General features: G+C 62.6%; 105 protein-coding genes and 1 tRNA gene (2 of these 106 cut by a window edge). 35 read left to right on the top strand and 71 right to left on the bottom strand.

Features of this window, described 5'->3' with window-relative positions; translation table 11 throughout:
• Positions 1-352, top strand: partial view of a DEAD/DEAH box helicase gene (locus tag I3253_RS00795; protein ID WP_197915718.1) — the end only. The gene continues 1,079 nt to the left of window position 1, outside the view; only the last 352 of its 1,431 coding nucleotides appear in the window; the start codon falls outside the window, past its left edge; its stop codon occupies positions 350-352.
• A gap of 4 nt (positions 353-356) precedes the next feature.
• Here the strand turns inward: I3253_RS00795 and I3253_RS00790 are convergent, their stop codons facing one another.
• The 31 genes from I3253_RS00790 to I3253_RS00640 form a co-directional block, all read right to left on the bottom strand.
• Positions 357-1,205, bottom strand: coding sequence for a HalD/BesD family halogenase (locus I3253_RS00790; RefSeq protein WP_197915717.1), 849 nt, complete (start codon positions 1,203-1,205; stop codon positions 357-359).
• 95 nt (positions 1,206-1,300) lie between these two features.
• Positions 1,301-2,968: a ribonuclease J gene (locus I3253_RS00785; RefSeq protein ID WP_197915716.1), complete on the bottom strand. Its 1,668-nt coding sequence runs from the start codon at positions 2,966-2,968 to the stop codon at positions 1,301-1,303.
• Positions 2,965-3,741, bottom strand: coding sequence for a type III pantothenate kinase (locus I3253_RS00780; RefSeq protein ID WP_197915715.1), 777 nt, complete (start codon positions 3,739-3,741; stop codon positions 2,965-2,967). The genes I3253_RS00785 and I3253_RS00780 overlap by 4 nt, the downstream gene beginning before the upstream one ends.
• A gap of 23 nt (positions 3,742-3,764) precedes the next feature.
• Positions 3,765-4,523 carry a biotin--[acetyl-CoA-carboxylase] ligase gene (locus tag I3253_RS00775; RefSeq protein ID WP_197915714.1) on the bottom strand — a complete coding sequence of 253 codons (759 nt, stop codon included), beginning with the start codon at positions 4,521-4,523 and terminating at the stop codon, positions 3,765-3,767.
• 99 nt (positions 4,524-4,622) lie between these two features.
• A complete protein-coding gene (gene nuoN, locus I3253_RS00770) occupies positions 4,623-6,062 on the bottom strand; it encodes an NADH-quinone oxidoreductase subunit NuoN (protein ID WP_197915713.1) in 1,440 nt (479 codons plus the stop codon).
• Positions 6,063-6,076: 14 nt separating this feature from the next.
• Positions 6,077-7,651, bottom strand: a complete 1,575-nt coding sequence (locus I3253_RS00765) for an NADH-quinone oxidoreductase subunit M (RefSeq protein WP_197915712.1) — start codon at positions 7,649-7,651, stop codon at positions 6,077-6,079.
• Positions 7,621-9,702 (bottom strand): NADH-quinone oxidoreductase subunit L, encoded by a 2,082-nt coding sequence (gene nuoL, locus I3253_RS00760; protein ID WP_197915711.1) that lies wholly within the window; start codon positions 9,700-9,702, stop codon positions 7,621-7,623. Before nuoL ends, I3253_RS00765 begins: the two co-directional genes overlap by 31 nt.
• 6 nt (positions 9,703-9,708) lie before the next feature.
• Positions 9,709-10,014, bottom strand: a complete 306-nt coding sequence (nuoK, locus tag I3253_RS00755) for an NADH-quinone oxidoreductase subunit NuoK (RefSeq protein WP_093092926.1) — start codon at positions 10,012-10,014, stop codon at positions 9,709-9,711.
• A 131-nt stretch (positions 10,015-10,145) separates the two neighbouring features.
• Positions 10,146-10,754, bottom strand: coding sequence for an NADH-quinone oxidoreductase subunit J (locus tag I3253_RS00750; protein WP_197915710.1), 609 nt, complete (start codon positions 10,752-10,754; stop codon positions 10,146-10,148).
• On the bottom strand, positions 10,751-11,158 hold the full coding sequence (locus tag I3253_RS00745; protein WP_197915709.1) for a carboxymuconolactone decarboxylase family protein: 408 nt from the start codon (positions 11,156-11,158) through the stop codon (positions 10,751-10,753). The genes I3253_RS00750 and I3253_RS00745 overlap by 4 nt, the downstream gene beginning before the upstream one ends.
• Positions 11,155-11,649 carry an NADH-quinone oxidoreductase subunit NuoI gene (gene nuoI / locus I3253_RS00740; RefSeq protein ID WP_197915708.1) on the bottom strand — a complete coding sequence of 165 codons (495 nt, stop codon included), beginning with the start codon at positions 11,647-11,649 and terminating at the stop codon, positions 11,155-11,157. Before nuoI ends, I3253_RS00745 begins: the two co-directional genes overlap by 4 nt.
• Position 11,650: 1 nt before the next feature.
• Entirely contained in the window at positions 11,651-12,691 is a 1,041-nt protein-coding gene (gene nuoH, locus I3253_RS00735) for an NADH-quinone oxidoreductase subunit NuoH (RefSeq protein ID WP_197915707.1), read from the bottom strand.
• A 6-nt stretch (positions 12,692-12,697) separates the two neighbouring features.
• Positions 12,698-13,114, bottom strand: a complete 417-nt coding sequence (locus I3253_RS00730; RefSeq protein ID WP_197915706.1) for a hypothetical protein — start codon at positions 13,112-13,114, stop codon at positions 12,698-12,700.
• Between the two features lie 9 nt (positions 13,115-13,123).
• A complete protein-coding gene (gene nuoG, locus I3253_RS00725; RefSeq protein ID WP_197915705.1) occupies positions 13,124-15,136 on the bottom strand; it encodes an NADH-quinone oxidoreductase subunit NuoG in 2,013 nt (670 codons plus the stop codon).
• Positions 15,137-15,139: 3 nt separating this feature from the next.
• A complete protein-coding gene (locus I3253_RS00720) occupies positions 15,140-15,550 on the bottom strand; it encodes a DUF5333 domain-containing protein (protein ID WP_197915704.1) in 411 nt (136 codons plus the stop codon).
• A 103-nt stretch (positions 15,551-15,653) separates the two neighbouring features.
• Positions 15,654-16,019 carry a hypothetical protein gene (locus tag I3253_RS00715; protein ID WP_197915703.1) on the bottom strand — a complete coding sequence of 122 codons (366 nt, stop codon included), beginning with the start codon at positions 16,017-16,019 and terminating at the stop codon, positions 15,654-15,656.
• Positions 16,020-16,024: 5 nt separating this feature from the next.
• Complete coding sequence (nuoF, locus tag I3253_RS00710) at positions 16,025-17,320, bottom strand: NADH-quinone oxidoreductase subunit NuoF (protein ID WP_197915702.1); 1,296 nt, start codon at positions 17,318-17,320, stop codon at positions 16,025-16,027.
• A gap of 4 nt (positions 17,321-17,324) precedes the next feature.
• Positions 17,325-17,552, bottom strand: a complete 228-nt coding sequence (locus I3253_RS00705; RefSeq protein ID WP_197915701.1) for a DUF5337 domain-containing protein — start codon at positions 17,550-17,552, stop codon at positions 17,325-17,327.
• Positions 17,553-17,555: 3 nt separating this feature from the next.
• Complete coding sequence (locus I3253_RS00700) at positions 17,556-18,722, bottom strand: NADH-quinone oxidoreductase subunit E (protein WP_197915700.1); 1,167 nt, start codon at positions 18,720-18,722, stop codon at positions 17,556-17,558.
• A complete protein-coding gene (locus I3253_RS00695; RefSeq protein WP_197916150.1) occupies positions 18,722-19,945 on the bottom strand; it encodes an NADH-quinone oxidoreductase subunit D in 1,224 nt (407 codons plus the stop codon). The genes I3253_RS00700 and I3253_RS00695 overlap by 1 nt, the downstream gene beginning before the upstream one ends.
• On the bottom strand, positions 19,945-20,550 hold the full coding sequence (locus tag I3253_RS00690) for an NADH-quinone oxidoreductase subunit C (RefSeq protein WP_197915699.1): 606 nt from the start codon (positions 20,548-20,550) through the stop codon (positions 19,945-19,947). The genes I3253_RS00695 and I3253_RS00690 overlap by 1 nt, the downstream gene beginning before the upstream one ends.
• Entirely contained in the window at positions 20,547-21,080 is a 534-nt protein-coding gene (locus I3253_RS00685) for a NuoB/complex I 20 kDa subunit family protein (RefSeq protein WP_197915698.1), read from the bottom strand. The genes I3253_RS00690 and I3253_RS00685 overlap by 4 nt, the downstream gene beginning before the upstream one ends.
• Entirely contained in the window at positions 21,071-21,436 is a 366-nt protein-coding gene (locus tag I3253_RS00680; RefSeq protein ID WP_197915697.1) for an NADH-quinone oxidoreductase subunit A, read from the bottom strand. Before I3253_RS00680 ends, I3253_RS00685 begins: the two co-directional genes overlap by 10 nt.
• Before the next feature lie 319 nt (positions 21,437-21,755).
• Positions 21,756-22,541, bottom strand: a complete 786-nt coding sequence (locus I3253_RS00675; RefSeq protein ID WP_197915696.1) for a crotonase/enoyl-CoA hydratase family protein — start codon at positions 22,539-22,541, stop codon at positions 21,756-21,758.
• Positions 22,542-22,604: 63 nt separating this feature from the next.
• The gene (locus I3253_RS00670; RefSeq protein ID WP_197915695.1) at positions 22,605-23,459 is read right to left on the bottom strand and encodes a hydroxymethylglutaryl-CoA lyase; all 855 of its coding nucleotides are present in this window, start codon (positions 23,457-23,459) and stop codon (positions 22,605-22,607) included.
• A complete protein-coding gene (locus I3253_RS00665) occupies positions 23,452-24,111 on the bottom strand; it encodes a glutathione S-transferase family protein (protein ID WP_197915694.1) in 660 nt (219 codons plus the stop codon). The genes I3253_RS00670 and I3253_RS00665 overlap by 8 nt, the downstream gene beginning before the upstream one ends.
• A complete protein-coding gene (locus tag I3253_RS00660; RefSeq protein ID WP_197915693.1) occupies positions 24,108-26,066 on the bottom strand; it encodes an acetyl/propionyl/methylcrotonyl-CoA carboxylase subunit alpha in 1,959 nt (652 codons plus the stop codon). The genes I3253_RS00665 and I3253_RS00660 overlap by 4 nt, the downstream gene beginning before the upstream one ends.
• A gap of 133 nt (positions 26,067-26,199) precedes the next feature.
• Positions 26,200-27,807: a carboxyl transferase domain-containing protein gene (locus I3253_RS00655; RefSeq protein WP_197915692.1), complete on the bottom strand. Its 1,608-nt coding sequence runs from the start codon at positions 27,805-27,807 to the stop codon at positions 26,200-26,202.
• Between the two features lie 15 nt (positions 27,808-27,822).
• Positions 27,823-28,320 carry a lysozyme inhibitor LprI family protein gene (locus I3253_RS00650; RefSeq protein WP_332255659.1) on the bottom strand — a complete coding sequence of 166 codons (498 nt, stop codon included), beginning with the start codon at positions 28,318-28,320 and terminating at the stop codon, positions 27,823-27,825.
• Positions 28,317-29,480, bottom strand: coding sequence for an isovaleryl-CoA dehydrogenase (locus tag I3253_RS00645; protein WP_197915691.1), 1,164 nt, complete (start codon positions 29,478-29,480; stop codon positions 28,317-28,319). Before I3253_RS00645 ends, I3253_RS00650 begins: the two co-directional genes overlap by 4 nt.
• A gap of 156 nt (positions 29,481-29,636) precedes the next feature.
• On the bottom strand, positions 29,637-30,833 hold the full coding sequence (locus I3253_RS00640; protein ID WP_197915690.1) for a DegT/DnrJ/EryC1/StrS family aminotransferase: 1,197 nt from the start codon (positions 30,831-30,833) through the stop codon (positions 29,637-29,639).
• A 181-nt stretch (positions 30,834-31,014) separates the two neighbouring features.
• Between I3253_RS00640 and I3253_RS00635 the strand changes: the two genes are divergently transcribed.
• Positions 31,015-32,322, top strand: coding sequence for an MmgE/PrpD family protein (locus I3253_RS00635; protein ID WP_197915689.1), 1,308 nt, complete (start codon positions 31,015-31,017; stop codon positions 32,320-32,322).
• On the opposite strand, the gene I3253_RS00630 is transcribed toward I3253_RS00635, so the two are convergent.
• Positions 32,295-32,966: an HAD-IA family hydrolase gene (locus tag I3253_RS00630; RefSeq protein WP_197915688.1), complete on the bottom strand. Its 672-nt coding sequence runs from the start codon at positions 32,964-32,966 to the stop codon at positions 32,295-32,297. The two genes, I3253_RS00635 and I3253_RS00630, sit on opposite strands and share 28 nt — an antisense overlap.
• Positions 32,967-33,104: 138 nt before the next feature.
• Between I3253_RS00630 and glmU the strand changes: the two genes are divergently transcribed.
• The 3 genes from glmU to I3253_RS00615 are packed head-to-tail and all read left to right on the top strand — an operon-like array spanning position 33,105 to position 36,975.
• The gene (gene glmU, locus I3253_RS00625; protein WP_197915687.1) at positions 33,105-34,457 is read left to right on the top strand and encodes a bifunctional UDP-N-acetylglucosamine diphosphorylase/glucosamine-1-phosphate N-acetyltransferase GlmU; all 1,353 of its coding nucleotides are present in this window, start codon (positions 33,105-33,107) and stop codon (positions 34,455-34,457) included.
• A 1-nt stretch (position 34,458) separates the two neighbouring features.
• Positions 34,459-36,282, top strand: coding sequence for a glutamine--fructose-6-phosphate transaminase (isomerizing) (gene glmS, locus I3253_RS00620; protein WP_197915686.1), 1,824 nt, complete (start codon positions 34,459-34,461; stop codon positions 36,280-36,282).
• A gap of 27 nt (positions 36,283-36,309) precedes the next feature.
• A complete protein-coding gene (locus I3253_RS00615; protein WP_197916148.1) occupies positions 36,310-36,975 on the top strand; it encodes a DNA alkylation repair protein in 666 nt (221 codons plus the stop codon).
• A 13-nt stretch (positions 36,976-36,988) separates the two neighbouring features.
• Here I3253_RS00615 and I3253_RS00610 read toward each other — a convergent pair whose 3' ends face one another.
• Positions 36,989-37,420, bottom strand: a complete 432-nt coding sequence (locus tag I3253_RS00610; protein WP_197915685.1) for a hypothetical protein — start codon at positions 37,418-37,420, stop codon at positions 36,989-36,991.
• Positions 37,421-37,504: 84 nt separating this feature from the next.
• Here I3253_RS00610 and moaA point away from each other — a divergent pair, with 84 nt between their 5' ends.
• A complete protein-coding gene (gene moaA, locus I3253_RS00605; RefSeq protein WP_197915684.1) occupies positions 37,505-38,512 on the top strand; it encodes a GTP 3',8-cyclase MoaA in 1,008 nt (335 codons plus the stop codon).
• Positions 38,513-38,621: 109 nt separating this feature from the next.
• Here moaA and I3253_RS00600 read toward each other — a convergent pair whose 3' ends face one another.
• From I3253_RS00600 to I3253_RS00575, 6 genes are all read right to left on the bottom strand, one after another.
• Entirely contained in the window at positions 38,622-39,467 is an 846-nt protein-coding gene (locus I3253_RS00600) for an FkbM family methyltransferase (protein WP_197915683.1), read from the bottom strand.
• Positions 39,468-39,559: 92 nt separating this feature from the next.
• Positions 39,560-40,723, bottom strand: coding sequence for a M20 aminoacylase family protein (locus I3253_RS00595; protein ID WP_197915682.1), 1,164 nt, complete (start codon positions 40,721-40,723; stop codon positions 39,560-39,562).
• Between the two features lie 24 nt (positions 40,724-40,747).
• Positions 40,748-41,920 carry a M20 aminoacylase family protein gene (locus I3253_RS00590; protein WP_197915681.1) on the bottom strand — a complete coding sequence of 391 codons (1,173 nt, stop codon included), beginning with the start codon at positions 41,918-41,920 and terminating at the stop codon, positions 40,748-40,750.
• Positions 41,921-41,947: 27 nt separating this feature from the next.
• Entirely contained in the window at positions 41,948-43,294 is a 1,347-nt protein-coding gene (locus I3253_RS00585) for an NAD(P)/FAD-dependent oxidoreductase (RefSeq protein ID WP_197915680.1), read from the bottom strand.
• A gap of 8 nt (positions 43,295-43,302) precedes the next feature.
• Complete coding sequence (argE, locus tag I3253_RS00580; RefSeq protein WP_197915679.1) at positions 43,303-44,469, bottom strand: acetylornithine deacetylase; 1,167 nt, start codon at positions 44,467-44,469, stop codon at positions 43,303-43,305.
• Between the two features lie 96 nt (positions 44,470-44,565).
• Positions 44,566-46,386, bottom strand: coding sequence for an ABC transporter ATP-binding protein (locus I3253_RS00575; protein WP_197915678.1), 1,821 nt, complete (start codon positions 46,384-46,386; stop codon positions 44,566-44,568).
• A gap of 297 nt (positions 46,387-46,683) precedes the next feature.
• Between I3253_RS00575 and I3253_RS00570 the strand changes: the two genes are divergently transcribed.
• From I3253_RS00570 to I3253_RS00560, 3 genes are all read left to right on the top strand, one after another.
• Entirely contained in the window at positions 46,684-48,387 is a 1,704-nt protein-coding gene (locus I3253_RS00570; RefSeq protein WP_197915677.1) for a peptide ABC transporter substrate-binding protein, read from the top strand.
• 115 nt (positions 48,388-48,502) lie between these two features.
• Complete coding sequence (locus I3253_RS00565; RefSeq protein WP_197915676.1) at positions 48,503-49,510, top strand: ABC transporter permease; 1,008 nt, start codon at positions 48,503-48,505, stop codon at positions 49,508-49,510.
• Positions 49,503-50,414 carry an ABC transporter permease gene (locus tag I3253_RS00560; RefSeq protein WP_197915675.1) on the top strand — a complete coding sequence of 304 codons (912 nt, stop codon included), beginning with the start codon at positions 49,503-49,505 and terminating at the stop codon, positions 50,412-50,414. The genes I3253_RS00565 and I3253_RS00560 overlap by 8 nt, the downstream gene beginning before the upstream one ends.
• A gap of 49 nt (positions 50,415-50,463) precedes the next feature.
• Here the strand turns inward: I3253_RS00560 and I3253_RS00555 are convergent, their stop codons facing one another.
• The 5 genes from I3253_RS00555 to I3253_RS00535 form a co-directional block, all read right to left on the bottom strand.
• The gene (locus tag I3253_RS00555; RefSeq protein ID WP_197915674.1) at positions 50,464-51,744 is read right to left on the bottom strand and encodes a DUF3422 family protein; all 1,281 of its coding nucleotides are present in this window, start codon (positions 51,742-51,744) and stop codon (positions 50,464-50,466) included.
• Between the two features lie 265 nt (positions 51,745-52,009).
• On the bottom strand, positions 52,010-53,467 hold the full coding sequence (locus I3253_RS00550) for an NAD(P)(+) transhydrogenase (Re/Si-specific) subunit beta (protein ID WP_197915673.1): 1,458 nt from the start codon (positions 53,465-53,467) through the stop codon (positions 52,010-52,012).
• A gap of 13 nt (positions 53,468-53,480) precedes the next feature.
• Entirely contained in the window at positions 53,481-55,052 is a 1,572-nt protein-coding gene (locus tag I3253_RS00545) for a Re/Si-specific NAD(P)(+) transhydrogenase subunit alpha (protein WP_197915672.1), read from the bottom strand.
• Positions 55,053-55,188: 136 nt separating this feature from the next.
• The gene (locus I3253_RS00540) at positions 55,189-55,638 is read right to left on the bottom strand and encodes a methyltransferase family protein (protein WP_232236903.1); all 450 of its coding nucleotides are present in this window, start codon (positions 55,636-55,638) and stop codon (positions 55,189-55,191) included.
• 181 nt (positions 55,639-55,819) lie between these two features.
• A complete protein-coding gene (locus tag I3253_RS00535) occupies positions 55,820-56,776 on the bottom strand; it encodes an MBL fold metallo-hydrolase (protein ID WP_197915671.1) in 957 nt (318 codons plus the stop codon).
• Positions 56,777-56,926: 150 nt separating this feature from the next.
• On the opposite strand from I3253_RS00535, the gene I3253_RS00530 reads away from it, so the two are divergent.
• Complete coding sequence (locus tag I3253_RS00530; RefSeq protein WP_197915670.1) at positions 56,927-57,685, top strand: SDR family NAD(P)-dependent oxidoreductase; 759 nt, start codon at positions 56,927-56,929, stop codon at positions 57,683-57,685.
• A gap of 417 nt (positions 57,686-58,102) precedes the next feature.
• Positions 58,103-60,400 (top strand): Hint domain-containing protein, encoded by a 2,298-nt coding sequence (locus I3253_RS00525; RefSeq protein ID WP_197915669.1) that lies wholly within the window; start codon positions 58,103-58,105, stop codon positions 60,398-60,400.
• On the opposite strand, the gene I3253_RS00520 is transcribed toward I3253_RS00525, so the two are convergent.
• Complete coding sequence (locus I3253_RS00520) at positions 60,387-61,166, bottom strand: gamma-glutamyl-gamma-aminobutyrate hydrolase family protein (protein ID WP_197915668.1); 780 nt, start codon at positions 61,164-61,166, stop codon at positions 60,387-60,389. The genes I3253_RS00525 and I3253_RS00520 overlap by 14 nt on opposite strands.
• Before the next feature lie 176 nt (positions 61,167-61,342).
• Positions 61,343-63,490 carry a malate synthase G gene (locus tag I3253_RS00515; RefSeq protein ID WP_197915667.1) on the bottom strand — a complete coding sequence of 716 codons (2,148 nt, stop codon included), beginning with the start codon at positions 63,488-63,490 and terminating at the stop codon, positions 61,343-61,345.
• 221 nt (positions 63,491-63,711) lie between these two features.
• Between I3253_RS00515 and pepN the strand changes: the two genes are divergently transcribed.
• The 9 genes from pepN to I3253_RS00470 all read left to right on the top strand — a co-directional run bounded on the left by pepN (position 63,712) and on the right by I3253_RS00470 (position 72,956).
• Positions 63,712-66,297 (top strand): aminopeptidase N, encoded by a 2,586-nt coding sequence (pepN, locus tag I3253_RS00510; protein ID WP_197915666.1) that lies wholly within the window; start codon positions 63,712-63,714, stop codon positions 66,295-66,297.
• A gap of 2 nt (positions 66,298-66,299) precedes the next feature.
• Positions 66,300-67,040: an SDR family oxidoreductase gene (locus I3253_RS00505; RefSeq protein WP_197915665.1), complete on the top strand. Its 741-nt coding sequence runs from the start codon at positions 66,300-66,302 to the stop codon at positions 67,038-67,040.
• On the top strand, positions 67,040-67,468 hold the full coding sequence (locus I3253_RS00500) for a hypothetical protein (RefSeq protein ID WP_197915664.1): 429 nt from the start codon (positions 67,040-67,042) through the stop codon (positions 67,466-67,468). The genes I3253_RS00505 and I3253_RS00500 overlap by 1 nt, the downstream gene beginning before the upstream one ends.
• 108 nt (positions 67,469-67,576) lie before the next feature.
• A complete protein-coding gene (locus I3253_RS00495) occupies positions 67,577-68,881 on the top strand; it encodes a hypothetical protein (protein WP_197915663.1) in 1,305 nt (434 codons plus the stop codon).
• A gap of 73 nt (positions 68,882-68,954) precedes the next feature.
• Positions 68,955-70,466, top strand: a complete 1,512-nt coding sequence (gene gatB, locus I3253_RS00490) for an Asp-tRNA(Asn)/Glu-tRNA(Gln) amidotransferase subunit GatB (RefSeq protein ID WP_197915662.1) — start codon at positions 68,955-68,957, stop codon at positions 70,464-70,466.
• Between the two features lie 99 nt (positions 70,467-70,565).
• Positions 70,566-71,219, top strand: a complete 654-nt coding sequence (locus I3253_RS00485) for a sulfotransferase family protein (protein WP_197915661.1) — start codon at positions 70,566-70,568, stop codon at positions 71,217-71,219.
• A gap of 23 nt (positions 71,220-71,242) precedes the next feature.
• On the top strand, positions 71,243-71,719 hold the full coding sequence (locus I3253_RS00480) for a thioesterase family protein (RefSeq protein ID WP_197915660.1): 477 nt from the start codon (positions 71,243-71,245) through the stop codon (positions 71,717-71,719).
• A gap of 58 nt (positions 71,720-71,777) precedes the next feature.
• Positions 71,778-72,389, top strand: a complete 612-nt coding sequence (locus I3253_RS00475) for a class I SAM-dependent methyltransferase (protein WP_197915659.1) — start codon at positions 71,778-71,780, stop codon at positions 72,387-72,389.
• A gap of 42 nt (positions 72,390-72,431) precedes the next feature.
• Positions 72,432-72,956, top strand: coding sequence for a DUF4177 domain-containing protein (locus I3253_RS00470; RefSeq protein WP_197915658.1), 525 nt, complete (start codon positions 72,432-72,434; stop codon positions 72,954-72,956).
• Position 72,957: 1 nt separating this feature from the next.
• Here the strand turns inward: I3253_RS00470 and I3253_RS00465 are convergent, their stop codons facing one another.
• Complete coding sequence (locus I3253_RS00465; protein ID WP_197915657.1) at positions 72,958-73,215, bottom strand: BolA family protein; 258 nt, start codon at positions 73,213-73,215, stop codon at positions 72,958-72,960.
• A gap of 75 nt (positions 73,216-73,290) precedes the next feature.
• On the opposite strand from I3253_RS00465, the gene I3253_RS00460 reads away from it, so the two are divergent.
• From I3253_RS00460 to I3253_RS00425, 8 genes are all read left to right on the top strand, one after another.
• Positions 73,291-73,914 (top strand): J domain-containing protein, encoded by a 624-nt coding sequence (locus I3253_RS00460; RefSeq protein WP_197915656.1) that lies wholly within the window; start codon positions 73,291-73,293, stop codon positions 73,912-73,914.
• A 333-nt stretch (positions 73,915-74,247) separates the two neighbouring features.
• On the top strand, positions 74,248-74,451 hold the full coding sequence (locus I3253_RS00455; protein ID WP_197915655.1) for a hypothetical protein: 204 nt from the start codon (positions 74,248-74,250) through the stop codon (positions 74,449-74,451).
• Between the two features lie 7 nt (positions 74,452-74,458).
• Complete coding sequence (locus I3253_RS00450; protein WP_197915654.1) at positions 74,459-75,172, top strand: response regulator transcription factor; 714 nt, start codon at positions 74,459-74,461, stop codon at positions 75,170-75,172.
• Between the two features lie 266 nt (positions 75,173-75,438).
• Positions 75,439-76,413 (top strand): cobaltochelatase subunit CobS, encoded by a 975-nt coding sequence (cobS, locus tag I3253_RS00445; protein ID WP_197915653.1) that lies wholly within the window; start codon positions 75,439-75,441, stop codon positions 76,411-76,413.
• A 309-nt stretch (positions 76,414-76,722) separates the two neighbouring features.
• Positions 76,723-76,965, top strand: coding sequence for a hypothetical protein (locus I3253_RS00440; RefSeq protein WP_197915652.1), 243 nt, complete (start codon positions 76,723-76,725; stop codon positions 76,963-76,965).
• 62 nt (positions 76,966-77,027) lie between these two features.
• Positions 77,028-78,902: a cobaltochelatase subunit CobT gene (gene cobT / locus I3253_RS00435; protein ID WP_197915651.1), complete on the top strand. Its 1,875-nt coding sequence runs from the start codon at positions 77,028-77,030 to the stop codon at positions 78,900-78,902.
• A gap of 125 nt (positions 78,903-79,027) precedes the next feature.
• The gene (locus I3253_RS00430) at positions 79,028-80,824 is read left to right on the top strand and encodes an aminopeptidase P family protein (RefSeq protein ID WP_197915650.1); all 1,797 of its coding nucleotides are present in this window, start codon (positions 79,028-79,030) and stop codon (positions 80,822-80,824) included.
• A gap of 78 nt (positions 80,825-80,902) precedes the next feature.
• A complete protein-coding gene (locus tag I3253_RS00425; protein ID WP_197915649.1) occupies positions 80,903-81,247 on the top strand; it encodes a DUF427 domain-containing protein in 345 nt (114 codons plus the stop codon).
• A 40-nt stretch (positions 81,248-81,287) separates the two neighbouring features.
• Here I3253_RS00425 and I3253_RS00420 read toward each other — a convergent pair whose 3' ends face one another.
• From I3253_RS00420 to ftsW, 16 genes are all read right to left on the bottom strand, one after another.
• On the bottom strand, positions 81,288-82,976 hold the full coding sequence (locus I3253_RS00420) for a chloride channel protein (protein WP_197915648.1): 1,689 nt from the start codon (positions 82,974-82,976) through the stop codon (positions 81,288-81,290).
• 111 nt (positions 82,977-83,087) lie between these two features.
• Positions 83,088-84,734 (bottom strand): DNA repair protein RecN, encoded by a 1,647-nt coding sequence (gene recN, locus I3253_RS00415; RefSeq protein WP_197915647.1) that lies wholly within the window; start codon positions 84,732-84,734, stop codon positions 83,088-83,090.
• Positions 84,735-84,761: 27 nt separating this feature from the next.
• Positions 84,762-85,616: an outer membrane protein assembly factor BamD gene (locus tag I3253_RS00410; protein WP_197916146.1), complete on the bottom strand. Its 855-nt coding sequence runs from the start codon at positions 85,614-85,616 to the stop codon at positions 84,762-84,764.
• 107 nt (positions 85,617-85,723) lie between these two features.
• A complete protein-coding gene (lpxC, locus tag I3253_RS00405; RefSeq protein WP_197915646.1) occupies positions 85,724-86,644 on the bottom strand; it encodes a UDP-3-O-acyl-N-acetylglucosamine deacetylase in 921 nt (306 codons plus the stop codon).
• 220 nt (positions 86,645-86,864) lie between these two features.
• Positions 86,865-88,493 carry a cell division protein FtsZ gene (gene ftsZ, locus I3253_RS00400; RefSeq protein WP_197915645.1) on the bottom strand — a complete coding sequence of 543 codons (1,629 nt, stop codon included), beginning with the start codon at positions 88,491-88,493 and terminating at the stop codon, positions 86,865-86,867.
• 357 nt (positions 88,494-88,850) lie between these two features.
• On the bottom strand, positions 88,851-90,185 hold the full coding sequence (gene ftsA / locus I3253_RS00395; RefSeq protein ID WP_197915644.1) for a cell division protein FtsA: 1,335 nt from the start codon (positions 90,183-90,185) through the stop codon (positions 88,851-88,853).
• A complete protein-coding gene (locus tag I3253_RS00390; protein WP_332255660.1) occupies positions 90,182-91,057 on the bottom strand; it encodes a cell division protein FtsQ/DivIB in 876 nt (291 codons plus the stop codon). The genes ftsA and I3253_RS00390 overlap by 4 nt, the downstream gene beginning before the upstream one ends.
• Positions 91,045-91,965 carry a D-alanine--D-alanine ligase gene (locus tag I3253_RS00385; RefSeq protein WP_197915642.1) on the bottom strand — a complete coding sequence of 307 codons (921 nt, stop codon included), beginning with the start codon at positions 91,963-91,965 and terminating at the stop codon, positions 91,045-91,047. The genes I3253_RS00390 and I3253_RS00385 overlap by 13 nt, the downstream gene beginning before the upstream one ends.
• Positions 91,966-92,064: 99 nt before the next feature.
• Complete coding sequence (gene murB / locus I3253_RS00380) at positions 92,065-92,991, bottom strand: UDP-N-acetylmuramate dehydrogenase (protein WP_197915641.1); 927 nt, start codon at positions 92,989-92,991, stop codon at positions 92,065-92,067.
• A 69-nt stretch (positions 92,992-93,060) separates the two neighbouring features.
• Positions 93,061-93,387: a hypothetical protein gene (locus I3253_RS00375; RefSeq protein WP_197915640.1), complete on the bottom strand. Its 327-nt coding sequence runs from the start codon at positions 93,385-93,387 to the stop codon at positions 93,061-93,063.
• Positions 93,384-93,629: a DUF2484 family protein gene (locus tag I3253_RS00370; protein WP_197915639.1), complete on the bottom strand. Its 246-nt coding sequence runs from the start codon at positions 93,627-93,629 to the stop codon at positions 93,384-93,386. The genes I3253_RS00375 and I3253_RS00370 overlap by 4 nt, the downstream gene beginning before the upstream one ends.
• Positions 93,626-93,883 (bottom strand): DUF2484 family protein, encoded by a 258-nt coding sequence (locus I3253_RS00365; protein ID WP_197915638.1) that lies wholly within the window; start codon positions 93,881-93,883, stop codon positions 93,626-93,628. The genes I3253_RS00370 and I3253_RS00365 overlap by 4 nt, the downstream gene beginning before the upstream one ends.
• Positions 93,880-95,067 carry an APC family permease gene (locus I3253_RS00360; RefSeq protein WP_197915637.1) on the bottom strand — a complete coding sequence of 396 codons (1,188 nt, stop codon included), beginning with the start codon at positions 95,065-95,067 and terminating at the stop codon, positions 93,880-93,882. The genes I3253_RS00365 and I3253_RS00360 overlap by 4 nt, the downstream gene beginning before the upstream one ends.
• Positions 95,068-95,158: 91 nt before the next feature.
• Positions 95,159-96,562 (bottom strand): UDP-N-acetylmuramate--L-alanine ligase, encoded by a 1,404-nt coding sequence (murC, locus tag I3253_RS00355; protein WP_197915636.1) that lies wholly within the window; start codon positions 96,560-96,562, stop codon positions 95,159-95,161.
• Positions 96,563-96,565: 3 nt separating this feature from the next.
• The gene (gene murG / locus I3253_RS00350) at positions 96,566-97,663 is read right to left on the bottom strand and encodes an undecaprenyldiphospho-muramoylpentapeptide beta-N-acetylglucosaminyltransferase (RefSeq protein ID WP_197915635.1); all 1,098 of its coding nucleotides are present in this window, start codon (positions 97,661-97,663) and stop codon (positions 96,566-96,568) included.
• Complete coding sequence (ftsW, locus tag I3253_RS00345) at positions 97,660-98,826, bottom strand: putative lipid II flippase FtsW (RefSeq protein ID WP_197915634.1); 1,167 nt, start codon at positions 98,824-98,826, stop codon at positions 97,660-97,662. Before ftsW ends, murG begins: the two co-directional genes overlap by 4 nt.
• Positions 98,827-99,108: 282 nt before the next feature.
• Here ftsW and I3253_RS00340 point away from each other — a divergent pair, with 282 nt between their 5' ends.
• Positions 99,109-100,287: a BaiN/RdsA family NAD(P)/FAD-dependent oxidoreductase gene (locus tag I3253_RS00340; RefSeq protein ID WP_197915633.1), complete on the top strand. Its 1,179-nt coding sequence runs from the start codon at positions 99,109-99,111 to the stop codon at positions 100,285-100,287.
• Here the strand turns inward: I3253_RS00340 and murD are convergent.
• Positions 100,284-101,687: a UDP-N-acetylmuramoyl-L-alanine--D-glutamate ligase gene (gene murD, locus I3253_RS00335; RefSeq protein ID WP_197915632.1), complete on the bottom strand. Its 1,404-nt coding sequence runs from the start codon at positions 101,685-101,687 to the stop codon at positions 100,284-100,286. The two genes, I3253_RS00340 and murD, sit on opposite strands and share 4 nt — an antisense overlap.
• A 156-nt stretch (positions 101,688-101,843) precedes the next feature.
• On the opposite strand from murD, the gene I3253_RS00330 reads away from it, so the two are divergent.
• Both I3253_RS00330 and I3253_RS00325 read left to right on the top strand, forming a co-directional pair.
• Entirely contained in the window at positions 101,844-102,554 is a 711-nt protein-coding gene (locus I3253_RS00330; RefSeq protein WP_197915631.1) for a DUF484 family protein, read from the top strand.
• Complete coding sequence (locus I3253_RS00325) at positions 102,542-103,465, top strand: tyrosine recombinase XerC (RefSeq protein WP_197916145.1); 924 nt, start codon at positions 102,542-102,544, stop codon at positions 103,463-103,465. The genes I3253_RS00330 and I3253_RS00325 overlap by 13 nt, the downstream gene beginning before the upstream one ends.
• A gap of 104 nt (positions 103,466-103,569) precedes the next feature.
• Here I3253_RS00325 and I3253_RS00320 read toward each other — a convergent pair whose 3' ends face one another.
• The 7 genes from I3253_RS00320 to I3253_RS00290 all read right to left on the bottom strand — a co-directional run bounded on the left by I3253_RS00320 (position 103,570) and on the right by I3253_RS00290 (position 111,864).
• Complete coding sequence (locus I3253_RS00320) at positions 103,570-104,520, bottom strand: NAD(P)-dependent oxidoreductase (protein WP_197915630.1); 951 nt, start codon at positions 104,518-104,520, stop codon at positions 103,570-103,572.
• 79 nt (positions 104,521-104,599) lie between these two features.
• A complete protein-coding gene (locus I3253_RS00315; protein WP_197915629.1) occupies positions 104,600-105,346 on the bottom strand; it encodes a maleate cis-trans isomerase family protein in 747 nt (248 codons plus the stop codon).
• Positions 105,346-106,503 carry a M24 family metallopeptidase gene (locus I3253_RS00310; protein WP_197915628.1) on the bottom strand — a complete coding sequence of 386 codons (1,158 nt, stop codon included), beginning with the start codon at positions 106,501-106,503 and terminating at the stop codon, positions 105,346-105,348. Before I3253_RS00310 ends, I3253_RS00315 begins: the two co-directional genes overlap by 1 nt.
• Positions 106,496-107,548 (bottom strand): pyridoxal-phosphate dependent enzyme, encoded by a 1,053-nt coding sequence (locus I3253_RS00305; protein ID WP_197916144.1) that lies wholly within the window; start codon positions 107,546-107,548, stop codon positions 106,496-106,498. Before I3253_RS00305 ends, I3253_RS00310 begins: the two co-directional genes overlap by 8 nt.
• 147 nt (positions 107,549-107,695) lie before the next feature.
• Positions 107,696-109,912, bottom strand: coding sequence for an NADP-dependent isocitrate dehydrogenase (locus tag I3253_RS00300; RefSeq protein ID WP_197915627.1), 2,217 nt, complete (start codon positions 109,910-109,912; stop codon positions 107,696-107,698).
• 146 nt (positions 109,913-110,058) lie between these two features.
• Complete coding sequence (glpD, locus tag I3253_RS00295) at positions 110,059-111,660, bottom strand: glycerol-3-phosphate dehydrogenase (protein WP_197915626.1); 1,602 nt, start codon at positions 111,658-111,660, stop codon at positions 110,059-110,061.
• A gap of 127 nt (positions 111,661-111,787) precedes the next feature.
• Positions 111,788-111,864: transfer RNA gene (locus I3253_RS00290), tRNA-Arg, on the bottom strand.
• 564 nt (positions 111,865-112,428) lie between these two features.
• Between I3253_RS00290 and I3253_RS00285 the strand changes: the two genes are divergently transcribed.
• The 4 genes in view from I3253_RS00285 to I3253_RS00270 are tightly spaced (at most 10 nt apart) and all read left to right on the top strand, a layout consistent with a single transcriptional unit that may run on beyond the window.
• Positions 112,429-113,568 carry an ABC transporter ATP-binding protein gene (locus I3253_RS00285; protein WP_197915625.1) on the top strand — a complete coding sequence of 380 codons (1,140 nt, stop codon included), beginning with the start codon at positions 112,429-112,431 and terminating at the stop codon, positions 113,566-113,568.
• Between the two features lie 10 nt (positions 113,569-113,578).
• A complete protein-coding gene (locus tag I3253_RS00280) occupies positions 113,579-114,475 on the top strand; it encodes an ABC transporter permease subunit (protein WP_197915624.1) in 897 nt (298 codons plus the stop codon).
• Positions 114,472-115,284 carry an ABC transporter permease gene (locus tag I3253_RS00275; RefSeq protein WP_197915623.1) on the top strand — a complete coding sequence of 271 codons (813 nt, stop codon included), beginning with the start codon at positions 114,472-114,474 and terminating at the stop codon, positions 115,282-115,284. Before I3253_RS00280 ends, I3253_RS00275 begins: the two co-directional genes overlap by 4 nt.
• Positions 115,284-115,343, top strand: the start of a protein-coding gene (locus I3253_RS00270; protein WP_197915622.1) for an NAD(P)/FAD-dependent oxidoreductase. Its footprint extends 1,290 nt past the window's final position; only the first 60 of its 1,350 coding nucleotides appear in the window; the start codon lies at positions 115,284-115,286; its stop codon lies off the right edge, out of view. Before I3253_RS00275 ends, I3253_RS00270 begins: the two co-directional genes overlap by 1 nt.

Genomic DNA, 115,343 nt, shown 5'->3' with positions numbered 1-115,343 from the left:
CGAAAAAAACTTCGACGCCGTGGAAAAGCTGATCCAGAAGGATATCACCCGGGTCGAAAACCCGGCCAGGCCGACAGGCAAGCCAGACAAGGCCGTGACATCCGAGAAGCCGGAAAAGCGGGAAAGCACACGCAGTTCGTCGCGCAAGGCCGGCGACAAGCCCGAGGCGAAAGAAGCGCAAATTGCCGAGATCGCGCCCAAGCAACGGACCGAAAAGCCTGACAGCAGCCGCTCCGGCAGCACCCGCACGCGCAGCCGTGGCGGGCGCGACAACGACAAGAAAATTGTCGGCATGGGCGATCACATGCCCTCGTTCATCGCGCTCAGCTTCGACGAGCGCGACGCCAGCTGACCCCCTAGTCGATCAGCCTGTCCCCCCTCAAACCTGCCCGTTCCAGATGAACGGGCAGAACACGGCCATAAAGCTGCCGTGTGCGTTCGGGCGACCCCACCATGTCGGGCTGTTCGACATAGGAAAAGATCGCAACATAGCGTGGTGTTGCCCCCCGTAATGGCGCAACCCGGTGCAGCGAATAGCGCCCCTTGAACAATTGCAGGTCGCCCGGCTCCAGATGTAACACCGTCACCCGGTCCGAGCGGTCTTCAAGCACGCGCGACACTTCTTCGAAATTCTCACTGTCCGATCGGATATTGGGGGCATATTCAAACGCACCGCCCTCTTGCGCGTTTTGAATTGCGAGTGTGACGGTGAAATTATTGGTGTCAAAATGCCATGGAAACCCATTTCCTTCGGTCGCCATGTTCACGATCACATCGGCCAGCGGATCGGCATAGCGAAAGAACCTGCCGTCAGGTTCTTGCAAGCACGCCTGAATGAACCGGTCAAAGCCGGAACTGTCATGCACAATACGCAGCGGCCCGTGTTTGGCAAAATTGTCCGCTGCAATGAAGCAGTTCGAACGCTCAAAGAAGCGCCGCCGCGGATGATCCGCCGGAAGCGAGGGATCGTCGGTGGTAAAATAGGGGTTGGTGCGGTTAAAGCTGCGATGCCCCCGCCCTGCAACGCCATCGGCCTCTGCCGCAATGGCGCGCACACCGAGCGGCGTCAAAAACCCCTTGAGAACCGCGCATCCATCCTGCGCCAGGGACGCACGCACATCCTCTAACAGCGCAGACCGCGCAGCGCCTTCCCGATGGATCGGGTAGCGGTCATAATCGATCAGATCGGCGGCAGAATAGGGCATGTTGATCTCCCCGGGAACATATCCAAAGGAAACCGCCCCACCCTGCCCCAATCTGTTCCGTTTTCGCCGTTTGCGCGTCGGTAACAGGCCGCCGCTCAGCTCAACCGGCTGATAATCACCGTGGTTTCAGGTTTCTTGCCGATCTCTGCCTGACACCCGTTGCGCGCAATGCGCCGCAACTCGCCCCCCAGCTTGTCGTCATCGGCCAGAGTTTTAGCCCCCGCACGCCCCAGAAACTGACTCAGGTCTTCTTCCAGAACATCCACAAGCGGAGCGTCCGACCGGCCCAGTTCCGGCAGGCCCTTCAGCTCCACCCAGGCTTCGCCCAGCGGTTCGTCGTCCTCGTCCAGGATCACCGAAACGGTAATATGCCCGTTCAGCGCCACCCGGATGCGATCCCGCACGATACCGTCAAGCGCCCCGATCTGCACCGATCCGTCCAGATAGGTCCGCCCGGTTTCGACATAGCCGGCAATAGAGGGCGCCGCCCCGCTGAGGTCCAGCATGGTGCCGTTCACCGCCACGATAGACCCGCGCCCACCCTCGGCGGCCAGCTTGGCATGTTCGCGCAAATGCCGGTGTTCACCGTGATTGGGGATCACCATTTCCGGGTCCACAATGTCATGCAGCCGCTTGAGATCAGGCCGGTTGGCATGGCCCGAAACGTGGTAGCGCCCCGAACTGTCATCCACCACGTCAACCCCCATTTCCGAAAACTGGTTGACCACGCGGATCACACCGCGCTCGTTGCCCGGAATGGTCTTGGAGGAAAACAGGAACAGATCACCTTCTTTCAGGGTGATGCCGTTGTATTTCCCACGCGCCAGCTGGGCGCTGGCCGCGCGCCGTTCGCCCTGGCTGCCGGTCACGATCAGCATCAGGCTTTCACGCGGAATCTGCGCCGCCTCCTCGGGGCTGATCACCTTGGGAAAATCCGCCAGCACACCGGTGGTGATCGACGCTTCGATCATGCGCCGCATCGCCCGCCCCATCAGGCAGACAGAGCGCCCGGCGCGTTGTCCGGCCTCGGCCAGGGTTTTTACCCGCGCCACGTTCGAGGCAAAAGTCGTGGCCACCACCATTTGCGGCGCGTTCGCCACCAGCGTTTCGATTTCCGGGCCCACGCTGGCCTCGGAACGGCCGGCATGTTCCGAAAACACGTTGGTCGAATCGCAGATCAGCGCCTTTACGCCCGGTTTCGCCACATCGGCCCACAGATCGGCGTCAAATGCCTCGCCCACCACCGGGGTTTCATCCAGCTTGAAATCGCCCGAATGGATCACCCGTCCTGCCGGACTGTCGATCACCAATGCCGCGCTTTCGGGAATGGAATGGCTGATCGGAAGGAACCCAACGGTAAACGGCCCGGCGCTGGTTGTCTCGGGCCAGGCCGACACCGTCCGCACCGCCTCTTCGGGCTGGCCCCGGTCGGCCATCTTGAACCGCGCCAGATGCGCAGTAAAGGCGCGCGCATAAACCGGCACGCCCAGACGATCCCAGTAATGCCCGATGGCGCCGACATGATCCTCATGCGCATGGGTGATGAACACAGCCTCCAGCCGGTCCTTGTTTTCGGCCAGCCAGGTAATATCGGCAAAGATCAGGTCCACGCCGGGGCTGGTATCCATGTCGGAAAACGCCACGCCCAGATCAACAAGGATCAGCCGTTCCTTCCCTTCGGGGCCATAGCCATAAACATAGGCATTCATACCTATCTCGCCCGCCCCACCCAGGGGCAGGTAAATCAGTCGATTATCGCTCACGCGGCGGTATCCTTGTTGTATTTGTGAATCACGGTCAGGCCGTGCATTGTCAGGTCTTCTTCGAAACAGTCGAACAGATCGACCGATTGCTGGAACAACGGCGCCAGCCCGCCTGTCGCGATCACTTGCATGGGCCTGTCGCGCTCGGCCTTGATCCGGTCACAGATTTCACGCACCAGCCCGACATAGCCCCAGAACACCCCGGATTGGATGCAGGCCACGGTATTGGTGCCGATCACCGCCAGGGGCTTGGCGATATCCACATGCGGCAGCGCGGCGGCGGCATTGTGCAGCGCCTCCAGGCTCAGGTTCACACCCGGCGCGATCACCCCGCCAATATAGGCCCCGTCGCTGGCCACAACGTCAAACGTGGTCGCGGTTCCAAAATCCACCACAATCAGATCCCCGCCATGACGGTCAAACGCCCCGGCCGTGTTCACAAGCCGGTCCGGCCCCACAATCGTTCCCTCATCCACCCGCGCCTCCACAGGCAGGCGACATTCCGGTTTGCCAACAACCAGCGGACGGCAATTGAAAAACCGGTCGGCAAAGACACGCAGGTTGAACACCACCCGCGGCACGGTCGAACTGATGATCACTTCAGAGATGTCCAGATCGATCTCGTAATGCTTGATCAACGTCGAAAACCAGGTGAAATACGCGTCAGCCGTGCGCGCGTGATGGGTAGACGTGCGCAAGGTGCACAGGAATTTTTCACCATCCCAGATCGAAAACACCGTGTTGGTGTTGCCGCAATCAATCGCCAGAAGCATAGGCGCGTTTCCTTGTCTCAGCCTCAGAAAAAGACATCCGCCGCCGGAATGGCGACACGGCCCTTCGCGGTGTTCAACACCAGATTGCCGTTCAAGTCCACCGTTTCAAAGACGCCCGCGATTTCGTCCCGCGCCATACGCGCCGTGATCACCTCGCCCAGTCGCGCCGCCCGCTCCAGCCAGGCCGCGCGGATTGGGGCAAACCCATAGGTGACGAAACTGGCCTCCCGGCGCGCATAGGCCAAGGCCAATAGGTCCAGAAAAGCCTCTGGTGTCTGCTCAATTCCCATCTCCGAAAGCAATGCCACCGGGCGCAAGGCGCGTGTCTCAACATCACGCCCCGCCGGCGCGCTGCGCAAATTGACCCCGATCCCAATCGCCAGATGGCGAACCCTGCCCCCGGCCATCCCGGCGCTTTCCAGCAATATGCCCGCCACCTTGCCGCCATTCAGCAAAACGTCATTCGGCCACTTTAGCGCAATGCAATCCGTGCGCCCGATCGCTTCGGCAATTGCATCATAAAGCGCCAGTGCCGCAACAAAGCTGCGCAGCGCCACCTGGTCCGGGCTCTCGCCAGGGCGCAGAACCAGCGTTGCAGAGAAATTGCCCGCCGGATCGGCCCAGGCCCTGCCCCGGCGCCCGCGACCCCTGGTCTGACGCAATCCCAAAATCCACTCCGGCCCGGACAGACCATCGGCAATCCGCATGGCTTCGGCATTGGTACTGTCCACCTCGGCCAACACCCGCCGTCCATAGCCCTCTGGCCAGTCCCTCGCCTTCATTTTGCCAAAAATACTCCCGCCGGAGGCATCAATTCAAAAAAAGCGACGCGCCCCCCGGGCGCGTCACCTTCAAACAACCGAAACTTCCGGCAAACCGGCTCAGTTGACCAGGGCCAGCGACGCGGCCTGCGCGACAGTTTCAATGCCAAACAGATTCACCACGCCCAGCAGCATCGCCGCGGCCGATGCCATCAGGAACACGTACTGCACCACAGAGCGGCCCTTATCCAGCGCCTCGCCCTCTTCGCCAAAATACATGTAAAAGACGATGCGCAGATAATAAAATGCGCCAACCACCGACGCGACCACACCCAGCACCGCCAGCCATGCCAACCCGGCTTCATAAGCCGCACGCAGCACGTAGAACTTGCCGAAGAATCCCACCAGCGGCGGAACGCCGGCCAGCGAGAACAACAGGATCAGCATCGCCAAAGCGCGGCCCGGCTCGCGCCTGGCATACATGTTCAGCGACGTAATATCCGTCACCGGCTGTCCGTCACGCTCCATCGACAGGATAAAGGCAAAGGTGCCCACATTCATCGTGACGTAGATCACCATATAGATCAGCATCGCCTGCACGCCAAAGGCCGTGCCCGCCGCCAACCCCATCAGCGCATATCCCATATGCGCGATCGACGAATAGGCCATCAGGCGCTTGATATTGCGCTGACCGATCGCCGCAACAGCCCCCAGGAACATGCTCAGCACCGACAACAGCGCGACGATCTGCTGCCAGTCGCCAACGGCGCCACCAAAGGCGTCATGCAGCACCCGCGCCAGCAAACCCATGGCCGCAACCTTGGGCGCTGTGGCGAAAAAGGCGGTGATCGGCGTGGGCGCGCCCTCGTACACGTCAGGCGTCCACATGTGGAACGGCACGGCCGATACCTTGAAGGCCAGCCCGGCAGTCACGAAGGTCAGACCGAACAACAGGCCCAGCGGAATATGGCCTTCGCCCGCCGCTTCGATAATCCCGGCAAAATTCGTGGTGCCGGCAAAGCCATAAACCAGCGATGCACCATACAACAGCAGACCCGAACTCAGCGCGCCCAGTACAAAGTACTTCATGCCCGCTTCGGTCGATTTCACGCTGTCGCGGCGCAGCGACGCCACAACATAAAGTGCCAGGGATTGCAGCTCCAGCCCCATATACAGCGCCATCAGGTCGCCAGCGGAAACCATCATCATCATGCCAACCGCCGACAGGGCGATCAGGACCGGATATTCAAACCGCAACATGCCGCGGCGGCTCATGTAGTCCTGCCCCATGATCAGGACGGCAGCCGCCGAGAACAGGATCGTGACCTTGGCAAAGCGCGAGAACCCGTCATCCTGGAACATGCCGTCAAAGGCCAGGTTTTCGCCCGCCCCCGTCATGCCGATCCACGCGCCCAAAAGGACGAAAACAATGGCCGTCAGCCAGGTCAGCATCGGCGCCAGCTTGTCTTTGCCGCCGTAAACCGCCCCGATCAGCGCGACCATCGCGTAGACCGACAGCAGGATCTCGGGCAGGATGATATTCAGATCAGCCTGGATCATGTCTCAAGCTCTCCCTAGTGCGATGTCATCTGGTTGCCCGAGGGGGCATTGGCCAGAGCGGTTTCATAGTTGGAAATCAGATTCTCGACCGATGGGCCGATGATGTCCGTTACCAGGGCCGGATACACCCCCAGCAACAGGGTCATGGCCACCAGCGGCGCGAAAATCCATTTCTCGCGCGCGGTCATGTCCTGGATCGTCTTCAGGCTTTCCTTGATCAGGTCGCCCAGAACCACACGGCGATAAAGCCACAATGCGTAGCCCGCCGAGAAAATGACGCCCGAAGTTGCCACCAGCGCCACCCAGGTATTGACCTGGAAAATCCCCACCAGGGTCAGGAACTCGCCGACAAATCCAGATGTACCAGGCAGGCCGACATTGGCCATGGTGAAGAACATGAAGATCAGCGCATAGGCCGGCATCCGGTTCACAAGGCCACCATAGGCATCGATCTCGCGGGTGTGCATCCGGTCATAGATCACGCCCACACACATGAACAGCGCGCCCGAGATGAAGCCGTGGCTCAGCATCTGGAAAATGGCGCCGTCAATGCCTTGTTGGTTCGCCGCGAAGATCCCGATTGTCACATACCCCATATGGGCCACGGACGAATAGGCGATCAGCTTTTTCATGTCTTCCTGAACCAGCGCGACCAGCGAGGTATAGACGATCGCGATGGCCGACAGCCAGAACACCAGCGGCGTCATAAGTTCGGAACCGATCGGAAACATCGGCAGGCTGAAGCGCAGGAAGCCATAGCCGCCCATCTTCAACAGGATCGCCGCCAGCACCACCGACCCGGCCGTGGGCGCCTGAACATGCGCATCCGGCAACCAGGTATGCACCGGCCACATCGGCAATTTCACCGCAAAGCTGGCAAAGAAGGCAAGGAACATCAGCGTTTGAAGACCGCCAATCACCTGAATGCCCAGCACCGAAATCGTTTCCGATGCAAAGGTGTGGTTCATCAGTGTCGGAATGTCAGTCGTGCCCGCATCCACGAACATTCCGACCAGCGCCACCAGCATCAGCACCGACCCAAGGAAAGTATACAGGAAGAACTTGAAGCTGGCGTAAATGCGATCTTTTCCGCCCCAGATCCCGATAATCAGGAACATCGGGATCAGACCCGCTTCGAAGAACAGGTAGAACAGCACCAGATCCAGCGCCATGAACACGCCCAGCATCAGCGTTTCCAGCAACAGGAAGGCGATCATGTATTCCTTGACGCGCCGCTCCACACCCCAGGACGCCCAGATCACCAGCGGCATCATGAACGTGGTCAGCATGACGAACAGCACCGAGATACCGTCCACGCCCAGCTTGTATTTCAGGCCCAGCAGCCAGTCGCGTTCCTCGACAAACTGGAAATCGGTGTTTTGCGGATCGAACCCGGCCAGAACGAATAGCGACACCAGAAAAGTGATCACCGTGGCCACCAGGGCGACCCATTTGGCATTACGCTGCGCCGCGGCCTCTTCGCCGCGCAGGAAGATGGCGAGGATCGCCGCCGCCAGCGCGGGAATGAAGGTGACGAGAGAGAGCAGGCTGTCGTTCATTATTGCGCTCCTCCGCTGAGCGTCATCCATGTGATCAGCACGACGATGCCAATCACCATGGCAAAGGCGTAAGTGAAGATGTAACCAGACTGCGCCCGCCCCGCGAGCCGCGTGACCCAGGGAACAATGCCCATGGCCACGCTGTTGATCGAGCCGTCAATGACATTCCCGTCGCCGCGCTTCCACAGGAACCGTCCAAGTGCTTTTGCCGGGCGCACAAAAAGGAAGTCGTAGATTTCATCAAAGTACCACTTGTTCAGCAGGAACAGGTACAAGGGACGCTGGCTCTCGGCTGCCTTTGCCGGCATCGACGGGTTCCAGACATAGAACCACAGCGCGAAAATCAGACCGATGACCATGGCCACGAAGGGGCTGACCTTGACCCATTTGGGGGCATAGTGCGCCTTGGACAAAACCTTGTTGTCCGGGGCCATGAAGATCGCGCCCTTGGGCGCCTGGGCAGGATCCGAAACGGCCACCGGCTTGGCGCTTTTGGTTTCCTTGACAGCGGCATCGCCCTCGCCATGCCCGGTTTTTCCCTCGACAGCTTCATAAGGAATGCCGAAGAACTTGTTGACCTGTTCCGTGCTGCCAAAGAACGACCCGTACCAGATCATCCCCGAGAAAATCGCACCCAGCGCCAGCACGCCAAGCGGGATCAGCATGACTTTGGGGCTTTCATGCGCATGGTCATGCGTATGTTTGTTGCCGCGCGGCTCTCCGAAGAAGGTCAGGAACATAAGCCGCCAGCTGTAGAAGCTGGTGAACAGCGCCGCGATGACCAGCATCCAGAACGCGTATCCGCCATCTGTGCCCGCATAGGCGCTTTCGATGATCGCGTCCTTGGACAGGAATCCGGCAAAACCGATTGTCGTCAGCGGAATGCCAACACCGGTGATGGCCAGCGTGCCGATCATCATCGCCCAGTAGGTATAGGGGATCTTCTTGCGCAGCCCGCCATAGTTGCGCATGTCCTGTTCGTGATGCATCGCGTGGATCACCGAACCGGCCCCCAGGAACAGCATCGCCTTAAAGAAAGCATGGGTCAGCAGGTGGAACATGGCCACCGAATAAACGCCTACGCCCGCCGCCACGAACATGTACCCCAGCTGGGACATGGTCGAATAGGCGATCACGCGCTTGATATCGTTCTGCACCAGACCGATGGTCGCGGCCACAAAGGCCGTGGTGGCGCCAAGGAAGGTGATAAAGGCAGTCGCCTCGGGCGCGTATTCCATCAGCGGCGACATGCGCGCCACAAGAAAGACACCGGCCGTCACCATGGTGGCGGCATGGATCAGTGCCGACACAGGGGTCGGGCCTTCCATCGCGTCCGGCAACCATGTGTGCAGGAAAAGCTGTGCCGATTTGCCCATCGCGCCAACAAACAAAAGGAAGGCCAGCAGGTTGGCGGCATTCCATTCGCGCCACAGGAATTCCAGCTGCGTGTCCGCCAGCGCCGGGGCGGCGGCAAAGATGTCGTCAAACTTGATGCTGTCGGTCAGATAGAACAGGCCGAAAATCCCCAGCGCAAAGCCGAAATCGCCCACCCGGTTGACCACAAACGCCTTGATCGCCGCCGCATTGGCCGAGGGTTTCTTGTAGTAGAACCCGATAAGCAGATACGAGGCAACGCCCACACCTTCCCAGCCAAAGAACATCTGGATCAGGTCATCCGCCGTTACAAGTGCCAGCATCGCAAAGGTAAAGAATGACAGGTAGGCAAAGAAACGCGCCTTGTAATGCTCGCCCTCGCCCCAGGCCTCGTCATGCGCCATGTATCCGACCGAATACAGATGCACCAGCGCGGACACCGTGGTGACAACGATCAGCATGATCGCGGTCAGCCGGTCCACCCGGATCGACCACGCGGTATCAAGCGTGCCCGACTGGATGAAATTCATGATGTGGATCTGCTGGGTTTCGCTACCCAGGCTCAGGAACACGATCCAGCTCAGCAGGCAGGCCAGGAACAACAGGCCGGTCGTGATCCACTGCGCGGCGCGTTCGCCGGTCAGCCGCCAGCCGAACCCTGCAATCAGGCTGCCGACAAGCGGGGCAAAGAGGATGATCTTTTCCATTTGTCCTTAGCCTTTCATCACGTTGACATCTTCCACCGCGATCGTGCCGCGGTTACGGAAGAACGAAACCAGGATCGCCAGGCCGATGGCGGCCTCGGCGGCGGCCACGGTCAGCACGAACAGGGTAAAGACCTGTCCCACCAGATCCCCGAGGAAGCTGGAGAAAGCCACCAGGTTGATGTTGACCGAAAGAAGTATCAATTCGATCGACATCAGCAGGATGATCACGTTCTTCCGGTTCAGGAAGAGGCCGAAAATGCCGATGACAAACAACGTCGCGGCCACGCCCAGATAATGTTCAAGTCCAATCATGTCGTCCCTCAGGGTTGCCCCGTTCGTCTTTCTTTTTCTCGTCGCGCCCCGGATCCGATCCGGAGCCTCTCATCTTGTCTTGTGCCGCCCTTTTCCGGGCCACGCGCCAGCCGCCATGCGGCGCGAAAATCTCAGAGCCCCTGCCCCGGTTTCACGTCTTTCAGTTCCATTGACTTGGCCGGGTCGCGCCACATCTGTTCCAGAACGTTCTGGCGCTTGATGTCCTTGCGGTGGCGCAGGGTCAGCACGATGGCACCGATCATGGCGACCAGCAGGATCAGACCGGCCAGCTGGAACAGCAGGAAATACTGGTCATACAGGATCGTGCCCAGCGCGGCGGTATTCTGCACATCGGCCGGCGTGACCGCGCCGCGCAGCGCCTCGGCCTGATCCGAGACTTCCCAGGCGCCAAAGGCCAGGCCCAGCTGCATCAGCAGGATCACACCGATCAACAGCGCCAGCGGCATATATTGCGCCATGCTGCCCTTGAGTTCGGCAAAATCCACGTCCAGCATCATCACCACGAACAGGAACAGAACGGCGACGGCGCCCACATAGACAATGATCAAAAGCATGGCGACGAATTCCGCCCCCAGCAGAACGAACAGCCCGGCCGAACTCAGGAAGGCCAGGATCAGCCAAAGCACCGAATGCACCGGATTGCGGCTGATGACGGTGAAAAGCCCGCCAGCAATCACGCAGATCGCAAACAGGTAAAATGCAATTGCCGCGACGGTCATGTGTCACTTCCCTCTTTGTCCGCCAGAACCTCCTGCGCCAGTTCCATGGCGCGCGTGCTGGCGGGAATGCCGGCGAACATCGACATCTGGCCGATGGTCTCGACGATTTCCTGTTTCGTAGCGCCCGCTTCCAGCAGATGCCGGACCGTAAGGCGGATTTGTGCATCAGCCTGCGCGCCCAGAACCGTGAGCGCCGCCAGCGTCAGCAGCAGACGGGTCTTGGCGTCCAGCCCGTCCTTGTTGATCGTATTGCCAAAGAACATCTCCATGACGTCCTTGGGCATGGTTGGCCAAAGCGCCTCGAACCCTTTCGGGGTAAACGATTCCAGCGCAGGGTTCATGGTTTTCGCCATTTCCTGATACTGCGCGAACATCGCTTCAAAGGGGTTCTTGGAATCGGTCATCTGTACGGTGCATCCAGTTCGATATTGCGGGCAATCTCGGCTTCCCAGCGGTCTCCGTTTTCCAGAAGTTTGGCCTTGTCGTAAAACAGTTCTTCGCGGGTCTCGGTGGCGAATTCGAAATTGGGGCCTTCCACGATCGCATCCACCGGGCAGGCTTCCTGGCAGAAGCCGCAATAAATGCACTTGGTCATGTCGATGTCATAACGCGTGGTGCGGCGGCTGCCATCTTCGCGCGGTTCCGCGTCGATGGTAATGGCCTGCGCCGGGCAGATTGCCTCACACAGTTTGCAGGCGATACAGCGTTCCTCGCCGTTCGGGTAACGGCGCAGCGCGTGCTCGCCGCGAAACCGCGGGCTCAGCGGGCCTTTTTCATGCGGATAGTTGATCGTCGCCTTGGGCTTGAAGAAATACTTCATGCCCAGACGGAACCCACCGATGAAATCCTTCAGCAGGAAGTAGCCGGCGGCACGTTTATAGTCGATTGCCGTCATATCAGCCTCCGATTGCCCAGCGGGCATAGGCGCCGCCGAAAAGTTCGAATTTCGCGAAGAACGCCACCAGCACGACCCAGATCAGCGACATGGGCAGGAATACTTTCCAGCCGATGCGCATCAGTTGGTCATAGCGGTACCGGGGCGCGATCGCCTTGACCATCGAGAAGATGAAGAAGACGAACACGATCTTGCCCAGCATCCACAGAATACCGTCCGGCAAGCCGGGGATCGGCGACAGCCAGCCACCCAGGAAGATCACCGATACCAGCGCGCACATCAGCACGATTGCCACGTATTCGCCGATCATGAACAACAGGAACGGGGTCGAGGAATATTCCACCTGATAGCCCGCCACCAGCTCCGATTCCGCCTCGGGAAGGTCAAATGGCGGGCGGTTGGTTTCGGCCATGGCCGAGATCAGGAACAGGAACAGCATCGGGAAATGCGGCAGCCAGTACCAGCTGAACAGCCCGTATGCCCCATCCTGCGCGCGCACGATATCGCCAAAGTTCATCGAGCCAGTCGAGATGATGATACCGATGATGATCAGGCCGATCGACACCTCGTAGGAAATCATCTGAGCCGCCGAACGCAGGCTGCCAAGGAACGGGTATTTCGAGTTCGACGCCCAGCCCCCCATGATCACGCCGTAAACCTCCAGCGAGGAGACCGCAAAGACATACAGGATCGCGACGTTGATGTTCGAAACCACCCATCCATCATTGAACGGGATCACCGCCCAGGCAACGGTTGCCATCACCAGGCTGATCATCGGCGCCAGAAGGAACACCACCTTGTCGGCACCAGCCGGATAGACGATTTCCTTGACGATATACTTGATGAAGTCGGCAAAGGATTGCAGCAGGCCGAAGGTGCCCACGACGTTGGGGCCCCGGCGCAGCTGAACCGCCGCCCAGATCTTGCGGTCGGCGTAAAGCAGAAAGGCCAGCGCCACGAGCAGAGGCACGACAACCAGAAGAACCTGCCCCAATGTGAGCAGAAAGATCCCTAGGTAGGTGGTGGTAAAGAATTCAATCATGGGTCCTCACACCGTGGGTATTCCGTTATCTTCGCAGCTTGACACGATGACTTCGGCGTCAATCGTCTTCAATCCGCGTGGCAGGGCCGACGAGATGGTGTAAACCGCATCCCCTCGCCAGACACCACCCTGAAAATCAATGGTTGTGCGCAGATGCCGCGCAAAGCCGAAGCCGCGGATCAGCGCATATTGCGCCGCCGCGCATTCGGCATATTCGGCCACGTCCCGTTCGTCCCGCGCGCCGGTCATGATGACCTGGAAATTCACCAGATCGCCTTCCAGAAGCCGCGTGTCCACGCCCTGGTAAACCGGTTCAAACGCCACCTCGCCGCGCGATACCCCAGCGGCCTGCGGATTGGCGCAGGCCGACAGCCCGGCAAAAGCAGCCAGGCTGAACAAGGGTATGAGAAGACGAGGGATCATGACGATGCCTTACTCCGCCGCGATCTTGCCGGCGCCACGCGCCTTGGCGTTGGCTGAAAGCTCGGCCATCAGCTCGCTGGCGCGCGCGATCGGGTTGGTCAGGTAGAAATCTGAAACCGCCAACTTGAACGCCCCTTTGCCAAGTTCTTTGGCGTCCAGAGGCTCCCAACCATTGTCGGCCACCTGATCGATCTGTGCCAGATGCGGCACTTCGGCCACAAGGGCCGTCCGCAGCTGTGCCAGCGAGTCATACGGCAGCGCCGCGCCCAGTTCTGCGCTCAGCGCGCGCAGAATGGCCCAGTTTTCCTTGGCCTCGCCCGGTGCGAACCCGGCGCGCATCGCCAGTTGCGGGCGGCCCTCGGTATTCACGAACAGGCCGTTTTCCTCGGTATAGGCGGCGGCAGGCAGGATCACGTCGGCGCGGTGTGCACCCCGATCCCCATGGCTGCCCTGATAGATCACAAAGGCACCCTCGCCGATCTCCACCTCGTCAGCGCCCAGGTTGTACACAACTTCTGCACCATCCATGGCCGCATCGATCCCGCCCTGGGTCACGGCACCCACGTCCATCGCGCCCACACGGCTGGCAGCGGTATGCAGCACCAGCATCTTGCCGCCCAGTTTTTCCGTCAGCGTCATCGCCTGCCCCAGTACCGCGATACCGTCACCCTCGCAGATGGCGCCCTGCCCGACGATCACAATGGCGCCCTCTTGCGCGCGCGAGTCCTCGACCAGCTTGTTCAGCGGTATGCGGCCCGGGCCGGCATAGGAATAATCATAGGTCAGATCCATACCCTTGGCGCCGACAACCGTCACCTCGGCCCCTTTGGACCACGCCTTGCGGATCCGTGCGTTCAGCACCGGCGCCTCGTCGCGTGGGTTGGTCCCGACCAGAATGATTTTCCGAGCAGAATCAATATCTTCAATCGAAGCATTGCCCACATAGGCAGACCGGTTGCCAGCTGGCAGAACCGCGCCGTTTGTCCGGCATTCGATAGATCCACCCAGCCCCTGCACAAGCTGCCTGAGCGCAAACACCGCCTCGACCGGCGCCAGATCCCCCACCAACGCGGCAATCTTCTTGCCCTTCATCGCGCCCGCGGCGGCGGCCAGCGCCTCACCCCAGCTGGCGGGCTTCAGTTTGCCGTCCACGCGGACATAGGGTTTGTCCAGCCGCTGGCGGCGCAGACCGTCCCAGACAAAGCGGGTCTTGTCGGAAATCCATTCCTCGTTCACGCCATCATGATTGCGCGGCAGAATGCGCATCACTTCACGGCCCTTTGTGTCCACCCGGATATTGCTGCCCAACGCATCCATCACGTCGATGGTTTCGGTCTTGGTCAGCTCCCAGGGGCGGGCAGTGAACGCATAAGGCTTGGATGTCAGCGCACCCACCGGGCACAGATCGATGATGTTGCCTTGCAGGTTCGAAACCAGCGTCTGATTCAGATAGCTGGTGATCTCGGCATCCTCGCCCCGGCCGGTCTGGCCCATCTGGGTGATGCCGGCCACCTCTGTGGTAAAGCGCACGCACCGCGTACAGCTGATGCAGCGGGTCATCGTGGTCGACACAAGCGGGCCAAGGTCCAGATCGTCTACCGCGCGCTTGGCTTCCTGGAAACGTGTCCCGGACATGCCATAGGCCATAGCCTGGTCCTGCAAATCGCACTCGCCGCCCTGATCGCAGATCGGGCAATCCAGCGGGTGGTTGATCAGCATGAATTCCATCACGCCTTCGCGGGCCTTCTTGACCATGGGCGAGTTGGTCTTGACCACCGGCGGCTGGCCTTCGGGGCCCGGACGCAAGTCGCGCACCTGCATGGCGCAGGAGGCTGCCGGCTTCGGCGGCCCGCCCACAACCTCGACAAGGCACATCCGGCAGTTGCCGGCGATCGACAGACGCTCGTGATAGCAAAAGCGTGGAATCTCCACCCCGGCCTCTTCACAGGCCTGGATCAGGGTCATCGCGCCCTCTACTTCGACTTCCGTGTCGTCGATGATGATCTTGCGTAGGTCAGACATGACTCATTTCGCCCTCAAATACACGCCGATCGCGCTGTTTTTCTCGATTTCCGCACGCCCCAGCGCACAGAATGTCTCTGGGTCGTCATAAGTGACGCCCTTGGTTTTCATGTAGGCCTCGCCGCGCTTTACCATGCGCGCCTTTTCCGCATCCGAACGGACATAGGCCTTGATCTCGGCTTCGGTGTAACCCATCGCCTTGGCCTTGCGCCCCAACGCCCAAAGATCGCTGATCCCCTTCAGCTTGCGGGCTGAAATCGTCGGGCATTGTTCGCCGATCTCATAGGCGACAAGCGTGTAATACACGTAGTCGTCGATCTCGGGCACGTCACGCAGCGGCGGTTTCGCCAAAGCTGCGCCGGCACCGGCGACAAGAACGCTGCAAGCCATCATTGCGGTTGTAACTCGGGTCATGAAGACACTCCCTTCGGTTGGACTGGCACCACGCCTGACTCCATCCAAAAGGCGCATCCGCACCCTGTAAGGCAATAACATCCCGGATATGCCGCCCCGATTGTCATGGTTGGCAGTACCCTTCCAACTGGATCGCACCATCCACCGGGACGATGGATTCGCTGTCCGGGCCGATCACCCATTCGATCGACGACGTTCCGTATTGTTCGATGCAATAGCGGGTCGCCGCGTAACGTCCCGCCTCGCGCGCGGCCCCAAGATCCTGAGTCGCCTTCTTGACCTGCACCCGGAAATGATCGCGTTCTTCCTTGGACACGCGATCGGCCTTGGACGAGAAATAGATCCCGTTGAACGCCACCTTGTCTTCCTTGCGATTGCCACAGGCCGACAGAACCAGGGTCGCGGCCAGAAGGCACACGATACCGGCGCGTTGCGGAGTGACAGAAGGTAAGAAAGCGGTGCCGGTCACGTCATTCACTCCGCCGCCATCGCGCCCATGCGGCCGCTCTTGTTCGCCTTGATCCGGTCCTCGATCTCTTCGCGGAAATTGCGGATCAGGCCCTGAATTGGCCAGGCCGCCGCGTCGCCAAGCGCACAGATCGTGTGGCCCTCAACCTGTTTGGTCACGTCAAACAGCATGTCGATCTCTTCGATCTCGGCCTCGCCCCGAACCAGACGATCCATGACGCGCATCATCCAGCCGGTGCCTTCGCGGCAGGGGGTGCACTGGCCACAGCTTTCATGCTTGTAAAACTTGGACAGGCGCCAGATCGCCTTGATGATGTCGGTCTGCTTGTCCATGACAATCACCGCCGCGGTGCCAAGCGACGATCCAACCTCGCGCAGCGCGTCGAAATCCATCACCGCGTCACGCATGTTCTCGCCCCGCACACAGGGCACCGACGATCCGCCGGGGATCACGGCCAAGAGGTTGTCCCAGCCGCCGCGAATTCCGCCGCAATGCTTTTCGATCAACTCTTCAAAGCTGATCGACATCTCTTCCTCGACCACGCAGGGAGTGTTCACATGGCCCGAGATGCCGAAAATCTTGGTGCCCGCATTGTTCGGTCGGCCAAATCCCGCAAACCATTCCGGCCCGCGGCGCAGGATGGTCGGCACCACGGCAATCGATTCCACGTTGTTCACGGTGGTCGGGCAGCCATACAGGCCCGCTCCGGCCGGGAATGGCGGCTTCATGCGCGGCATCCCCTTCTTGCCCTCAAGGCTTTCCAGCAGCGCGGTTTCCTCGCCACAGATATAGGCGCCGGCCCCGTGATGCAGGAACAGGTCGAAATCCCAACCCGAACCAGCGGCGTTTCTGCCAAGCAAACCAGCATCATATGCTTCGTCGATCGCCGCCTGCAACGCCTCGCGCTCGCGGATATATTCGCCGCGAATATAGATATACGAGGTATGCGCACCCATCGCGAAAGACGCAATCAGCGCCCCCTCGATCAGCGTATGCGGATCGTGGCGCATGATCTCGCGATCCTTGCAGGTGCCCGGCTCGGATTCGTCGGCGTTGATCACCAGATAGGCCGGGCGGCCATCGCTTTCCTTGGGCATGAACGACCACTTGAGGCCGGTCGGAAAGCCCGCGCCGCCGCGTCCGCGCAAACCGGAGGCCTTCATCTGATCGACGATCGCCCCACGTCCCTGCTGGATGATCTTTGCCGTGCCATCCCAATGGCCGCGCGCCTGCGCGCCTTTCAGGCTGCGGTCATGCATACCGTAGAGATTGGTAAAGATACGGTCCTGATCCTTGAGCATCCCGTTACCCTTTGCTTGCCTGGCGCGCGCGCCAGATCTGATAGATGTTCACCAGCGCCCAGATCAGCGCGGCGATTGCGGCAAAGTCGAACAACAGCGCATAACGCCCTGGCAACCCTGCCTGTTTTCCCACCCACTGAAGCACAATCCAGGCCACTATCGCTCCGGCGATCACCAGGGCAACCATGCGCCCCTTGCGTGCCAATGCCTGTTCCTGTTGCTCCGTGGTCATGTCCTAGTCCTCGTAAACCCCACCCTTGGAGACTTTCTTCGAGAACTCGGTTTCTTCTCCGGCCGCCAGCAGCCGCGCCTGATCAACCCAGCCGTCCCGCTCGATCCGCCCCTTGAACGACAGCTTGCCGTCCATGTCGGCGATTTCCTCGGGGCCCCAGGCCGCGATCTGCGCGAAAGTGGTCACTCCGGCGGCATGGAGCTTTTTCTCCAGCGCCGGACCAACGCCCTTGAGCTGCTTGAGATCGTCAGGACCGGTGCTCGCCACTGTTTTCGCGGCAGGCGCCTTTTCGGTCACAGCCTGTTCCGGGGACGGCGAGGCCTTTGCCTCGGCCTTCGGCGCGGCCTTGGCGGCGGGTTTCCCGGCCTTGCGGGCCTCTTCGGCCTGCTTGACAGCCGGTTTCGGCGCTGGCGCCTCGGCGGGCGGGTTTGCATCGGCTTCGCGGCCCGCAACCTTGCCGTCCGCGCCAATCCAGGGCGTCAGGATCGGCACTTCGGTGCCGTCTATCCGCTTGATTGTATCCCCGATATCCGTCGCCAGCTGCACACTTGCATTATACTGCGTGCGCCCGCTGTCATATTCCTTGAGGCTGGTCAGACCGGACAACGGCTCGGACGCATAGCGCCCGTTCTGCGGGCCGGGCACCGGCACCTTGCCGGCCGCCATGTCGTCCAGCATCCGGGCAAAACCTTCCGCCGTCATATCTTCGTAGTAATCCTTGCCGATCTGCGCCATGGGCGCATTGGTGCAGGCACCAAGGCACTCCACCTCTTCCCAGCTGAACTTGCCGTCCGCGCTCAGCGTGTGGGGCTGTTCGGCGATTTTTTCCTTGCAGACCGCGATCAGGTCTTCAGCGCCGCAGATCATGCACGACAGCGTGCCGCAGATCTGGATATGCGCAACCGATCCGACCGGCTGCATCTGGAACATGAAATAGAACGACGCCACTTCCAGAACACGGATATAGGCCATACCCAGCATGTCGGCGACATATTCGATCGCCGGCTTGGAAAGCCAGCCTTCCTGTTCCTGGGCCCGCCACAACAGCGGGATCACCGCGCTCGCCTGACGCCCTTCGGGGTATTTGGTGATCTGCGCTTCGGCCCATTCCTGATTGGCCGGGCTGAAGGCAAAGCTCTCGGGTTGTTCGTGATACAGACGACGAAGCATCAGCGGTCAATCTCCCCAAACACGATGTCGATTGTGCCGATAATGGCAGCCACATCGGCCAGCTGGTGGCCGGTGGTGATGTGATCCAGCGATTGCAGATGCATGTAGCCCGGCGCGCGCAGCTTGGCGCGATATGGCCGGTTGGTGCCATCGCCCACGATATACACGCCGAATTCGCCCTTGGGCGCCTCGACGGCGGCATAAACCTCGCCCTCGGGCACGTGAAAGCCTTCGGTATACAGTTTGAAATGGTGGATCAGGGCTTCCATCGAGGTCTTCATCTCGCCACGCTTGGGCGGGCTCAGCTTGCCGCGCGCCATCACGTCACCCGTGGCTTCGCGCAGCTTGACGATCGCCTGACGGATGATCGAGGTCGACTCGCGCATCTCGGCCATGCGCATCAGGTAGCGGTCATAACAATCGCCGTTCTTGCCCACCGGGATCTTGAAGTCGAACTCGTCATAACATTCGTAGGGTTGCGCGCGGCGCAAGTCCCAGGCCATACCAGCCGACCGCAGCATCACACCCGAATACCCGTGCTCCAGCGCGGTATCCGCATCAACCACACAGATATCGACATTGCGCTGCTTGAACACGCGGTTCTCGGTCAACAGCCCCTCGCAATCGTCCAGCATCTGCGGAAAGCCCAGCGCCCATTCCTCGATATCATCCAGCAGCTTGTCGGGCACATCCTGATGCACGCCGCCGGGGCGGAAATAGTTCGCGTGCAGGCGCGCGCCACAGGCCCGCTCGTAGAAGATCATGAGCTTTTCGCGCTCTTCAAAGCCCCAAAGGTTCGGGGTCAGCGCGCCCACGTCCATCGCCTGCGAACACACGTTCATCAGGTGGTTCAGAACACGGCCGATCTCGCAGAACAGCACCCGGATCAGCTGGCCACGGCGCGGCACCACGGTACCGGTCAGCTTCTCGATGGCCAGGCACCAGGCATGCTCCTGGTTCATCGGCGCCACGTAATCCAGCCGGTCCAGATAGGGCAGGTTCTGAAGATAGGTGCGGCTCTCCATCAGCTTTTCGGTACCGCGATGCAACAACCCGACATGCGGGTCGCAGCGTTCGACGATCTCGCCGTCCAGTTCCAGAACCAGCCGCAGCACACCATGCGCGGCGGGGTGCTGGGGGCCGAAATTCAGATTGAAATTGCGGATTTTCTGTTCACCCGCCGGCGTGTCCGTGCTGCCGTCGTCAAACTTGGAGCCGTCCATCATTTCGCGTCCCCCTTCTCGTCACCCGGAAGGATATACTGCGCCCCTTCCCACGGGCTCATGAAATCAAACTGGCGGTAATCCTGGGTCAACTGTACCGGCTCGTAGACGACCCGCTTCTGCACCTCGTCATAGCGCACCTCGGTATAGCCGGTGGTCGGGAAATCCTTGCGCAGCGGAAAGCCGCGAAAGCCATAATCGGTCAGCAGGCGGCGCAGGTCGGGATGATCGGAAAAGATGATGCCGAACATGTCGAACACTTCCCGCTCGGGCCAGTTGGCGCAGGGGTGAATGCCGGTGATCGACGGCACCATCTCATCCTCGCGGATGCCAACCCGCAGGCGAATGCGCTGGTTCTGGTGCATCGACAGCAGGTGATAAATCACGTTGAACCGCTTGGCGCGATCCGGGTAATCCACGGCGGTGATATCCACCAGCGTCGCAAAGCGGCAGGTCGCATCGGCTTTCAGAAACTCGACGAACCCGGCAATATTCGCCGGGGCCACGTCCACATTCAGTTCGCCAAAGCTGACATCCCAGCCCAGCACGCAATCAGGGCGCTTCAGCTCGATATGAGTACCAAGTTCTTTGAGGGCTTCGCTCATCTCTCAATCGTCCCCGTGCGGCGGATCTTGCGTTGCAACTGCATGACACCATACATCAGCGCCTCTGCGGTCGGCGGGCAGCCGGGCACATAGATGTCAACCGGCACGATCCGGTCACAACCGCGCACAACGCTGTAGGAATAGTGGTAATAACCGCCGCCATTGGCGCAGGATCCCATCGAGATCACATAGCGCGGCTCGGGCATCTGATCATAGACCTTGCGCAGCGCCGGCGCCATCTTGTTGGTCAGCGTTCCGGCCACGATCATCACGTCCGACTGACGCGGAGAGGCGCGCGGCGCGGTGCCAAAACGCTCAAGGTCATAGCGCGGCATCGACGTATGGATCATCTCGACCGCGCAACAGGCCAGGCCAAACGTCATCCAGTGCAGGCTGCCGGTGCGGCCCCAGTTGATCAGGTCTTCCGCCGAAGTCAGCAGAAAACCCTTGTCCTGCAATTCCTTGTTCAGCGCCTGCGTGGCCACCTCACGGTCGGCGCCGGCGGTGTTGCTCCCCGTCATCACTCCCATTCCAGGGCCCCTTTCTTCCATTCATAGGCAAAGCCGATGGTCAGCACGCCCAGGAAAACCATCATCGACCAGAAACCCACCATGGGCACGTCCTTGAAGGCCACCGCCCAGGGAAACAGAAAGGCAATTTCCAGATCGAAAATGATGAACAGGATCGACACCAGGTAGAACCTGACATCAAATTTCATCCGCGCGTCGTCAAAGGCATTGAAACCGCACTCATAAGCACTCACCTTTTCAGGGTCGGGGTTGCGAACGGCAAGAACGACGGCTGCGAGAATGAATACAAGACCGAGCGCAATGGCGACGGCCAAGAAGACGATAATGGGAAAGTATTCCCTGAGCATCTCTTCCACGGGGTAGCTCCTTTCATGCACGAAATGCCGTGCAGTCAAATGGCTCTATAGACTAAGCGGGGTTTACCCCTGCCCCATGTCGGGGTCAACCGACCCCAATCACATTCAGTTTTTGGATTTTGACCTGTTTTTCCTTTGCATACAAAGGTATGCGATCAATCGGGAAACCCATGCGGCAATCGGTCGGCCCCCCGTTTGGAGATTGGCGCTCGGAATCCCCTCTCAAGGTGGCGATGATTCCAGAAGCGGCCAAAAACCAAGCAAATCAGTCAGATTAAATGCTGCGCACCACAGACATCCCGAAGCGCCTAAAATTTCCCTAACCCTGCCCCCAGTTGGGCTTTTCGCGGGCAAAGAACGCCCGGATGCCTTCACGTGCCTCGTCGCCTTCCCAACACGCCACCAATTCGTCGATCGTGTGATCAATCACCGCGTCGTCAATCCGTGGCCCAAGGGCACGGGTCAGCGCCTTGGCGCGGGCCACGGCGCCCGGCGCACAGGCAAGGTAAGGCGCGATTTCCGCTTCGACCGCATCATCCAGCCGGTCGGCGGGGACCACCCGCGCCAGGATGTCCAGCGCCACCGCCTCCTCGGCCTTGAACAGCCGGGCCGACATGAACACGCGCCGCGCCCTGGCCTCGCCCATGCGCGCCACGACATAAGGCCCGATCGTGGCCGGGATCAGCCCAAGCCGCGTTTCCGTGAACCCCATGGTCAGCCCGTCCACCCCGATCGCCACGTCACAGACACAGGCCATGCCCACGCCGCCGCCAAAAGCATTGCCCTGCACACGCCCGATCACCGGCTTGGGCAGGGTATTGAGCGCCTGCAACATCTCGGCCAGCTTGCGCGCCTCCCTGCCGCGCACATCCGGCGCCATGTCGCGCTGTTTTTGCATCCACCCCAGATCGCCGCCCGCGCAAAAGGATTTGCCCGCCCCGGTCAGAACCACGGCCCGCACGTCGTCATCCGCGCCCAATTGCCCGGCCGCCACCCTGAGTTCCGTCAGCATCTCGCCCGACATCGCATTGTGCTTCTCGGGCCGGTTCAGCATCAGCGTCGCGACCCCGCGCGCATCCACTTCCACGGATATTGTCTCAAACATGCGCTCCCCTCCCGTTGCAAAATTCTTCAAAGAATTTTGGCAAGAAGTTTCGAAATTTCTTGTTCACCCGGACCGCATGGCCCGCGCCATCGCCGCCGCTTCGTCAAGCACGGCCCCATCCAGCCCCGTCTCATAGCCCAACGACAACAACAGCCCGTTCACCGCCTCGGTCGCGACATTCCCCGCCGCGCCCGGTGCATAGGGGCACCCGCCCAACCCGCCAACAGCGGCATCAAACACCCGCACGCCCAGGGCCAGCGACGCTTCGATATTCATCAAGGCCCGTCCGGCAGTGTCATGGTAATGCCCGGCCAACCTGGCGGCAGGCACCTCCTGCAAAACCGCCTCCAGCATCGCAGAGATTCTCTCGGGCGTGCCCTGTCCGATCGTGTCGCCCAGCGAAATCTCGTAACACCCCGCATCACGCAAATGCGCCGCCACTTCGGCCACTTTTTCCGGCGGCGTCGGCCCGTCATAGGGGCAGTCCGTCACACAGGAGATATAGCCGCGCACCGGCAGGTTCACATCGCGCGCCGCCTCCACCACCGGCGCAAACCGCTCCAGCGACCCGGCAATCGTGGCATTGATATTGGCCTTGGAAAACCCCTCCGAGGCCGACCCGAAAATCGCGATCTCGTCGGCCTGTGCCATCACCGCCCGGTTGAACCCCTGCATGTTCGGCGTCAGCGCCGCATAGGACACCCCTTCGACCCGGTCGATATTGGCCAGAACCTGCGCCGAATCCGCCATCTGCGGCACCCATTTTGGGCTGACGAAACTGGCCACCTCGATGCGGCGGAACCCCGCGCGGCTCAGGCAATTGACCAGCGCAATCTTCTCTTCGGTCGGAATATGGCGCTTTTCATTCTGAAGCCCGTCCCGCGGACCCATCTCGAAGATTTCGACAAATTCAGCCATCGGGCACCTCATAGAAATCCTTCTTGTAGAACTCCTGCACACCGTCCAGCGCCCGCGCCCGCTGATAAGCCGGTCTGGCCTCGATCCGCTTCACATAGGCCCGCACGTTTTCAAACCTGTCCATCCGCACATAATAGGGCGCGGAAAACAGGTTGAACCCCATCATCGTATCCGCCGCGCAAAAGCCCGACGGCAACAGCCAGTCATGCGCGCCCAACACCCGCTCCATTGCCTTCAAAGTCGCACCCAGACGCGCCGCCTCCAGTTTCAGCACCACCGGCGCCGCAGGGGTCGGATCACCCATGAACAGGTGCTGCATGTTCAGCGACGCGATGATGCTGGCCTGCGTTTCGGCAAAGCCCAGCCATTCCAGATACGCCACCCGCTCCGCATCGCCCGGCAAGCGCCCCAGCCCAAGCTCTGGCCGCGTTTCGGTCAGATATTCGACAATGGCGCCACTCTCGTAAATCGTGATGTCGTCGATCTCCAGCGCCGGAACCCGCCCCACCGGCGAAATCGCCTTGAATTCCGAGGCCCGCAACGATCCGTCCGTCAGCGAATAGCGCCTTATTTCAGTGGCCAGACCCATCTCTTCCAACAGCCACAGAATGCGAAACGATCGCGAAAACGGGATGTGATGCAACCGGGTCACGCCGCGGCCTCCTCGTCCTCTTCCAGCCGGATCAGGGCCGCACCTTCCTCAACCTGCTGCCCGTCTCGCACCAGAACCTCGGCCACCACGCCATCGCGCACCGCCAGCAGCGAATGTTCCATCTTCATCGCTTCCAGCACGGCCAGCCTGTCGCCCTGCGAAACAACCTGCCCGGCCTCGGCATACACCGCCTTGATCAGCCCCGGCATCGGTGCCGCGATCAGATTGCCGCCCACGCCTGCCTCGTCTTCGCGCTCCAGCGGATCGATGACATGAAAATGATAGGCATTGCCCCAGAACACCGTCAGGTCAGCGCCATAACGGGCCATCCGGGCCTGTACCTTGGTCTGATCAACCCACCACGCCCCCTCACCATACCAGACATGGTGCCGCGCATCGCCAAGATCCACCCGGTAATCCCCCGTTCCGACAACTGTCACCTTCGCGTCAATCCGCGCGTCATGATGCATCAGCGCCACGGAATGCTCCAGCGGCGTCCACATCACAAAGGCCGGCCCGGGCGCCGCCTTGGCCCCTCGCATCAACCCCAGCGCGCTCAGCGCCGCGACAGAGCGCGCCTTCGTACAGGCCACCGGCGTCACGGACAACCGCTCCAGATCACGTGCGATCAGGCCGGTATCCACCCGACCGGCCACAAAATCCGGCTGCGCCGACAACAGCGCCAGAAACGACACATTGGTCACGGTCCCGGCCACATCCGTGTGACGCAGCGCCGTTTCCAACTGCTTGAGCGCGATCTCGCGGGTGGCCCCGTGCACCACCAGCTTGGCAATCATCGGATCATACCAGGGGCTGATCGTGTCGCCGGGCCGCACACCGCTGTCCACCCGCGCCGTGGCCGGAAACTCCAGATGGCTCAACGTGCCCGTCGCCGGCAGAAACCCCTTGGGCACATCCTCGGCATAGATCCGCGCCTCGAATGCGTGGCCACTGATCGACAAATCACTCTGCGACATGGGCAACCCCTCGCCCGAGGCCACGCGCAATTGCCACTCCACCAGGTCAACCCCGGTGATCGCCTCGGTAACAGGATGCTCCACCTGCAACCGCGTGTTCATCTCCATGAACCAGAACCCATCCGTGCGCAGCCCGTCCGCGCCGTCCACGATGAACTCGATCGTGCCCGCACCCTTGTAGCCGATCGCCTCGGCGGCCCGCACCGCCGCCGCCCCCATCGCGGCGCGCATCTCCGGGATCATGCCCGGTGCCGGCGCTTCCTCGATCACCTTCTGGTGCCGACGCTGCAACGAACAGTCGCGCTCAAAAAGATGAACCGCCCGCGCTCCATTCCCGAACACCTGAACCTCGATATGGCGCGGCTGCTGGACATATTTCTCGATCAACACATCCGGGTTGCCAAACGCGGTCCTGGCCTCGCCCTGCGCCGATTTCAGCGAGTCCATGAAATCGGCCGGCTTCTCTACCAACCGCATCCCCTTGCCGCCGCCCCCGGCCACTGCCTTGATCAACACCGGATACCCGATCGCATCAGCGGCGCCGCTCAGATGCTCCGGGTCCTGATTCTTGCCATGATACCCGGGCACCACCGGAACATTCGCCTCTTCCATCAGCGCCTTGGCCGCATCCTTCAGCCCCATCTTGCGGATCGCATCCGCCGAAGGCCCGATAAACACCAGCCCCGCCGCCTCGACCGCCTCCACGAAATCCGGGTTCTCCGACAGGAACCCATATCCGGGATGGATCGCCTGCGCGCCGGTCTCAAGCGCCGCCCGGATAATCACATCGCCCTTCAGATAACTCTCGCCCGGTGCCGGACCACCGATATGCACGGCCTGATCGGCCAGCGCCACATGCCGGGCCCGCTCATCCGCGTCCGAATAGACGGCCACTGTCTTTACGCCCAGCCGGCGCGCTGTCTCCATCACACGGCAAGCAATCTCACCCCGGTTGGCAATCAGGATCTTGTCAAACATCTCGCGACCTCCGGTCCATGTCTTCATTTTGCCGGAAATACTCCGGGGGTGTGGGGGCTGGCCCCCACGTCAAACCTGCGTGTGGGGGCTGGCCCCCACGTCAAACCTGCGTGTGGGGGCTGGCCCCCACCGATCACATCCGGAATACGCCGAACTTCGTCTCTTCAATCGGTGCGTTCAATGCCGCCGAAAGGCTCAGATACAGCACGTCGCGGGTCTTGCGCGGATCGATGATCCCGTCATCCCACAGCCGCGCACTGGCATAAAGCGGGTGGCTCTGGCGCTCGAACATCTCCAGCGTGGGCCGCTTGAACTCGGCCTCATCCCCGGCCGACCATTCCTGCCCGGCCCGCTCGATCGCATCGCGCCTGACGGTGGCCAGAACCCCGGCGGCCTGCTCACCGCCCATCACCGAGATACGGCTGTTGGGCCAGGTCCACAAAAAGCGCGGGCTATAGGCGCGCCCGGCCATCCCGTAATTGCCCGCCCCGAACGAGCCGCCCACCAACATGGTGATCTTGGGCACCTTCGTGGTTGCCACCGCCGTTACCATCTTGGCCCCGTGCCGCGCGATGCCTTCGCTTTCGTATTTCTGCCCCACCATGAACCCGGTGATATTTTGCAGGAACACCAGCGGAATACCGCGTTGCGAACACAGCTCGATGAAATGCGCGCCCTTCACGGCGCTTTCGGAATACAACACACCGTTATTGGCCACGATCCCGACCGGGCAGCCTTTGACATGGGCAAAGCCACAAACCAGCGTTTCCCCGAACCGCCGCTTGAATTCATCAAACCGCGACCCATCCACCACCCGCGCAATTACCTCGCGGATGTCATAGGGCGTGCGCAACCCCGCCGGCACCACCCCAAGGATCTCCTCAGGGTCATAGGCCGGCTCTTCGGGCGTTGCCCACTCCACCGTCCCGGGCCTGGCGCGATTGAGATGGCTGACCGCCTGACGCGCCAGCGCCAGCGCATGGGCATCGTCATCGGCCAGGTAATCCGCCACACCGGACAGACGCGTGTGCACATCGCCGCCGCCCAGATCCTCGGCACTCACCACCTCGCCGGTCGCCGCCTTCACCAAAGGCGGCCCGGCCAGAAAGATCGTACCCTGCTCGCGCACGATGATCGTCACGTCCGACATCGCCGGCACATAGGCCCCCCCCGCCGTACAGGACCCCATCACCACCGCAATCTGGGGAATGCCCTGCGCGCTCATATTGGCCTGATTGTAGAAGATCCGCCCGAAATGATCGCGGTCCGGAAATACCTCATCCTGCTGGGGCAGGTTCGCGCCCCCCGAATCCACCAGATAGATGCAGGGCAGCCGGTTGGCCTCTGCAATCTCCTGCGCGCGCAGATGTTTCTTGACGGTCATCGGGAAATAGGTGCCGCCCTTCACGGTGGCATCATTGCACACCACCATCACCTCCTGCCCGTGCACCTGCCCGATCCCGGCCACCACACCGGCCCCCGGCGCCGCACCGTCATACATGTCATGCGCCGCCGTCGCCCCGATCTCCAGAAACGGAGACCCCGGATCCAACAGATTGGCCACCCGGTCGCGCGGCAGCATCTTGCCCCGGCTCAGATGGCGCGCCCGTGATTTTTCGCCCCCACCCTGCGCGGCCACGCCGGCCGCGGCACAAATGGTCTCGATCATCTCCAGATGCGCGGCCCGGTTGGCCACGAAATCCTCGGACCCTGTGATGATCTTGGAGTGAATCTTGCTCATCTCTTTATCCCAATCTCAATCGCCCAGCCCGGCGGTTTCCAGAAAACGGGCCTGCTCGGCGGTCATGAACATGTGGCACGCCACACTGGCCGGCCCGCCCCCGGTGCCCCCGCCCCACAGCGCGCGTTCATAGTCGCAGCTGGCATCGCGAAAGCCGATCCAGGCCCGCTGCATGTCGCGCAGCGCATCCGCCTGCGAGGGCGCGGACGAGCCGATCTCCCGCATCTCTGCATCTATCTTTTTCGCCTCTGCGCGCGCCAGCCGATACGCCGCATTCAGACGCGCATCCCAGTACAGGCGCTCTTGGTCGTAGCAACGGCTCATGCCGATCGTCGACCAGCCACCCGGCGTCGCCTCCATGCAGGCATTGGCCGATTCACCCACGCATGTATCCGGGTCCTGCCCTTCGGCCATGTTGGCCAGGCAGGTCTCCGTGGCCACCGGTGAAAACACCATCTCCTGAGCAGCCAACGGCACCGGCATCAGGGCCAGAACGCAAAACGCGCGGATCACGACTGCGCGCTCATCAATTCGCGCCCGATCAGCATCCGCCGGATTTCGCTGGTGCCCGCGCCGATTTCCATCAGCTTGGCGTCGCGGAAAATCCGCCCCACCGGGTTGTCGCTCAGATAGCCCGCCCCGCCAAAGGCCTGCACCGCCTGATGCGCCTGCGCCATCGCCGCTTCGGACGCATAAAGACAACAGGCCGCCGCATCCTGCCGCGTGATCCGGCCGGCATCACAGGCCTTGGCACATTCATACACATAGGCACGCGCCGAGTTCATCGCCGTGTACATGTCGGCAATCTTGCCCTGCATCAGCTGGAAATTCCCGATCGGCTGTCCGAACTGCTTGCGCTCCACCATGTAGGGCATCACCTCGTCCAGGCAGGCCGCCATCAGCCCGGTGCCGATCGACGACAGCACCACGCGTTCGTAATCCAGCCCGGACATCAGCACGGCCACGCCTTTGCCTTCCTCGCCCAGCACGTTTTCGAACGGCACCTCGACATCCTCAAAGATCAGCTCGGCAGTATTCGATCCGCGCATCCCCAGCTTGTCGAAATGCGGGCTGGTCGAAAACCCCTTCATCTCTTTCTCGATCAGAAAGGCCGTGATCCCGCGCGCGCCCGCGTTCATGTCGGTCTTGGCATAAACCACCAGCGTATCGGCATCCGGACCGTTGGTGATCCAGTATTTGTTGCCATTCAGCACATAGCGATCGTTCTTCTTGTCGGCGCGCAGTTTCATGCTGACAACGTCCGACCCGGCGCTGGGTTCCGACATCGCCAAGGCGCCAACATGCTCGCCCGAAATCAGGCGCGGCAGATATTTCTGCTTTTGCGCTTCATTGCCGTTCAGCTTGATCTGGTTCACACACAGGTTGGAATGCGCCCCATAGCTCAGAGCGACGCTCGCGCTGGCCCGCGCAATCTCCTCGCCCGCGATCACATGCGCCAGATACGACATCCCCGCCCCGCCATATTCCTCGGGGACGGTCACGCCCAGCAGACCCAGATCGCCGAATTCCTTCCAAAGCTGGCTGGGGAACTCGTTCTTCTGATCCACCTCGGCGGCAATCGGCTTGATCCGCTCCTGCGCAAAGCGATGCACCATATCGCGCATGGCATTGACGTCTTCGCCCAGATCAAACTCCATCGTATGCAGAAACATCGCTCGCTCTCTCCCGTTATTGAACGCTCGTTCATTAAAACGGATATCAGCGGAATCGATTCCCGTCAATTGCCTTGCAACGGCGCATGGCAAGGCCGCCCCGCCCACCGCACGGCGGCAAGTTCACGCAAAACCCCGAAGGCTATTCAAAACCGGTTATTCGGCAGACTGATGCACAACCGACACTTCGCCGGAAACGATCCGCGCGATCAGCGCGCAATCCTCCAGGTCAAAGGTCAGCGGCAGGCGCATGTCCACAAGCCCGCGCAGGATGCGATCTGTCTCCGGCATGGGCGCGCTTGGCGCATAACGCCAGCTGTCGTATCGCGACGTGAATCCGGCCGGCTCGGCGCCGCCGAACCACTTCAGCTCGACCCCGCGCGCCGCGCAGCGCCGCAAGACCTCGCCCACCCGCGCCTCGCGCCAGCCCGACAACAGGAACTGGATGGACGACCCGACAAAACCCTCTGCCTCGGGCCGCTCGATGAGCGTCAGACCGGGCGTGCCGCGCAGCCCGTCCTCCACCACCCGGTAACGCGCGTTCCACGCCGCCACCTGATCGGACAGATTGCGCAGTTGCGGGCGCAGGATCGCGGCGCGCAGATTGTCCATTCGCCCCGAGACATTCGGCGTGTCGTATTTTACCCGCTCGAACACCTCCGCTCCCGGCGCCGCCAGATGCCTGTCAAAAAGCATGTAGGATCCCGACAGGATCACCGCCCGCGCCATCACTTCGGCGTCATCGGTGATCAGAAACCCGCCTTCGCCGGAATTCACATGCTTGTAGGTTTGCGTCGAATAACAGGCCACACGCCCGTGCCGCCCCGACGGCACGCCGGCCCACGCGCCGCCCATCGTGTGCGCGCAATCCTCGATCACTGTCAGCCCACGCGCCGCGCACAGCGCCATCAGCGCGTCCATATCCACGATATGCCCGCGCATATGGCTCAGCATCAGCACATCGGCCTGATCCGCCTTGGCGGCCAGATCGTCCAGATCGATCACCAGCCCCCCGGTCACGCCCACAAAAACCGGCACCGCGCCGACACTGGCAATCGCGCCGGGCACCGGGGCCAGCGTGAAAGCATTGGTCAGCACCCTGTCGCCCGGCGCGACCCCGACAGCGCGCAACGCACAGCCCATCGCATACCCGCCCGAGGCCACCGCCAGGCAATACTTCGCCCCGGTCATCGCGGCGAATTCCTGCTCCAGCAGCGCCGCCTCGCCGGTTTCTCCGGGACCAACATTATAGCGATGCAACCGCCCTGACCGCATCACGGCCACAGCCGCATCTATCGCCTCTGGCGGAATCGGTTCCTGCTGCGTGAAATTGCCGGTGAACACCTCTCTCATGCGCGCCTCGCCACCTGTGTTGTCCTGCTCCAGCCTTACGCCAGCCCGCCCGCCGCCGCAATCGCCGCGCCGCGCGCCAATCGGCCCGTATCATCGGAAATGCGACATCAAAACGTCGCCCCCCGCCCATTTCGCGCCGCGCCGGTTGCTAGGCTGGCCCCGTTGCCACAAGGAATTTCCCATGCCCCCGGCGCTTGCATTCATCCACGGCCTGTCCTGGTCCGACATCCCCGCCCCGGTCCGCGCACAGGCGGAACTCAGCCTGCTCGACCTGATCGGCGTTGCCGCCGGCGGGCTGGGCACACGGCTGTCCCGGATCATCCGCGGCCATGCCCATGCCGAATTCGGCGGCACGCTGCCCATGCTGTTTGACGGGCGTACGGCTTCGGCCTCGGGCGCGGCCCTGGCGGCAGGCATGACAATCGATGCGCTGGACGGTCACGACGGCTTCAACCCGGCCAAGGGCCATATCGGCGCTCCGCTTTTCCCCGCCGCGCTGATGCTGGGCCACGCAGCGGGCGTATCCGGGCGCGATTTCCTCACATCCATCGTTCTGGGCTATGAATTTGGCGCGCGCGCCGCCATGGCGCAACACGCCACCGTGCCCGACTATCACACATCGGGCAGCTGGGGCGCCGTCACCGCCGCCGCCGCCGGCGCACGCCTGAGGAACCTGCCCGCCGAAACCACCCGACACGCGCTCGGCATCGCCGAATATCACGGCCCCCGCAGCCAGATGATGCGCTGTATCGACACCCCGACAATGGTCAAGGACGGCTCCGGCTGGGGCGCCATGACCGGCGTTTCGGCGGTGAACCTCGCCCTGGCCGGCTTCACCGGCGCCCCCGCACTCACCGTGGAACAGGCACCTGCGTTCTGGGCCGATCTCGGCACGCGCTGGTACATGCTCGAACAATATTACAAACCCTACCCGGTCTGCCGCTGGGCACAGGCCCCGATCGAAGCCGCCCTGCATCTGCGCCGCACCCACGACCTGACCGCCGAGGCGATCACCCATATCGAAATTCACACGTTCCACGAATCCGTGCGCCTCGCCATGCCCACGCCCGACAGCACCGAAGCCGCGCAATACTCCACGTCATTTCCCGTCGCCATCGCTCTGGCCCGTGGCGCGATCACACCCAACGACATCTGCGACAACGCGGTGCACGACACCGACATCCTGAACCTTGCCAGCAAAATCACCATGGTCGAAAACGATCACGCCAACCGGCAGTTTCCGCTGAAACGCCTTGCCCGCGTCATCATCCACACCGGCCGGGCGCGGTTCGAAAGCGATTGGCACGAACCCCGCTGGGACCACACCGCCCCGCCATCGCCATCCGAACTGCGCGCGAAATATCACGCCCTGGCCGATCCGGTTCTGGGGCGCGATCACGCCAGCCGCATCGAAGAAAGCCTGTCAGGGCTTGATGAGAGGCCCCTGTCCCACCTCTCGGATCAGCTGTTGCGCCCGATCAAGGCCTGAACAAGGTCCGGCAGGTCGGCAAAATCCTCCAACAACGCCTCGGGCGCCAACGCCGCCATGTCCTCGCCACCCGGCCCGAACGTGACCAGAACCGAAGGCACGCCCGCCGCCCGCGCGGTATTGCGGTCGGTGTCGCTGTCGCCGATCAACACAGTCATCGCCGGATCGCCGCCCAGCCGCCGCACGGTTTCTCTCAGCGGCGCCGGGTCCGGCTTGCGCACCGGCAAGGTATCCGCCCCGACCAGCGCGCCAAACAGGTCAAGCGCGCCAAGCTCCCGCAACAGCTTTTGCGCCAGCACCTCGGGCTTGTTGGTGCATATCCCCAAACCATAACCCCGCGACGCCAGCGTCCGGATCGCGTCCAGCGCCCCGGGATAAAACACCGTGTGTTCCGAAATCGCCGCGCCATAGGCATCCAGCAGCACCGGATAATAGCGATCCACCATGCCCGGATCCATGCGCCCCAACCGGGTCAGCCCCTCTGTCAGCATCCGGCGCCCGCCGCGCAACGCCACGCCCGCGTCACCCGACACATCAAGAATGTCGCCAAACCCCATGTCACGAAAGCAATGATTGGCCGCCGCGATCAGATCGCCGCTGGTATCGGCCAGCGTTCCGTCAAGATCGAATACCACTGTCCGCATGGTCCGGCCCCGCCTCCATATGCGCGCCTTTTCGCCTTCGCTGTTACAGCGCGCAATCAGTTTTGATTGCCCCCGGCCTTGCGCCCTTGCCGCAACCGGATAAAACGGGCGCCAACAAATTACAAAGAGAAAACGCCCATGAGCACCGCACTTGTCATCCTGGCCGCAGGCAAAGGGACCAGGATGAACTCCGACCAGCCCAAGGTTCTGCACCAGATCGCCAACGCGCCCATGCTGGTGCACGCCATGCAGGCCGGGTCCGCGCTTGATCCCGAACGCACGGTTGTCGTGGCCGGACACGGGTTCGACGCGGTGCGCGATGCCGTGGCACAATACGATCCCGCCGCCACCGTCGTGTTGCAGGCCGAACAGAACGGCACCGCCCACGCGGTGAATGCCGCCCGCACGGCCCTGGCCGGCTTTGAAGGGGACGTTATCGTGCTCTTTGGCGACACCCCTTTCGTCAGTGCCGAAACCCTGCACAGGATGGTCGCGGCGCGGGCGGGCAACGCGGTTGTGGTGCTGGGTTTCCAGGCCGCCGATCCTGGCAGGTACGGACGGCTTTTGATGCGGGGGGACAGCCTTGAGCGGATCGTCGAATACGCCGATGCAACACCTGAGGAACGCACCGTATCATTCTGTAATTCCGGTGTTATGCTGGCAAGCAGCGCGCAGCTGTTTGATTTGATCGACGCGGTGAAACCGCAAAACGCCCAGGCCGAGTATTACCTTACGGATATCGTTGGCATCGCCCGCGCACGCGGCCTTTCCGTCACCGCCGTATCCTGCGACGAGACGGAAACGCTGGGCATCAATTCGCGTGCTCACCTTGCCCGGGCCGAGGCCGTTTTCCAGGCCCGCGCCCGCGACGACCTGCTTGATCTCGGGGTCACGCTGCAACAGCCCGAAACCGTCATGCTGTCGTTTGATACCGTGATCGGCCGCGACACCGTTATCGAACCGAACGTGTATTTCGGCCCCGGCGTCACCGTTGAAAGCGGCGCCCATATCCGCGCCTTTTCCCATCTCGAAGGCTGCCATGTGGCGCGCGGCAGCATCGTTGGCCCCTACGCGCGGCTCCGCCCCGGCACTGAACTGTCCGAAGACACCCGTATCGGCAACTTTGTCGAGATCAAGAACGCCACAATTGGTCAGGGCAGCAAGGTCAACCACCTGTCCTATGTCGGCGATGCCACCGTGGGCGAGGCCTCCAATATCGGCGCCGGAACCATCACCTGCAATTACGACGGCGTCATGAAACACCACACCGTGATTGGCAACAACACCTTCATCGGCTCCAACACCATGCTGGTGGCCCCGGTCTCGGTGGGCGACAATGCCATGACGGGATCCGGGTCCGTCATCACCAAAGACGTGCCTGACGCCGCTCTGGCGCTGGCGCGGGCGGATCAGGTGAACAAACCGGGCCTGGCGGTTAAATTGTTCGAATTGTTAAAGATCAAAAAGAAAAAGCGCGGCGAGGTGAGCTGAAATGTGCGGAATTGTTGGGGTGCTTGGAGACCACGAGGCAGCGCCGATCCTTGTCGAGGCGCTTAAGCGGTTGGAATATCGCGGTTATGACAGCGCCGGAATCGCCACCGTTCATGACGGCATTCTCGACCGGCGCCGCGCTGTGGGAAAACTGGTGAACCTGTCCGACCTTCTCGTGCATGACTCGCTGCGCGGCAAGGCGGGCATCGGTCATACCCGCTGGGCCACGCACGGTGCCCCGACGGTTGTCAACGCCCACCCGCATCAGGCCGGTCCGGTGGCCGTCGTGCACAATGGCATCATCGAGAATTTCCGCGATCTGCGCCAAGAGGTGGCGGCGGCAGGCATGTCCTTTGTCACCGAGACCGATACGGAAACCGTGGCGCTGCTGACCCAGATTTACATGGAGGCGGGGCTGGGGCCCGTCGCGGCCGCCCGCAAGACCCTGTCCCGTCTTGAAGGCGCCTTTGCGCTGGCCTTTCTGTTTCAGGGAGAAGACGATCTGATCTTTGCCGCCCGCAAGGGTTCGCCCCTGGCAATCGGCCACGGGGACGGCGAGATGTACGTCGGCTCCGACGCCATCGCGCTCGCGCCGCTGACTGATCGCATCACCTATCTGGACGAGGGCGACAGCGCCGTCCTGACGCGTACCAGCCTGGAAATTCGCAACGCGGACGGGGACCTGGCCAATCGGCCGCTGAAACAGATTCAGCTGGATCAGGCCCGTATCGACAAGGGCGGGCACAAGCATTTCATGGCCAAGGAAATCGCCGAACAGCCCACCGTGATTGGCGAAGCGATCGACCACTATCTGTCCAGGGACGGCGCGCGCGTCGTGCTGCCCGAACCGGGGCTGGATTTTGCAAAGATCGACCGGCTGACGATGGTGGCCTGCGGCACCGCCTATTACGCCTGTGTCACAGCCAAATACTGGTTCGAACAGGTGGCGGGCATTCCCGTGGATGTCGATATCGCCAGCGAATTCCGCTACCGCGAACCGCCGATCCCTGCGCGCACCGCCGCGCTTTTTGTGTCCCAGTCTGGCGAAACCGCCGACACGCTTGCCGCCCTGCGGTATTGCCAGGGCAAGGCCGCCGGGATCGTGTCGGTCGTCAACGTGCCCGAAAGCTCGATCGCCCGCGAAAGCGATCTGGCCCTGCCCATTCTTGCCGGAACCGAGATTGGCGTTGCCTCGACCAAGGCGTTCACCTGCCAGTTGACCGTGCTGTTGATGCTGGCGCTCAAGGCGGCATCGGATCGGGGTGTGCTTGAAGACGCCGCGCTGGCCGATCGCCTGTCGGCCCTGCGCGCCTTGCCGGGCGTTCTGAACGTCGCTCTGGAACGCGAGACCGAGATCGCAGAGGTCGCCGCCAGGCTGGCCGAGGCCCGCGACATTCTTTTCCTGGGGCGTGGCCTGATGTATCCTCTGGCGCTTGAAGGCGCTCTAAAATTAAAGGAAATCAGCTATATACATGCCGAAGCTTATGCATCAGGCGAACTCAAGCACGGACCGATTGCGCTGATTGACAAGTCCGTGCCGATTGTGGTTCTGGCGCCGCGCGACGCCCTGTTCGACAAGTCGGTGTCCAATATGCAGGAGGTCATGGCGCGCAATGGCAAGGTGCTGCTGATCACCGATGCGGCGGGCGCCAAAGAGGGCGGTGAGGGCGCCTGGCAGATCATCCGTCTGCCCGCAACCGATCCGATCCTGACCCCTATTCTCTACGCGCTGCCCGCGCAACTGCTGGCCTATCACACCGCCATCGCCAAGGGCACGGATGTGGACCAGCCCCGCAACCTGGCGAAATCGGTCACGGTGGAATAGGTGAGCGACGCGCCCCAAACCCCGGAAATGGCCCTCGACCAGTTGCGCGCGCTTGCCGAACCGGGCCGTGCCGAACAGATGTCCGCCTATCACAAGCAATCCCGCCCGGTGATCGGCATTCCAAACACCGCGATCAACGATCTCACCAAATCCTGGCGTCAGACGCTTGATGTCGATGCGCGCGTGGCGCTGGCCGGCGCGCTTTGGCAAACCGATATTTTCGAGGCCCGCATCGCGGCCGCAAAGCTCCTGACCCAGGCCCGGCTGCGCCCGGACAGCCCCGCCTGGGCTCTGATCCAAAGCTGGGTGCCCGATTTTGACAGCTGGGCCATCGCCGATCACGCCTGTATGGCCGGGCAAAAACGGCTCTCTGCCGATCCGGCCCGCATCGCCGATATCGCGCCGTGGGCCACGTCCACCCATATGTGGACACGCCGGGCCGCGCTGGTGATCACCCTGCCCTTTGCCAAACAGAATTTCCCGAAACCGCACGAACTTGCGGTTCGCGATCAGGTGCTGGGATGGGCCGCCGCGTATGTAAACGAGCCGGACTGGTTCATTCAGAAGGCCGTGGCATGGTGGCTGCGCGACCTGTCCAAGCACGATCCCGCCCGCACCCGCGCCTTTCTGGACGCGCATGGCACCCGCATGAAGACTTTCGCGCGAAAAGAGGCCGCCAAATACCTGAACTGAAACGCATCTGGCGTTACCTTGCGATCACCTGCACCTCGGCAAGCTCTGTCAGCGGTAGCCCCAGCGCCTGCATCGCCTGCAATGACATGCGGCTTCCCGCGCTGTTTTCCCCATCGATCGGGATCAATGTCACCTCTGCGCGCCTGCCCTGCCAGATCACGTCGCCCTGACGCGAGCCCGCCACAAGCGGCGTTTTCAGCCACATCCCCGGCTCGGACGCGCTTCCCAATGACACCACCGTCATGCCCAGCGGCCCGGCGGGCGCGCCCGACCGGTCGCCCCTGGTCACGTCCTCCGGGGGATCGGGGCGCGGCACGGGGCGCAGCTCACCATCCGGCACGCGCGCGGCACCGGCATCCGCCTTGCCCCAACGCGGCATCTTGAGGTCCACCGCACCACATCCTGTCAACCCGGCACACAAGGCCAGCACAACCACCTGTTTCATGACACCGATACTGCACCCGATTGTGAGCCTCTACAACCTTCGCCGCACTTGCCCCGGCGGCCAATCGCCTCTACCAAGTTGGGTATGACAACACCTTTGATCGATCCTTTTCAGCGCGCCGTGAATTACCTTCGGGTATCGGTGACTGACCGCTGCGATTTCCGCTGTGTCTATTGCATGGCCGAAAACATGACCTTTCTGCCAAAGAAAGAGCTTCTGACACTCGAAGAGCTGGATCGCATGTGTTCCACTTTCATCCGGCTGGGTGTGCGGAAACTGCGTATCACCGGGGGCGAACCACTGGTGCGGCGCGACATCATGACCTTTTTCCGGGCCATGAAGCGCCATCTGGACAGCGGCGAACTCCGGGAACTGACGCTCACCACCAACGGCTCGCAGCTCGAACGCTTCGCCACAGAGCTTTACGATTGCGGCGTGCGGCGCGTGAATATCTCGCTCGACACGATTGACGAAACCAAGTTTGCCGAGATCACCCGCTGGGGCCGGCTGCCCCAGGTCATGCGCGGCATCGACGCCGCGCAACAGGCCGGTCTGCGGATCAAGATCAACGCCGTCGCTCTCAAGGGCTTTAACGAGGATGAATTGTTCACCCTGGCGGATTGGTGCGCCAGCCGCGACATGGACATGACCTGGATCGAAGTCATGCCGATGGGCGATCTGGGCAATGAAGACCGGCTTGATCAATACTGGTCGCTCAACGACCTGCGTGCACGCCTTGCCGAACGCTATACGCTGACCGATCTCGCCGAACGCACCGGCGGCCCCGCGCGCTATGTGCGGATCGAGGAAACCGGCCAGAAGATCGGCTTCATCACGCCCCTGACCCACAATTTCTGCGAAAGTTGCAACCGCGTGCGCCTGACCTGCACAGGCCAGCTTTTCATGTGCCTGGGACAGGAAGACATGGCCGACCTGCGCGCGCCCCTGCGTGCCAGCCCCGAAGGCGAAGGCGCGCTGGAAGAGGCGATCCGCGCCGCCATCCGGCTCAAGCCCAAGGGCCATGACTTTGATTATTCCCGCCAGGCCGTGGATGGGCAAATGTCGCGCCACATGAGCCATACCGGCGGTTAAAGCGTTCCGCCAGAAACCTGAATCACTGGATCTTGGCGGCGCGCGCGACAGGCTGACATCCTGCGCGGCGGCCCACCTTGTCCCGTCCTCAGGTGCAAGGCGGGACGCTTCAGGCTCCGGCCCGGTCCCGGATCACTTCGCTGATGTCGGCCCCTGCCGCCATGAACAGCACGTTGCCGATCGGCCGATCGGCAGGATTGCGCGCCATTGCCGCCTCAATCTCTTCCGGTCCCAGCCGACGCGATGTCTCTTCGATCAGCCAGGCCTGATATCCGGCATCGAACATCATCCCGAACGTGGCGCGATAATTCGCGTTTTCCACCAGCACACCATCCCGATTCGTCGTGCTTGGTACGATTTCGATCAGCCAACTCACCCGCCCGGGCGCGGCCAACAGCGCCGTCGCGCCGCTTAGCGCCTCGTATTCGAACCCTTCCACATCCATCACCACCAATGTCTGCCCGTCACTTACAGGCACCACCGCATCCAGCGGCACAACCGGGGTTTTCTGGCTCAACGAGGCCGGCTTCTTGCTGTTTGCGGTCAACGTGCCGCCGGAAAACACGCCGGTGATCTCGGCAATGCCAGGGGCCGGCCCGGCGGCGGAATGGATCAGGATCGCGTCATCTTCAAACCCGTTGTGCTGAAGATTGTCCATCAACATGCGAAAATTGGCGTCCACAGGCTCCAGCGCGATCACCGGCACACCGCGGCTGCGCGCCAGGCAGGCATAGAACCCGTAATGTGCGCCCACATTCACAAACCGGTCGACACGGCCCAGCAAGGTTTCGATCAGCGCCCTTTCGTGGCGCTCCCAATCGTCGGTGTACTGCACCGATATGCCACGATACTCAAAGCCATGGCTGGTTTTGCGAAACGGCGCCCGCAGGCGCCGTTTTTCAATACGGCGGTTGTTCCACACCGTCAGTCTTTCAACAATTCCGTCCGACGGCATCGGCACTTACCTCACGTGTTCCCTTGAAATGGGCCTAGCTGTTCGGCCCGGACCGGTCAATAGGTCCGGGTCTTGCGCATTGCCACAGGGGATCAGGCCGCGGGCATCCGTCTTTCCACGATCTCGGCCCACCAGCTGCACCCGGCCGGAATGGCATCGTCGTTGAAATTGTATTCCGGGTGATGCACCATCGCCGTGTCGCCATTGCCGACAAGGATATAGGCGCCGGGGCGTTCCTCCAGCATAAAGGCAAAATCCTCGCCCCCCATCACCAGCGGCGCGTCATCGCATTGCCCGCTGACCGAGCGGGCCACCTCGGCGGCGAACTGCGTCTGCTCCTCGCTGTTCACCATCACCGGATAGCCACGGTGATACTTGATATCCGCCGTGCCGCCAAAGGTGGCGCCGACCCCGGTGCAGATCTCCTTGATCCGCTTTTCGGCCAGATCGCGCATCGTGTTGGACATGGTGCGCACGGTGCCTTTCAGATGCACGGTCTGCGGGATCACGTTGAACGCGTTGGACGAGGTTTCGAACGACGTCACCGACACCACGATCTGGTCCACCGGGTCGGCGTTGCGGCTGGTGATCGTTTGCAAGGCCATCACCGCCTGGGCGGCCATCACCGTGGTATCCACGGTCTCATGCGGCTTGGCGGCGTGGCCGCCCTTGCCCTCGAACACGATGTCGAACTGATCGGTGGCCGCAAAAAACGCGCCCGGACGAATGGCGAAACTGCCCGTTGGCTTGCCCGGCCAGTTATGCATCCCATAGACCTCCTGAATGCCCCAGCGGTCCATCATGCCGTCGTCGCACATCTCCTTGCCGCCGCCGCCGCCTTCTTCGGCGGGCTGAAAGATCACCACGACCGTGCCGTCAAAATTGCGGGTCTCCGACAGGTACCTGGCCGCGCCAAGCAACATCGCCGTATGTCCGTCATGGCCGCAGGCATGCATCGCGCCCGGCGTCTTGGACGCATAGCCCAGCCCCGTTGCCTCATGAATCGGCAGCGCATCCATGTCGGCGCGCAGCCCGATCACCTTGCCCGATCCGCTTTCCTTGCCCCTGATCACGCCAACAACCCCGGTGCGGCCAATCCCCGTGACAACCTCGTCACAGCCAAATTCCTTCAGCTTTTCGGCCACCAGCGCGCTGGTGCGATGGGTTTCGAACAGGATCTCGGGATGTTCATGGATATCCCGGCGCCATTCGGTAATCTCGGCCTGCAATTCGGCAAATCGGTTCTTTACGGGCATGTCTGTTCGCTCCTTGGTGGTATGTCAGCCCAACGGCATCCGCCGCTCGACCAGTTCCGCGAACCAGCTACACCCGGCCGGAATCGCGTCGTCGTCAAATTGGTATTGTGGATGGTGGCACATCATCGTGTCGCCATTGCCCAGAAAGATATAGGCGCCGGGGCGCTCTTCAAGCATAAACGAAAAATCCTCGGCCGGCATGATCGGATCGACATCGTCAATCACATTGGCCGCCCCCGCCACGGCCCGCGCCGCGTCCAGGGCATATCCGGTCTGGGTCTCGTGGTTGACGGTCGGCGGATAACCGTCCTCCCACGTCATTTCGGCGCGCGCGCCAAAAGCCGCCGCCGTGCCCTCGGCCACCTCGCGAATGCGGCGCCGGGCCAGCGCCCGGTTTTGCCCGTCCAAGGTGCGCACAGTGCCCTTCATCCGCACCTGATGGGCAATCACGTTTGAGGCCACACTGTCGGTTTCAAACGTCCCCACCGTCACCACAACGCGATGGATCGGATCCACCGAGCGCGCCACAACCGACTGCAAGGAAACAACAATCTGCGCCGCCACCAATGTCGTATCCACCGCCTCATGCGGCGCCGCCGCATGGCCGCCCTTGCCCGTCACCGTGATCTCGAACTCATCCGCCGACGCCAGCAACGGCCCCGGGCGAATGGCGAACTGCCCCACCGGCAGACCGGGCGTGTTGTGCAACCCGTAAACCTCCTGAATCCCCCAGCGATCCATCAGCCCATCGTCACACATCGCCTTGCCACCGGCGCCGCCCTCTTCGGCGGGTTGAAAGATCAGCACCGCCGTACCATCAAAGTTGCGGGTCTCGGTCAGGTATTGCGCCGCCCCAAGCAGGATCGCCGTATGCCCGTCATGGCCGCAGGCATGCATCTTGCCGTCGGTGCGGCTGGCATAGTCCAGCCCCGTCGCCTCGTGGATCGGCAGCGCGTCCATATCCGCGCGCAGCCCGATCACCCGCCCCTGCGTGTCCTGCCGACCCTTGATCACCGCCACAATGCCCGATCGCCCGATGCCCGGCGTGATCTCGTCCACACCGATCGCACGCAGCCGCTCCTGCACAAAGGCGGTTGTCTCCGGCAGGTCATACATCAGCTCGGGAATTTCGTGCAGATGCCGCCGCCACCCGGTAATCTCCTGATGTATCTCGGAAAAACTGTTCTTTACGGGCATGTCACCCCCCTGTTCATTCGCGTTGCATCAAAGATCCGGGCCAAGTTCCGGCACCGATCCATCGCTGAACCGCGCCAGCCGGAACCGGCTCAGATCATGCCCGATTTCGCCGCCCAGCACCATGTCGGCCATCACCCGGCCAAAGCCCGGCCCGATGCCGAACCCATGCCCGCACATGCCGGTGCAGATGCTCAGGCCCTCCACAGGCGCGCGATCCACCACCGGCACGATATCGGGCATGGAATCGATCATGCCGGCCCAGCTGGCCGCGATCTCTACCTTGCCCAGCGCCGGCAGCAACGCTTCGAACGCAGCGCGCATTTCCTCGATCTTGCCCGCGTTGGGCGCCGGATCAAGGATGCGCATCCGCTCGAACGGGCTTTCGTCGCTCCCCTGCCAGCGCCGCCGCGTACCCCAGCCATCGGGGTAGCCCGGTTCAGGCGCCCGCAACCTGTAGGTCCGCGCAAAAGGCGCGCGCCGAAGCTGCGGAATATAGGCGCGCAGATGCCGGATCGAATCCCGGCCCAGGAACTTCTCGTGATAGCCCGAGGCCGCAATCGTATAGCCGCCATCCGCCCGCCGCCGGAACGCCAGGTGTTCACCCACCGCGCCTCCCTTGTGCACATCCGGCAAGGCCCGCGTGGCAGCCACGCTGGCCCGCACAGACAATTGCGGGATCGAAACGCCCTCGTTGCGCAGGAACAAGGAAGACCACGCGCCCCCCGCCACGATCACCTCGGGCGCGCGGATACGGCCCTTTTCGCTCACCACGCCCGACACCCGCCCGGCTTCGCGATCCAGCACCCGCGCGGCGCAATTCTCCACGATCACCGCCCCGTGACGCACCGCCGCCCGTGCCAGCGCCGGCACCGCCAGCCACGGCTCGGCCGTCATGTCCGACGCTGTGTGCAGCGCCGCACCGTAGCGTTCCGTCATGCCGGGTATCAGCGCGTCCACCTCTCGCGACGACAGCAACCGGCTGTCCACCCCCATCGGAACGGCTTCCTTCAGCCAGTCTTCATAGCGCGCGGTCTCGGCCTCGCCCGACGAAAAATAGGTCAGCCCACAGGTCTTGAGACCAATATCCTCATCAACATCGGCCGCCATCTCCCGCCAAAGCCGGTTCGCCTCGATCATGATCGGCACTTCGGCCAGATCACGCCCCTGCTGGCGGATCCAGCCCCAGTTGCGCGCCGATTGTTCGCCCGCGATACGCCCTTTTTCCAACACCACAGGCCGCAACCCCCTGCGCGCAAGGAAATAGGCCGCGCTCACACCGATCACCCCGCCACCGATGATCACCACATCCGCGGTTTCGGGCAGCGGCCCGGCATGTTCCACCGGGCTGTTCAGCGTGATCGGAAAACCGGCCATGCCCTACCCTAGCCCTTCAGCATGTCAACCAGATCCGTCATGAACGCCTGCCCGGCCTCGAACTGCGCCACACTCAGGTATTCGTCCGGCTGATGCGCCTGCGCGATATCCCCCGGACCACAGATCACCGCCGAGTAGCCGGCGTTCTGAAAATGCCCGGCCTCGGTGCCATAGCTGACCACGCGGGGCGCATTGTCGCCGGTCAGGCGGCGCACGATCCGTTCGGCCTCGCCATCCTCTTCCGGCACCAGCGCCGGCACCCCGAAATATTCGGTCATCTCGATATGGGCACTTGGCGCCACTGACTGCATGTCGGCCTCGATCTCGGCCGCCCTGGCGCGCGCCCGCTCTTTCCAGCCCAACGGGGAATCGCCGGGCACAAACCGGAAATCCAGCCCGAACCGGCAATCCAGCGCCGTGATATTATGCGCCGTGCCGCCGATAATCGTGCCCACATGCACCGTGGTCCAGGGCGGATCAAACACCGCATCCACCTCGCCCGGTGTCCTGGCCTGGTTTTCCGCGTTCATCGCATTGGCCCAGTCTATCAGCCTGGCGCCATACATGATCGCGTTCACACCCGTGTGCATGATCGATGAATGCACCTCGAAGCCGCGCACATGCACATGGAACCCCGATCCGCCCTTGTGCCCCGTCACCGCGCCCATCATCGACGGCTCGCCCACGATCACGGCACTGCCCTTGGGCAACACCTTGTTCATGCTTTCGATCAATGGTGGCGCGCCGGTACAGCCGATCTCCTCGTCATAGCTCAACGCCAGTTGCAACGGACGGGCAATGCCACTGTATCGCGCCTCGACCATGGCCCAGATCGCCAGCGCGTCGAACCCCTTCATGTCGCAGGTGCCCCGGCCGAACAGCTTGCCGTCCTTCTCGACCACTTCGAACGGATCGGTATTCCAGGGCTGGCCCTCTACCGGCACCACATCCGTGTGCCCCGACAACACAACCGCCCCCTCGACCGCGGGACCGACATGCGCGAACAACGCCGCCTTGTCGGGCGCGGTTTCATGCGGGTGGCGATGGGTCTGAATGCCGTGACTGCCCAGATAATCCCCGACCCAGTCAATCAAAGGCAGGTTGGTATCGTGGCTGACGGTGGGAAAGGCCACAAGCCTGTCCAATATCGCACGGGGTGTCAGGCGCTCGGCCATAACGAACTCTCTTTCTTTCGGGCGGGGGTCTGCAACGGCGCCACTTTGCCGGGAATTACTTAACTCCGCAACCACATCCCGAAAGACGCGCGCCCCTCAATACCCGCTTTCCGAGATCAGCACCTTGTGGCCCGGAGAGACCTCCTTGTAGACGGACGGTTCCGGTTCATAGCCGATCGGATGGATCGGCGACGGGATCGGCTTGAAGTTCAGATCCTTTTCCGACTTGCGCTTGTTCGGATCGGCGATCGGCACCGCCTTCATCAATGCCTGGGTATAGGGGTGCTGCGGGTCTTCGAACACCGCGCGGCGCGGGCCCAGTTCCACGATCCGGCCCAGATACATCACCCCCACCTGATGGCTGACACGCTCGACCACCGCCATGTCATGGCTGATGAACAGATAGGAAATCCCCAGCTCGGCCTGCAATTCCATCATCAGGTTCAGCACCTGCGCCTGGACCGACACATCCAGCGCCGACACCGCTTCGTCGGCCACAATCAGCTTGGGGTTCAGCGCCAGCGCGCGTGCAATCGCAATCCGCTGCCGCTGACCGCCGGACAATTCATGCGGATAGCGGTTCATATAGCTGCGCGGCAGTTCCACGCGGTCAAACAGCATCGCCACGCGGTCCTGCATTTCGCTGCCCTTGTGGGTGCCGTAATTGCGCATCGGCTCGGCCACCTGATCGCTCAGCTTCATCTGCGGGTTGAGCGAGGCGAACGGATCCTGGAAAATCATCTGCATGTCCTGGCGGACCTTGTGCATCTCCCTCGGGGTAAGCGCGATCACGTCGCGATCGTCAAACTGCACCCGCCCGGATTCCGGCTCGACCAGCCGCAGGATCGACCGCCCCGCCGTGGATTTGCCGCAACCCGATTCGCCCACCAGCGACAGGGTCTGCCCCTTGTTAACCGTGAACGACACATCCTCGACCGCGTGCACCTTGGCCACGGTGCGCCGCAACAACCCGCCCTGCACGGGGAACCGGGTAACAAGGTGGCTCACCTCCAGAAGCGGCTCGTTCGTGCCCGGGATCGGCGCGGTCGAATGCGTGTCGTCACCAAACAGCTTCATCGGCCGGGGCAGATCCGTGCCATTCATGTCGCCCAGCTTGGGCACCGCCGCCAAAAGCGCCTTGGTGTAATCATGGGTCGGATTCTCGAAAATCTCCTGAACCGTGCCCTCTTCCACCTTGTTGCCCCGGAACATCACGACAACGCGATCCGCCATCTGCGCCACCACCGCCATGTCATGGGTGATGAACATCACCGCCGTGCCGGTCTCGCGCTTCAGCCGATCCATCAGCGCCAGTATTTCGGCCTGGATCGTCACGTCCAGCGCCGTTGTCGGTTCATCCGCGATCAGCAGGCGCGGCTCGCACGCCATCGCCATGGCAATCACCACCCGCTGACGCATCCCGCCCGAAAGCTCGTGCGGATATTGCAACAACCGCCGCTCCGGCTCGGGGATACGTACCTGCTGCAACAATTCCAGCGCGCGCGCCTCGGCTTGTGCCCTGGACATCTTCTTGTGCAGCCGCAACCCCTCGGTCAGCTGACGGCCCACCGTGAACACCGGATTCAACGCCGTCATCGGCTCCTGAAAGATCATCCCGATCTCGTTGCCGCGAATCGTGCGCATCAGATCCTGATCGGTTTCCGCCAGATCCGCCTCGCCGTCATCGCGGCGATCAAACAACAGCCGACCGCCCGAAATTTCACCACCGCCGAACTCTACCAGCCGCATCAGCGACAGGCTGGAAACCGATTTGCCGGACCCGGATTCGCCAACGATACAAACGGTTTCGCCCGGGAAAACCTGGAACGAAACATCCTCTACCCCCACCACCGGGCCGTCCTTTGTCTGGAACTCGACCTTCAGGTTCTCGATCGAGGCAATGGCCCTGTCCAGCATCGCGATAACTCCCCGCGTGGTGTTGGTGTTTGCTCAGGCCCGAACGCTACAGACAGCACCGCCCGAAAGTCAAACACGGGCTTGCGGAATGACCGGATTGCGCAACGTCATCCCAAAAGGAACGCTTGCTTTTTCCGGGCCGCTGGTCTGAGATAACAGGCAGTCGAGAGGGGAACCGGCAAAAAGCTGCCTGGGCGCGCGGGAAACCGGCGCCCGATATCCTTCATGACAACCATAATCCGGGCGGACTGAATTCGCCTGATCAAGCACAGCAATGTGCCCAACAAGGAGTGTATGATGAGAATTAAGACACTTGTGCTCGGCGCTGCCGTCGCGTTTGCCATGACCCCTGCGGCCATGGCTGCGGAACGCGGCTCGGACGGCCATGTAAATATCATTTACTGGCAGGCCCCGTCGATCCTGAACCCGTTTCTGTCGGGCGGAACCAAGGATATCGAATCCGCCTCGCTGGTGATCGAGCCCCTTGGCCGCTATGACCCCAATGGCAATCTGGTGCCCTATCTGGCCGAAGAGATCCCGACCGTGGACAATGGTGGCGTGTCCGAGGATCTGAAGTCGATCACCTGGAAGCTGAAACCCGGCCTGCTCTGGTCGGACGGATCGCCCGTCACCTCGGCGGACGTGAAATTCACCGCCGATTACTGCATGGACCCCGAAGGCGGCTGCGCGCAGCTGGCCAAGTTTGACGGTGTCGACACTGTCGAAATCGTGGACGACCTGACGGTCAAGGTGAACTTCTCCGAGCCCAAGCCAAACCCGTACGGCCCCTTCATGGGCGGCCAGTCACCCATTATCCAGATGGCCCAGTTCAAGAACTGCATGGGCGCCAAGGCCCCCGAATGCACCGAGGCCAACTTTGCCCCGATCGGCACCGGCCCGTTTGTCGTGGACGAGTTCAAACCGAACGACGTGATCTCGATGTCGGCCAACCCGAACTATCGTGATCCGGCCAAACCGGCCTTTGCCACGCTGACCTTCAAGGGCGGCGGCGATGCCACGGCGGCGGGCCGCGCGGTTCTGGAAACCGGCGAGTTCGACTATGCCTGGAACCTTCAGCTGGCCCCCGACGTTCTGGCCAAGATGGCCGAAGGCGGCAAGGGCAAGCCGATCGCGGCCTTCGGTTCGCTGGTCGAGCGTCTGGAGATGAATTTGACCGATCCGTCGCCGTCGCTTGACGCCGACACCCGGTCGACACGCAAGGCACCGCACCCGTTCCTCAGCGACATCAATGTGCGCAAGGCCCTGTCGATGGCCATCGACCGCAACCTGCTGGTGGAAATCGGCTATGGTCAGGCCGGCCGACCCACCTGTAACCTGGTTCCCGGACCGGCGGTTTACGCCTCCGACAACACCGATTGTCTGACCCAGGACATCGCCGGCGCCAACGCGCTGCTTGACAAAGCGGGCTGGGTGAAAGGTGCCGATGGCATCCGTGCCAAGGACGGCGTGCGCCTGTCGATCCTTTACCAGACCTCGACCAATGCCGTGCGTCAGGATTTCCAGGCGCTGATCAAGCAGTGGTGGGGCGAGATCGGTGTCGAAACCGAGCTGCGCAACCTGAACGCCTCGGTGTTCTTTGGCGGCGATCCGGGTTCGCCCGACACGTTCCAGAAGTTCTATGCCGACGTGGAAATGTATGCCAACAACTTCGATGGCACCGATCCTCAGGCCTATCTGTCGATGTATCGTTGTAACAACGAGCCGCGCCCGGAAACGCAGTGGCAGGGCGAAAACATCAACCGCTTCTGTGATCCCGAGTATGACAAGCTGGTAGACGAGCTGTCGCGCACCTCCGATCTGGAAACCCGTTATGCGCTTTCCAAGAAGATGAACGAGATGCTGACCAAGGAAACCTACACGATCGTGCCGCTGGTGGATCGTGGCCGTGTCTCGGCCCACGCCAACAGCCTGGGCGGCGTCGTTCTGAATACCTGGGATTCCGAACTTTGGAATGTTGCCGACTGGTATCGTATCAAGTAAGCCAACCAAGCCGGGGCGGGCCTTGTGCCCGCCCCGTTTCTATCCGGTGCCCGGCAGGCAGGTCGCTGTTCGGTGCTTTGACACAAGTAATGACTGACGCATAAAGGCGCCGCAAATGCTGACCTTTACCATTCGCCGTCTGATCCTCGCGATCCCGACGCTCCTTTTCATCAGCCTCGTCATCTTCCTTCTGCTCGAACTTGCACCGGGCGATCCGATGGCCCAGGTCCCGCTGACCGTGCCCCCCGAAGTCAAGGAAAAGATGCGCCTGGCCCTTGGTCTGGGCGAACCGGGCTATGTCCGGTTCTGGAAATGGCTGGTCCAGTTCTTCTGGATCGAACCGCAGGTTCTGATCGATCATTACTTCGGCACCGCCTTTTCCGAAGGCAAGCTGCGCGTCATAAGCTGGCAACACCGCGCCCCGGTCATGGATGTCGTGGTACAACGCCTGCCCCAGACGATGTGGGTTGTGGGCATGTCCTATGTGGTCGGCATCCTGATCGCCCTGCCCATCGGCATCTACTCTGCCTATCGCCAGTATTCGGTTTTTGATCAGGCCGGCACTTTCATCACCATGATCGGCTATTCGATCCCGCCCTTCTTTACCGGGCCGCTGGTGATCGTGATCTTCTCGGTGCAACTGGGCTGGTTCCCCTTCATCTATGACACCACCCACAAGGTCACCGACTGGGACAGCTTCATCTACCAGCTTCGCCAGATGATCATGCCGGTGATGGTGCTTGCCCTGCAAACCACCGCCCAGATCAGCCGCTACATGCGCGCCTCGATGCTGGACAACCTCAATCAGGATTACGTGCGCACCGCCCGCGCCAAGGGCCTGTCAGAGCGCGTCGTCGTGCTGGTGCATGTGCTGCGCAACTCGATGATCCCGGTCGTCACCGTGATCGCGCTTGGCCTGCCCGCCATTTTCGGCGGCGCCATCATCACCGAACAGATCTTCTCGGTGAACGGCATCGGCGCACAACTGATTGGCGCCATTCAGGCCAACGACCTGCCCACTGTGCAGACGCTGACCTTCATGTTCGCCTTCCTGATCGTGTTCTTCAACCTGATCGCCGACGTGCTCTACGGCATTCTTGACCCGAGGATCCGCTATGACTGAGCTAAGCAACCCCCAGCCCGCAACCCCGCCACGCAGCCAGTGGGTCGATGTCTGGCACCAGTTCAAGGCCCACAAGGGCGCGCTGCTGGGCGGCGTCATCTTCATCGTCATCGTGCTGGGCGTCTTCATCGGCCCGTGGCTGTGGCCCTACGATTCGCAATTCATCGACATCCGCGCCCGCAACCAGGGCCCGTCCTGGGCGCATCCCTTCGGCACGGACCAGCTGGGCCGCGACACGCTGGCCCGGATGATGGCCGGCGGCCAAACCTCGATCTCGGTCGGCCTGACCGCCATGCTTCTGGCGCTTGGCCTGGGCAGCTTCATCGGCATCACCGCCGGGTTCTTCAAACGGCTCGACGGCCCGCTGATGCGCCTGACAGACCTGTTCCTGGCCCTGCCCATCCTGCCCCTGCTGCTGGTCATGATGCTGCTCTTTCGCGAACCGCTCTCGGCCGCCGTCGGCCCCGAACGCGGCATCTTCATCCTGATCGTCGTGGCGATCGGCATCACCAGCTGGATGCCCACCGCGCGCATCGTGCGCGGCGACGTGCTGGCACTCAAGGAACGCGAGTTCATCCTCGCCGCCCGCTCCATCGGCACCCCCAACAGCCGCATGATCACCCGGCACATCCTGCCCAACGTGCTGTCGCCGATCATGGTTTCGGCCACGCTTGGCATCGCCAACGCCATCATCACCGAAAGCGCGCTGTCCTTCCTGGGCCTCGGCTTCCCGCCCGACTTCCCCACCTGGGGCCGCCTGCTCAACGACGCCACGCAATACCTCCAGGACTATCCCGAACGGGTGTTCTGGCCCGGCCTGGCCATCTCGCTGACGGTGCTGTCGGTCAACTACCTGGGCGACGGCCTGCGCGACGCGCTCGATCCGCGTATCCGGGGCCGCTGAAAACCAGCCGATCCCGCCAGGGCCGGGCCACGCGCCCGGCCTTTTCGCGTCAATGCATCCGCGCCCTGATCCGGCGCACCATCCACCACACCGCACCCACAACCGGCACCGTGATCCCCGCCGTCAACACACCCTTGCCCACCCCCAGCGCCCCGGCCAGCGGATACAGAAGATACCCTGCCAGCGACACCGCGTAATAGCTGATCGCCACCACCGAAAGCCCCTCGACAGTCTCCTGCAAACGCAGCGCCAGATCCGCGCGCCGGTCCATGCTCTCCAGCAACGCCTGGTTCTGCGCCGAACGCGCCACATCCACCTTGGTGCGCAGCAACTCGCCCGCGCGCATCGCGCGCTCCGCCAGCGCCTCCAGCCGCGACCGGGTCGAGGCCACCGTGCGCATCGCCGGATCATACCGGCGCATCATGAATTCGCCAAAGGTCTGCCGCCCCTCGAACCGCTCCTCGCGCAACACCTCGATCCGCTGGTTCACGATCGCCTCATAAGCGCCCGTCGCCCCGAACCGGAACGAGCTTTCCGCAATCAGCCTCTCCAACTCCGCCGAGGCTTGCAACAGATCGTCCAGAACCGCGTCCGCCGGCGCATCGCCATGGCTGATCCCCGCCATCATCCGCGTCAGCCGCGCCTCGATCTCGCCCATCCGCCCCGACAGGTCGCGCGCCCGCGCGAACCCCATCATCGACATGCTCTTGTAGGTCTCGATCTCGCATAACCGCTGCACGATCCGCCCCACCCGCCGCGCATCCGCGCTGCGGTCCACCAGCGCGGCAATCCGCAAATGCCCCGCCGGGTTGATCCGGAAATCCGTGGCCACCACCGCCGCCCCGTCCAGCACCTCCGACACCGCCAGGCTTTCGGGAACAAACCAGTCTCCCAGATCCGCCAATACCTGCGCGCGCTCGGGGCGCGGCGCAACCCGGATCAGCGCCGATGTCACCCGCACCCCCGGCGCATCCGCCAGCCAGTCCTCGGGAAACACCTCGAACTCCGCCGGATCGAACGCCCGAGCCGACAGCCCCCGCGTGAACACCGTGTATGTCACAAACTCGGTATGCTGCTCCCATTTCAGGTAATGCCGCCCGATCTCACCCGAATAATGCGTGGCACCGGGCTGCGGATGCGCCGCGCCGTGCCGGTCCAGCAAGGCAATCAGATGCGCCAGATCCGCACCCCGATCCCGCGCCACCGCATCTTCAGCCTGCTTGATCGCCAGAAACACAGCTGTCGCAGGCACCTCGACCGACGGGAACGGGCGCGCATGAAGCTCATTGGCCATCTTGTACCGCAAAGGATGGTCTTCAATCGGTTGCATCTCGGCTCTCCAAATCTGGCCACACCCTAGACAATATCCCCCTCAAGTAAAGAAAAATGCGCCTTTTCAGCACCTTAGCTGGATGCAACGGTATACAACCCCGGCTAACTCCCTCTAAAGCCACCCCATTCTTCATTTTGCCAGAAATACTCTGGGGGAGCCGCAGCCCCGCTGCGGTGGGGGCTACGCCCCCAGACCCCGTCACAAAAAGAAAGGGTGCCCCAAGGCCGGGGCGCCCTTCCAATCTGCAAAACCCGCACGCGGATCAGTCAATCAGCGTCAGCAACTTGTCCAGCGACTGCTTGGCATCCCCATAGAACATGCGCGTGTTCTCCTTGAAGAACAATGGGTTCTCGATGCCGGAATAGCCGGTGCCCTGCCCCCGTTTGGACACAAACACCTGCTTGGATTTCCAGCATTCCAGAACCGGCATCCCGGCAATCGGGCTGTTGGGATCTTCCTGCGCGGCGGGGTTCACGATGTCGTTCGACCCGATCACGATAGACACATCGGTCTCCGGGAAATCCTCGTTGATCTCGTCCATTTCCAGAACGATATCATACGGCACCTTGGCTTCGGCCAGAAGCACGTTCATGTGCCCCGGCAATCGGCCCGCAACCGGGTGGATCGCAAATCGCACCGTCTTGCCCTTGGCGCGCAAACGCCGGGTCAGCTCGGCCACGTTCTGCTGGGCCTGCGCCACCGCCATGCCGTAGCCCGGAATGATTATCACGCTGTCAGCGTCTTCCAGGGCGGCGGCAACACCGTCGGCCTCGATGGCGATCTGCTCGCCCTCGACTTCCATCTGCGGACCTGCCGCACCGCCAAACCCGCCCAGGATCACCGACACAAAGGAACGGTTCATCGCCTTGCACATGATGTAGGACAGGATGGCGCCCGACGAGCCCACCAGCGCCCCGACCACGATCAGCAGGTCATTGCCAAGGCTGAAACCAATGGCCGCAGCCGCCCAGCCCGAGTAGCTGTTGAGCATCGACACAACCACCGGCATGTCGGCCCCGCCAATGCCCATGATCAGGTGATACCCGATGAAAAGCGCCGCCAGCGTCAGGATCAACAGCGGCAGAACACCGCCCGAGTTCAGGTACCAGATCAGGCAGATCAACGAGATCAGCGCCGCACCGGCGTTCAGCGCGTGCCCGCCGGGCAGCTTGACGGCGTTCGATGTCACCTTGCCTGACAGCTTGCCATAGGCGATGACCGACCCGGTAAAGGTCACGGCACCGATCCAGATACCCAGGCTGGCTTCCACCCGCAGGATACCGATTTCAACCCCGTCCTTCTTGGCCAGAAGCGCCGCAAACCCGTCCAGGCCCTTGGCCAGTTCCTTGGACAGAGGCAGCGTGCCGTCCGGGCTCATCGCCATGACATTGCCCAGCTCAAAATGCGCGTTGAAGCCGACGAACACCGCCGCCAGGCCCACAAGCGCGTGCATACCAGCCACCAGTTCCGGCATCTGGGTCATCTCGACCTTGCTGGCCAGCTGATAGCCGATCAAGCCACCGGCGGCGATCAGGATGATCGACAGCCACCACAGCCCCGCACCGGGGCCGATCAGCGTGGCTAACACCGCCAGCCCCATGCCGACAATGCCGTACCACACGGCGCGTTTCGCGCTTTCCTGCCCCGAAAGACCGCCCAGCGAGAGAATGAATAGAACAGCCGCAACAACATAGGCGGCAGTCGTGAATCCGAAGTCCATGATCCCGACCTCCTTAAGATTTCTGGAACATGGCGAGCATGCGCCGTGTCACGAGGAAGCCGCCGAAAATATTGATCCCGGCCATAAAGACCGAAAGCGCGGCAAGCAGGATCACCAGGAAGCTGCCCGAACCGATCTGCATCAGGGCGCCCAGGATGATAATCGACGAAATCGCGTTGGTCACGGCCATCAGCGGCGTGTGCAGGCTGTGGCTGACATTCCAGATCACCTGGAAGCCGACAAACACCGCCAGAACGAACACGATGAAATGCTGCATGAAGCTGGCCGGCGCGACAAGCCCCACCCCCAGCAGCAACACCGCGCCGACCGACAGCAATGTCACCTGCTGTTTGGTCTGCGCCTTGAACGCGGCCACCTCGGCGGCGCGCTTCTCTTCCGGCGTCAGCTCCTTCACCTCGACCTTGGGCTTGGCGGCAATGGCCTGCACCTTGGGCGGCGGCGGCGGGAAGGTGATCTCGCCCTGATAGGTCACGGTGGCGCCGCGGATCACGTCGTCTTCCATGTCGTGATTGATCTGTCCGTCCTTTTCGGGGGTCAGATCGGTCATCATGTGGCGGATGTTGGTGGCGTACAGCGTCGACGCCTGCGACGCCATCCGGCTGGGGAAATCGGTATAGCCGACAATGGTCACGCCATTCTCGGTCACGATCTTCTCATCCGCGACGGTCAGCTTGCAGTTGCCGCCCTTTTCCGCCGCCAGGTCCACGATCACCGATCCCGGCTTCATCGCCGCCACCATGTCCTCGGTCCACAGTTCGGGCGCCTCGCGGTTGGGGATCAGCGCGGTGGTGATCACGATATCCACTTCCGGGGCCAGTTCCCGGAACTTGGCCAGCTGCGCATTGCGGAATTCCTCGGACTGCACCGAGGCATAGCCGCCGGTGGCCGCGCCATCCTGCTGCTCCTCCTCGAAATCCAGATAGACGAACTCGGCGCCCATCGATTCCACCTGCTCGGCCACTTCCGGGCGCACATCGAACGCATAGGTGATCGCGCCAAGCGACGTGGACGTGCCGATCGCGGCCAGCCCGGCCACACCGGCGCCCACCACCAGAACCTTGGCCGGCGGCACCTTGCCCGCGGCCGTCACCTGTCCGGTAAAGAACCGGCCGAAATTGTTGCCGGCCTCGATCACCGCGCGATAGCCCGCGATATTGGCCATCGACGACAGCGCGTCCATCTTCTGGGCACGGCTGATGCGCGGCACCATCTCCATGGCGATCACATTCGCGCCCTTGGCCCTGGCCGCGTCCATTCCCTCTTCGTTCCCGCCGGGATTGAAGAATGAAATCAGCGTCTTGCCCTTGGTCAGGCGCTTCAGTTCGGTGGCGTTGGGCTGGCGGACCTTGGCAACGATATCGCTGGTCTTCCAAAGCGCGGCAGCCGTCTTGACGATCTCGACCCCGGCCGCCTCATAGTCCGCATCCGAAAAGCCAGCATTCGCCCCGGCGCCGGTTTCCACCGCACAGTCATAGCCCAGTTTCTGAAGCTGTTTCGCAGAATCGGGCGTCATCGCCACCCGGTTTTCGCCTGCAAACACCTCCTTTGGTGTTCCGATTTTCACGTTTTCGATCCCCCTTCGGTGAAAGAGCAAGATTGTTGCGCGCAGTTCATGCTGCACTTGCAAAAAGTTTTACAGCGCCCTTTGGTGTTGCACAAGCAAGGGAACGCGCCGTTCGATTGTCCGGATCGCCACGTCATCACAGCCACCGGCGCGTTTTCTGGCAGTAGCGGGCGAAATCCGCCCGGAACTTGCGCCGCAGCCGGTTTTCCTCGGGGATGACGAACCGCCGCTCGATCACCCACACGAACACCGGCACAAGAACCAGCGCCAGTATGGCGTCCCAATACAGCAGCAGCCCCAACAGGACCATCGTGTCGCCCAGATAGATCGGATTGCGGGTGCGCGAAAAGATCCCGCTCTGCACCAGCCGGTCCGCCTCCTTGTGTGGAATGATCGTGGTTTTCTGCCGGCGCATCTCGCTGGCCGCCAGCGCAACCAGGATCACGCCGCCGCCCACCAGAATACCGCTCAGCAGATCGAACCAACCGCCGCTCAGGTCCAGCCCCATGGGCAGAATCCTGGACTGGGTCCATCCCAACACCAGAAACAGGCCAAGCCACACCGGCGGCATATCAAGCCAACGCAGCATGTCATTCCATCCCTTGTATGCAAACATATGTCCGGAATGCGCCGTCACCGAACCGGCCCCGCAAAGCCGCTCCATCACATGACTCGTCCGAATTCCGATACATAAGGCTGCTATGGTCACTTCCTGACGCAAAGGCAAGCCGACAAGGCGCCGCAGAATTGGAATTTTCAGCCCTGTGTCATTCCCATTCCATTTCCTCGAATACCCGACCCGCGTTTTTGGTGGCCAGCTCTTCGAACGTGTCCAGATTGCGCCACCGCTCCTGATCCACGTAATAGGCCCCCGCCAGATCGCCGCCCGCCTCGATATGCGCGCCGATCTTTGCGCGCAGGTCGATCAGATAGTCGTATGTATAGCGCCGCACCTGCGCCAGGTTGGTCGGATGCCCATGGCCCGGTATCACATAGGTGGGCGCCAGCGGTTCCATCCTGGTTTCCCATGTCTCAAGCCAGCAGCTTGTGCAGACGCCCTCGAAGATCGGCAACATGCGCTCGTGAAACGCAATGTCACCGGCGATCAGCAACCCCCATTGCGGCAACCACACCTGCGTGTCGCCCGGTTCATGGGCCGGCCCCATATGCATCACCCGGATATCCACGCCTCCCAGGGTCAGATCATAGGTGTCCTCAAAGGACAGGTTCGGTATCGCGATGCGCGTGCCCTCGGCCTTGTCACGGTTATAGCGCTGCATCGCTTGCAGGATAAAATCCGCCTCTTCCCGGAAGGTCTCGATGGCGTCCTCATGGGCCAGGATATCCACTCCCTGATCGGCCCAATAGGAATTGCCCAGCATGGCATGGCCCTGCCCGTTCTCGTTGATCACCAGAACCACCGGCTGATCCGTCACCGCCCTGATCTCGTCATGCAGCGCCGCCGCCAGCCGCGCCGACGCGCCGGCATTGATCACCACCACCCCCTCGTCGGTCACGATGAAGGACAGGTTGTTGTTGTGCCCGGCGTTTTCATAGGTCGGCGGCGCCGTCGCCCCGATGGCGGACCAGACATAGGGGATCACCTCGACCGGCTTGGAATACAATTCCGATTGCGGATACTGATCGGCGATCTCCTCGCTGGCCGCCGACGCCCCGGCAAATGCAACCGCCAGAACGGCGGCAAGGGTTGAAACGCGCAACATGAACTCTCCTTCGGAATGCTTTCTCCGAAAACTAAACAACAAATTCGCATTTGTGAATTATAAAAGCGACGCTGCGGCGCTTTCCCTCCTCCCGGCTTGCCAGCCGGTGCTCCTGCGTGAATTCTGCGTACAACCAAAAGGGAGAACGACATGCATCTGCAAGGCAAACACGCGCTTGTCACCGGCGGCGGCACCGGGATCGGCCTGGCCATTGCCCGCTCACTGGCCCAGGACGGGGCCGAGGTCACGATCACCGGGCGCCGGGCCGGGGTTCTGGAGCAGGTTGCCGCCGACAATCCGGGCCTGCACCCGCTGGTCATGGATGTGCGCCGCGAAGACAGCATCGTTCAGGGCGTCGCCAGCGCGGTTGCCGCGCGCGGCCCGGTTCAGATCTGTGTCGCCAATGCCGGGATCGCCGAAGGCCGCGCCCTGCACAACACCGATCTGGACTTCTGGAACAACATGGTCGCCACCAACCTCACCGGCGCCTTCCTGACGATCCGCGAAAGCTTTGGGTCGATGTTTCAGACAGACTGGGGCCGGGTCATCATCATCTCCTCGATCGCCGGGGTGCGCGGGCTGAAGGGCGGGCTGGCCTATTCCGCCACCAAGCACGGCGTCATCGGCCTGATGCGATCGCTGTCCGAAGATTATCTGGGCACGCCCTTCACCTTCAACGCGATCTGCCCGGCCTATGTCGAGACCGACATCATCACCCGCAATGTCACTTCGATCAAGGAACGCGCCGGTGTTTCCGAAGAGGACGCGCTCAAAATGATGGTCGGTGCCAACCGCCACAAACGGCTGATCGCGCCCGAGGAGATTTCCGAGGCCGCGCGCTGGCTCTGCTCGCCCCATTCCGGCAGCGTCAACGGCCAGACGATCCAGATCGCCGGCGGCGACATCTGACACGCCGCCCTCGCCGTTCACGCCGCGCCCCCGGCCCGCGCGGCGTGCCGGCCCCGTCCGGGTCAATTCCGGGGTTTTTCACCGACGCAATACCGACGTGATACCGACGCGCCGCCGACACGGTATTTTGCTGTTTTCGCGCCATGGTTCGCCGGGCCGGCACCGGGGCCGCGCGCCGTCAAATTGCGGCCAATATGGGGCGGTCGCGCCCCGGTCTTCTGATGGCCTCGCGGCAGATATAATTTAACCTGTAACACCAATGCGTTACGTCACCGCCCCATGATACTGCCGCGCGCGCCCCAATCGCGAACACCGCAAAATCATCTCAATTGATACAAAATGCTGCCGTAGGACTGCACCAGACTACCAGCACGTGAATCCCGGGATCAACTCCGGGAACATGGTTGGAGCAGCAAGATGCCGTCCGGGTACCTGGTACAATTGGGAGATTACTCCCTGGATGTTAACGATAGCATCGTTGACCCTCTTGTCACGTTCACCACCGACTCGTTTCTCGGCTCCGGTACCTGGATCTGGTCGGGCACCTGGAACGGCTCCACCTACACCAACGAAAGCGAACCCGGAAACTACTACCTCGCCAACGACGGCAACGTCTACTTCGTCCCGTCCTACGGCCCCGTCGACACCCTCACATCCTCCACCGTCACCAGCGCCCCCAGCTATGACAGCCGCGACGGGCTGATTGAAGGCACCGCCGGCGACGACACGATTGACGATACATATGCCGATCCTGATGGGGATCAGGTTGATGGCGGTTCCGGCACGGGCACCGGCGGACTGAACGATTCCATCGAGGCGGGCAGCGGTGACGACCTGATCCAGTCAGGCCAGGGCGACGACACGATCGACGCCGGCACCGACAACGACACGGTCGAAGCCTCTGACGGGAACGACGTCATCTATGGCGACGGGGTCAACGCGGAAACCCTGGACTGGTCCGCCCAAGGCTCTGACGGAGCTGATGTTTTTTCCGGCTTTACCCAGAACACCGGCACCATTGATGTCACCCTGTCCTTCTCCAATGATGGCAATAACGGGGCCACCGCGAATCTGGAGACAACCGACACGATCTATCGAGGCGCCGACGAGGAATTCGATCCCAATTCCTCGCTGCGCCTGTACGGGAACGGCGACGGCGCCACCTCCACGACGACGGTCGATTTTGCCGCGGCGTCCGGTGCCGGTGTCGAGGATGAAGTGCTCAATGTCACGTTTCGCATTTCCGATATCGACTGGGCGTCCGGCAATCACCGCGACACGGTAACGGTCAATGCCTTTGACGCGGACGGAAATACGGTCACGGTCAATATCACGCCGGGCGCGAATGACACGGTTTCGGGCAACACCATCACCGCAGGCAACCTGGGCGAATCCGCATCGGATGCAACCGGTTCGGCGCTGATCGAAATCCCCGGCCCGGTCGCGCAAATCGAGATCATCTATGAAAACGGTCTGAACGGCACCCAGGCGGTCTGGGTTTCGAATATTGAATTCGATGCAATCCCGACCACCGGCGGCGACGACAGCCTTGAAGGTGGCGCAGGCAACGACGAGGTTTATGCCGGGGGCGGCGACGACACCATTATCGGCGGTGATGGCGACGACCGGCTGGTTGGCGGCGGCGGCAATGACCTGATATTCGGCAACGGCGGCAACGACACGTTGCTTGGTGCGGCGGGCGACGACACGCTTGACGGGGGTGCGGACAATGATGACCTGAGCGGCGGTTCGGGCGCGGATGTCCTGAGTGGCGGCACCGGAACCGACACGATGCGCGGCGGCAGTGGCGACGACACGCTTTATGTCGGCCAAGGCGACACCGCTTTTGGAAACCAGGGCGACGACACGTTCATCATCACCGATACCGGGGATACCGGCGATATCGTGATCGTCGGCGGAGAGAATGGCGAAACCAACGGCGACACCCTGAACCTCAACGGCCTCGCGGATCGCTCAACGCTTGTCATCACCAACCCGGACGATTCCAACGGCGGGCTTTCGGGCACCGTGCAACTGCTTGACGGCACCACGGTCACATTCTCTGAAATCGAGAATATCATCTGCTTCACGCCGGGCACCAACATCCTGACCGATCAGGGCGAACGCCCCGTCGAAACCCTGCGCGCCGGGGATCTGGTAATGACCAAGGACGAAGGCCTGCAACCCATCCGCTGGATCGGCAACCGCACGGTCCCCGCCCATGATCGCCTTGCCCCGGTGGCCGTCACATCCGATGTCCTGCCCAATGCAAAGCGCACTTTGCTGGTGTCTCCCCAGCACCGTTTCCTGCTGTCCGACTGGCGCGCCGAATTGCTCTTTGGCGAACGCGAAGTGCTGGTCTCGGCCCTGCACATGGTCGATGACGAACGTGCCTTCCGCCTGCCACGCAGCTTTGTCACCTATGTGCACCTGATGCTGGACCGACATCAGATCATCTATGCCGAAGGTGTCGAAACCGAAAGCTTTCACGCCGCCGATTCCGGTGTGGCCGGGCTTGGCGACGACGAGCGCGAAGATATGTTCAGGGAATTCCCCGACTTGCGTGAAGATCTCTCCAACTACGGCCCAACGGCGCGACGCTGCCTGAAACGCTACGAAGCGGCGGCTCTGTTGCAGGCCAACGGCGCCACAAACCCGCGCCAGCCGCGCCGCGCCGCAATGCGCGCTGCCCGCCCGAACCTTACGCTGATCTGAGCACCGGCACCGCGCGGCGATCCTCGTTCCACGCCCGAACCGCTTCGCCAAATGCCAGGAAAAGCGGGCGCGACACCGGGTCATTTGCCGCATCCCATTCCGGGTGCCATTGCACCGACAAAGTAAAACCGGGGGCGCCCTCGATATAAGTGGCCTCCGGCGTGCCATCCGGTGCGTACCCGTCAATCGACACACGCGCTCCAGCCCGCTTGATGCCCTGCCCGTGCAGTGTATTCGTCATCACGGTCCGCGCGCCCATCAGCCGGTGAAACACACCTTGCTCTGTAAATGTCACGCTGTGACGCAAGGCGAATTTCTCTTCCAGAGTCCCCTCCGGCGGCATCCGGTGATTGTCGCGCCCCGGCAAATCACGGATCTCGGGATACAGCGATCCGCCCATGGCCACGTTCACTTCCTGAAAGCCGCGACAAATGCCCAGAAACGGCTGGCCGCTCTCGACGCAGGCGCGCACCAGCGGCAGCGTGATCGCATCCCGCGCCCTGTCGAACGCACCATGCGCCTCGGTGGCGGCCTCGCCATATTCTTCCGGATGCACGTTCGGGCGCCCGCCGGTCAGCAGGAAACCGTCGCAGGTGTCCAGCAACTCCGGCACCGAAACGAACCGCGGATCGGCCGGCACCAACAACGGCATGCACCCGCTCACCCCGGCCACGGCCTCGGAATTCATCGTCCCCCCGGCATGGGCCGGGTACTGATCGTTGATCAGGTACTGATTTCCGATAATGCCGACGACGGGCCGCGCCATTCAATGCCTCGTGCTCTGCGTTTCCATAGCCCAACATAGGTCGGGCACGCGACAAGAAAAAGCCCAAACATCAAGCGCCAATCATCCCAGCCCCATCAGCCCCGGATCTTCTTTTGGTCCCAAATATCCTCGGGGGAGCGCGAGGGGGCAGACAGCCCCCTCGCTCCGTTCCCAACTCAAAGAGCGGCCTTCATCTCCAGGCGCCGCGCGTGCAGCACCGGCTCGGTGTAGCCCGAGGGCTGCGCGCGCCCCCGGAATACCAGATCACAGGCCGCCCGGAACGCCACACCGTGAAAGCCCGGCGCCAACGGGCGATAGGCGGGATCGCCCGCATTCTGACGATCCACCACGGCGGCCATCTTCTTCATGGTCTCCATCACCTGCGCTTCGCTGACCACCCCGTGATGCAACCAGTTCGCAAGCGCCTGGCTGGAAATACGGCACGTCGCGCGATCCTCCATCAGGCCGACATCGTTGATATCAGGCACCTTGGAACACCCGATACCCTGGTCCACCCAGCGCACCACGTAACCCAGGATACCCTGCGCGTTGTTCTCGATCTCCCGCGCGATCACTTCGTCGCTCAGGTTCTCTCCCGGCAACACCGGGATCCTCAGCAGGTCTTCCAACGTCCCGCGTGCACCACCGGCCCGGATCTCGTCCTGACGGGCCAACACATCGACCTCGTGGTAATGCGTGGCATGCAGCGTCGCGGCGGTTGGCGACGGCACCCAGGCACAGTTGGCCCCCGAGATCGGATGCCCGATCTTCTGCTCCAGCATCGCCGCCATCAGGTCGGGCATGGCCCACATGCCCTTGCCGATCTGCGCCCTGCCCTGCAAGCCGCAGGCCAATCCTATGTCGACATTGCGATCCTCGTAGGATGTGATCCAGGGGGTCGATTTCATGTCTCCCTTGCACAGCACCGGTCCCGCCTCCATCGAGGTGTGAATCTCGTCCCCCGTGCGATCCAGAAATCCGGTATTGATGAAGGCCACCCGCTCTTTCGCGGCGCGGATGCATTCCTTGAGGTTGACGCTTGTGCGGCGTTCCTCATCCATGATGCCCATCTTCACGGTATTGCGCGGCAGGCCCAGAATATCCTCGACCCGGTCGAAAATCTCGACCGCGAACGCCACCTCCTCCGGCCCGTGCATCTTGGGCTTGACCACATAGACCGAGCCATGGTCCGAATTGCCGCCTTGCGATTTCAGATCGTGCATCGCGATCATCACCGTGACCAGCGCGTCCATCAGCCCTTCGCCGATCTCATTGCCCTCCCGATCCAGCACCGCCGGGTTGGTCATCAAATGGCCAACATTGCGTATCAGCATCAAAGAGCGGCATTTCACAGAGAACGGCACGCCACCCGGCGCGGTATAGGTCGCGTCGTCATGCAGCTTGCGGGTAAAGGTCTCGCCGCCCTTGCTGACTTCCTCGGCCAGATCACGCCTCATCAGGCCCAGCCAGTTGCCATAGGCCAGCACCTTGTCCTCGGCGTCCACACAGGCCACTGAATCTTCGCAATCCATGATCGTCGACATGGCAGCCTCAAGATTGACCGCCGCGATCCCCGCCGCGTCGGTCCGGCCCGGCCCCACCTCGGGGTTGATCAGGATCTCGATCTTCAGCCGGTTGTTCTCCAGCAGCACGCCACGCCAGCCATCGACAGCCATGTGGCCCAGATACCGGGCCTTGTCCGCAAGCGAAACCGGTCCCTGCGCCGTTCGGAACACCAGCGTGTCACCGGCCTCGATGCCTGTCACATCGGCCCATCTGGCGCCGTCCAGCGGCACGGACCTGTCCAGAAATTCCTTGGCCCAGGCTATCACACGCGCGCCGCGCGCCGCGTCATAGCCGCTGCCGGTGGGCAGATCACCCAGCGCATCCGTGCCATACAGCGCATCATACAGGTTTCCCCAACGCGCATTGGCGGCATTCAGCGCGAAACGGGCGTTGGTGATCGGCACGACCAACTGCGGACCGGGCACATGCGCGATCTCGGGGTCCACATTCCGGGTCTCGATCCGGAAATCCGGCCCCTCTGGCACCAGATAGCCGATCTCCTCCAGAAAGGAGCGATACGCAGCCGCATCATGAGGCTTGCCGCGGCGCGCGACATGCCAGGCATCGATCTGCTGCTGGAGCGAAGCGCGCGTTTCCAGAAGGGCGCGGTTCTTCGGACCCAGATCATGTGCCAGCGCACTCAGCCCCTGCCAGAAGCGGTCTGCCGACACGCCAGTGCCGGGAAGCGCCTGTTCCTCGATGAACGACACCAGCGCCTGCGCCACTTCAAGTCCGTGCTTTTCGACCCGTTCCGCCATTTTTCACCCCTATTGTGCACCATTGTATGCGTTTCCAATTAGAACATGCGTTTCCTATAGGCAACAAAACCGGTCCGCGTTTTTTACCAGATGGATTTTCAGCTTTTTCAAGAAACCGGGCAATCAGTTTCAGCAAACGCGGTGACAAGAGCCTTGCGCCCCCTTGCGGGCCTGTGCCGATGCGCTACACCTTGGGGCAGTTCAGGCCACAGGATACTCCCATGCGCGATGCCGCCCCCCAAACGATCTATCTCAAGGACTACAAACCTTTTGGCTGGATCATCGACGATGTGCACCTCACCTTTCGTCTTCACCCAACCGCCACCCGCGTGATCTCGCGCATTCGGTTCCGGCCCGATTACGATGTGCCGGATCGTCCGTTTTTCCTGCATGGCGAAGGGCTCACTCATGTATCGGCCAGGGTTGACGGTCACGACGCGGACCTGACCGAAGTCGCGGGCGGGATCGAGGTGAACGTGCCCCATGCGCCGTTCAACTGGGAGGCCGAGGTCGAAATCAACCCGTCGGCCAACACCGCGCTGGAAGGGCTTTACATGTCGGGCGGCATGTATTGCACCCAATGCGAGGCCGAGGGGTTTCGCAAGATCACATGGTATCCCGACCGCCCGGACGTGATGGCGCGGTTCACGGTGCGGATCGAAAGCGACGCACAAAACACGCCCGTCATGCTGTCCAACGGCAACGGCCTGTATTACGAACAGGACAGCACGAAAACCCCGGCGTCCAATGTTTCGATCTATCAGGATCCCTGGCCCAAGCCGGCCTATCTCTTCGCCCTGGTCGCGGGCAACCTGATCGCCCATGAAGACACGTTCACCACCATGTCCGGCAAGGATGTACACCTTGCCATTTGGGTGCGCCCCGGCGACGAACACAAATGCGCCTTTGGTATGGAGGCGCTGAAAAAGTCCATGAAATGGGACGAAGACATCTATGGGCGCGAATACGATCTGGACGAATTCAACATCGTGGCGGTGGATGATTTCAACATGGGCGCGATGGAGAACAAGGGGTTGAACATCTTCAACTCTTCCTGCGTTCTGGCCAGCCCGGAAACCGCGACGGACGCCAATTTCGAACGGATCGAGGCGATCATCGCGCACGAATATTTCCACAACTGGACCGGCAACCGCATCACCTGCCGCGACTGGTTCCAGCTTTGTCTGAAAGAAGGGCTGACCGTGTTTCGCGATCAGCAATTCACCGCCGACATGCGGTCGGCCCCGGTGGCCCGGATTTCAAACGTGCTGGCCCTGCGCGCGCGCCAGTTCCCCGAGGATCAGGGGCCGCTCTCGCATCCGGTCCGCCCTGAAAGTTTTCAGGAAATCAACAACTTCTACACCGCGACCGTCTATGAAAAGGGCGCCGAAGTCATTGGCATGCTGAAAACACTGGTCGGGGACGCGGCCTATTCCAGGGCGCTGGACCTCTATTTCGAGCGACACGACGGCGACGCGGCCACGATCGAGGATTGGCTGAAAGTGTTCGAAGACGCCACCGGGCGCGATCTGAGCCAGTTCAAACGCTGGTATGCGCAATCCGGCACGCCCCGCGTGCATGTCCAAGAGGCGTATTCAGGCGAAACGCTCACCCTGACATTGCGCCAGTCCACCGCGCCCACACCGGGCCAGCCGGACAAGGCGCCACAGGTCATTCCGATCAAGATCGGCCTGCTCAACCCCAACGGGGACGAGGTTCAGCCCACGACCGTTCTGGAACTCACGAAGGCAAAGCAAAGCTTTGCCTTCCCCGGCCATGCCACGCGGCCGATCCCGTCGATCCTGCGCGATTTTTCGGCGCCCGTTATCCTGGACCACGAAATAGACAATGAACGCCGCGCTTTCCTGCTGGCCCATGACACCGATCCGTTCAATCGGTGGGAAGCCGGGCGGATGCTGGCGCGCAACTCTCTGATTGCGTCCATAACCGACGGCACGCCGCCCGATACCGCCTATCTGGACGGGCTGGGCGCCGTGCTGTGCGATACCGGACTTGATCCGGCCTATCGCGCGCTGATGCTGGGCCAGCCGTCGCAATCGGAACTTGCCGGTTTGCTGCACCAGAGCGGCACCGTGCCCGATCCTGCCGCCATCCACGCAGCCTCCGAAGACCTGCGGCAGGCCAAGGCCACGGCCTTTGCCGATTTCCTGCCGACGCTATACGCGGAAAACCAAACCGAAGGCCCGTTCTCTCCCGAAGCGGAGCCTGCCGGCAAACGCGCCCTGGCCAATGCAGCCCTTGGCCTGCTGACCCGGCTGGATCAGGGGGCTACCGCCGCCGCGCAATATGCCCAAGCCGACAACATGACCCAGCAACTCGCCGCGCTGGGCGCGCTTCTGGATGCCGGACAGGGCGAGAACGCGCTGGACGCGTTCTATCGGCAATGGCGCGATGACCGTCTGGTGATCGACAAGTGGTTCGGTCTGCAAGTCCTGCATTCCAAGCCCCATGACACCGCAGGCACGGCCCGCCAGCTGACCGGTCATGCCGATTTTGACTGGAAAAACCCCAACCGCTTCCGCGCGGTGATGGGCGCGATGCAGATGCACCACGCGGGGTTCCACCACGGCGACGGCGCCGCCTACGCGCTGCTGGCCGACTGGCTGATCCGGCTGGACCCGGTCAATCCGCAGACCACAGCGCGCATGTCGACCGCCTTCCAGACCTGGAAACGCTATGATCCGCAGCGCCAGGCCCTGATCGCGGCACAGCTTGACCGGATCGCGGCACAGCCCGGCCTCAGCCGCGACACGACCGAGATGATAACCCGCATCAGGGGGGCCTGAAGATGCGCAGGATCTGTCTGATCACCGGGGCCAGCGCGGGGATCGGCGCAGCAACCGCGCGGCTGGCCGCAGAGCGTGGCTATGACCTGGCCCTGAATTACCGCACGGATCACGCCGGCGCCGCCGCCGTGGCGGACGATTGCCAGGCCGCCGGAGCGCAGGCCCTGCTTTGCCCGGCGGATGTGGCCCGGCCCGACGAGCTTTCCGCGATGTTCGCCGCGATCGACGCGCGTTTCGGGCGGATCGATGCGCTGGTCAACAATGCCGGCATCGTCGGGCAGACCGCCGGGGTCACGGATCTCACCCATGATCGGCTGCGCCGCATGTTCGACGTGAACGTGATCGGCGCCATGCTGGTCGCGAAAGAGACCGTGCTGCGGATGCAGGCTCAGGGTCAGGGAGGCGCCATCGTCAATCTTTCCTCTGCCGCCGCGCGGATCGGATCGGCCAACCAATATGTCGATTATGCCGCCTCCAAGGCCGCGATCGACATTTTCACCAAGGGGCTGGGCGAGGAGGTGGCGCCCGACAATATCCGCGTCAACGGTGTGCGCCCCGGCCTGATCGAAACCGATATTCACGCCAAGGGCGGCGAACCCGACCGCGCGCGGCGCATGGCGCATATGGTGCCGATAAGGCGCACCGGATCGGCACAGGAGGTGGCCCGCGCCATTCTGTTCCTGCTCTCGGACGAGGCCTCTTATGTGACGGGCACCATGCTTGACGTGGCCGGGGGGCGATGATGGCCGAGGCGCTGATCGTTCACAATCAGGGCCGGACGCTGCGCACCTTTGGCGCGCTGGCTCTGGCCGCCGCCCTGCTTGGCGGGTTGTACAGCATCGGCACGATGACATGGATCCTTGTATTTCTGTCGCTCTTTGCCATTCCGGCGCTTGTCGATCTTCTGCTCAATCCGGTATCCACCTTTGAAATGACAGACGACACGATGCGCTGGAAATGCCCGACCCAATCCGGCGAGCTGACGCTTGACCGGATTCGCCAGGTTCGCCTGGATACCCGCCTGGACGTTTCGGTTCGTGTCACCGTGATGCTTGTCGATGGCAGCAAACTGCGCCTTCCCCAGGATGTGCTGCCCGCGCACAAAACGCTCGAGGAAGCGTTCCAGGCGCGCGGGATCAAGGTGGAACGGCACCACTTTCGGGTGATCTGAGATCGTGGCCAATCCGTGCCGGGCTGACCCCATGATTTCAACTTGGTGCCCTTTTTTGGCCTGAAACGGATTTCATAGTGGCAGCAATAAACGGAGCAGTGCCACCCTATGAAACTCTTTTCATCAGACACCAATTCTGCGCAGGGCGTTTCTGCCCCGGCGCTGCGCAAACTGACGCGGAAATTGCCTCTGTCGCGTCGTGAAGCGCCCGAGGACTCATCCCTGGAAGCCCCTCAAACCTACCGCGATCTGCAAGACCGACTTCAGATTCCGATCAACACATCCACCCCTGACCAGATGGAAAGCGACGCAACCCGCGAACGCGGCCTGTTCCTGGCCCGTCAGGAACTGTGGGAAGAGCTTGAAGACCTGATCCGCACACATGACCAGAACCGCGCCACCACCAAGGCCGGCACACCCCTGGCCGACCTGATGATCTTTGGCGCCCGGTCCGACGTGGTGCGCGCCGCCGAGCACGCGCTTCTGCACGGCCGTCCGGCCAAGGATGCCGATTTCTTTTCCGGCATCGAAGGGTTGGAATACATGCTGGAGGACTTTCCCGACAGCTATCCGCTCGCATTGATCGTCGCCCACATGCATATCGACATCGGCTGGGCCTGGCGCGGCGCCGCTGCCAAGGACGACATACGGGAAATCAATCGCGAGGCATTCCACGCCCATTTCGACCGCGCCTCTGACATACTGCAACGGTTCTGCCCGAAAAAGCACCATTCGCCGGCCCTGTCGGCCGCGCGTTGCGCGCTCTTGCCGGGCAATCCGCACCCCGCAACCCTGCTTGCGCAAGAGTTCGAATCGCTGATCTCCCTTGATCCTGCCAACCCGCGCCATATGCGCGCCCTTGGCAACTATCTGCTGCCGCGCTGGTACGGCGATTTCGAACAGCTTGATCTGCAAGCCCGCCGGGTCGCCGCCCAAACCTTCGATATCTGGGGCGCCGGAGGGTATACCTGGGTGTGGTTCGATGCTCTGCTGGTTGATCCGACCGGGCTGGAAATGCTGGAAATCGAGTATTTCCTGGATGGCGTGTCCGACATTCTGACGCGCGTCAAGGATCAGCACATCGCCAATCTCATGGCGGCACACCTGTTCCGCAGTTGGCAAATATCGCGCGAACAGTATTACGAAGACGGCCTTCGCCAGGATCTCCCGCCCGCCCTGCGGCATGGCTTTGACCGGGTCGTGCGCGAACATCTTCGCGAAATCCACCCGCTGATCTGGGGTCATGCCGAAATCGGCTTCGAAAACACGTCGCGCATCATTTCCAAGGACAGGCTGGCCCAAAAAGGCAAGGAAATCGCCCTGCACGCGGTCGCGATGCCATTCCTTGCCGGCCTTCAGGCCGGGCAGACCGTCTATTTCACGCCCGAGGGCATCACCCAGATCAACCCATAGGCGCTCGCCTCTTGCCCCTGCACCCGGGCTGGCCTAGAACGCAGGCCAGCCAGAGTTGCAAGGAGCCGGAGCAATGCTCGACCTGACCTATGAAACCCCCAAGCCCAAGGTGATCGCGGGCGCCAAACATGACTGGGAACTGGTCATCGGAATGGAGGTTCATGCCCAGGTTGCCTCGAACGCCAAGCTGTTTTCGGGCGCCTCCACCCAGTTCGGGGCCGAGCCGAATTCCAACGTGGCCTTCGTGGACGCGGCCATGCCGGGCATGTTGCCGGTGATCAATGAATACTGTGTGGAACAGGCGGTGCGCACCGGGCTGGGCCTCAAGGCGGAAATTCACCTGAAATCTGCCTTTGACCGCAAGAACTACTTTTATCCCGACCTGCCGCAAGGCTACCAGATCAGCCAGCTTTACGAGCCCATCGTGGGCGAAGGCGAAATCCTGGTGGATATGGGGCCGGGCGTGGCCCGCAAGGTGCGGATCGAACGTATCCATCTGGAACAGGATGCGGGCAAATCCGTGCATGACATGGATCCGAACATGTCCTTTGTGGATCTCAACCGCACCGGCGTGGCGCTGATGGAAATTGTCAGCCGCCCCGACATTCGCGGCCCCGAAGAGGCCGCTGCATATGTGACCAAGATGCGCCAGATTCTGCGCTATCTCGGCACCTGCGACGGCAATATGCAGAACGGCAACCTGCGCGCGGATGTGAACGTATCGGTCTGCCGCCCCGACGCCTATGAAAAATACATGGAAACCCAGGATTTCGGCCACCTGGGCACGCGCTGCGAGATCAAGAACATGAACTCGATGCGCTTTATCCAGGCCGCCATCGAATACGAGGCCCGTCGCCAGATCGCCATCGTCGAGGCCGGCGGCGCGGTCGAACAGGAAACCCGCCTCTACGACCCCGACAAGAACGAAACCCGTTCGATGCGGAGCAAGGAAGAGGCGCATGATTATCGCTACTTCCCCTGCCCCGACCTGTTGCCGCTGGAAATCGAACAGGGTTGGGTGGACGATATCGCCGCCACCCTGCCGGAACTTCCCGACCAGAAAAAGGCGCGGTTTGTCAGTGACTTCGGCCTTACCGAATATGATGCGTCGGTGCTGACCGCCGAAGCCGAAAGTGCCGCCTATTTCGAAGCCGTTGCCGAGGGCCGCGATGGCAAGCTGGCCGCGAACTGGGTCATCAACGAACTGTTCGGCCGCCTCAAGAAAGACGACCGCGATATCACCGACAGCCCGGTCAGCCCGGCGCAGTTGGGCGGGATCGTCGATCTGATCAAGGCCGAGACCATCTCGGGCAAGATTGCCAAGGATCTGTTCGAGATCGTCTATACCGAAGGTGGTGAGCCCGCGCAGATCGTCGAGGAACGCGGCATGAAGCAGGTCACGGATACCGGCGCGATCGAAGCCGCCCTTGACCAGATCATCGCCGACAACCCGGCCCAGGTTGAAAAAGCCAGGGTGAACCCCAAGCTTGCCGGATGGTTCGTCGGGCAGGTTATGAAATCCACGGGCGGCAAGGCAAACCCCAAGGCTGTCAACGAACTGGTTCAGAAAAAGCTGGGCCAGTGAGCCGATGATGTCATATCCCGCGCGGGGTCTGCTCTTGGGAATTTGGCAGAGACGCAAAAGCCGGAACTGGATAGGGCACGCAGACAAGGACACGCAGTCATGGCCGATCTGATGGAACCCAAGGTATTCGGCATCGGTTTTCAGAAAACCGGCACCAAGACCTTGCGCAAGATCTATTGGGAACTGGGATACACCGTCAAAAGTGGCGGCAGCGAGATCGTACCACGCCTGATGCAGGGCGATCTGACACCGGCCTATGAACTGGCGGACGCGCATGACGCGTTCGAGGATCATCCCTGGCCCAATCTTTACAAGGCAATGGACGTTCGCTATCCCGGTTCGAAATTCATCCTGACCACCCGCGACGAGGCCAGATGGATCGCCAGCGCGGTCAACCATCTTGGCTGCCTGCCGGACAAGTCGCAAACCTACACTTACGGGATCGGTTTCCCTGCGGGTTACGAGGATGTCTTCCTGAACCGTTTTCGCTCTCACTATGCCGAGGTGCGCGAATATTTCCGCGACCGCCCCGGCGATTTGCTGGAAGTCTGCTGGGAAGACGGCTCCGGCTGGCAGGAGGTTTGCGAATTCCTTGGAAAACCGGTGCCCGACGCGCCCTTTCCCCACGCCAATCGCGGCAGCTATACACCGGGCAAGCGCCGCATCTGGAGCATTACCGGTGCCGCCATCGCCGCCTTGCGCGGGGTACCGGCAAGCAAACGACAGGCACGTGGCGAAGACACGAACTCCTGAAGATCACTCGGAAAGGTCCACGGATGACAGACACGCCCTTCCTTTCCGGCCCGATGCCGGTAGAGAAAGACTGGATCGATTATAACGGCCATCTCAACATGGCCTATTACAATGTTCTGTTCGATCGCGGGGTGGATGAAATCTGGGAACGGCTCGGATTTGGCCCAGGCTATCGCGAACGCACCGGCTGTACCACATTTTCGGCGGAAACCCATGTCTGCTATCTGCGCGAGATTCACCTGGGCGACAGCGTGCGCGCCAGCTTCCAGTTGCTGGATCACAATGACCGCTCCTTTCATTTCTATCAGGAACTGATTCACGAAGATGGCTGGGTCTCGGCCACCGCCGAAGGGTTGGGCCTGCATATCGATCAATCCGGCCCAAACGTGGCCCCCATGCCCGACGATATTCACGCGCGGGTCAGGACGCTGATGGCCGCCCACCGCTCGCTGCCGCGCCCACCGCGTGTGGGGCGACAAATGGCGATCCGCCACAAATAGGCGCATCCGCGCAGAACCCACTGGACCGCGTGCCCACATTCGTGACACGTTGCATTTCATGAAACCGCCCAAGGCCGAAATTGTCGATATCGTGCAGGAACGCAAGGACTTGCCGCAATTCCTGGAACGCGATGGTCTGATCGGGATCGAACTGGGCGTGGCCGGCGGCTGGTATTCCAAGCGAATGATACAAACCGGCCTGTTTTCACAATTCTACGGCGTCGATGTCTATGGCGACCGTCACGATACAGCCGAATACATTGCCGCATTGAAAAACGTGGGCATGGGCAAACCCTATTGGCTTTTGCGCATGACATTCGACGAAGCCCTTGATGCCTTCCCCGACGAGCATTTCGATTTTGTCTATATCGACGGCTATGCCCATACCGGCGAAAACCGGGGCAAGACGATTTTCGACTGGTACGCCAAGGTCAAGGTCGGCGGCATGATCGCCGGGCACGACTATGATCCGAACTGGCCGCTGGTCCAGTATTCCGTGAATACCTTTGCGCTGCTGGTGGATCAGCCGGTAATGCGCACCGCCCTTTCAGAGCCGCGCGATCCCCAGGACAAGTTCCCCTCCTGGGCGATGTTCAAACCGTCGGCAGACATCCCGGATTATCCCGTGAGCCTGACCCTGCTGCCCAAGAACATGCGAAAGAAGAAATAGTCAATCCGGCCCAGTTGCCGCCTCATCAGACCCAGTAAACCCATGACCCATTACGAGTATAAAGTTGTTCCCGCGCCCGCCAGGGGCCAGAAGGCCAAGGGCGTCAAAACCCCACAGGGGCGCTTTGCCAATGCGCTGGAAAGCCTCATGAACCAGTTGGCGGCCGACGGCTGGGAGTTTCAGCGTGCCGAAACGCTTCCAAACGAAGAACGCGCCGGCTTGACCTCCAACACAACGACCTATCGCAGCGTCATGGTGTTCCGTCGCCCCAGAGCCGGCGATCTTTCCGAGTTTTCCCCCCGCAAACTGGAAGCGCCCAGGCTGGCAGAGCTTCCGGCGCCGCCCGAACCGGACTCGCCCGAACCTGACATACCCGCGCCTCAGCCTGCGGAAAGGCCAAAGGAAGGCCCGGACGTATCGCCAAAGGACACGCCCCAAAGCCCGCTGCTCCTGGCCGAAGACAGCCTGACCGGCGCCTCTGCCGAGCGCGACCCGGAAGAAGGCGACTCCGTCACCACCATTCCCGTGGCTCTGCGCGCACGCGCCCGAAACAAACCGGACACCTGACCTAGCCGTCGATATCCAGGGCCAATGCGTGAATGCGCGCCACCAGATCGCCGCCCAGCGCCTTGTGCACGGCCCTATGACGGGCAACGCGGCTCAAACCCTCAAATGCACCGGCGCGGATCATCACGTTGAAATGGCTCTCGCCGCCTTCCTGATACCCGGCATGACCGCGATGGCGTTCGCTGTCGTCCACCACGTCCAGCGCGCGCGGCGCAAACGCCGCCGTCAGCCGGTCATGAATTTCCTGTCTCACGGTCATGTTTTTTGCCTCCTGCCTCTTCTATCTGCGCGCGGTTAGGCTAAACTCCCCGCTCCGAGTCGAAAAGGTGAGATCATGCCCAAACCAGATCCCTTCGGTTTTGATATGTCCGTGAAGTCGGCCAAGAAGAATAACCCCCGCGGTCGGCGCGGCATGTCCGGTGCCCAGGAAACGTCTGTCCGTGTCTGCGAACATGACGGCTGCGAAGAGGCGGGCAAGTACCGTGCACCCAGGGCGCCCGATGTCCTCGACGAATACAAGTGGTTCTGCAAGGACCATGTGCGCGAGTACAATCTCAAATGGAATTTCTTTGACGGCACCACCGAAGCCGAGATCAACGCCCAGATGTCCAAGGACAAGGTGTGGGAGCGCGAGACCAAGAAATTCACCGATCCCGAGGCCCGCGCCTGGGCCCGGTTGGGCATCGAAGATCCGCATCAGGTTCTGGGCGCCAACGCAACGCAAAATCCCGGCAAGGGCGTCAGCGGCACGCGCCGCCTACCCCCGACCGAACGCCGCGCCATCGAAATCCTCGAAGCCAAGGACTCCTGGTCCAAGGCCGACGTGCGCAAGGCCTACAAGAAATTGATCAAGGTGCTGCACCCCGACATGAACGGTGGCGACCGCAGCCAGGAAGAACAGCTGCAAGAAGTGGTCTGGGCCTGGGATCAACTCAAGGACAGCCGCAACTTCAAGTGATCTGCCCGGGCGGCATGCTGGCCATCGGTTTGGAGATGCCACCCGGCTCCCCTTGCCCGTCGCCCCGACTGAACGGCGCCGTCGCTTGTTGACGCGGCGCGGATCCGTGCCACTGCGCCCCCGACCACGCCACATTTCCCGCAAAGCCCCTCACTTTTCGGCGCGAACTCCGCTGTCTTGGCAAATATTCCCAATTTTCTGACGACTCGGCCAAATCATTAAGGTCGATTGCCGCCCATATCAGGGAGGAACCGAGGGCAAGGCCATGAAGCAGAGCCTCCTACCTCGGGCAATCCGGCGCATCAAGCCACTGATACCTTGGGGGAAATTTACATGATCAAACAAATGGCGGCCGAGCGCCGCACCGCTACCACGCTCTTGCCGGCTGTCCAGTATCTCGGGGTTGGGATTCTGACCCGCCTGCGCGACAAAACCGCCGCCAGGCCCAATCGCGACACGCGGCTTGATCAGGCCCGGGCCGCCGTTTCACGCCTTGTCGTGACCGGCGCGGCCATCTCTGCCGTTGGAAGGGAGTAACAACACCATGGCCCATCTTCTCTTGGTCGATGACGACCGCAACATCCTCACCACTGTCGCCTCTCTGCTGGAAAACGAGGGCCACAAGGTTCAGTCCTACACCGACCCCGAACTGGCGCTGCGCGCGATCGGGCGGTCCAGACCCGACATGGCCCTGCTGGATGTGCAGATGCCGCGCGTGGACGGGTTCGAGGTACTGCGCCGCATCCGGGAAACCTCGAATCTGCCGGTGATGTTTCTCAGCGGCGAAGTGTCCGACGTGGACGAGGCCATGGGCCTGCGCATGGGGGCCGATGACTTCGTGCACAAACCGTTCTCTCCGCGTGTTCTGGTGGAACGGGTGCGCGCCTGCCTGCGCCGCAAACCCGAGGCCGCCCCCCTGTCCGCTGGCGACGGCGCCACGATCACACGCGGCGCGCTTTACATGGATCGCGATTGCCACCTGGTCACGTGGAATGACCAACCAGTGCAAATGACCGTGACGGAATTCAACGTGCTGTGGATCATCGCCCAGCGCCCGAATTTTGTGTTCAGCCGCGCCAAGGTTCTGGACATTGCCTATGGCGAGGACATCTATGTGACCGACCGCAGCATCGACAGCCAGATCAAGCGAATCCGGTTGAAGTTGCGCAAGGTCGATCCGGATTTCGACGCAATCGAAACGCTTTACGGGTTGGGCTACCGCTTTGTCATGCCTCCCGAAATGGCACAGGCGGCCTAGGCGGCCTTCGCACACAGGACGGGCCGGTCCGAATCCGGTCCGTCGCCTTTCCGCGCGTCCGCCGGGATTGCATGGCAGGACCATGCCCCCCTGATACCCGCGCTTGGATTATGCCCGGCGCCGGCTGACCGCGCCGGATGGCAACACCACTTTCAATCTGCGCTTGCCCTTGTGATCAGGCGCAATATGGTGCACGAACGCGCGGTGAAATGGACCGGCGAGTTTGGGCCGAAAGCGACAGGGCCGATGCGAGAAGGAATGCTCAGATGACGAACGAGAACGCCAAACCCACCGAGGACATTCTGGTTCGGGATGTATTTGGCATCGATTCCGACATGAAGGTGCGCGGATTCGACGAGCGCACCGACCGCGTCCCCGAGATCGACCCCACCTACAAATTCGACCCCGACACCACGCTGGCGATCCTGGCTGGTTTTGCGCATAACCGCCGGGTGATGATTCAGGGCTATCACGGCACCGGCAAATCGACCCATATCGAACAGGTCGCCGCCCGCCTGAACTGGCCCTGTGTGCGCGTCAACCTCGACAGCCACATCTCGCGGATCGACCTGATCGGCAAGGACGCGATCAAGCTGCGCGACGGCAAGCAGGTGACGGAATTTCACGAAGGCATTCTACCCTGGGCATTGCGCAACCCCACCGCCATCGTGTTCGACGAATACGATGCGGGCCGGGCCGACGTGATGTTCGTGATCCAACGGGTTCTGGAACATGACGGCAAGCTGACCCTGCTGGATCAGAACGAGGTCATTACGCCCAACCCCTATTTCCGCCTGTTCGCCACCGCCAACACCGTAGGTCTGGGCGACACGACCGGGCTGTATCACGGCACCCAACAGATCAACCAGGCCCAGATGGACCGCTGGTCTCTGGTGGCGACACTGAATTATCTCAGCCACGATGCCGAAACCGCCATCGTCCTGTCCAAGGCGCCGCATTACAACACCGAGAAGGGCCGCAAGATCGTCAGCCAGATGGTCACAGTGGCTGATCTCTCGCGCACCGCCTTCATGAATGGCGATCTGTCCACCGTGATGAGCCCGCGCACCGTGATCAACTGGGCGCTCAATGCCGAGATTTTCCGCAATGTCGGCTATGCCTTCCGCCTCAGTTTCCTCAACAAATGCGACGAGTTGGAGCGCCAGACCGTGGCCGAGTTCTACCAGAGATGCTTTGACGAGGAACTGCCCGAAAGCGCGGCCAGCGTCAGCCTCGGTTAAAAAGGCTCCAGCCTGGAACACCGGCCGACTCTTGCAGGGTCGGCCTTTTTTTTGCTCGTTGCCGAATTCTCCGCGTGATCCGAGCAACTTGGGACAGTTTTCGCAAACTGCCCACTTGTTGGGCTGAAAATTCTGTCCGATGATTGCCTTATGGGCGATTTAAGAACAATTTTGGGTTCCCTGTTGGTTAGCGCGGTACTTGCGCCCTTCGGCGCTGCGGCGCCTGGCCAATTCCCCGCCCAGGAAGATCCGGTTCGTTTTTTCGCAACCTGTGCCGGTCGGCTTTCCGCCGAAATGGAGTTCCAGTGGATGTTTGACGGCGCCAGGGCCGACACCATTCAGAGTGAACGCGCTTCGGTTCTCGACATCCTGGATGCCATCATGCCCCCCGATCAGGGACGCCGAGTGCTAAGCTGGCGGGTCGAGGCCAAGATGGCCCAGGCCGCGCTGCTTACACGGGCCACGTTCGGTTCGGACATACGTATCCAGCGGCGCGCGCAAACCCTTGCGGCGCGCAACGTCGAAGCCTGCCGGGCCCTGTTGCTGGGCTGACATGCGGTTGTTGCTTCGATCGTGACTTGCACTTGGCCGGGCACCCGTGGAATACCACTTTCATGAGCACGAAATCCGACAATCCCGCCGATCCGTTCAAAAAGGCGCTGGCCGAAGCCACCAAGGTCATGGCCGACGATCCCGAACTGAGCGTCACCTATTCGGTCGATCCCGCCGGTTTGTCCGGCGACGCGATGCGCCTGCCTCAGGTCAGCCGGCGGATGAGCCGCGACGAGGTGCTTCTGGCGCGCGGCACGGCGGATGCGCTGGCCCTGCACCGCAAGTATCACGACACCGCCACCCACACCCGCTATGCCCCGCCGCAGGGCATCGCGCGCGATCTGTACGAGGCGATGGAAACCGCCCGCTGCGAGGCCATGGGCGCGCGCCACATGCCCGGCACCGCCAGCAATATCGATGTCAAGATTTCGCATGAGGCCACAAGCCGAGGCTATGGCGACATCACCTCATCCGAAGAGGCGCCGCTATCCGTCGCGGCGGGCTACCTGATCCGGCACCTTGCCACCGGGCGCGACCTGCCTTCGGGCGCGGATAACGTGATGAACCTGTGGCGCGGCTTTATCGAGCAAAGCGCCGGTGATCATCTGGACGACCTGCAAGACAGATTGTCCGACCAGCAGAGCTTTGCCCGGTTTGCCCGCCAGATCATCGACGATCTGGGCTATGGCGACCAGCTTGGCGACGATCCCGATGAAATGGACGACGATCAGCAGGACGACGCCGAGGAAAACGCCGAAGACCAGGACGATCCCGACAGCACCGGCCAGGATGACAGCCAGGAAGACAGCGAGTCCAATCCCGAGCAGTCCCAGGAAGATCAGCAGGACATGACCGAGGCGCAGGTCTCGATGGACGAAATGGCCGAAGAGGAAATGGGCGAAGAGGCAGAGATGCCCGAGGGCGAAGCGCCGCTTGAACCGCCCCCGCCCCCGCCGGTCTCGGAGGCCGATCCGGATTACGTCGTGTTTGACACCGCCCATGACGAGGAAATCGCCGCCGAGGAACTGGCCGAGCCGGTCGAGCTGGAACGGCTGCGCGCCTATCTGGATCAGCAGCTGGAACCGCTCAAGGGCGCGGTCAGCCGGCTGGCCAACAAGCTGCAACGCCGCCTTCAGGCGCAGCAGAACCGGTCCTGGGAATTTGACCGCGAAGAGGGCATTCTGGACGCCGGCCGGCTGGCGCGGGTGGTGGCCAACCCGACCACCCCGCTCAGCTTCAAGGTCGAGAAAGACACCGAGTTTCGCGATACAGTGGTGACGCTGCTGTTGGACAATTCCGGCTCGATGCGTGGCCGCCCGATCTCGATTGCCGCCATTTGCGCAGATGTTCTGGCGCGCACGCTGGAACGGTGCAACGTCAAGGTGGAGATACTTGGGTTCACCACCCGCGCATGGAAAGGCGGGCAAAGCCGCGAGAAATGGTTGAACGAGGGCCGCCCGCAACAGCCCGGGCGCCTGAACGATTTGCGCCACATCATCTACAAACAGGCCGACGCCCCCATGCGCCGGTCGCGCCAGAACCTGGGGCTGATGATGAAAGAGGGGCTGCTCAAGGAAAACATCGACGGCGAGGCGTTGGAATGGGCCCACCGCCGGATGCTGGCCCGCCGCGAGGCCCGCAAGATCCTGATGGTAATCTCTGACGGGGCGCCGGTGGATGATTCCACGTTGTCGGTCAACCCGGCCAATTACCTGGAAAAGCATCTGCGCGACGTGATCGCCATGGTGGAAAAGCGCAAACAGGTTGAATTGCTGGCGATCGGCATCGGGCATGACGTGACGCGCTATTACGATCGGGCGGTGACGATCACCGATGTCGAACAGCTTGCCGGTGCCATGACAGAGCAGCTTGCCGCCCTGTTTGACAGCGACCCGCGCGCCCGTGCACGGGTGATGGGGATTCGCCGCGCCGGGTAAGGGGGCGTTGCCCCCGCCGCAGCATGGCTGCGACTCCCCCAGAGTATTTTTGGCAAAATGAAGACGTGTCGGCTTGCCTTTGGGCGGTCGGGCGCTAGCTTGACCGCAAGTAACAGGGGGAAGCTATGTTTCAGGATTTCACCGTTCTGGCGCGGCCGGAGCAGGGCCCGGCGCGGCTGGCGAAACTGCGCGCCGCCATGTCGGACGCGGGCTTGCAGGGCTATCTGGTTCCGCGTGCCGATGCGCATCAGGGCGAGTATGTCGCGCCGCGGGATGACCGGCTGGCCTGGTTGACCGGGTTCACCGGCTCCGCCGGGTTTTGCGTGGTGTTGGCGGCAGAGGCGGGCGTATTTGTCGACGGGCGGTACCGCACACAGGTGCGCGAGCAGGTTGCGGACTGTTTCACGCCGGTGGATTGGCCGGAGGTAAAGCCGGGGCCGTGGCTGGCCGGGCATCTGGGCAAGGGTTCTGTCGGCTTTGATCCATGGCTCTACACTGTTGGGCAAATCGAGGAGCTGGAGGCCGCGCTGGCGGATCATGACATCGCGCTAGTGCCCGGTGAGAATCTGATAGACCGGATCTGGGAGGATCAGCCCGGCCCGCCAATGGCTCGGGCATCGGTGCAACCCCTTGTTCACGCGGGCGAGTCGCATGATGAAAAGCGATCCCGCCTGGCCGCGGATCTGTGTCGCGCCGGCCATGCGGCGGCCGTGATCACCTTGCCCGACAGCCTGGCCTGGCTTCTCAACATCCGCGGTGCCGATATCCCGCGCAATCCTCTGGCCCATGGCTTTGCGGTTCTGATGGCCGATGGCAGCGTAGATCTGTTCATGGCCGCCGCCAAGCTTGAGGGGCTGAAGGACCATTTGGGCGAGGCCGTGCGCCGGCACGACCCGCAGGATTTTCTGCCCTGGCTCGCAAGGCTTGCCGGGCCGGTCCGGCTGCACAGGGACAGCGCGCCGGTTGCGGTGCGCCAGGCGCTGGACGCCGCCGGGGTTCCTGTCGTCTTTGGTGCCGAACCCTGCGCCCTGCCCAAGGCCCGCAAGAACGGCTCCGAAATACAGGGCATGGCCGAGGCCCATCTGCGCGACGGCGCGGCGGTGGCGCAGTTCCTTGCCTGGTTTGACGATCATGCCGACACGGGTATCAGCGAGATCGACATCGTTACCAAGCTGGAAGAGTGCCGCCGTGCCGGCAATGCTCTTCTGGACATCAGCTTTGACACCATCGCCGGGACCGGCCCGCATGGCGCCATTATGCATTACCGCGTGACCGAGGAAAGCAACCGTGCCCTGAAAGACGGCGACCTGCTTGTTCTGGACAGCGGCGGGCAGTATCGCGACGGCACCACGGACATCACCCGCACCCTGCCGGTGGGCCATGTGGGCGACGACGAAAAACGCGCCTTTACCCGGGTGTTGCAAGGCATGATCGCCGTGTCGCGTCTGCGTTGGCCGCGTGGACTTGCCGGGGCGCATATCGAGGCCGTGGGCCGCGTGCCACTCTGGATGGCGGGGCAGGATTTCGACCATGGGCTGGGCCATGGCGTGGGTGCCTATCTGTGTGTGCATGAAGGCCCCCAGCGGCTGAGCCGGGTCAGCGACGTACCGTTGGAACCAGGCATGATCCTGTCCAACGAGCCGGGCTATTATCGGCCCGGCGCCTTTGGCATCCGCATCGAGAACCTGATCGTCGTGGAAGAGGCCGCGCCCCTGCCCGGTGGCGACGACCACCGCGCCATGTTGCGGTTCCGCACGCTCACCTATGCGCCGATTGACCGGCGCCTGATCCTCGCCGACATGCTTGACGCTGGCGAACGCAGCTGGATCAACGATTACCATGCGACGTGTCGTCGTCTGATCGGACCACGGCTGGATAATCCGGCGCGTTTGTGGTTGGATCGCGCCACCGCGCCGTTGTGACGGGCTGGCGCGGGCGATCCGCTGCTGTTACCCGGCCCGCCGATACTGCCATGCAGCCTGAACCAAGGGACGAAAGCGATGAACAAGCCGATCTCCATCCGAAAGGCGCAGGGCAACTGGACCGTGCGCGCCGGAGGCGCCGTTCTGGGAGAAAGCGCCAATGCCCTGGAACTGTGCGAAGGTAACTATGATCCCGTGATCTATTTTCCGCGCGATGACATTGCCATGGCCTTTCTGGACAACTCCGACCACAGCACGCATTGCCCCCACAAGGGCGACGCTTCGTATTTTTCGATCGTGACGAAAAGTCAGACCATCGCCAATGCGGCCTGGAGCTATGAAAATCCACTGAAGGATGCCGCGCGCATCAGGGATCACATTGCGTTCTCCAAAAGCGATCTGGTGACGGTCGAGCGGGTCTGACCGGACCCTGCTTTGTTCGGGGCGGCGCTGTCCGGCCGGATCAGCTGTGCTCTTCCGCAGCGGTTGCGGCCAGAGCCTGGTTGTAGGCGCGCAGTGCATCCACGTGGAACAACGCCCCCAAAAGCTCTGGCGGATCTCCTTCTGTGCGCGTCAACACCACCGGAACGAACGGCACATCTGTCGCCTCCAACAGCGGCATGGCACTTTCCAGCGTCGCGTTGCTGTCCACATAGGTTCCCTCGCCGATCATCTCCCAGCACATGTCCTCGGGCGCGGCGCGCGGATCTTCTGACGCGCGCATCACCCGCGTCACGCGGAACATGCTCAGCAAATAGGCCTGCGGGCCGGCAGCCACATGCACATTGCGTCGCGCCAACTGAGTCAGGAAGAACGACCGATCCACCAGACGCGATCCCAGCGCGGTCGAAATCGACACCGACACCATCACCGCCAATCCGGTCTGCCAGTCTCCGGTCAGTTCGAACACGATCAATGTGGTGGAAATCGGCGCGCCCAGCACCGCAGCGGCCACCGCGCCCGTCCCGGCCAGAGCATAAAGTGTTGCCGTACCCGACACGTCGGGAAACACCGCTGTCGCGATCATGCCAAAGGCCAGGCCTGTCAGCGCGCCCAGCATCAGAGAGGGCGAAAACACGCCGCCGCCCATGCGCCCGGCCATGGTGATCGACACGGCCACCACCTTGAGCACGGCGAACACGATCGCCTCGTGCAACACAAGCTGCCCCGTCAGTGCGGCAGAAGTTGTTTCATATCCCACGCCGATAACATGCGGAAACCATATCGCCAGCACGCCCAGCAAGGCGCCCGATACTGCGGGCCTCAGCCATCGCGGCATCCTCAGCCCGTCCTGAACATGGTTGGCCATGTCCTCGGCCCAAAAGATCGTCCACATCAAGGCCACCGCGACAAGCCCGCTCAGCCCCCCAAGCAGCAGAAAGGCAGGCAGTTCCTGGTAAAACTCCAACGCTGATGCCGCGGGCAGATAGAATTCGGTCACGTCCCCGAATTCCAGCCGGTTGATCACCGTTCCGGCCACACTTGCGATCACAATCGGAGCAAAGGCGTGCACCGCGAAATGGCGCAAAACCACCTCCAACGCGAACAAGGCCCCGGCGATGGGCGCGTTGAAACTTGCCGACACGGCGGCGGCCACGGCGCAGCCCAACAGATCGCGCCCGGTGATACCGTCGGCGCGGATACGGTTGCTGACCCAGCTGGCGATCACTCCGGCGATATGCACCACCGGCCCTTCCCGGCCCGTGGATCCGCCCGAGCTCAGCGTAATCAGCGACGCCAGCGCCGAAGCCAGACCCTCGCGCACCTCAACCCGACCCTTGTGCAGCGCCGCGCCCTCGATGACATCGGCCACTGACCGCACCCGGCCATCCGGCGTAAACCGATGCAGGATCAGCCCAACCGCAAGCCCGCCGACTGTTGGAATGATCAACAACATGTACCAGGGCATCGACTCGGCAAAGCTGTGCAGCCGGTTCAGGTCATCCGTGCCATAAAGGCTGGATTGCAACCAGGTGATGCCCTTGCGAAATGCCAGCGCTGCAAATCCCGCCGCGATGCCGATCATCAGTGCGATCAGCCAGAACTGAAACTGGCTCGGCCCCTTGTGCACCAACACATTCCAGCCGCCCTTGCAGGTATGGGCCGCCTGACGCGCGCTTTCTGACAGGAAAGATCCGACCGACTTTGCCATGCCGCCCCGACTGGTTGGGAGTTTGTTCAAGCTGTAGCGGAAATTCCGCGCACGAGCAAAGCGTTAACCCTGTTCCCCTGAACGCAGACCATCAACACCGGCCAGACAACCCTAGCCCAGCAACGCCTTTGCTGCGGCGCGGGCCTCGTTGGTGATCGTATCGCCCGAAAGCATCCGGGCGATCTCGTCCACCCGATCGTCCGCCGACAAGGGCACCACCCGGCTTAGCGTCTGCCCGCCAGTCACCGCTTTCTCGACCCGCCAGTGATGCGCCCCCAGCGCCGCCACCTGCGGTGAATGGGTCACGACCAGCACCTGGCCTTGCCCTGCCAGAGCCGCCAGCCTGCGCCCTACGGCATCGGCCGTAGCGCCGCCCACGCCCCTGTCGATCTCGTCAAAGATCATGGTCAGGCCGCCCACATCCTGTGTCAGGCACACCTTCAGCGCCAACAGGAACCGGCTCAATTCCCCGCCCGAAGCGATTCTGGCCAGGGGTCCGGCCGGTGCACCGGGATTCGTGGCCACGACAAATTCCACCTGGTCGCGCCCGTCCGGGCCGGGCTCGGCCACACTCAGGCGGGTTTCGAAAACAGCGCGCTCCATCTTCAGCGGCGCCAGTTCCGCCATCACCGCCTTGTCCAGCCGGCCCGCCGCTTGCCTGCGCCTTTGACAAAGCGCATCGGCGGCAATGTCATAGCCTTTCCCGGCATCGGCCAATGCGGCGCGCAGCCCGGCGATATTGCCTTCTCCGGCATCCAGCGCCGCCAGCCGCGCCCGCAAATCTTCCGCAAATGCGCCCAGCTCATCCGGCGTCACACCGTGTTTGCGCGCAAGTCCACGCAACGCAAACAAGCGCTCCTCGGTTTCTTCCAGCTCATGCGGGTTGAAGACCAACGCCTCAAGGCATCGCTCCACTCCGTCCACAGCCTCGCCAAGCTCGTTCAGGGATCGTTCCAACGCCGCCAGCGGCCCGTTCAGCATCCCCTCGGTGCCGTCAACGGCGCTCTCCAGCCAGCGAAGCGCATCGCCCATGGCCCCCTCGGCCCCTTCAAGTCCCAACGCCATATGCGCCCGCGCCACGGTCTCGCGCAATTTTTCCGCGCCCTGCATCATCCGCCGGCGGCTGTCCAGTTCGGCCTCTTCTCCCGGCTGTGGGTCCATCGCATCCAGTTCACCCACCGCATGACGCAGGAAATCTTCTTCCGCCCGTGCTGCATCCAGCGCGGCCTCGGCCTCGGCCAGCGCCTTGCGCGCCGCCGCCATCGCACCCCATGCCGCCCGGGTTTGCGCCCGCTCCGCACCGGTTTCGGCAAAACTGTCCAGGACTGCCCGGTGACCGCGCGGATTCAACAACCCGCGGTCATCATGCTGCCCGTGCAGCTCGACTAGGGTCTCTGAAAGCAGGCGCAGAACCTCACCCGAACAGCGCCGGTCATTCACCCAGGCGGTCTTGCGCCCGTCACGGCTGTTGACCCGGCGCAGAACCAATTCATCGCCCACCGGCAATCCCGCCTCGTCCAGAATGTCGTGCGCGGCATGTCCGGCGGGCAGATCGAACACGGCGACAACCTCGCCCTGATCCGCCCCGCTGCGCACCAGTTCGGCCCGCCCCCGCCAGCCCAGAACGAAACCCAGCGAATCCAGCAGGATTGATTTGCCGGCGCCAGTTTCGCCGGTCAGCACATTCAACCCCGGCCGGAACTGCAATTCCAGCCGGTCAATGATCAGCATGTCCCTGATATCAAGCGTGCGCAGCATCCGCGCTCTTCCCCAAACCGCGACCGGTTACAGCCACTTGCCCTGAACCGTCTGGCGATAGACCCGGCTCAGCCAGTTGTCGCCCTTCGCACGTGGCTTCAGCCCCTGTTCGGTCAGCAACTTGAAACTGTCCTGATACCAATCGGTCGACTGGAAATTGTAGCCCAGGATCGCCGCGGCGGTCTGCGCCTCGTCGGTCAGACCCAGCGCCAGGTAGGATTCGACAAGCCGGTGCAGCGCCTCTGCGGTGTGCGTGGTCGTCTGGAAATCTTCCACCACTATCCGGAATCGCTTGATCGCCGCCGCATAGTGATCTCGCCGCAGATAATAGCGACCGATTTCCATTTCCTTGGCGGCCAGCTGATCGAACGCAAGATCGAATTTCAACATCGAAGACCGCGCATACTCGGTGTCGGGGTAAAGCTCGATCACCTTGCGAAGCTCCTGCAAGGCCTGGAATGTCAGCCCCTGGTCCCGACCGACCTCGTCAATCTGGTCATAATAACTCAGCGCCAACAGGTATTGGGCATAGGCGGCATCGTCATCCGCAGGGTAGAAATCAATATAGCGTTGCGCTGCTGCGCGCGCTTCGGGATACAGCTTGCCCTTGTGATAGGCAAATGCCTGCATGATCAAGGCGCGCTTTGTCAGCTCCGAATAGGGATAAAGCCGTTCAACCTCCGAAAAGAAAAACGCGGCGTCCTCACCCTTGCCACGGCTCAGCTCGTATTCGCCCCGCTGATAGATCTGCTCGGCAGTAAACCCTTCCAGCGAAACATCGCCGCGCTTGGCCCGTTCCGCTGTGGATGTTGAACACGCTGCCAGCACCGCCAGCACCAGTACCAATCCGACAGAACGAATGCGCACCCCCATGCCTGCCATGCTGCTCAACCTCTTGCTTTGCGGCGGGCAAACCCCACCCTTTGACAAGCTGTTAGCATAGAAAATTCCGGTGCAAAACGTCTTTGGCGGCTTTTGTGCACCAAGGGTCAGGCGACAGCGGGGATTTCCGCCGCGTGCACGCCCGCGCCCGGTAATCTTGCCGCCTGTTCAGGGCTGCATTCCACGAACCGCCAGGCGGCCGGGTCGGCGAAAAGCGTCCGCAACAACTCGTTGGTCAGCGCGTGACCGGCACGAATACCGGTATACCGGCCCAGAATGGGCGCACCCGCCAAGGCGAGATCGCCCAGCGCGTCCAGCATCTTGTGGCGCACGGCTTCGTCCTGGTGGCGTAGCCCACCCGGCGTCAGCACCGTATCGCCGTCCACGACGACCGCGTTATCCAACGTGCCCCCCAAAGCCAGCCCGTTTGCGCGCATCGCCTCCACGTCTGCCCGACGGCAAAAGGTGCGACTGTCACTCAATTCGCGGACAAAACTGCCATTGGCCATTGTCAGGCACTTGGATTGACGCCCGATCGCGGCGTCATCAAAATCAATGTGGAAATCGATGCGCAGTTCCGTGTCCGGCGCCAGCTCGGCGCGGGCTTCTCCCCGGGTCACGGCAACCGGTTTCAATACCTCGATCGCACGCGCTGGAACACCTTGGGAAATGACCCCGCCCCGCAGGATCGCGCGAACGAATTCCGCCGCGCTGCCATCCATGATCGGCACTTCCGGGCCATCCACCTCGATCAGGGCGTTGTGCACGCCACAACCCGCCAGCGCGGCCATGACATGTTCGATTGTCGAAACCGAAACGCCGGCATCGTTCAGCACCCGTGTGCACAGCGCCGTCTGCTCGACCGCGTCCCATCGCGCAGGAATCATCGCATCGCCCAGCAGTATGTCGGCACGGCGGAACCAGATCCCGTAATCGGCCGAGGCCGGATGGATGGTCATGCGCGCCGGGGCGCCTGAATGCAGGCCCTTGCCGGAAAAGCGGATCGATGATTTCAGCGTTGCTTGCACTGTGTTCCCCAGTTGCCAAAGTTGCCAAGGCGCTCCCCATTGCGCCGCACCCTTGAGGTAGTCGTTTCACATGTGCATCACAATTCAATCTTTGTAACGGCCTGAAACATGGCTGAAACAAATCGGCGAAACCCCGCCAACCCCAATCCAACCGACTGATAACCAATAGAAAAGGGCCGCGACTCGCGCGGCCCAATCTAACGTGTTCCTGCCGGAAAAATCAGTTCGCCTGGCGACGCAGGAAGGCCGGGATTTCGATCCGGTCCTGATCTTCTTCCTCGTGGGCTTCCGGCTCGGGCGCGGCCATGCTGGGCTGCTGGCGCACCGCTTGTGCGGGGTGGCCTTGTGCCTCGGACCCATGGCCCGTCATGCGATTGATCAGCGAGTTGATACCAAATCGTGCGCGCTCTTCCGGTTGCGGCTTTTGCGCCATGGGTCGTGGGGCCGGCGCCGCGGCAGGGGCCTTGTCCACCGCCGCCTTCAGGCGCTCGATCATCTGTGGTGTCGGCGTCCCGGCCGCAGGCCGCCGCGGCGCCACGAATTCCTCGGGCTCTTCTTCCACCATTTCCGGTTCGAACGCCTGCACCGGGGCCGGCTGATAGGCCGGCGGCGGCAGATCATCATCGCGCGCCGCCGGTTCGAAAACCGGCGCGGCAACCTGCTCTTCCTCGAAGATGTCTTCCATCTGATCTTCGGCGGCGGCTCTCTGGGCATCCAGATCCGAGAACAATGTCGGCTCTGCGACAGGCGTATCCGCCACATAGACAGGCGGTGCGCTGTCTTCAGCCTGGTGCGCCGTCTCTTCGGCGGTTTCCTGCGATACCTGCTGGGTCAGCGGCTGTTTCATCGACCGGCGCGGGATCGGCATTGGCGAAGTCACTTCGGCCGCGTCAATCCCCGTGGCCACGACCGAAACGCGCATCGCGCCTTCCATATTATTATCCATGGTCGAGCCAACGATGATATTGGCGTCCGCGTCCACTTCCTCGCGGATGCGATTGGCGGCCTCGTCCAGTTCGAACAGGGTCAGGTCGTGCCCGCCGGTGATATTGATCAGAACACCCTTTGCGCCACGCAGGCTGATTTCGTCCAGCAGCGGGTTGGCGATCGCCTTTTCGGCGGCCTGAATGGCGCGATCCTCGCCCTCGGCCTCGCCGGTGCCCATCATCGCCTTGCCCATCTCGTCCATCACGGCACGCACATCGGCAAAGTCGAGGTTGATCAGGCCAGGGCGCACCATCAGATCCGTCACCCCCTTGACGCCCTGATACAGCACATCGTCTGCCATCGAAAACGCCTCGGTAAAGGTTGTCTTCTCGTTTGCAAGGCGGAACAGGTTCTGGTTGGGAATGATGATCAACGTGTCGACCATCTTTTGCAGGGTTTCAACACCCTCTTCCGCCTGGCGCATCCGCTTGGCACCCTCGAACTGGAAGGGCTTGGTCACGACGCCAACGGTCAGCACCCCCAATTCGCGGGCGGCTTGCGCGATGATCGGCGCTGCACCGGTTCCGGTGCCACCGCCCATGCCGGCCGTGATAAAGCACATATGCGCCCCGGCCAGGTGATCCACGATCTGTTCGATGCTTTCCTCGGCGGCAGCCGCGCCGACACTGGCGCGCGCCCCGGCACCCAATCCTTCGGTTACTTTCACGCCCAGTTGGATACGGCTCGTCGCATCGCTTTGCTGAAGCGCCTGCGCATCGGTGTTGGCCACAACGAAATCGACGCCGTCCAGCTCTTTCGCGATCATGTTGTTAACCGCATTGCCACCGGCTCCGCCGACACCGAAAACGGTGATACGGGGTTTCAGGTCCGCCTCGTCGGGCATCGTCAGATTCAATGTCATGGAACTGTCCGCCTGTTGTTTTACCCGCTTCGCGGGGGTTATTTCTGCCTACTCAAGCCCATTATTAGCCGTGCTTTACTGAATCGTCATCCAAAAAAGGCATTTTTACCGCAAAATATGGGGGGAAAAGCCCATATTCCGGCGGCATCTTGCCAGTTTTCACATATTTTGCGGCTCACGCGGGTCGACACACAACAACATCTGACGCGCCACACCCCGACACGGCGTGCGCTCAATTGGATCTGACATGTTTCAGAGGCCCGCTGCCCGGCTCTCCTGCCCGCCCTTTTCGGACGTGTTGGCGCCCAGTTTATCGCGATCCGTGGGCGCCGTCACCCGGAAAAAGCGCGCACGTTTCTACCAATTGTCCCGGAACCAGCGCACCGCGCGGCGCAGGCTGCGCCCCGGATACCGCTCCACCGGCAGTTCGAAATCCCACCATTCGTCCTGGGGATGGGTGGCGAAAAGGCACATGCCGACGGCGCTGGCAAATCCCGGCCCCGTCGCCGCCTGCGGAAGCCCATGCACGCGCATCGGACGGCCCAGCCGTACCTGCTGACCCAAAATCTTGCTGGCCAGCCCGTCAAGCCCCGGAATCTGGCTGCCGCCACCGGTCAGCACGATCTGCTGGCTTGGCAGATGATCAAAGCCGGCAACGTCCAGCCGCGCCCGCACCTCTTCGAGGATCTCCTCGACCCTGGGCCGCATGATCCCGATCAACTCGGCCCGGCTGACCGAGCGCCGGTCATGTTCCCAATCGCCGGTATCGCCCTCCAGCTCGATCATCTCGCGGTCGTCCATTCCGGTGGCCACAACGCCGCCGTAAAACGTCTTGATACGTTCGGCTGTCGCCTTGGGCACCTGCAAGCCCATCGAGATGTCTCCGGTCACATGTTCCCCGCCCATGCGTACGGCATCGGCATAGATCATGTGCTTTTTCATGAAGATCGAGATGCCGGTCGCTCCGCCGCCCATGTCGATACAGGCCGCGCCAAGCTCCTGCTCGTCCTCCACCAGCGCCGAAAGCCCCGAAACATAAGAAGACGATGCAATCCCGGCCAGCTCCAGGTCACAGCGCTTCACGCAATGCGCCAGGTTCTGCACGGCGGCCTCATCGACAGTCAGCATATGCATGTCCGTGGTCAATCGCTGCCCCATCTGCCCACGCGGATCGCCCAGACCAGACCGGTGATCCAGCGCAAAATTGACCGGCTGGGCGTGCAGAACCTCGCGGTTCGCACCGAAATCCGGGGCGTCACAGGCCGCCAGCACGCGCGCGACATCCTGCTCCGTAACCACGTGCCCCTCAAGGTCGATGCTCCCGTCCAACCCATAGGAACGCGGCTCGGCTCCGGCAAAACAGGCGATCACGTGGTCCACCCGGATCTTGGCCATTTTCTGGGCTGCCTGAATCGCGGTGCGGATCGCGCGTTCGGTTTCCTGCATCGCGTTGATTTCGCCAAACCGCACCCCGCGCGACCGCGTCGTCGCCGCCCCGATCACCCGGAAACCGCTTTGCCCGGCCATCGGGCCAACACCGTCCATCTCTGCAAGCTTGTCGCTGCCGTCAAACCGCAACACAAGGCAGGCAATCTTGGAACTACCCACATCCAGAACCGCGACAACGCCTCGCTGCATGGCCGCCTTGCGCATGTTGCGCATCGCTCTCTGGGATTCGTAAAGCTCGATCATTGCTGCAATTTCCCCAATGTCATCTGGCTGATCCGCCACCAGTCTTCCGCCGCTGCCTCGGCCAACCGGATCGTCGGTCGCGCCGCAAGCCGCATATCCACAACCAAAAGATCGCGCTCCAGCATGTCCTGTGCCTCGCTCAACGCGATCACCCGTTCCAGCGCCTGCACGGCACCGGTTTCCGGCAGCAGGATGCGCTGGTCGCGATCCAGCACCGCATCCCATCGCCGCTCGCCCACGCGCACCAGGCCCCGGATACGGCCTCTCAGTGGCCCTGCCGCGGCGTATAGCTGCAAGGCTTCCTTCACAGCGCGGTCCGCACCGTCACCCGCCATCAGCGGCAGGTCAGGATACAGGCCCCGCGCCCGGGCCGGGCCGGTCACATAGCCTTGCCGATCCACCAGATCGAGCCCGTCATACGTGCGCCACAAAATTACCGGGTCGCGCTCTGTCACAAGAATTTGCAGGATACCGCCCGGCTTTACCCGCACCGCCGATCGCGCGATCGCGGGAAGCTCCGAAATGCGGGCCTGAATTTCGTCCAGTTCCAGATCAAAGGAACTGATGGGGAAATCGATCGGCATGATCTCGCGAATATCTTCGGCAATGCCCTTGGACGCGCCATCGATCGCCATGGCGCTGACCATGAATTCCGGGCGTGTGGCGACTTCGGTTCGCAGGTCGTTATAGGCCATCACCAGCCGATCCCGCCGATCCTGATCCATCAGCCACACAAGCGACATCCCGGCCACAAGCGCAAAGGGCAGCACAAACCGCAGCCCGAACCGGAACAGCGGCGTCAGCATCAACCGCTCCAGCCGGTAGGCCCAGCGCGACGGTGCCGGATCCGGGCGCGAGCCTATCGGTTGCACGAGGCGTCCTCCACGATCCAGCGGCATAATTCAGGAAATCCGATGCCCACCTGTTGCGCCTGCTCCGGCACCAGCGATGTCGGTGTCATGCCCGGCTGGGTATTGGTCTCCAACAGGATCAGCCCCGCCAGCCCCCGCGCCTCGTCCCAGCGGAAATCGGTCCGGCTCACACCACGACACCCCAGCGCGCGATGCGCCCGCAGCGCATAGTCCAGACACGCATCGTGAATCTCCTGTGGGATGTCCGCCGGCACCACATGGCGCGATCCGCCCTCGGCATATTTCGCGTGATAGTCATACCACCCGTCCGTCAGGATATCCGTGACCGTCAGGGCCCGGTCTCCCATCACCGTCGTGGTCAGCTCGCGCCCCGGTGCATAGGCTTCCACCATCACATGTTCGGGCATGTCCTCGGAAAGCCGCGGCGGGCCGTTGCTTGCCTCGGTGACGATGTAAATACCAACCGAGCTGCCCTCGTTGTTGGGCTTCACCACATAGGGCGGGTCCATCACATGGCGCGCCGCCACATCGGCCTTTGTGCGGATGATGCTGTCCACCACCGGCAAACCGGCAGCCCGATACACGTCCTTGGAGCGTTGCTTGTCCATCGCCAGTGCCGAGGCCAGAACGCCGGAATGCGTATACGGCAGACCCATCCACTCAAGAATGCCCTGCACGCAGCCGTCTTCGCCCCATCGGCCATGCAATGCATTGAAACAGACATCCGGCCCGATCCCGTCCAGGCGCACAGGCAGATCGCGGCCCGCATCGACCTCGACCACTTCAATTCCCGCTTCCCGCAGCGCGGCGGCGCATTCACGCCCTGTCGATAGCGACACCTCCCGCTCAGCCGAGAAGCCGCCCATCAATACCGCCACTTTGGGGTTTGTCCTGCTCGACATACCCAAATGTGCCTCAATGTCCCGGGCGTTCGGAGGCTTTTCCGCCTCTCTGGGCCCTGTTTTTATCGTTCTTTTTCCGGCCCTTGATGTATTCTGTGGCCGGGATCACTCCGCCGCCGGTTCTCCGACGCGCATGATTTCCCACTCTAGCTGTATTCCGCTGTTTTGGAAAACCCTTTTTCTCACCTGCTCGCCCAGTTTCTCCAGGTCTGCGGCCGACGCGCCACCGGTATTGATCATGAAATTCGAATGTTTCTCGCTCATCTGCGCGCCACCCACGCGCGCGCCGCGCAACCCGGCATCATCGATCAGCTTCCAGGCTTTCAGATCATGCACGTCGTCGGCCTGCCCCGTGCTGGAAAACCCGCTCGGGTTGCGAAACGTACTGCCGGCAGAACGCTCGCGGGTGGGTTGCGTCGCGTCCCGCTTGTCCAACTGCGCCTGCATCCGCGCCACAAGCTCTTCGGCATCGCCACCCGGACCCTCGAAAACCGCCTCGATCAGAACCCAGCCCTCGGGCAGGTCGGTCTGGCGATAACGGAACTTCAGATCATCCGCCGTCAGGGTCACAATTTCACCAGCCCGCGTCACCGCACGCGCCTCGACAAAGACATCCGCGACATAGGTGCCATAACATCCCGCATTCATTCGCACCGCCCCCCCCACGGCGCCGGGTATGGTGCGCAGAAAGGTCAGGTCGATCCCCGCTTGCGCCGCCTTGCGCGCCACATGCGCATCCAGCGCCGCCACGCCCGCGCGCACCCGGTTTCCCTGAATCTCAATACCATTGAACCCGCGCCCCAGTCGCACCACCACAGCGCGCAAGCCGCCATCCCGCACGATCAGGTTGCTGCCCACACCCATCGGAAACACCGCCACATCGCCGGGCAGCGCCCGCAGGAAATCGGCCAGGTCATCGGTATCGGCGGGCTGAAACAGCCAGTCCGCCGGGCCACCAACCCGCAACCATGTCAGCCTGTCCAGCGCGACATGCGCGGTCAGCTTGCCGCGCGGGGTGGGCATGTCGATCATCGGGTCTGCTCCTTGCGGTCGTGTCATCCGGCGCGGAACCGATACAGAACTCGCCCGGCTCGGGCAAGATCAGGCACCGCCCCGCTTGCGCCGCGCCCGCGCCCGCCCAAGGGCAAAGGCCGCCCATCCCAGTGCCGAGGCCGCCGCCAGCCCGCCAATCGCCCAGAACCGGTATCGCAGCAATTGGTCAAGGTCTCCCACCTGGTCCGGCGCACCTATCACCTTCAACACTTCGGCGGTCGCCAGCAGCAACGCCAAAAGCGACAACAGGATCAACTGCGCCCGCATCAGCACGTCGCGCTGGCCGTAATATCCCTTGGCAAACCCAAAGGCCGGAAAAACCAGAGCGGCGAACCAGATCAACGCGTTCAACCCCAGGGCAAGGTCCAGCATCATCCCAATTGCCTCCGGATCCAGCGTGTCAGATAAATCACCGGCCAGCGCATCACCCAGGCCGCCATCACCAGAACCAGCAAAGCCATCCAGATCCCATTTTGAACAGCCACCCCGATCAGGATCGGTACACCTATGGCGATCATGCCATAGGCAAAGCGCCACAGATTGTCCCGCGACGGAAACATCGCGCGCACATTCGCCGCCAGCAACCATAACAACGCAAGCGTCAGCGACAGGCTCATCCGATCTCCTCCCGGTCCCGCAAACCGCGTGCGCGGCGATAGACATAGATCAGCGGCCGGCGGAACATCGACACGAACCCGAACAGCGCCGCGCCGCCCAGCCATGCGCCCTGCTGCCACCAGATCACGCCGATCAACACCGGCGCCGCGACAAGCAACACAACACCCGGCGCATATTGCCGCCGCATCGGCAACATCGCCACTCCCGCGGCGGCGATGACCCAAAACGCGGCTAGGATCAGCGCAATATTCATGGCCACACTCCCAGATTCAGCGCCAAAGCACCGCCCGACAGGACGAACCCTGCCACCGGCACCGCCATCGGCACCCGAAACGGCGCTTCGCCCCCCCTTCGTTTCAACAGGATCAGGGCCAGATTGACAATCACGAAGACCGCCAAAAGGATCGACGCCGTCGCCTCGGCCAAAACGGCCACCGGCAAGGCCAGCGCCCCGGCGATCACACAGGCGCCCACCAGAACCGTCGCCAGGACCGGTGTGCCCCGGCGGGGATGGGCGTGATGGAACACGCGCAATCCCGCGCTGCGCTTGCCCAGTCCAAACAACACCCGGCTCGCCATGACAATCTGCGCCAGAACCCCATTGAGCGCCGCAAACACCGCGATCGCCGCCAGAAACCGCCCCTCTCCGCCACGCCCCGCCTGCCAGACAAGCGCCAGCGGCTTGTCACTGAGCGCCAGCACCCCCTGCGGAACCGCCCGAACCGTGGCCAGCGTCACCAGCGCATAAATCAGCGTCGTCACACCCAGCGCGATCAGGATGGCGCGCGGCATGGTCCGTTCCGGTTTCGAGACCTCCTCGGCCATGTTCACGATGTCTTCGAACCCGATAAAGGCGAAAAACGCCAGCACCGCGCCCGCGCTCACACCGGCCCAGGCAATTTCGGGCGGCGCCTGCCAGTCGCTCACCGGCGGCGCGCTCATCCCGGCCCAGACCACCAGGCCCAGCCCGATCAGCTCGATCACCGTGAACAGCGCGGCAAGCGACAGGCTCTCCATCACGCCCCAGGCCGCCACAGCCGTCAACAGCGCACCCAGAACAATGATTGCCGCCAGATCCGGCACCTCCAGCACAACCAGCAGATACCCCACCCCGCCCCGCAGAACCGCCGCCGCCGAAATCATGCCCGTAGCCACGATGCCCAGACCAACCAGAACCGCCAAAGTCTGGCTGTTGAACCCCTCGTAGACAAAGGCCGCCTCCCCCGCGGCCTCGGGAATGCGTGTGCTCAGTTCGGAATAGCTCAATGCCGTCGGCGCCGCCACCAACCCGGCCAGCAAAAAGGCCAGCGGCGCCCAGATCCCGGCATCCCCGGCCACAGCCCCCACCAGCAGATAGATGCCCGCGCCCACCATGACGCCAACCCCGTAGGCCGTCAGCAAGCCCAGTCCAATTCGCCGTTTCAGATGCTCCGCCACGCCCCGCCTCTGCCCCGCCCTGTATTCATTGTTCCACAAATACTCTCGCCGAAGGCATCCGCAATCAACTGAAAAGCGCCGCCTCGCGGGCCTATTCCAGCCGCTTTGGCAAATTGTTCGCCCAGGCACTGATCGTACCGGCGCCAAGACAGACCACGATATCCCCGGGCCGCGCGGCGTCGCGCACCATGTCCGAAAGATCGTCTTCGCTGTCGATGGCACGGGCGTGCCGATGCCCATGTGCGATCAGACCGGCCACCAGATCGTCCCGGCTGGCCCCGGCAATCGGCTCCTCGCCGGCGGCAAAGACCTCGGCGATCCCCACAATATCAGCCTCGTTGAAACAGGCGCAGAAATCCTCGAACAGCGAATGCAGCCGCGTGTAGCGGTGCGGCTGATGCACGGCGATCACCCGCCCCTGTTCGCCAATCGCCTGACGCGCGGCCTTGAGAACGGCGGCAATCTCGACCGGGTGATGCCCGTAATCATCGATCACCGGCACACCGCCCATCACTTCGCCCACCTTGGTGAACCGCCGGTTCACCCCTCCGAACGCCGCCAGCGCCTCGCGAATTTCCGCCTTCTTCATGCCCAGATGGCGCGCCACCGCCACGGCACTCAGCGCGTTGGACACGTTGTGATCCCCCGGCATCGGCAGGGTGCAGCCCTCAATTACGCTGCCCTCGCTCTGCAAGGCAATGTCGAAATGCGCCACGCCGCGCTCGTAGCGCAGGTTCACCGCGCGTACATCCGCCTGAGCGTTGAACCCGAACGTCACCACCCGCCGATCCGTGATCCGCCCGACCAACGCCTGAACCTCGGGGTGATCGGTGCAACATACCGCCAGCCCGTAAAACGGAATGTTGGAAACAAATTCGTGAAACCCGTCGCGCAGGTTCTCGATCGTGCCCCAGTGCTCCATGTGCTCGGGATCGATATTGGTGACAATCGCGATCGTGGCGGGCAACCGGTTGAACGTCCCGTCGCTCTCATCCGCTTCGACGACCATCCATTCGCCAGCACCCACCCGCGCATTGCTGTCATAGGCGTGGATGATCCCGCCATTGATCACCGTCGGATCGAACCGGCCGTGATCCAGCAAGGCAGCCACCATGGTCGTGGTGGTGGTCTTGCCATGGGTTCCGGCCACGGCAATATTCGACTTCAGCCGCATCAGTTCGGCCAGCATTTCGGCCCGGCGCACCACCGGCAATCCGCGCAGGCGCGCCTCGTCCAGTTCGGGATTGCCCAGCTTGATCGCCGACGAGATCACAACCACCTCGGCCCCTTCCAGGTTTTCCGCCTTCTGCCCCAGGAACAGCGTCGCCCCGCGCGCCACCAGGCGATCAGTGATCTTGCTGGTCTTCAGGTCCGATCCCTGCACCACATAGCCGTGGTTCAGCAGCACCTCGGCAATGCCCGACATGCCGATCCCGCCAATACCCACAAAATGGATCGGCCCGACATCCCCGGGCAGTTTGGTTGCAGCATTCATGACTCAGTTTTCCTTGCTTGCCAGCATTTCCACCAGCGCCACCAGGTTTTCCGTGGCGTCGGGCTTGCCCACCGACAGCGCCGCGTTTGCCATCTGGCTCGCCCCCTCGGGGTTGGACAGTATGTTCACGATCTGCCTTGTCAGCGCCTCGACCGTCAATTGGCTTTCCGGGATCAGGATCGCCCCCCCCGCCTTGACCAAACCACGCGCATTGGCGGTCTGGTGATCCGCGGTGGCAGCGGCGTAGGGAATCAGGATCGACGGCCGTCCGATCACGCTGATATCCGCCACGCTCGACGCGCCCGAGCGTGAAATCACCAGTTGCGCCTCGCTCATCCGTGCCGGAACGTCATTGAAAAACGGCTGCACCTCCGCCGAAATCCCCTGTTGTGCATAAAATGCCGTCACCCGGTCGAAATCCTCGTCCCGGGCCTGATGGCTGACGCGCACGTTGCGCCGCAGCCCCTCGGGCAATGCCGCAATCGCCAACGGGACCGTATCGCTCAGGATGCGCGCGCCCTGAGAGCCGCCGATCACCAGGATCGACACCGGGTATTCCCCCGGCGGGATATAGCCCGATGCCGCGCGTTCCAATACCGCCCGGCGCACCGGATTGCCGGTATGGGTGCCCTCCACCCCTTCTGGTAACGCGGTTGGCCAGGTTCCACAGGCCACACAGTCGACGCGACCGGCAAATCTTGCGTTCACCCGCCCCAATACACCGTTTTGCTCATGGATCATGCGCGGCAACTTCAGCAACCAGGCCGCGCCGATGGCCGGGATGCTCGGATAGCCGCCAAAACCGACGACCACTTCCGGGCGGTCCCTGCGAAACATCATGACCGCCGCCAAAACGCCGCCAAGAATTCGCAGCGGCACCATGAGCCGGGCCAAAGCTCCGCCCCGCGCAAAAGTCGCGCTCGCCACTTCCTCGATTTCTACCGTGTGCGGAAACCCACCCGTGTAACGCGCCCCGCGCGCATCCGTGCTCAGCTTCACGCGCCAGCCCTTGTGCAGCATCACCTCCGCCAGCGCCTGCGCCGGAAACATGTGCCCCCCGGTGCCGCCCGCCGCGATCACCAGCAATGGCTGTTTGTTCATCTGACATGTCCCCGCAGTATATCCCCGATCTCGCCCTGAGGCCGGCTGCGGGTAAACGCCAGAATCATGCCAACTGCAATCCCCCCCGCGATCAGCGAAGAGCCCCCGTAGCTGACGAAAGGCAAGGTCATGCCCTTGGAGGGCAAAAGCCGCACGGCAACGCCCATGTTGATCATCGCCTGCACGCCAAAAATGGCCACCAGCCCGGTGCCTGCCAGGCGAATGAACGGGTCACGCTCCCGCATCAGTCGGAAATAGCTGCGCAACACGATGGTGGCGTAAAGCGCGATGATACAGAACACCAGGATCAGGCCATATTCTTCCGCGGCAACGGAAATAATGAAATCTGTATGCGCGTCCGGCAGGCTCCACTTGACCTGCCCCTCGCCGACACCCACACCAAACAGGCCACCTTCGCGAATGGCATTCGTCGCGTATCCGATTTGCGTTGTCGGATCGAGCGAACGATCCAGAAACCCGTCAATGCGCCGGGCGAAATGCTCGGAATTGTTATAAGCGAACTGCGCCAGCGGATAGATCGCCAGCAATATTCCGCCGATCAGAACCATCGGCGCGCCGCTGACGAAATACATCACCGACCACCCAAACAGGATCAATGCCGCCTGCCCGAAATCGGGCTGCATCGCCAGCATCACCACGATCGTGACCATCAACAAAAAGGACCAGGTTCGTCCCGGCGGGCCGTTGATCTCTTCATTGGCCGCCATCAGCCAGGCCGCCACCACCACAAAGCCAGGCTTGAGGAATTCCGAAGGCTGAACCGAAGCAAATCCCAGCGAATACCAGCGCATCGCCCCCTTGCCGTAATCCGTACCCAGAAATGGCAACAAAGCGGTCGCCACCAACGTGATAATGAATCCAAGCACCGCAAGGCGCCGCACCAATCGAGGCGACATCATGGACGTGATCAGCATGGCCACCAGGGCGGCCCCGCCAAAAATGACTTGTTTCTTGACATAGTAAAACGGCTCGAACCCGTTTTTTGCGGCCAACGGCGGCGATGCCGCCATGCCCAGAAGAATGCCGATTCCGAATAGCAAAAGGATGGACGTAACCGTCCATTTGTCCAGCGTCTGCCACCATTTCGGTAGAACCGGCTCACGCTCCCTCGCAGGCAGCGCGCCATAAACCATCTCTGTCATCGGAATCCGCCGATCTCTGCCTCATTGATGCCCGTTAACCGGGTCTGGGTCCGATTCTATCACCGAACCCCGCCCTTGCAAAGCGCCTTGCATCTTATGCGCAAAAAAGGGGGCCAGCCCCCTCTTGGCCCATGGCCAATTCACCCCCGGGATATTTCTCGCCAAAAGAAGGCGGATCGCACACGGTTCTTCTTTTGGCTGAAAATATCCCGGGGGAGTCGCCATCGGCGACGGGGGCAGCGCCCCCTTGACCCGCTGCCGTCCTTGCGGCAGGTCGCGATCATGGAATATGACACCATCATCCTGGGGGCCGGCGCAGCCGGCATGATGTGCGCCGCGCATTCCGGCGGGCAAACGCTTGTGATCGACCATGCGCGCGCGCCGGGCGAAAAAATCCGCATTTCGGGCGGCGGGCGTTGCAATTTCACCAACCTTCACACCGGCCCGGAAAACTTCCTGTCGCAGAACCCGCATTTCTGCAAGTCTGCGCTCTCCCGCTATACCCAGTGGGACTTCATCGACCTCATCGCCCGCCACGCCATCCCCTATCACGAGAAGACCCTCGGCCAACTGTTTTGTGACAGAAGTGCCAGGGACATCATTACGATGCTCCGATCTGAAATGCAGTCTGCGGGCGCTGAACTCTGGCTTGACACACATGTGCGCGCCGTCGCCCACGATGGTCACGTGTTTCGTGTCACTCTGGAGCAGCACGGCAATCGCCGGACCCTGACCGCGGAAAACCTGGTGCTGGCCACGGGCGGCAAATCGATCCCCAAGATGGGGGCAACCGGGCTTGCCTATGATATCGCGCGCCAATTTGGCCTGCCGATTGTACCCACCCGCGCCGGGCTTGTGCCATTCACATTCCCCGATGGCCGGTTCAAACCCCTGACCGGCGTCGCCCATCCGGTGCGCGCCATGGCCGGCGGCCCCGGCTTTGACGAGGCCATGTTGTTCACCCATCGCGGCCTATCCGGTCCGGCCATGCTGCAAATCAGCTCCTACTGGCGTGAAGGCGACGCGATCTCGATCAACCTCTTTCCCGATCACGATCTTTTTTCGGAGCTGCGCCTGCGCCGCCGGTCCGAGGGGCGGCGTAATCTGTCGACCATTCTCTCGCAGCTTCTGCCATCCCGGCTGGCCGAACACCTGTCGCGTGACCTGGGCCTGACCGGCAATCTCGCGGACCAGAGCGATGACGCATTGCGCGCCCTGAGCGACCAATTGACCAATTGGCAATTGCGCCCGTCCGGTACCGAAGGTTATCGCACCGCCGAAGTCACCCTGGGCGGCGTCGATACGGATGCGCTTGACTCGCGCACGATGATGGCGCGCGATGTGCCGGGGCTTTATGTGATCGGCGAAGCGGTCGATGTGACCGGCTGGCTGGGCGGGTTCAATTTTCAGTGGGCCTGGTCTTCGGGCTGGGCCGCCGGCACCGCGATCCGCGCGCGCTAAGTTCCGGTTTGGCGTCTGACCTGTGTCACGAAATCCTCGCCGCGCCGCTCGAAACTGTCATATTGGTCGAAACTTGCCGCCGCCGGGGCCAGCAGCACCGTGTCGCCCGGTTCGGCCTCTTCGACCGCGCGCGCCACGGCCTGTTCCATCGTGGTACAAACCTCGGCCTCGATCCCCTTGAGTTGCATGGCAAAGCCGGCCGCCTCGCGCCCGATCACATAGGCCTTGCGCACCGCGCCCGCGTGACCGGCCAAATCTCCCAGCCCGCCCTCTTTTTCCAGCCCGCCACAGATCCAGCGGATGCTGGGGAATGCCCCCAGCGCCTTGGCCGCCGCATCCACGTTGGTCGCCTTGCTGTCATTCACATAGGTCACGCCGTTCGCTTCGGCCACGATCTGGCTGCGATGGGGCAGACCGGTAAAGCTGGCAAAAGCCTTTTCGATCATCCTTGGCCCCAGCCCCAGCGCGCGCGCCACCGCATAGGCGGCACAGGCGTTCTGGTGGTTATGCGCGCCTGGCAGGCCCCGGATGGCGCGCAGGTCGATCGCCCCCAGCTGACGCCCCTTGCGCCACTCGCTCAGAAACCCCTTGCGCGCGCCCACTTCCCAGCCCGCGCCGCCGGGCTTGCGCCCCGACACCACGCGGATCACCCGGTCATCGCCCGGCCCTTCGGAAAGCTGGTTGGCAAGGTACTGGCCTTCGATTTCGTCCACACCGATCACCGCGCGGTCCGGCCCGCCCTCGGCGAACAACCGTCGCTTGGCCGCGAAATAGCCGCCCATCCCGCCATGCCGGTCAAGGTGATCGGGCGACAGGTTTGTAAACACCGCAATATCCGGGGTCAGCGCGCGCGCCAGGTCCGTCTGGTAGCTCGACAGTTCCAGCACCACCACCTCGCCATCCTCCGCCGGTTCCAGGTCCAGCACCCCGCGCCCGATATTCCCGGCCAACTGGCAACGCCTGCCGGTCGTGCTCAAAACATGATGGATCAGGGCGGAGGTGGTCGATTTGCCATTCGACCCCGTCACCGCCACCACTTTGGGCGACACGTCATAGCCGTCCCAGTCACGCGTGGCGAAAGACCGGAAGAACAAACCGATATCATTGTCCACCGGCACGCCGGCGGCCAGGGCGGCGGCCACAACCGGGTTGGGCGCAGGGAACAGATGGGGAATGCCCGGGCTGACGATCAGCGCCGCAAGCCCCTCCATTGCCCCCGGTGCGGAAAGGTCGGAACAGTCAAACCCATCCGCCCCGGCGCGATCGCGCGCGCCCGGATTGTCGTCCCAGCAGACCGCCTCGGCCCCGCCGGCCCGCAAGGCGCGCGCCGTTGCCAACCCGGACCGCCCCAAACCCAGCACCGCCACCCGCGCGCCCCGATATCCCTGAACCGGAATCATGCTCTGCCCCATCATTATCTGCACCCAAACCTAGCCCGCGCCCCACAGGCGGCACAAGCCGCGGACCCGCCTTTACCAGTGAGAAAAAAAGTTGCGGCATTTGCCGCGCGGCTCTGATAGTGTCCCGCGAAAGACCCGGAAAACGGCCCGATACCCATGAGCAGCATGCCCAAGATCGACGACACACTGCGCGAAAAGATCATCTCGCAGCCCGATGTGATTCTGGAAGACCGCGATCTGATGCGCGCCCTGATCGCAGCCAATGAAAAAACCATGGGCGGCAATATCGTCGATCTGCGCGGCATTGCGATGGAACGTCTCGAGGCGCGGCTGGACCGGCTAGAAGACACGCACCGCTCGGTGATCGCGGCCGCCTATGAAAACCTTGCCGGCACCAATCAGGTGCATCGCGCCATCCTGCGAATGTTCGACCCGGTGGATTTCGAATCCTTCCTGCACGATCTCGGGGGCGAGGTTGCCGGCATTCTGCGTGTCGACGCCGTGCGCCTTGTTCTGGAATCCGGCGAAGACACCCAAAACGACGACGCAATCCAAAGTCTGGGTGACGTGCTGGCCGTGGCCGAACCCGGCTTTATCGAGAATTACCTGACCGGCGGGCGCAATGTGCCCCTGCGCCAGGTGACATTGCGCCAGATCCAGACCGGGGTGGAAAACATCTATGGCGAGCAGGCGGACTGGATTCGCTCCGAAGCCTGTCTGAAACTGGATTTCGGCACAGGGCGCCTGCCCGGATTGCTGGTGATGGGCGCCGAAGACCCGCATCACTTTACGCCCCAGCAGGGCACCGATCTTCTGGCCTTCTTCGCGGGGGTCTTCGAACGGGCCATGCGCCGCTGGTTGTCGTGATCAGCCCGGCCGCCATATCGGCGGTTGACGCATTCCTCGCGCAGCGCGCGGCCCTGTCGGGCGCATCCGAAAACACGCTCAAGGCCTATCGTGGCGACTTGCTGGAATTCCTGGGCTTCATGACCGGTCACATGGGCGGGCCGCAGGGCTTGGCGCCGCTTGCCCGCATCGGCGTGCCCGACATGCGCGCCTGGATGGCTCAGGCACGTGGGACGGGGCTTGGCGCGCGTTCACTTGCGCGCAAGCTTTCGGCGGTCAAGAGCTTTTATCGCTGGCTGGCCGAACGGGAAGGGTTTGAACCCACGGCTGTTCTGTCGGCGCGGGCACCAAAATTTCAGCCCAGGCTGCCCCGCCCCCTGGCCGAAGATGCCGCGCGCGCGGTGATCAACACGGTCGAGTTGCAATCGGACAAGGGATGGATCGGAGCCCGCGATACGGCCGTGGTAACGTTGCTTTATGGCTGCGGTCTGCGCATCTCCGAGGCGCTGGGTCTGAAGGGGCGCGACGCGCCCCTGCCCGCGGCGCTGCGGATCGTCGGTAAGGGCGGCAAGGAACGGGTTGTGCCGGTGATCGACGCGGCGCGCGAAGCCGTGGATGCCTATCTGCGGCATTGCCCTTTTGCCGCCGAGCCTGACGCGGCACTGTTTCGTGGCGCGCGCGGTGGCGCGCTGAATCCGCGCCAGGTGCAGAAGGTGATGGCGCAGACCCGGATGCAGCTGGGCCTGCCCGCCACCGCCACGCCGCACGCGCTGCGTCACAGCTTTGCCACGCATCTTCTGGCGGCGGGGGGCGATCTGCGCGCGATTCAGGAATTGTTGGGCCATGCGTCGCTGTCCACCACCCAGACCTATACCGAGGTCGACACGGCGCGGCTGATGGATATCTACAACCGCACCCATCCCAAGGCGTGACACGCCCGGTGGCTCAGCAAAGCTGAGCCTTGGGGGGGCGCTGCCCCCGTCGCCGGTGGCGACTCCCCCGCGATATTTCAGGCCAAAAGAAGATCGGGGTCCTGTCAGACCCGCCCGGTGGGAATGACCTCATAGCCGGGTTCTTCGGGCTCGTCGTCGCGCATTTCGGCCGGAAAACCAGGTGCGCGGATATCCAACCCTGTCGCCTCTTCCAGCCGCCGGATGATGTTGGGCGACAGCTCGCGTGCGCCATAGCGCGCGATACCGTCATCGAAGATCCGCATCATCAGCGGGTTCATTTCCAGCGGCACCCCGGCGCGGTCGGCGACCTGCTGGAACAGGCCGATATCCTTTTTGACAAGATCCATGGTGAAGCTGATGTCGCGGGATCCGTTCAGGATCACCTGGCTTTCGGTTTCATGTACAAAGGATGTTCCCGAGCTGATCCTGATGGCCTCGTAGGCGGTGTTCAGGTCCATCCCGGCGGCTTTGGCCGTGACCAGCGCCTCGGCGCAGGTGATCAGGTTGGCGGTGGCCAGGTAGTTCGTGACCACCTTGAGGATCGAGGCGGAGCCAAGTTCGCCGGTATGCAGGATACGCCGTCCCATCGTGGTCAGCAGCGGCAGGATCCGCTCGAACGTAGCCCGGTCGCAGCCTGCGAAGATCGAGATATTGCCGGTATCGGCCCGGTGACAGCCGCCGGACACCGGACAGTCCACCGCCGCGCCGCCCCGTTCGATGACCAGCGCGCCCAGCCGCTTGACCTCGGCCTCGTCGGTCGTGGACATTTCCATCCAGATCTTGCCCGGCCCCATCTCGGGCAGCATTTCCTGAAGTACCGCGTCCGACGCCGCCGGCGAGGGCAGGCAGGTGATCACCGCGTCGCAATGGCGCATCATCTGTGCCGGGCCCTGCGCGGCGGTCGCCCCGTCGGCAACCTTTGCCGCCACCAGATCGGCGTCCAGATCATGCACCATCAGGGACATGCCGTTGCGCAAGAGGCTGCCGCTCAGCTTGCCGCCTACATTTCCAAGCCCGATAAAGCCAATCTTCATGCCACAGTCTCCCGGTTGTTTTCATCACATTGAGCAAGCCATTCGCGACCTGTCATGCCAGCTTGCGACATGGTGAACATTATGTCTGAAACACCCGTCCGGGCGCGTCCCCGGCCACGGGCGCGCCGCTCAGCCGCGCCATGTGCCAGGCCAGGGCGGCGTTGGAACCGAATACCGGCTTGCCCAGTTCCGCCTCCAGATTGTCGATCACATCCAGAGTGCGCAGGTTCGTACAGCTCAGGAACACCGCCTCCACATCATCGTCCCGGCCCACCTCGAGCGCCGCCGCCCGCACCGAGCCCGCGTCGATCCGCGCCACCCGCGCTTCTCCGGCTTCGCCGAAAGACACTGTTTTCGCCACCGCGATGCCGCCCGTTTCGAACGCGCGGCACACCGGCCCCGAAACTTCGCCCACATAGGGCGTCACCACGCCCAGACGCGCCACGTTCAAGGCCCGGCACGCCGCCAGCGCAGCGGTCAGCGGATCGCTGACAGACCTGGTTACAACCCCCTGGCGCACCAGCGCCGCCACCCGTTCGGCGCCGATCACCGTCGTGCCGGAGGTGCAGCCATATCCCACCGCGTCAAACGGGGCATCCGGCGGCAACAGCCCGGCGGCGGCGGGCAAGGTTGCCTGCATCGCGCCCAGCGTATCGGGCGTCACCTCGTCACCGCTGGGCACCCGGCTGACATACAGCGCCACATCGCGGGACGGAAACAGGCGGCGCATGTCCTGTTCCAGCGTCTCGTCATATTTCAGCACGATCAGCCCCAGGGTCGCCCGCGTCCCGATCGGTCCGGTCATCGAAAAGGGAAAATCCGCCATCATGTCAACTCCGGCAAAGCTTCGGGCGCGCGGGCCGACAACAATTCGGCCCCATCGGCGCGCAGCACGATGTTTTCCTCGTGCACCTGGATCACCCCCGGCGCGATCTCCACCCCCGGCTCCAGCGTCAGCACCATGCCCGCGCGCAACACGGTGGTGTCATGCGCGGTGAAACTCGGCCATTCCGTCAGCGTGATCCCAAGCCCATGCCCCAGCCGCCCGCCACCCGGCACCGTGCCCCGCGCCGCCAACTCCCGTATGAACTGCCCGTGCACGTCGCGCGCCAGCATCCCCGGGCGCAGATCCCGCAGAACCGCCCCGGTGGCCGCATACAGCGCCCCATAGGCCCGCTTTGCCGTGTCATCGGCCGGCCCGATTGCCCAGTTGCGGTCAAAGTCGCAGAAATAGCCGTCGCGCACCGCGCCGGTATCCAGCATCAGCACATCGCCGGCCTGCAACGGCCTTGAACCGGCGGGCGAAATCACGTCGCCATACCCGCCCGGCCCGGCGCCACCGGCGGTATAGGCCACCCAATCCGCGCCCTCCTCCAGCAGCACCCGCTGGAAATCGCGGAACACCCGCTCCAGCGGCACGCCCGCGGCGGCATATTCGCCCACGCGGGCAAAGGCCCGGTCCGCCACGCCACAGGCCGCGCGGATCCTGTCGATCTCGGCCTCGGACTTGATCTCGCGCACCCGCTGAACCGCCGCCGTGCCGTCCACGAACCGGCGCGGCGCAATACGCGCCGCCACATCCGCGTAATCCGCCAGTGGCATGCGCAACTGGGTCTCCAGCCCCATCGGGACACCAATTTCCCCGCCCTCCGGCACCAGCCCCGCCAGCGCATCCGCCAACAGGCTGACCCCGTCATCGCCCGGAAACGGAGCATCCCAGCACCGGATGTCGCTCAGCCATGTCTGCCCCATCAGGGCCGCGCCGATGGACGGGATCACCGCCACCGGATCGCCCGTACCCGGCACAACCACGAACCAGGGCCGCGCCGGACTTTCCCAGAACCGGGTCAGAAAACCGGTCACATAGAACACATCCGCCGCCGATGTCAGCAGCAGCGCATCCAGCCCGTGCCGCGCCATTTCACCCTGCAACGCATCGCGCCGCCGGTGAAACTCGGCCTCGGGAAAGCCGCGCTCAGCCATCCTCCGGTCCCTCGCTCAGGAAACACAGCACCCGCGCCCCGGCGCCGATCCCCGCCACCCCCGACAACAGCGCCGCCAGCCCCGCGCCGCCCGATGGTGTGGTGGCCAGCCCCGCCGCTGCCAGCGGCGCCATGGCCGCCTCTGCCTCGGCTTCGGTAATCGTGACAAACACATCCGCATCCCGCGCCAGCCCGTCCAGCGCCACCATCGAGCCAGTCTTGCAATCCAGCCGCCCCATTGCCGACACCGGGCCCTGCGTATCCACCAGCCGACCGGCGCGAATGCTTTCGATCAGCGCAGGCGCGGCCTCGGGCTCGACCACGACAATCCGCGGCCCCGCGCCCCAGACCTGCCGCGCATATCCCGCAACCGCCGCCGCCAGCCCGCCAACACCGGCCTGCAACAGGATATGCGTCGGAGCCGCGCCGATCTGCGCCGCCGCCTCCGCGGCCATTTGCAGATATCCTTCCATCACCCGGTATCCCGGACCGGTCATGCCCTCCCAGGTGCTGTCGCTCAGCAAGGTCCAGCCATTGGCATCCGCATCCGCCGCGGCGGCGCGCATACTGGCTTCGTAATCCGCGCCCGCACGCACCACCCGGGCGCCCTGCGCGCGCAGGCGGGCGGCAAAGGCGTCCGGCACGGTCCCGGCCAGATAGATCACCGCGTGCGCGCCGAACACCCGCGCCCCGGCGGCAACCGACATGCCGTGATTGCCCGCGCTTGCGGTTGCATAGGTGCGCCCCTGCAACCGATGCTCCCATGGGCCGGTGCCCACTTGATCGGCGTCATGGGCGATGCAATAGGCCGCCCCCAGCGCCTTGAAACTGCCCAAGCCCATGCGCCCGCGTTCATCCTTGATCCAGACCGCGCCCACACCTGCCGCGCGCGCCAGGGCCGGGCTTTGCGTCAGGGGCGTTTCGCCATGCGCCGGGCACAGCGCCAGCAACCGCGCCACCGCGCCCGCATCCCCGCTGGGATGCAATGCGCCCGTGCGCCCCGGCAGGCCCTCGCCGCGATACGGGTTGCTCATTATCTCGACCATTGCTGCGCGCTCCGTTCTGATGCCGTCAGCAGCCTGCCAGAGATCGCCAACCCGCGATAGGGCCAAACCCGGCGCCCCCATGCCGCCAGCCACGAAAAAGGGCGCGCCCGGCAAGGCGCGCCCCTGATCTGCTGTCACGTGGCAATCTTAGTCGATGATCGCGTTCAGCGTCGCGCTGGGGCGCATCACCCTGGCCTTCTCTTCCACTGACGGGAGATAATACCCGCCAATATCCACGGCCGGCCCCTGTACCGCCGCCAACTCGGCAAGGATCGCGGCTTCGCCATCTGCCAGCGCCTTGGCAACCGGCGCAAATTCGGCCGCCAGACCGGCATCATCCGTCTGTGCCGCCAGCGCCTCGGCCCAGTAGCGCGCGAACCAGTAATGGCTGTCGCGGTTGTCCGGTTCCCCCACCTTGCGGCTGGGCGACCGGTTATTGTCCAGGATCCCTTGCGTGGCCGCTTCGGCAGCCCGGCCCAGCACTCCGGCCTTGGCGTTACCCCGGCTGTCGGCCAGAAAATTCAGCGATTCCCCAAGGGCACAGAATTCCCCCATCGAATCCCAGCGCAGGTGGTTTTGTTCCACCAGCTGCTGCACGTGTTTGGGGGCCGAACCGCCCGCGCCGGTTTCAAACAGCCCGCCGCCCTTCATCAGCTTCACGATCGACAGCATCTTGGCCGAGGTCCCAAGCTCCAGAATCGGGAACAGATCGGTCAGGTAGTCGCGCAGCACATTGCCGGTGATCGCGATGCTGTCCTTGCCCGCCGTGATGGTTTCCAGCGACTGGCGGGTTGCCTCGCGCGGGGCCATGATCAGAAACTTGTCCGCCACACCAGCGGCTTCCAATGCGGGCTTCACGTACTGGATCAGTTCCGCGTCATGGGCACGGTTTTCGTCCAGCCAGAAAATCGCCTCGGACCCGGTCAGTCGCTGACGGTCCATCGCCAGCTCGATCCAGTTCTCGATCGGGGCCTGCTTCACTGTGCAGGCGCGCCAGATGTCTCCGGCTTCCACGTCATGCGAATGCAGCGTTTCGCCATTGGCCAGAACCACGCGGATGGTGCCATCGGCAGGCGCTTCGAACGTGGTGGGGTGGCTGCCGTATTCCTCGGCCTTCTGCGCCATCAGTCCGACATTGGCCACCGACCCGGCGGTGGTCACGTCCAGCGCGCCGTTGGCCTTGAAGAAGTTGATGGTCTCGTCATAGACGGTCGAATAGCAACGGTCGGGGATCACGCAATTCGTGTCGCCCTTGGCGCCGGTTTCGTCCCAACCCTTGCCGCCCGCGCGGATCACCGCCGGCATCGAGGCATCGATGATCACATCGCTGGGCACATGCAGGTTGGTGATGCCCTTGTCGCTGTCCACCATATACATGGACGGGCGTTCCAGCGCGGCGATCCCGGCCTTGATCTCTTCTGCATTATCCAGGGTGTCAATGGCGGCCAGAACCGCGCCCAGCCCCGAATTCGGTGCCCCGCCGGCGGCCACGATCGCCTCGCCATGCTGCGCCCAGACCGGCCCCAGCCACGCCTTGACCGCGTGGCCAAAGATGATCGGGTCCGACACTTTCATCATGGTCGCCTTCATGTGAAGCGAGAACATGGTGCCGTCTTTCCGGGTATCCTCGATGGCCTCGGCCAGGAACCCGCCCAGCGCCCTGGCGCTCATAAAGGTCGCATCCGCCACCGTGCCAGCGTCCAGCGGCCAGTTGTCCTTCAGCACGCTCACGCTGCCATCCTTGCCGACAAACTCGATCTTCGCATCCCCGGCCTGCGCCCCGGTGATGGTGGCCGACACTTCGTTGGCATAGAAATCATTGTCCGGCATGGACGACACCCTGGTCTTGCTGTCGCCTGACCATGTGCCCATCGAATGCGGGTTGTTCCGGGCATAGTTCTTTACGGCCCTGGCCGCACGACGGTCCGAATTGCCTTCGCGCAGAACCGGGTTCACGGCAGATCCCTTGATCGCATCGAATCGCGCGCGGATCGCCTTGTCCGCGTCGGTCTGCGGGTCTTCGGGATAGTTCGGAATGTCATAGCCCTGCGCCTGCAACTCCGCCACGGCGGCGGTCAGCTGTGGTACCGAAGCCGAGATATTGGGCAGCTTGATCACATTCGCGGTCGGCGTCTTCACCAGTTCTCCCAGCGCGGCCAGATCGTCGGACTGGCGCTGCGCCTCGGTCAGGTTTTCCGGAAAGGTCGCGATGATGCGCCCGGCCAGCGAAATATCCGGTGTGCCCACCGTGATTCCAGCCGCCGAAACGAACTTGCGGATGATCGGCAGGAACGAGGCCGAGGCCAGTTCGGGCGCTTCGTCTACAATGGTATACAATATGTCTGCGGATTTATGGTCTGCCATTTTCTCACAACCTTTTTTTCAGCGTCGGGATAGTGTCTCGACTAGAGATTTGGGGCGGCCGGGGCCGGGTTCCGTCAATTTCATCGTCGCGCGCCACGATGGCCGGGCACGGGTCACGCCCCCTATAGATCGGGTCGCGTCAAATATCAATTCTTCGCAATCGCCCCCGCCCGAGCATTTTGACGCGCCCCGGTCATCCAGCGATCCAGCGCCGCCGCCTGATCCGCGTTCACCCGCAGCCCCAGCTTGCCGCGCCGCCACAACACATCATCCGCCCTGCACGCAAATTCCCGTGTCATCAGCCATGTCACTTCGCGCGCATACAGGGTCGCGCCAAAATCCGTTCCCAGATCGTCAACCGAATGCGCATCGCCCAACATGTCGCTTGCCTCGGTGCCATAGGCCCGCACCAGCCGCGCCGCCCAGGCACTGTCCAGAAACGGATACGCGCCTTGCAAACCCTCGATCTGCGCCGCCACGCCATCCACCGCAAAATCCCCGCCGGGCAGCGGCACGCCCGCCGTCCAGCCCGCCTTTTGCATACCCAATGCCGGTCCCAGCTTGCCCAGCGCCGCCTCGGCCAGCCGTCGATAGGTCGTGATCTTGCCGCCGAACACATTCAGCAGCGGCGCACCGGGATGTTCCAGCTTTAGCACATAATCGCGCGTCGCCGCCGTGGCCGAGCTTTCCCCGTCATCGAAAAGCGGCCGCACCCCGGAATAGCGCCATACAATGTCGGCCATCGTCACGGGACGTTCGAAATATTCCGACGCGAAATCGCACAGATACTGCGCCTCCTCGTCGGTGCATTCCGGGCGTGTGTCCGGCCCGGAATGGGGCTGATCCGTTGTCCCGATCAGCGTGAAATCCTGCTCGTAAGGTATCGCAAAAATGATCCGCCCATCCCGGCCCTGAAAGAAGTAGCACTTGTCGTGATCAAACAGCCGCCCTGTCACGATATGGCTGCCTCGTACCAGCCGCACACTTTCCTGACTGTCCCGCTGCATCACGCCGCCGATCACCTGCGCCACCCAGGGCCCGGCCGCATTCACCAGCGCGCGCGCCAGCGTGACCGATCGCGCGCCGCTCTCGACATCCTCGCAGGTCACATGCCACAGCCCGTCACGGCACTCCGCCGCCACCACCTTGCACCGCGTCCGGATCCGTGCCCCGCGCGCCGCCGCGTCGCGCGCGTTCAGCACCACAAGGCGGCTGTCCTCGACCCAGCAATCGGAATATTCAAACGCCTTTTCGAACCGGTCCTTCAGCGCCGCACCCACCGGATCGGCCTTCAGGTCCACGCGCCGGGTTCCCGGCAGGATCCTGCGCCCACCCAGATGGTCATACAGAAACAGCCCCAGCCGGATCATCCAGACCGGTCGCCGTCCCTCCATCCAGGGCAGGAAAAAGCTCAACAGCCTGGACGCCGACGTGTCCGCATCAAACCGCATCTCGCGGTTATAGGGCAGCACGAAACGCATCGGCCAGCTGATATGCGGCATTGCCGACAACAGGGTTTCCCGCTCGCTCAGGGCCTCGCGCACCAGCCGGAGTTCGAAATACTCCAGATACCGCAATCCGCCATGGAACAGCTTGGTCGAGGCCGAAGACGTGGCCGAGGCCAGATCGCCCATTTCCGCCAGTTCCACCACCAGCCCCCGCCCCGCCGCATCCCGCGCGATGCCGCAACCATTGATTCCGCCGCCGATCACGAACAGGTCTACCGGTCTCTTGTCTTGCGAATCCATGCGAACACTTCCGAAGGTCAACGGATACCATCAACGCGCAACCGAACCGGATTTCAACCCGAACCCGCGCCAATGAGCCAAAGACCGGATCGCGGATCGTTGTGTATTCAAAAGACTCTCTTGAAAGTGGCGATCCCTGAAGGACTCGAACCCTCAACCTGCTGATTAGAAGTCAGCTGCTCTATCCAGTTGAGCTAAGGGACCGCTTGCGATTGTCCCTAGCGCAAATCCGGACAGGGGAAAAGACCTTCCCGCAAGTGGCGGCGGGTTCCGTGTCGACCGCCAGGCGTGGATCGTGCCAAACGTCGGTCATCGGCCCATCCGCTGCTTTTTTGATCAAAAAAATCGACACCGCTTTGGCACGTTCCCGGAAACGCCCGCATTCTCGTCTCAAGCCCCTCCCGGCTCTGCTTTTCTTGCCATTTCCGACATTACCCGGCGTGATTTTTCGTTGCGAACCACCGCAGGCTGTGGTTGCTCCGGGCCGTATTCCGGTCAGTATATCGACAAAAGCGCCCGGCTTCGCATTGCATCGAATCAATTTTTTGATCAAATATGGCGATCATCATCCAACGACACGCCGGAGCCGCGTATGCCCTTTGCCTCCTCAGCCTGCGATATCGCCCATAGTTGGGGCGATTCAGGTTCTGGTGACCGCGGGGTCAACTTCGCCTTTGCATCGCCCCGGCCCATGCGCGCAATATCACCACAGGCCGCGCGCCAACCGGGCGACAGACCCCGGATGCCAATGACCAAGGAGGGATCCCGATGAACCAATCGGCCGAGAAAACCGTTTTCGCGCCCTGGCACGACCCGGACGAAACACCGCTGATCGCGTTTTCGAACGTCACCAAGCGGTTCGGCGATTTCACCGCCATCGATTCGATCAGCCTTGATATCTACCGGCGCGAATTCTTTGCCCTGCTTGGCCCCTCGGGCTGTGGCAAGACCACGCTGATGCGGATGCTGGGCGGGTTCGAAACCCCGACATCGGGCACCATCACCATCGATGGGCAGGACATGGCGGGCGTGCCTCCCAACAAACGCGCGGTGAACATGATGTTCCAAAGCTACGCGCTGTTCCCGCATCTGTCCGTCTGGGACAATATCGCCTTCGGCCTGCGCCGTGACAGACTGCCCAAAGAGCAGGTCGCCGCGCGAGTCGAAGAGATGATCAAGCTGGTCCGGCTGGACAAATTCGCCCGCCGCAAGCCGCACCAGATTTCCGGTGGCCAGCGCCAGCGCGTCGCGCTGGCCCGCTCGCTGGCCAAGGCGCCCAAGCTGCTGTTGCTTGACGAACCGCTGGGCGCGCTTGACAAGAAACTGCGCCAGGACACGCAGTTCGAACTGATGGACATCCAGGAAAAAACCGGCACCACCTTCGTGATCGTCACCCATGATCAGGAAGAGGCGATGACCGTCGCCTCCCGCATCGCGGTGATGGATGACGGCCGTCTGATCCAGGTCGACACACCCGACCGCATCTATGAAACCCCAAATTCCGTCTACGTGGCCGATTTCATCGGCGACGTGAACCTGATCGAGGGCAACGCCAGCCCGCGCGGCGACGGCAAGACCCTTCTGCACTGGGCCGAGGGCCAGCCGCCGCTGGTGGCCGAATGCCCGCACGCCCCCGAGACGCAGGCGCGCTGCACCTTTGCCATCCGCCCCGAGAAAGTCTCCATTTCCAAGGACCGCCCGAGCGACCGCACCAACGTCATACAGGGCAGGATCGAAGACATCGCCTATCTGGGCAGCCTTTCGGTCTACAGCGTGCTGCTGGCCAACGGCACCCGCGTCAAGGCCCAGACCGCCAACAACCGCCGCCTGTCGCGCCGGGAACTGACCTGGGAAGACGATGTCTGGCTCAGCTGGACCGAAACCGCCGGCATCGTGCTGGACAAATGAGGGCGCATCCATGAATTTACGCCGCTTCTCGCTGATCTCGGTCCCGTATCTCTGGCTGTTCCTGCTGTTCCTTGTGCCCTTCGGCATCGTGTTCAAGATCTCTCTGTCCGATTACGCGATCTCGATTCCGCCCTACACTCCCACGCTTGATCTCGCCACGGGCTGGGCCGGGTTCAAGACGTTTCTGTCCGAGCTGGATTTCGAAAACTACGTGTTCCTGACCGACGACGATCTGTACTGGAAGGCCTATCTCTCCAGCCTGAAAATCGCGTCCATTGCCACCGCGCTTACCCTGCTGGTCAGCTTTCCCATCGCCTATGGCATGGCCAACGCGCCCGATGAATGGCGCCCCACGCTGATGATGCTGGTGATCCTGCCCTTCTGGACCAGCTTCCTGATCCGGGTCTATTCGTGGATGGGCATTCTCTCCCAGGAGGGCTTTCTCAACCAGTTCCTGATGGGCATCGGCCTCATCTCGGAACCGCTGATCATCCTCAATACCAACTGGGCGGTCTATATCGGCATTGTCTACACCTATTGCCCATTCATGATCCTGCCGATCTATGCCACGCTGGAAAAGCTCGACACCTCGCTCAACGAGGCCGCCGTCGATCTGGGCTGTTCGCGCACCTCGGCCTTCTGGCTGATCACCATGCCCCTGGCCCGTCCGGGCATTATCGCGGGCTGTTTTCTGGTCTTCATCCCGGCCTTGGGAGAATTCGTGATCCCCTCGCTTCTGGGTGGGTCGCGCACATTGATGATCGGCAAGGTGCTTTACGAGGAATTCTTCGCCAATCGCGACTGGCCTGTGGCCAGCGCGGTGGCGGTGGTGCTGCTCCTGATCCTGATCGTCCCGATCGTGATGTATCAGCGCAATCAGCAAAAGATGATGGAGGCGGAACAATGAGACGCCTGACATGGTTCAACACCACCTCGCTTGCACTGGGATTTGCCTTTCTCTACCTGCCGATGGTGATCCTGATCATCTTCAGCTTCAACGAAAGCCGTCTTGTCACCGTCTGGGCCGGTTTCTCGACCAAATGGTATGGCGAACTGCTGCAAAACCAGGCCTTTCTGGATGCCGCGCTGGTCACGCTCAAGGTGGGCGTTGCCTCCTCCACCATCGCCACCGTGCTGGGCACCATGGCGGCCTATGTGCTGGTGCGCGGCGGGCGCTTCTTCGGGCGCACGCTGTTTTCCGGCATGATCTACGCGCCACTGGTGATGCCCGAAGTCATCACCGGCCTTTCGCTGCTGCTTCTGTTCATCTCGATCGGGCTGGATCGCGGCATGTTCACCATCGTTCTGGCCCACGCCACCTTCTCCATGTGCTACGTGTCCGTGGTGGTCAGCTCGCGCCTTGTCAGCTTTGACAAGTCTCTGGAAGAGGCCGCGCTTGATCTGGGCAGTTCCGCGTTCGAAGCCTTCCGCCTCGTTACCCTGCCGATCATCGCGCCCGCAGTGGTGTCGGGCTGGTTGCTGGCGCTGACCCTGTCGCTGGACGATCTGGTGATCGCCTCCTTCGTGGCCGGACCGTCCTCTACCACGCTGCCGATCAAGATCTTCTCGTCCGTGCGTCTCGGCGTCAGCCCGGAAATCAACGCGCTTTCGACCATCCTGATCCTGATTGTCGCGGTCGGCACGATCTCGGCGTCGCTTGTCACCAAGCGCGCGGTCAAACGCCGGCAGGCCGAAGAACAGATGGCAGCCGGCTGATGCCCGACACGCTGCCCGGGCGGCACCTGTACGAGCCGATGGCCTATGGCCCTGCCCCC

Source organism: Thiosulfatihalobacter marinus, assembly GCF_016019955.1.
Classification (GTDB): domain Bacteria; phylum Pseudomonadota; class Alphaproteobacteria; order Rhodobacterales; family Rhodobacteraceae; genus Shimia; species Shimia marinus_A.
Note: the sequence above shows the minus strand (reverse complement) of the source record. Positions and strands in the feature narration are given on the sequence as shown.

What these genes read in the sequence shown, in the direction of transcription:
- I3253_RS00280 (WP_197915624.1), top strand. Translation starts at nt 113,579, where the DNA reads ATGAATTTACGCCGCTTCTCGCTGATCTCGGTCCCGTATCTCTGGCTG.
- I3253_RS00630 (WP_197915688.1), bottom strand. Translation starts at nt 32,966, where the DNA reads ATGCGGACAGTGGTATTCGATCTTGACGGAACGCTGGCCGATACCAGC.
- I3253_RS00550 (WP_197915673.1), bottom strand. Translation starts at nt 53,467, where the DNA reads ATGGACTTCGGATTCACGACTGCCGCCTATGTTGTTGCGGCTGTTCTA.
- I3253_RS00780 (WP_197915715.1), bottom strand. Translation starts at nt 3,741, where the DNA reads ATGCTTCTGGCGATTGATTGCGGCAACACCAACACGGTGTTTTCGATC.
- I3253_RS00420 (WP_197915648.1), bottom strand. Translation starts at nt 82,976, where the DNA reads ATGGCAAAGTCGGTCGGATCTTTCCTGTCAGAAAGCGCGCGTCAGGCG.
- I3253_RS00585 (WP_197915680.1), bottom strand. Translation starts at nt 43,294, where the DNA reads ATGGCCGGTTTTCCGATCACGCTGAACAGCCCGGTGGAACATGCCGGG.
- I3253_RS00595 (WP_197915682.1), bottom strand. Translation starts at nt 40,723, where the DNA reads ATGCCCGTAAAGAACCGATTTGCCGAATTGCAGGCCGAGATTACCGAA.
- I3253_RS00320 (WP_197915630.1), bottom strand. Translation starts at nt 104,520, where the DNA reads ATGAAGATTGGCTTTATCGGGCTTGGAAATGTAGGCGGCAAGCTGAGC.
- I3253_RS00480 (WP_197915660.1), top strand. Translation starts at nt 71,243, where the DNA reads ATGACAGACACGCCCTTCCTTTCCGGCCCGATGCCGGTAGAGAAAGAC.
- I3253_RS00505 (WP_197915665.1), top strand. Translation starts at nt 66,300, where the DNA reads ATGCGCAGGATCTGTCTGATCACCGGGGCCAGCGCGGGGATCGGCGCA.
- gatB (WP_197915662.1), top strand. Translation starts at nt 68,955, where the DNA reads ATGCTCGACCTGACCTATGAAACCCCCAAGCCCAAGGTGATCGCGGGC.
- I3253_RS00640 (WP_197915690.1), bottom strand. Translation starts at nt 30,833, where the DNA reads ATGAGAGAGGTGTTCACCGGCAATTTCACGCAGCAGGAACCGATTCCG.
- I3253_RS00425 (WP_197915649.1), top strand. Translation starts at nt 80,903, where the DNA reads ATGAACAAGCCGATCTCCATCCGAAAGGCGCAGGGCAACTGGACCGTG.
- glmU (WP_197915687.1), top strand. Translation starts at nt 33,105, where the DNA reads ATGAGCACCGCACTTGTCATCCTGGCCGCAGGCAAAGGGACCAGGATG.
- murG (WP_197915635.1), bottom strand. Translation starts at nt 97,663, where the DNA reads ATGAACAAACAGCCATTGCTGGTGATCGCGGCGGGCGGCACCGGGGGG.
- I3253_RS00575 (WP_197915678.1), bottom strand. Translation starts at nt 46,386, where the DNA reads ATGCTGGACAGGGCCATTGCCTCGATCGAGAACCTGAAGGTCGAGTTC.
- glmS (WP_197915686.1), top strand. Translation starts at nt 34,459, where the DNA reads ATGTGCGGAATTGTTGGGGTGCTTGGAGACCACGAGGCAGCGCCGATC.
- ftsZ (WP_197915645.1), bottom strand. Translation starts at nt 88,493, where the DNA reads ATGACATTGAATCTGACGATGCCCGACGAGGCGGACCTGAAACCCCGT.
- nuoI (WP_197915708.1), bottom strand. Translation starts at nt 11,649, where the DNA reads ATGACGGCAATCGACTATAAACGTGCCGCCGGCTACTTCCTGCTGAAG.
- I3253_RS00705 (WP_197915701.1), bottom strand. Translation starts at nt 17,552, where the DNA reads ATGACCACGGAGCAACAGGAACAGGCATTGGCACGCAAGGGGCGCATG.
- moaA (WP_197915684.1), top strand. Translation starts at nt 37,505, where the DNA reads ATGACAACACCTTTGATCGATCCTTTTCAGCGCGCCGTGAATTACCTT.
- I3253_RS00500 (WP_197915664.1), top strand. Translation starts at nt 67,040, where the DNA reads ATGGCCGAGGCGCTGATCGTTCACAATCAGGGCCGGACGCTGCGCACC.
- I3253_RS00590 (WP_197915681.1), bottom strand. Translation starts at nt 41,920, where the DNA reads ATGCCCGTAAAGAACAGTTTTTCCGAGATACATCAGGAGATTACCGGG.
- I3253_RS00600 (WP_197915683.1), bottom strand. Translation starts at nt 39,467, where the DNA reads ATGCCGTCGGACGGAATTGTTGAAAGACTGACGGTGTGGAACAACCGC.
- I3253_RS00275 (WP_197915623.1), top strand. Translation starts at nt 114,472, where the DNA reads ATGAGACGCCTGACATGGTTCAACACCACCTCGCTTGCACTGGGATTT.
- I3253_RS00440 (WP_197915652.1), top strand. Translation starts at nt 76,723, where the DNA reads ATGTTTGACGGCGCCAGGGCCGACACCATTCAGAGTGAACGCGCTTCG.
- I3253_RS00765 (WP_197915712.1), bottom strand. Translation starts at nt 7,651, where the DNA reads ATGGATGACGCTCAGCGGAGGAGCGCAATAATGAACGACAGCCTGCTC.
- I3253_RS00430 (WP_197915650.1), top strand. Translation starts at nt 79,028, where the DNA reads ATGTTTCAGGATTTCACCGTTCTGGCGCGGCCGGAGCAGGGCCCGGCG.
- nuoK (WP_093092926.1), bottom strand. Translation starts at nt 10,014, where the DNA reads ATGATTGGACTTGAACATTATCTGGGCGTGGCCGCGACGTTGTTTGTC.
- I3253_RS00555 (WP_197915674.1), bottom strand. Translation starts at nt 51,744, where the DNA reads ATGCAACCGATTGAAGACCATCCTTTGCGGTACAAGATGGCCAATGAG.
- I3253_RS00475 (WP_197915659.1), top strand. Translation starts at nt 71,778, where the DNA reads ATGAAACCGCCCAAGGCCGAAATTGTCGATATCGTGCAGGAACGCAAG.
- I3253_RS00485 (WP_197915661.1), top strand. Translation starts at nt 70,566, where the DNA reads ATGGCCGATCTGATGGAACCCAAGGTATTCGGCATCGGTTTTCAGAAA.
- nuoL (WP_197915711.1), bottom strand. Translation starts at nt 9,702, where the DNA reads ATGGAAAAGATCATCCTCTTTGCCCCGCTTGTCGGCAGCCTGATTGCA.
- I3253_RS00685 (WP_197915698.1), bottom strand. Translation starts at nt 21,080, where the DNA reads ATGGGAGTGATGACGGGGAGCAACACCGCCGGCGCCGACCGTGAGGTG.
- I3253_RS00720 (WP_197915704.1), bottom strand. Translation starts at nt 15,550, where the DNA reads ATGACCCGAGTTACAACCGCAATGATGGCTTGCAGCGTTCTTGTCGCC.
- I3253_RS00790 (WP_197915717.1), bottom strand. Translation starts at nt 1,205, where the DNA reads ATGCCCTATTCTGCCGCCGATCTGATCGATTATGACCGCTACCCGATC.
- I3253_RS00690 (WP_197915699.1), bottom strand. Translation starts at nt 20,550, where the DNA reads ATGAGCGAAGCCCTCAAAGAACTTGGTACTCATATCGAGCTGAAGCGC.
- recN (WP_197915647.1), bottom strand. Translation starts at nt 84,734, where the DNA reads ATGCTGCGCACGCTTGATATCAGGGACATGCTGATCATTGACCGGCTG.
- murD (WP_197915632.1), bottom strand. Translation starts at nt 101,687, where the DNA reads ATGATTCCGGTTCAGGGATATCGGGGCGCGCGGGTGGCGGTGCTGGGT.
- I3253_RS00660 (WP_197915693.1), bottom strand. Translation starts at nt 26,066, where the DNA reads ATGTTTGACAAGATCCTGATTGCCAACCGGGGTGAGATTGCTTGCCGT.
- I3253_RS00775 (WP_197915714.1), bottom strand. Translation starts at nt 4,523, where the DNA reads ATGAAGGCGAGGGACTGGCCAGAGGGCTATGGACGGCGGGTGTTGGCC.
- nuoF (WP_197915702.1), bottom strand. Translation starts at nt 17,320, where the DNA reads ATGCTCAAGGATCAGGACCGTATCTTTACCAATCTCTACGGTATGCAT.
- I3253_RS00300 (WP_197915627.1), bottom strand. Translation starts at nt 109,912, where the DNA reads ATGGCAGACCATAAATCCGCAGACATATTGTATACCATTGTAGACGAA.
- I3253_RS00465 (WP_197915657.1), bottom strand. Translation starts at nt 73,215, where the DNA reads ATGACCGTGAGACAGGAAATTCATGACCGGCTGACGGCGGCGTTTGCG.
- I3253_RS00745 (WP_197915709.1), bottom strand. Translation starts at nt 11,158, where the DNA reads ATGACCGATTCCAAGAACCCCTTTGAAGCGATGTTCGCGCAGTATCAG.
- I3253_RS00610 (WP_197915685.1), bottom strand. Translation starts at nt 37,420, where the DNA reads ATGAAACAGGTGGTTGTGCTGGCCTTGTGTGCCGGGTTGACAGGATGT.
- I3253_RS00675 (WP_197915696.1), bottom strand. Translation starts at nt 22,541, where the DNA reads ATGTTTGAGACAATATCCGTGGAAGTGGATGCGCGCGGGGTCGCGACG.
- I3253_RS00495 (WP_197915663.1), top strand. Translation starts at nt 67,577, where the DNA reads ATGAAACTCTTTTCATCAGACACCAATTCTGCGCAGGGCGTTTCTGCC.
- I3253_RS00730 (WP_197915706.1), bottom strand. Translation starts at nt 13,114, where the DNA reads ATGATCCCTCGTCTTCTCATACCCTTGTTCAGCCTGGCTGCTTTTGCC.
- I3253_RS00365 (WP_197915638.1), bottom strand. Translation starts at nt 93,883, where the DNA reads ATGAATATTGCGCTGATCCTAGCCGCGTTTTGGGTCATCGCCGCCGCG.
- I3253_RS00460 (WP_197915656.1), top strand. Translation starts at nt 73,291, where the DNA reads ATGCCCAAACCAGATCCCTTCGGTTTTGATATGTCCGTGAAGTCGGCC.
- I3253_RS00655 (WP_197915692.1), bottom strand. Translation starts at nt 27,807, where the DNA reads ATGAGCAAGATTCACTCCAAGATCATCACAGGGTCCGAGGATTTCGTG.
- cobT (WP_197915651.1), top strand. Translation starts at nt 77,028, where the DNA reads ATGAGCACGAAATCCGACAATCCCGCCGATCCGTTCAAAAAGGCGCTG.
- murB (WP_197915641.1), bottom strand. Translation starts at nt 92,991, where the DNA reads ATGATCGACATGCCCACCCCGCGCGGCAAGCTGACCGCGCATGTCGCG.
- glpD (WP_197915626.1), bottom strand. Translation starts at nt 111,660, where the DNA reads ATGGATTCGCAAGACAAGAGACCGGTAGACCTGTTCGTGATCGGCGGC.
- I3253_RS00370 (WP_197915639.1), bottom strand. Translation starts at nt 93,629, where the DNA reads ATGAGCCTGTCGCTGACGCTTGCGTTGTTATGGTTGCTGGCGGCGAAT.
- I3253_RS00615 (WP_197916148.1), top strand. Translation starts at nt 36,310, where the DNA reads ATGGCCCTCGACCAGTTGCGCGCGCTTGCCGAACCGGGCCGTGCCGAA.
- ftsA (WP_197915644.1), bottom strand. Translation starts at nt 90,185, where the DNA reads ATGATCGAGCTTTACGAATCCCAGAGAGCGATGCGCAACATGCGCAAG.
- I3253_RS00375 (WP_197915640.1), bottom strand. Translation starts at nt 93,387, where the DNA reads ATGATGCTGGACCTTGCCCTGGGGTTGAACGCGTTGATCTGGTTCGCC.
- argE (WP_197915679.1), bottom strand. Translation starts at nt 44,469, where the DNA reads ATGGCCGAGCGCCTGACACCCCGTGCGATATTGGACAGGCTTGTGGCC.
- I3253_RS00330 (WP_197915631.1), top strand. Translation starts at nt 101,844, where the DNA reads ATGAGCAGCATGCCCAAGATCGACGACACACTGCGCGAAAAGATCATC.
- nuoG (WP_197915705.1), bottom strand. Translation starts at nt 15,136, where the DNA reads ATGTCTGACCTACGCAAGATCATCATCGACGACACGGAAGTCGAAGTA.
- I3253_RS00530 (WP_197915670.1), top strand. Translation starts at nt 56,927, where the DNA reads ATGCATCTGCAAGGCAAACACGCGCTTGTCACCGGCGGCGGCACCGGG.
- ftsW (WP_197915634.1), bottom strand. Translation starts at nt 98,826, where the DNA reads ATGACAGAGATGGTTTATGGCGCGCTGCCTGCGAGGGAGCGTGAGCCG.
- I3253_RS00525 (WP_197915669.1), top strand. Translation starts at nt 58,103, where the DNA reads ATGCCGTCCGGGTACCTGGTACAATTGGGAGATTACTCCCTGGATGTT.
- I3253_RS00305 (WP_197916144.1), bottom strand. Translation starts at nt 107,548, where the DNA reads ATGGTCGAGATAATGAGCAACCCGTATCGCGGCGAGGGCCTGCCGGGG.
- I3253_RS00700 (WP_197915700.1), bottom strand. Translation starts at nt 18,722, where the DNA reads ATGCTTCGTCGTCTGTATCACGAACAACCCGAGAGCTTTGCCTTCAGC.
- I3253_RS00410 (WP_197916146.1), bottom strand. Translation starts at nt 85,616, where the DNA reads ATGGCAGGCATGGGGGTGCGCATTCGTTCTGTCGGATTGGTACTGGTG.
- I3253_RS00695 (WP_197916150.1), bottom strand. Translation starts at nt 19,945, where the DNA reads ATGGACGGCTCCAAGTTTGACGACGGCAGCACGGACACGCCGGCGGGT.
- I3253_RS00450 (WP_197915654.1), top strand. Translation starts at nt 74,459, where the DNA reads ATGGCCCATCTTCTCTTGGTCGATGACGACCGCAACATCCTCACCACT.
- I3253_RS00670 (WP_197915695.1), bottom strand. Translation starts at nt 23,459, where the DNA reads ATGGCTGAATTTGTCGAAATCTTCGAGATGGGTCCGCGGGACGGGCTT.
- I3253_RS00645 (WP_197915691.1), bottom strand. Translation starts at nt 29,480, where the DNA reads ATGTTTCTGCATACGATGGAGTTTGATCTGGGCGAAGACGTCAATGCC.
- I3253_RS00750 (WP_197915710.1), bottom strand. Translation starts at nt 10,754, where the DNA reads ATGACCGTCGCGGCAATTGCATTTTACCTGTTTGCGATCTGCGTGATT.
- cobS (WP_197915653.1), top strand. Translation starts at nt 75,439, where the DNA reads ATGACGAACGAGAACGCCAAACCCACCGAGGACATTCTGGTTCGGGAT.
- pepN (WP_197915666.1), top strand. Translation starts at nt 63,712, where the DNA reads ATGCGCGATGCCGCCCCCCAAACGATCTATCTCAAGGACTACAAACCT.
- I3253_RS00520 (WP_197915668.1), bottom strand. Translation starts at nt 61,166, where the DNA reads ATGGCGCGGCCCGTCGTCGGCATTATCGGAAATCAGTACCTGATCAAC.
- I3253_RS00285 (WP_197915625.1), top strand. Translation starts at nt 112,429, where the DNA reads ATGAACCAATCGGCCGAGAAAACCGTTTTCGCGCCCTGGCACGACCCG.
- I3253_RS00570 (WP_197915677.1), top strand. Translation starts at nt 46,684, where the DNA reads ATGAGAATTAAGACACTTGTGCTCGGCGCTGCCGTCGCGTTTGCCATG.
- I3253_RS00455 (WP_197915655.1), top strand. Translation starts at nt 74,248, where the DNA reads ATGATCAAACAAATGGCGGCCGAGCGCCGCACCGCTACCACGCTCTTG.
- I3253_RS00635 (WP_197915689.1), top strand. Translation starts at nt 31,015, where the DNA reads ATGCCCCCGGCGCTTGCATTCATCCACGGCCTGTCCTGGTCCGACATC.
- I3253_RS00515 (WP_197915667.1), bottom strand. Translation starts at nt 63,490, where the DNA reads ATGGCGGAACGGGTCGAAAAGCACGGACTTGAAGTGGCGCAGGCGCTG.
- nuoN (WP_197915713.1), bottom strand. Translation starts at nt 6,062, where the DNA reads ATGATCCAGGCTGATCTGAATATCATCCTGCCCGAGATCCTGCTGTCG.
- murC (WP_197915636.1), bottom strand. Translation starts at nt 96,562, where the DNA reads ATGAATGCTGCAACCAAACTGCCCGGGGATGTCGGGCCGATCCATTTT.
- I3253_RS00470 (WP_197915658.1), top strand. Translation starts at nt 72,432, where the DNA reads ATGACCCATTACGAGTATAAAGTTGTTCCCGCGCCCGCCAGGGGCCAG.
- I3253_RS00340 (WP_197915633.1), top strand. Translation starts at nt 99,109, where the DNA reads ATGGAATATGACACCATCATCCTGGGGGCCGGCGCAGCCGGCATGATG.
- I3253_RS00560 (WP_197915675.1), top strand. Translation starts at nt 49,503, where the DNA reads ATGACTGAGCTAAGCAACCCCCAGCCCGCAACCCCGCCACGCAGCCAG.
- I3253_RS00310 (WP_197915628.1), bottom strand. Translation starts at nt 106,503, where the DNA reads ATGGCTGAGCGCGGCTTTCCCGAGGCCGAGTTTCACCGGCGGCGCGAT.
- nuoH (WP_197915707.1), bottom strand. Translation starts at nt 12,691, where the DNA reads ATGATTGAATTCTTTACCACCACCTACCTAGGGATCTTTCTGCTCACA.
- I3253_RS00565 (WP_197915676.1), top strand. Translation starts at nt 48,503, where the DNA reads ATGCTGACCTTTACCATTCGCCGTCTGATCCTCGCGATCCCGACGCTC.
- I3253_RS00315 (WP_197915629.1), bottom strand. Translation starts at nt 105,346, where the DNA reads ATGGCGGATTTTCCCTTTTCGATGACCGGACCGATCGGGACGCGGGCG.
- I3253_RS00535 (WP_197915671.1), bottom strand. Translation starts at nt 56,776, where the DNA reads ATGTTGCGCGTTTCAACCCTTGCCGCCGTTCTGGCGGTTGCATTTGCC.